Source organism: Neisseria sicca, from assembly GCF_014054945.1.
GTDB lineage: Bacteria > Pseudomonadota > Gammaproteobacteria > Burkholderiales > Neisseriaceae > Neisseria > Neisseria sicca.
The window spans coordinates 400093-515435 of record NZ_CP059566.1 but is presented as its reverse complement, the minus strand read 5'-3'; the positions used below and the strand labels follow the sequence as shown (position 1 = coordinate 515435).

Sequence of the window (115343 nt, the reverse complement as noted above, 5' to 3'; positions counted from 1 at the left end):
TCAATAGTGCGCCGTTGGCAGGCGCGGCAATAACCAAACGCATACATACTCCTTAACCACATAATAAACATAACCAGCATACGCCCGCTTGCAAGACGGTTCAAGCCGATAGCCGCACTACCGCACCATAAACCGCATCGAAAAATCACAGGAAACGCAACATGAGCAAAATCTTTTTCACATCCGACCTACATTTTTCACACAAAAACATTGCCAAATTCTGTCCGCAGTTCCGCCCTTTCGACAACATCGCCGACATGGACGAATACCTGATCGAAACATGGAACAACACCGTCTCCCCCGACGACGACATATACAACTTGGGCGATTTGTCTTTCGCCCACGACATCAAAAAAATCGCAGCCGTCCTATCGCGCCTCAACGGCAAACACCACCTAATTTACGGCAACCACGACGACATCGTCCGCCGTCACAACAAATACCTGTTTGAAACCGTCAAACACGACGGACATCCGTTACTGTCATCCGCCCGAACCTACCGGAAACTGCAATTGGACGAAATAGACAATACGCTGATTTTGTTCCACTACCCGATTAACGAATGGGACGGCTGCCACAAAGGCTGGTATCACTTATACGGTCATTTGCACGACCGTCTGGCAGAAATCCCCGGCCGTGCCTTAAACGTCGGCTTCGACCTGCACGGCCGTTTCCTCACCCCGCAAGACATCGACAGCTTCCTCAGCCCACTGCCGAAAATCTCATATTTCGGAGAAAACCCGACCGTTCCGTCCCAAGTAGAGGCTGCCAAGGATTTCGTAGCACACCAGTTGCGTTCACTCAACAATAAAGCCAATCAGAAGGCGCAAAAATATAGTCAATTAAATTTAAAATAGGACAGTAACGCATCGTCAAATCGGGCGTAATCAGACAATATGGTTCGCAGATACCGCTTAATATTCGCCCACACCTTCTCAATCGGGTTGAGCTCAGGTGAATAAGGTGCAAGAGGCAATACCTTATGTCCCAATTTTTCCGCCATTTCCCGTAAGACACCCATACGGTGAAATCGTGCATTATCTAAAATAATCACCGATTTTTGAGTCAATGCGGGCAGTAGGCATTGCTGAAACCACGCTTCAAAAAAAACTCCGGTCATCGTATCTTGATAAACCATCGGAGCAATCAGCCGGTTGCCGACTTGTGCGGACACCAGAGATAAGCGTCGGTATCTTTTTCCACTTATCTGCGCTTTCACTATTTGCCCTTTCGGGCTGCGGGCATAGGGACGGAACAGGTAGCGGTCAAATCCTGTTTCATCCAAATAAACGCGTTGGTAGTCGGAAAATTCGGCCAGCTGTGTCAAATAATGCGTTACTTTGGCCGGATCTTGTTCTTTGTAAGTGGTGGTCTTTTTTTGCGCGTCATCCCCATCTGTTTGAGTGCATAGCAAACGGCGGCTGGCGTACAATCAAAATGTTTGGCGATTTCATGCAGATAGGCATCCGGGTGTTGCCCAACATATTGAGCCAGTTTTTGCCTATCCAATTTGACGGCATTTAGACCGGTAACTTGATGTTTTAGGCTGCCTGTTTGCTTTTTAAGGCGAATCCACAGGTAAAGCGTGTTTCTTGACAAGTTAAACGTTACTGCGGTTTGGCTGATATTTTTGCATTGTTCGTAATAGTTTAAAGCTTTGTTTCTTAAGTCCGCAGAGTATGCCATGGTTAGACCTTCAAAGTTGAGTATTGTACCATTTTGTTTTTAATTGACTATAAAAATCAAACTGATGCGGGTAGCCATGTTCAAACACGGATAGCGTGACTCCATCCAATATCAAAAAGGTCGTCTGAAAAACATTTTCAGACGACCCCAAGCGTCAAACAAACCATGCCGCCTCCTTTTCAATCTTGTATTGTCAAAAACAAATTTACAGTCAGAATGTTATACAGTATCATCTCAAAACTCATTTACTTTCTTTCAGACGACCTATCCCCCTCTTAGAGCAGACCGATAATTCGGTAGCGCATTACTTCGGTTCATAGCAAAATCAAAATTTGTTATATGCCGCCGATGTTCTTATCTGCTTACGCCAACTCATCACCTTAAGGTCGTCTGAATGCTTTACGACTTATGAATTCTATTCTCTTAACCGGCCTATTCCAACGGCTGCTGATTGCCCTTCTTGCAATTGCAGCATTATGGGCAATATATTTTTGGGCAGTCGCATCATGAGCATCAAGGTAGAAAATCTGACAGTCAGCTACCAACGCCGCCCTGCCATCCACCATATCGATATTACTTTTGAAGACCACAGCATGTGGGCAATTTTCGGCCCCAACGGTGCGGGAAAATCTACGCTGCTCAAAGCCATTATGGGACTTCAAAACATCGATACGGGCAAAGTGTCCCTTGAAGGATTGCAACGTAAAGATATCGCCTATCTGCCCCAGCAGTCGGACATTGACCGCAGCCAGCCCATGACTGTCTTTGAGCTTGCCGCGATGGGTTTATGGTACGAAATAGGCTTTTTTGGCCGCGTGAACGCCCAACAACACCAACGAGTGATGGCTGCATTGGAGCGCGTCGGCGTTCAGGATCTTGCCGACCGTCAAATCGCCCACCTTTCCAACGGGCAATTCCAACGTGTCCTATTTGCGCGGATGCTGGCTCAAAACGCCAACTTCTTGCTTTTGGACGAACCTTTTAACGCGGTAGATGCTCGGACAACTTACGCATTGCTAGACGTATTGAAACAATGCCATGAAGAAGGTCAAGCCATCATTGCCGTTTTGCATGATTACGAACAAGTCCGAACCTATTTTCCCCATACCATTCTGATTGCACGGGAAAAAGTTGCCGCAGGCGCAACCCATACTGTACTGACCGACGCCAATTTAAGCCAAGCCAATGCACTGATGCAAAGGCAAGAATCGGCAGATTGGTGCGAGGTATAACAAAAAAGCATTGCAAATTTCCATTGCAATGCTTTTTTATTAAAATCCTATCAAGCAATTAGCTTACGGCTGCAAAATAAAAACTGCACTATTACTAGTGCAGTTTTTTCAAATCATCCTTGAAACGATGATTAGCGTTTTTTACCGGTAACGGTAGCAACCGCCAGGTTTTCGTTACGTTTCAGAGAAACGCTTTCTACACCTTCAGGCAGTTGGATGTCAGACAGGTGAAGGATGTCGCCGGCAACGACTTTAGTGCAGTCCAAATCCAAGTATGCAGGGATGTTGGCAGGCAAAGCAACCACTTCAACAGTAGTGTTCAACAGGGATACGCGACCGCCTTGCAGTTTAACGGCTTGAGAGTTTTCAGCGTTAACAATGTGCAGGGGAACGCGGATGCGTACAGGTTGGTCGGCTTTAACGGCTTGGAAGTCGATATGTTGAACTTCGCGACGGAACGGGTGCATTTGGAAATCACGGACGATAACGTCTTTGGTTTCACCGTTCAGGGACAGTTTGATCAGTGCAGTGTGGAAAGATTCTTTTTCCAATGCGTAGAATACAGTTTTGTGATCCACAGCAATTGCAACGGGCTCTTGACCTTCACCGTACAAAATGCCGGGGATTTGGCCTTCGCGACGCAGGCGGCGGCTCGCACCAGTGCCTTGTGCTTCACGAACAGAGGCTTGAATTTCATAAGTCATGTTAAATACTCCAAATTAAATAAAACTACCGTCATCGGCCGCGACCAGCTTAAGACGGCTTCGGGGTTATGGCAGCAACATGCTGCCTGTCATCACCTCTTCATTGAAAAGATATGAGACGGATTCTTCATTGCTGATGCGGCGGACCGTTTCAGCCAAAAGGCCGGCAATCGTCACTTGACGGATACGGTCGCATTGTTTGGCCGCTTCAGACAAAGGGATGGTGTCGGTAACGACAACTTGGTCGATTTCAGACGAGGCAATACGGCTGACTGCCTCTCCCGAGAATACGGCATGGCTGGCATATGCCAAGACACGTTCTGCCCCGCGCTCTTTCAAAGCGACGGCAGCTTTACACAACGTATTCGCGGTATCAATCATGTCGTCTACAATCAGACAGGTACGACCTTGAATGTCGCCGATGATGTTCATGACTTCCGCCACATTGGCTTTCGGGCGGCGTTTGTCAATAATTGCCAAATCGGCATTTAATGATTTCGCCACAGCGCGGGCTCGGACTACGCCGCCAATATCAGGGCTGACTACGGTCAGGTTTTCAATCCGCTGCTGTTTGATATCATTCAACAGAATAGGAGTGGCATAGATGTTGTCGACAGGGATATCAAAGAAACCTTGAATCTGGTCGGCATGCAAATCGACAGTCAAAACGCGGTCAATACCTGCGGAATACAACATATTGGCCACCAGTTTGGCGGAAATCGGAACGCGGACAGAACGCGGACGGCGATCTTGGCGGGCATAGCCGAAATAGGGAATTGCCGCGGTAATACGACCGGCGGAAGCGCGTTTCAGCGCATCGGCCATCGTCAGGATTTCCATTAGGTTATCATTGGTTGGGGCGCAGGTGGGCTGCAGGATAAATACATCACGACCACGGACGTTTTCCATCAATTCGATGGCAATTTCGCCGTCTGAGAATTTGGATACTGAGGCTTCGCCTAACGAAATATCCAAGTGTTTGACAACGCGTTGCGCCAACTCCGGATTTGCGTTGCCGGTAAATACCATCAAACTGTCGTATGCAGCCATATTTTCACCTGATTTTATGTTTAACTTCCGCTCAGAAAACGTCATGCTTCCCTCTGCCTATGTCCAAGACATTACGAGCGGTATTATACGCACAATGAACGGCATAGTGAATTAAATTTGCAGCGTTATATCACTGTCACGCCTCATCACAATCCAAATTTATCACTATAAAACAAAGTTTTTCTGCGTTGTCATTGATTTTCAACATAAAAGAGCGTGTAAGGGAACTTACACGCTCTTATTTGGCTGGGGAGGAAGGATTCGAACCTTCGCATGCTGGAATCAAAATCCAGTGTCTTAACCGCTTGACGACTCCCCAATAAAGGGTGCTGGCTGGGGAGGAAGGATTCGAACCTTCGCATGCTGGAATCAAAATCCAGTGTCTTAACCGCTTGACGACTCCCCAACAAAGGGATTTGGCTGGGGAGGAAGGATTCGAACCTTCGCATGCTGGAATCAAAATCCAGTGTCTTAACCGCTTGACGACTCCCCAACTTTATCAAATCATTTGAAACAATGGATGAACGTCTAAACCTTCAACACAATATGCTTCATATGATTGTGAAACTTGTTGGTATATATTGTTTGCTTCTTGCCAACTATCCGTAGAGAGAAATATACACGCTCCAGATCCTGTCATTAGCGCAGAACCATATTCGGATAATTCACAATAAGCTTTCCAAACCTCAGGATATTCCTGAAAAACAACAGCCTGCATATCATTTCTAAACGGCTGCAAAGATTGGAAAGTCGGCATTATGCTTGGTTTGGAATTTCGTGTCAAGCTCTCATGCGAGAAAATTTTAGCAGTAGAAACATGTACCAACGGTTTGACTATCACATACCATTGTTTAGGAATTTCTATTTTGACTAATTGTTCACCGATTCCTAGTGCAAAAGCACTTTGCCCAAAAAGGAAAAACGGCACATCCGCTCCCAAACCAACCGCCAAATCAATAAGCTGTTGCCTTGTCAGCCGACATTGCCACCATTGATTCAACACGATTAACACGGTTGCCGCATCGGAGCTACCTCCGCCCAATCCTCCCCCTGTCGGAATCTTTTTCTCCAACCAGATTTCCACACCACGACAGGAACCGGTATGTTGCTGCAAAGAAAGTGCGGCACGATAAGCCAAATCTTGTTCGCAGGGAATACCTTCAGTGGGATTATGCAGAATAATCTTTTTATCATCTCGTAGCTTCAGGCAGACGGTATCATACAGCCCGATAAGGCAGAAAATACTTTCTAAATTATGGTATCCGTCATCCCTTCTGCCCGTAATACGCAAATCGAGATTCAACTTAGCAGGCGCAGGAAAGGCTTGAGCGTCGGAAGGAATGTCCATATCAAGCTCTTTTTTTATTTTTTAAGGCGGGCTGCACATTGCGTCTGATCGCTGGCAGCAGGTTCGTGGTTGACTTCGTCAAATACCAGACGGACATTTAATTTGGCATTTTCCAATTGAAGGATTTTCGGCTTGCCTTCGCTATTGGTGCTGCGTGTAATAGTCCAATTAAATTGTTCCAAACGGCCATCGGGCAACAATCGATATGGCGCATTGGCAACGCGTTTGCCATCCGCCCAAATATGCAGATATTGAACAGGCAATTCATAGCCCAGAAGTTTGTTGCTGAGTTCTTCTGCTGTTTCTGCCTGATAGACTCGACCTTTACTGTCTACTGCCAATACACCTTGATTGTCTTTACATAACTGTCCGACCGTACTGCCCAAAGGCGTATTGACGCTAATCGTTTGGACTTGATTTTGATAGGACCAGTCAAAATTAGCGTAAGAGCCTTTTTCTTCGACTTTTACTGCCAATCTTCCGTCCGCAGTGAAATCATTGACATTCTCCGCAGGCTTCCAATCATTTTGCTGAGACAAATTAGGGTGCACACAAGCGGCAAGCAAAGTCAGTGTTGCAATAGATACTATGGTTTGTAATTTCATAAATACTCCCAGAGGTTGTCTGAAAACGGTCTATCATCCCGGCTTCTTCCAATGCCTTGTTTTCAGACGACCCCTTTCATTATTTCGATTTTACGGAACGCCCCGATTGGGCTTTTTTCGTTGGTTTAGGAGCAGCCTCCACGCCGAAACGCTTCATGGTTTCCCGCAATATTTTCATATCGCCTTCACCCTTCAGGCCGTCTGTCCATATTTTTTTGGCTTTTTCCTGCTCTCCGGATGCCCACAATGCTTCGCCCAAGTGTGCGGCAACTTCTGCATCGGGATATTTTTCAAACGCATATTGCAAATAAGGCAATGCGGTTTGCACATCGTCTTTCAGGAAATACGCCCAACCCAAACTGTCATTGATGGCGGGGTTTTCCGGCTCGATTTGATAAGCAGCCTGAATCAGTTTAAAGGCCTCGTCTAAATTTTTCTTGGTCGGGGACAGCAAAATATAGCCCAAAGCATTCAAACCGTTAGCGTTATCCGGTGCCAATTCGACTACACGGCGCAAATCGGCAATTGCCTTGCCCTGATCGCCCATACGGTCATAAATCATGGCTCGTTGGTACAAAACATCAGGCAACTGCTCCATGGCATCCGGCTGCCGGCTTATCTTGGGCAACATTTTATTCAGCTCGGACAATGCTTCTTGCAAATTATCGTGTTTGGACAAAGCAAACAGGGTAACCCGTTGCAATTCCTTACTGCCGAAATAACGCCCTTCCTGTTCCGGCAGGCTTTGCGCCCGACGTGCTTCTGCCAAGGCTGCCTTACCGTTTCCTTGTTCGGCCTCTAATGAAGCACCGAAAACTGCTTTATCAAAAACATAACTGGGGGAAACAACTTTGGCAAGCCATTGTTTGGCTTTGGGATAGTCTTTAACATCGGCATAAGCCATCGCACCAATCAGGGCGGCACGGCTTTGTTGTTCGCTTGTTCCGATGTTATACGCTTTATCCAAATAATTGATAATCGTCGAAATATCGTCTTTACGATTGCTTGCCAACAACGCTGCCTGAATATACAGGTCTGGATTCGGGTTATTTTCCAACAGCGTACGCAGGCGCGCATAGGCTTTGTCGTTTTGTTTATTGGAAATCAGGTTGACGATTTCCAACTCCTGCCATACGGGCGAAAGATTGCGCGTATCGGTTTGCTCGAAGAAGCCGTTTAATATCTCGGGACTGCGTTGCGCCATCAGCCGCAAAGTCAGTAAAGTCGGCGGCAGCATCTCTGCATCCAGCCCTGCCAAACGTTGCAATGCCGCAATGGCATGTTTCTTTTTGCCACCTTGCGCACTGAAAATCACATCGGCAATCGCAGCTTCCGGCAAATCTTTATATTTCAAAGCTTCCTTATGGACTTGTGACGAAGCTTTCTCTGCCAACCCCGGCTGCTGGATTGCCGCTTGAGCCAACAGCAGGAAAATACGCTGATTCTGTTCTTCGCTGGCATTGGCCAAAATATCATCCAAACCATTCAAGGTCTTATCGCCCTGCCCCAGCAAGATATTGCGCAACCAGGTCATACGTTTTTGCGCATTACCCGGAACAGGTTCGATTTCACGCCATTTTTGATAAATCATTTCCGCCTGTTGGAACGCATTGAGCGAAACCGCCATTTCTAAAGCGCGCTCTGCCACCTCCGGCGATTTGGTATTGTTCAACATCATCATGTATGTTGCCAACGCCGTACCGGCATCACCTTTCTGCAACAGTATTTCGCCGCTCAACAAGGTAAATATCTGATTTGCACGGTTTTGTATATTCACACGGCGAGCCTGCTCGACCTTGAATTCATCAGGCGTAAAGCGGTTTCTCTTTTGAATAATCTGTTTCACGTCTTTCGGTGTTTTCACCTCGACGGCATTATCCTGCCTGGCGGCAGAAACTTGCACCGCAAACAACATCATGACTGCAGCGGCAATCGTGCGGGCGCGGGTTGGGGACAGCAACATAACAATCCTTTGTGTACAAAAAAGCCGCATCAGAATTCATACGGCCATAATCAAACGTAACTTTATCACAAGCGGCCAACTTTGTAGATTTAAGCAACCGTAAACCTATTGTAATATTCCTCCTTTTCAGACGACCCCTTGCCCTGAATTTGAACAGGTTCCCGACTATCTCTTCACGCTTAACCATCGTAATCAAATATAAGCAGACTACGACCATCAACAATTCGGCTTGAAATCAAAAAAGCTGAGTTCTGTCATTTACAGAACCCAGCTTACATCAACCGCCTGAACAAGCTTTATCAATACTGAAATATAAGGCAGTTTAAAATTTTCAGACGACCTTACGTACCATTACAACAAATTGCTGACGAAAATCAGCAAAATCACCAACGGCACGAGGTATTTCACATAGGCAAACCAAATATTGACCGTCGTATGGTTGCCTTTATAAAGCAATTCGTCCTTCGCTTCATCCTTCATCACAAAACCAACAAACAGCGCGGAGCCGAGCGCAGTCAGCATAAACAAGATGTTGCCGCTGATGTAATCGAAGGCATCGAAAATATTTTTGCCAAACACGGAAACGTCTTTCCACGGACCATAGCTCAGAATGGACGGGATGTTGCCGAAGATGAAGATGGCAGCCAGTACAATCGTAATCGCGGCGGTACGGCGGATTTTGGTTTTTTCCTGAATGGTCGTAATCAACACTTCATAAATGGTCAGTGAAGTTGTCAGCGCGGCAATCAGGAGCAGCGAGAAGAAAATCACGGCGAACACAGGTCCTGCCCACATATTCGAGAACACAATCGGCAAACTTTGGAACACCAAAGTCGGACCGGAATTGGGCGCGACGCCGAAGCTGAAGAGCGACGGAAAAATCATAAAGCCCGCCAGTACGGCGATGATGGTATTGGTAATTGCCGTGATAACTGCGGTTTGAACCAGATTCTCGTTTTTATCCAGATAACTGGACAAAGTAATCATCACGCCGAAACCCAAGCTCAGTGCGAAAAATACCTGCCCCAAAACGAAGACGAAAAGTTCGGCGGTAATCTTGCTGAAATCAGGCTTCAGATAGAAAGTAATCCCTTCCATCGCGCCCGGCAGGGTAACGTTGCGCACGACCATGGCAATCAGGAACAAAAACAGCAGCGGCATCAGGTATTTCGCTGCTTTTTCAATACCGCCGATGACGCCTTTGACCAAAATCCATTGGTTCACAATGACAAACAAGAAAGTGTAGAACGCAATTTCCCAAGGGCTGTTTTCGATGTGTTCGGTAAAGAAGCTTTTCGTTAGTTCGCCGCTGACAGGGCTGGAAATATTCAGGTTTCCGCTAATAATATTAACGATATAGCTGATCACCCAGCCGCCGAGCACCATGTAATACGCCATAATGCCGAACGAGCCAAGCAAGCCCATCCAGCCGACCAGTTTCCAAATTTTAGCGACAGGTTTGCCGTTCAACGAGCCGCCGAACGCATCCAGCGCATTCACACCTTTGCGCCGTCCGATGACGTTTTCCACCAAAATCATCGGAATACCGATAACAAACATGGCGATACAGAATAAAAACACATACGCGCCGCCGCCGTTTTCACCGACCAAATACGGGAAACGCCACGTCGCGCCGAAACCGACAGTCGCGCCGGCAACGGTAAGGATATAAGTCAAACGGTTGGACCAAGTTTGACGGGGTTGGTTGGAAGACATAAAACACCATCTGCCTTGTTGGGAAAACTTGAAATTATACGCGAACGGATTAACGGTTCTTAACTGAATATCAAAAAGCAGTATAGTGAAAACATCTGGGAATTTTGCATTTTTTAGGGGAAAACCATAAAGACAAAGGTCGTCTGAAAACAAAACAGGGGATATAGCTGGATACATTAGAAAACCATTGTCATTTTCACTATATCAAAATGTCAGGATTCAGACTTGAAACCACGATATGAAAAAACCTGCTTTGATCATGCAATCAAAGCAGGTTTTTATATTTGGTCGGAATGAGAGGATTCGAACCTCCGACCCCTTCGTCCCGAACGAAGTGCGCTACCGGGCTGCGCTACATTCCGAATGAGCAGGCATTATAGAGGAATTTTCGGCAGGATGCACGGATTTTGTTCACAATCTAAAATAAAAATAGATGAATTGCCTTCAATCTGCCCCTGTTTTCAATTAACATAACCTATCTTTAAAATTTATTTTATAAATAATCCTCAGACTTGATTTGAATCAAAGCTCCAAATTGAGTTTCATTTATAATCGCCGACATTGGAACTGAGACGACATTTCTCAAAGTCCTCAAGATTTTCTGATCAGTAGATGATGCATCTGCTTTGATTTAATACTCTCTATCTCTTTCCTCTTGATGTGTGTGTGTTTGGGTGTGGCTGTTGCCACCCCTTTTTTTTGGCTTTTATGTGAAGTAAAATCCGTAACAGCAAATTCTTAACTTCAACCATTTATCCGGAAACAAAATCATGAGCAATAAATTGACTCCGCCTGCCGAACTGCCTGATGAGCAGGATTTACGGGCGGTCTTGGCGTACAACATGCGGCTTTTCCGCGTGAATAAAGGCTGGTCTCAGGAAGAGCTGGCGCGGCAATGCGGTTTGGACAGGACTTATGTATCGGCTGTGGAGCGCAAACGCTGGAACATTGCGTTGTCGAATATTGAAAAAATGGCGACGGCTTTGGGTGTGGCTGCGTATCAGTTGCTGCTGCCGCCGCAGGAGCTGCTAAACCTGATGACCAATCCCTCTGATGCCCAACAGAGGTCGTCTGAAAACGATATTTGACTGCCGAATCATCCGCGCCCTCTCCCCACTACTTGAAAGAATAAAAAATGTCTGCAAACCTGTCTTCAGCATTGGAAACCTTCAAACAGCAACGCACTGCCGCCGAAGCGCATTATTTGAAAGCCAACCGCGTGTCGGTATTTTTCAGGGAATACACGGCGGCAGTCGAAACCTTGCTGGCGGCATTGTGGGTAGAACATTTTCAAAACAGCGCATTATGCCTGATGGCGACCGGCGGCTTCGGGCGCGGCGAGCTGTATCCTTATTCTGATTTAGATTTGTCAGTCGTGTCGTCTGAAACCGTTTCAGACGACCTTCAAGAAAAAATTGCGGCTTTCGTTCAGGCTTTGTGGGATATGAAACTTTCACCGTCGGTCAAAAGCGGCAGCGTTGACGAACTGTGTGAAAGCGTGCGCGATGATATTACGGGGGACACGGCGTTTTTAGAGGCCCGTTTTTTGTTCGGCAACCGCCAAATAGCGGACGAGTTGGCGGAAAAAATGAACGCGCAACGCAATGTAGCGGCGTTTATCGAAGCAAAACTGGTGGAGATGGAACACCGCCATGCCAAATCGCAAGGTTCGGGAGCGGTATTGGAGCCGAACATCAAAAGCTGTCCCGGCGGTCTGCGCGACATCCACACCCTGCTTTGGATAGCGAAGGCGCAAGGCTTGGCGGCCAACCTGCCTGCGCTGGTCAAACAAGGCATTCTGACGCGCACCGAAGCCGGCATGCTTTCACACGGCTACCGCCGCCTCGCCCACATCCGCATCCATCTGCATTTAAACGCAAAACGCGCCGAAGACCGCCTGCTGTTCGATTTGCAGCCGCAAGTCGCCGAAAGCATGGGCTATCAAGGCTTGAATCTCCGCCGTCAAAGCGAAGAACTGATGCGCGTGTTTTACCGCGCGATTAAAACCGTCAAACAATTGAGCGGCATCCTCACACCCATGCTGCAAAGCCGCGTTTCCTCCACGCCGATGCGCGTTACCCTGCGGATTGACGACGATTACATCCAAGTGAACAATCAAATCGCCGCACGGCACACCGATATTTTTTTCAGACGACCCGAACACATTTTCAAAATTGTCGAAATCATGCAGCAGCGCAACGACATTACCGCGCTCGAACCACAAACCCTGCGCGCTTGGTGGGGCGCGACGCGCAAAATCAACCGCAGCTTCTACCAAAATCCCGAAAACCGCCGCCGCTTCGCCGGCTTTTTCCGCAGCGGCAACGGACTGACCCAAACCCTGCGCTTTCTCAACCTCTACGGCGTGTTGGGCCGCTATCTGCCCGCGTGGGAAAAAATCGTCGGGCTGCTCCAGCATGACCTGTTCCACATCTATCCTGTGGACGACCACATCCTCGCCGTCGTCCGCAACGTCCGCCGCCTTGCCCTAGACATGCACAGCCACGAGCTGCCCTACGCCTCCGCACTGATGCAGTCCTTTGAGAAACAAGACATCCTCTATCTCGCCGCCTTCTTCCACGACATCGCCAAAGGACGCGGCGGCGACCATGCCGTACAAGGCATCGCAGACGCGCGCCAATTTGCCGCCGACCACTTCCTGACCGAAGAAGAAAGCAACCTGCTCGCCTGGCTGGTCGAAAACCACCTGCTCATGTCCACCGTCGCCCAAAAAGAAGACATCCAAGACCCCGACGTACTCGATGCCTTCTGCAAACGCGTACAAACCCACGAACGCCTCAGCGCGCTCTACCTCCTGACCATTTCCGACATACGCGGCACCAATCCCAAACTGTGGAACGCATGGCGCGCCAGCCTGCTGGAAAGCCTGTTCCACGCCGCCGGACGCTACCTCGCAGGCAACGGCGGCAACCCGCACGCCCTCTTCGGCCGCCGCCAGCAAGAAGCCGCCGAATTGCTTACCCGCGCCGCCGTCCCCGAAAAACAGCAGAAAAAACTATGGAACACGCTCGGTTCCGCCTACTTCGCCCGCCATCAGTCCCGCGAAATCCTGTGGCACGCCGCCAACCTCGTACACGACTTTGAAACCCCCATCGTCCGCAGCCGCATCCTGCCCAAAAGCGACAGCTTCCAAGTCATGGTCTTCATGCCCAACGGTCCGCGCCTGTTCGCCCGCCTCTGCCGCATCTTCAGCCGCCACGGTTTCGACATTCTCGCCGCCCGCGCCTTCATCACCGAACACGACTACATCCTCGACACCTTCATCGTACAAATCCCCTCGCAGCACGCCCCCGAAGACTACCCCGACATCCAAAGCGCGCTCGAAGCCGAACTCAACAGCTTTATCCACGGACACACCGTTGCCGAAACCCAAAGCCGCAGCCGCCGCATCAGCCGCCGCAGCCGCTACATGCCGATTGCGCCGAGCATCACCATTACCCCCGAAGAAGACTACCCCGACTGGTACTCCGTCGAAATCACCGCCGTCAACCGCCCCTTCCTGCTCGCCGACATGGCGGAAGTCTTCTTCGCCCACAACGTCAGCCTGCGCTACGCCAAAATTTCCACGCTGGACGAACGCGTCGAAGACAGCTTCATCGTCTTCAGCCCCGATTTGAAAAACCCGAAAACGCAGTCGTCGTTGAAACAGGCTTTGTTGGAACAATTGTCGGTGTGACGGTTTGATTTAAAGGAAAAGTATGAGGTCGTCTGAAAACCTGTTTTCGATTTTCAGACGACCTCTGTTTCTGATTTAAGATGGTTTTAAATAATAAAATTCTGCTTGTCGATGTGAATCCAGCTTAGACAGCAAGCAGATGCTGATACTGCTTTCACTTGTATAGTGGATTAAATTTAAATCAGGACAAGGGCGACGAAGCCGCAGACAGTACAGACAGTACGGAACCGATTCACTTGGTGCTTCAGCACCTTAGAGAATCGTTCTCTTTGAGCTAAGGCGAGGCAATGCCGTACTGGTTTAAAGTTAATCCACTATATTTTGAATCCGATATAAATGGCTCTTTACACATCAAAAGGTCGTCTGAAACCCTGTTTCCCGTTTTCAGACGACCTTTCTATCTATTTCTCTTTAAGCCAACAATTTCCGCCAGCGTTTCACTTGGAAGCGTACTTGCTCCGGCGCGGTGCCGCCCAAGTGGTTACGCGCGTTCAGGCTGCCTTCGGGTGTCAGTACGCCGTACACGTCGTCTGAAATCAGCTTGCTGAAACCTTGCAGAACTTCGATCGGCAGTTCGCTCAAATCAACGCCTGCTTGGTCGGCGTGGCGCACGGCTTGGGCGACGACTTCGTGGCTGTCGCGGAAAGGCATGCCTTTTTTCACCAAATAATCCGCCAAATCGGTGGCGGTAGCGAAGCCCTGCATCACGGCGGCGCGCATATTGTCGGGTTTGACGGTCACGCCGCGCATCATGTCAGCGTAAATCCGCAGGGTGTCGATGAGTGTGTCGGCGGTGTCAAACAGCGGTTCTTTGTCTTCCTGATTGTCTTTGTTGTATGCCAAAGGCTGAGATTTCATCAGGGTAATCAGGCCGATAAGGTGTCCGATGACACGGCCGGATTTGCCGCGCACGAGTTCGGGCACATCGGGATTTTTCTTCTGCGGCATGATGGACGAACCTGTGCAGAAACGGTCGGCGATGTCGATAAAGCCGAAACGCGGACTCATCCACAAAATCAATTCTTCGGACAGGCGGCTCAGGTGAACCATAATCAGCGAGGCGGCGGCGGTGAACTCGACGGCAAAATCGCGGTCGGATACGGCATCGAGCGAGTTTTGGCAGATTTGTTCAAAGCCCAGCAATTCGGCGGTGATTTCGCGCTGAATCGGATAGGTCGTACCGGCAAGGGCGGCAGCGCCGAGCGGCATACGGTTGACGCGTTTGCGACAGTCGGTCATACGCTCGAAATCACGTCCGAGCATTTCGACGTAGGCGAGCATATGGTGTCCGAAGCTGACGGGCTGGGCGACTTGCAGATGGGTGAAACCGGGCATGACGGTTTCGGCGTTTTGTTCCGCCAAATCGACCAAAGCCGTTTGCAGGCTTCGAATCAGGTCTTGAATGACGGTAATCTGGTCGCGCAGCCACAGGCGGATGTCGGTGGCGACTTGGTCGTTGCGGCTGCGGCCGGTATGCAGGCGTTTGCCGGCATCGCCGATTTTTTCGGTCAGGCGGCGTTCGATGTTCATGTGGACGTCTTCCAAATCCAGCGACCAAGAAATAGTACCGTCCTTGATTTCTGCTATAATCTCCGCCATTCCCTGACGAATCGCCGCCAAATCTTCTTCACTCAAAACACCTGATTGAACAAGCATTTGCGCGTGAGCCAGCGAACCCTGAATGTCCCACTCGGCAAGCCGTTTATCGAAATCGATCGAACCGGTGTATTTTTTCACCAGTTCGGAAACAGGCTCGTTAAAACGGCCCGACCAGGTTTTGTCCTTACTCATGGTTTCGTCCTTCAGATAAAATAACAGAGCCAATAAGGCTCGTATAAACGCATTAAAAGAAAACGGTTGGAAATTTTATGTCTATTATACGTCAAATCAACAATACATTCGCCGTCCCGGACCTGCGCAATTCGGCAACAGTCGTGCGCCTTTTGATTATTGTCTTGGGCAGTCTGTTCTTTTTACCCTTGATCAGCGATTCTTCGCTCTCCTATTCCGCAGAGATTTACCATCATTCCCAATGGGTGTTTCCCGTATTGCTGGGGATTTTGGTTAAAGCCTATTTTGTCAATATCTTCACCCCTGCCATCAAAACATCGCCCTACGGCGTCATTATTACCTATTTTTTGAACTTATCGATATTTGCAATCGTCGATTTCTTCATTCTGAAAACACACGGCAGAACGCTCTCGCAACATTTCTTCCTGTTCAACCTTTTCCTGCTCGGGCTGATGTATTACGAAGCTTCGCGCCGGAACGGCCTTGCGCCTTCGATTTCCGAAGCCCGCCTCAGCGCGCTGACTGCCCGCATCCGCCCGCATTTCCTGTTCAACAGCCTCAACGCCGCCATCAGCCTCATCCGCCTGCGCCCGTATGATGCGGAAACCCTGCTGGAGAACCTCGCCAACCTCTTCCGCGCCCAACTGCGGGACGGCAGTCAAAGCAGCACTTTAGGACAGGAAATCGAATGGGCGCAGGAATACATCGCCATCGAACAAATCCGCATGGGCCATATGCGCGTGCAAGTGATGTGGCAGCACCAGGCGCCCGATGACGCGGAAACGCCGCACCTCCTGCTCCAACCCCTTTTGGAAAACGCGGTCTTCCACGGCGTCGAATCGACCCACCGTCCCGGCATGATTACTGTGTTTACCAAGCTCAACAAATCATCCATCTACATCCGCATCGAAAACCCGTACACCCCGCCCGAAAGCAGCGAAAACGCCAAACCGCACAAAGGCAACTCAATGGCATTGCACAACCTCAAAGAACGCCTGACGCTGATGTACGACAACGATGCCAAAATCCAAAGCCGCCAACTCGACGGCATCTTCCGCGTCGATATCCGCCTGCCTTACCGCAAAAAAGCCTCTGATGTGAACAGACTGTTCGGTTAATACAACCATCCCCCAAAGGTCAAAGGTCGTCTGAAAAATTTCAGACAACCTCAAACAAACCACCGTCAACCTTATGAAAACCAAAACAATCTTAAAATGGCTTCCCGTGGTTTTGTCCGTCTTGGGCGCATTGGGTTACAGCTCGCGCGATACCGAAATCATCCGCTCCGGCGTGCAATTCGCTTCTGCGCTCACAGGCAGCAGCCATCTCGGTATGGAAGCCTTCGGCGCATTATTATCGGAAACCGTCAAATCAGGGTCGTCTGAAAATACTGTACACCAAAGCCATCCGCACACTCAAAAACGCAATTCCACCACTCCCCATACCTATCGCGGCAAAATCTCCAAAATCCACGACGGCGACACCCTCCACGTTATCGACGAAGACGGCGCAAAACACAAAATCCGCATGGCGTATATCGACGCACCCGAAATCAATCAGGCATACGGCACGCGTTCGCGGGACAACTTGATTGATGCCGCCGACGGCAAAAAGGTGAAGGTACGCGTATTTGAAACAGACCGCTACCAACGCGAAGTCGCGCAAGTTTCCGTCGGGACGACCGATTTGAACCTCATGCAACTCCGCGACGGAGCGGCATGGCATTACGACAGCTACGCCAAAAAACAACAAAGCAAAACCGCCTATACCGATTACGCCGCCGCCCAAAAACAGGCGAAACAAAAACGCAAAGGCTTGTGGAGCGGTAAAAATCCCCAAGCCCCGTGGGACTTCCGCCGCGAAGAGCGCGAAGGGCAAAACGGCGGGCACAACGAGCGCCGTCAAGAATCAGGCGGACAATGGTTTGGCATTTGGTAACCGGTGGCTCTCGACATTTAATTTTCCAAGCGGATTTTTGTTTATAAACGGAAGATTCAAGGCGGAAACCGCAACAAGGTTGGATGCCTTGCGAGGATTTCCAACGCAACGGAAACTATTGAATCTCGACAGCTCCCAGTATAAAAAAGTCGTCTGAAAAATATTTTCAGACGACCTTTTAATGAATCCAACAAATTAACGGCATTGCAGCCAAGTCCGTTTGAGATGATCGACATCCGTCACTTTGCAGACATTTCCGGAGCAGCTGACCGAATAATCTACTTTGGTCGGATGCCCCCATTGTTTGAAGCCGGCACGAATTTTGCCGTTGGGCAAGGCAGACACGCTGACCTTGGCTTCGGTTTTAGGATCCTGACTGTTCCATATCGGATCGGCCTCTATGCACAAATCCGCCGACCGAGAGGCAGTACGGATGGCTTTTTTCAAAGAAGCATCGGCATATCGGTTCAAAATCTTCACACCCGATTCATCATCGCGGCTTGCTTCTTGATAAATCTTCTTCACCAAACTGACCTTGGCGGCATTGTCTCCGCTTGCAAAAGAGACAGACGGCACCAGTAACGCAGCGAAAAGTATGGTCGCTATTTTGTTCATATTATGTTTTCCTAAAATCAAATCCCACCCTTCCATACCGTCCAATACATTATTGAAACCATACTCAGTATTGACTTGGCAGGGTTCAGCCGTAAAAATACAAAAAGAATTATATCCATTGGATATGCTTTTTCAAACCGATTTAAACGTCATCACCCATTATCCATCCTATGAGGTCGTCTGAAATGCCTGTCATGCTGATTGTCCGTCCGTCCGCGCGTGCGGGAGACGATGTGCGCACCTGTTCGCAGGCAGGGTGGCGCGCGCGGGTGTTGAGTCCGGTTGAAATCGAGCCTGACGAAGCGGCGTTGCGCGGCTTGAAAGAACAGTTTTCCCGTGCGGATGCGGTGTTTTGGGTCAGTCCGACGGCGGTTGAAACCGCTGCGCCGTATGTGGATTTTTCAGACGACCTGAAGGTTCAGGTTGCGGTCGGTCAGGCAAGCGGTCAGGCTTTGCAGCGGTGTGGCGCGAAAAATGTGTCTGTGCCGCAAGAAGGCAACGACAGCGAGGCAGTGTTGCGGCTGCCGGTTTGGGATACGCTGCCGCAGGGCGCGCGCGTATTGATTGTGCGCGGACGCGGCGGGCGCGATTTTTTGGCGGAGTCGTTAAAGAAAAAAGGCTTTGCGGTGGAAATCGCGGAAGCGTATTTCAGACGACCTAATGGATTGAATTGGCAGGATTTTGATGCCGAATCCATTGATGCCGCCTTTATCGCTTCGGGCGAACTGGTGCGCGGGCTGTTTTCGCAGGTTCCGCCGCAATTTTCCCGATTCTTCGAATCCTTGTTATACTTCACCCATCATCCGCGTATAGCCGACGCGCTTCGCGAGGCGGGTGCGCGCCACATACGGGTCGTCGCTTCTCTGAAAGCGGCACTTTCATCATTTCCTAAGGAGCAAACCGATGAGCCGGTCTGAAGACAATCCATCCGAAGCAAACGAAGCCGGTCGGCCGATTATCGTCGACAGTCAGGGTAACGCGGGGTCGTCTGAAACAGTGGCTCCGAAAAAGGCCAAGCAGCCTAAAACCTCCGAATACGCAGGAACACACATGTCTGAATCTAAAAATCTTCCTCAAAACCAACCCGCCCCCGTCATCATCAAACAATCCGGCGACAGAGGGCTGGCGGTAGGCGCGCTGGTGCTGGCGCTGCTGGGTTTGGGCGCAAGCGGCTTTTTGTTTGTGCAAGGACAAAACGTCTTGAAAAACCAAGAGCTTTCGTTTAACCAAAAGCTCGATAAAGCCGCCTTGGGCGAATCTGAAAACGCTTTACTCCTGAAAGACCATTTAAACCGCCAAACCGCCATCCAAGCCGAATTGGAGCGCTTGAGCAAAGCCCAAATGGCAAACAGCGAACAAATCCTGTTGACGCAAAAAGCGTATCAGGAGCTGACCAAAGGGCGCGTCAACTGGCTGGTTGACGAAGCGGAAACCATGTTGAACCTCGCCTCGCAGCAACTGCTGCTGTCGGGCAACGTACAAGGCGCGGCGGCGGTGTTGGAACATATCGACGGCCGCCTGAGCCGTTTCGACCAGCCCGAGCTGCTGCCCATCAAACAAGCCGTCAGCCATGATTTGGCGGCATTGAAAAACCGTCCGTATGTCGATATTTCCGGCACGGCGCTGCGCCTCGACCGTTTGGAAACCGCCGTTTCCGGCCTGCCGCTGGTGTTGGACGGCGTATTGCAGCCGGGCGAACAGGCGCAAAGCAACGGCGCATCTTCAGGCTCTTGGTGGCAAAATACTTGGGATAAATCTTTGGTTGCACTGAAAGGGCTGGTGGAAGTCCGCCGACTCGACAATAAAGACGCGATGCTGCTGTCGCCCGAACAGGCGTATTTCGTCCGCGAAAACCTGCGCCTGCGCCTTTTGGATGCGCGTACCGCGCTAATGCAGCACAACGGCGAGGTTTATCAAAGCGATTTGAACTACGTCGAAGCGGCAGTCAAGCAATACTTTGACGGCAAATCGCCCGCAACACAGGCATGGCTGAAAGAGTTGTCCGAATTGAAAGCGCTGGATGTACGTATGATTTCAGACGACAGTTTGAAAGCCAGCCTCAGCGCAATCCGCGCCTATCAAGACGGTACGCGCACTCCGGTCGCGCTGCCCGAACCCGTAACAACCGCCTCGTCCGCGCCCCTGCCCTCCGCCGCGTCCGAAGCTGCCGCTCCTCAAACCGCCTCGCAGGTGAATGAAACTGCTTCCGCACCGAAAACCGCACCGGCTCCGAGGGCTGCCCATCCTGCCAAAGCAAGACCCGCTCCTGCACAGAAACCCGCCCCTTCCGCCCAAGCAGACACGAAGCCTTTAGAAGCTCCGGCGTTGCCTTCCGAGGCCAAACCGCAAAACATTTCCGAGCCGGAAAAGAAAGCGGCCCCTGAAAAACAAAGCCGCCCTGCCGCCGATGCTGAGACCAAAGGAGGCCGTGCATGAAAGCCGTCGTCTGGATTGTCGTTTTATTCGCCACTGCAGTCGGTATCGTCCTAACTTCCGGTATTTACACAGGTAATGTCTATATCGTCGTCGGACAGGTCATGATGCGGGTCAACCTGCACGCCTTTATCTTAGGGCTGGTTCTGTTTGTCGTTACCCTGTATTTCCTGATCAAATTCATCGTCGGCCTGATGAACATCCCCGCCCGTATGCAGCGTTTCGGTACGGCGCGCAAAGGCCGTCAGGCAGCCGTTGCTTTGAACAGCGCAGGTTTGGCGTTTTTTGAAGGCCGCTTTGAAAAAGCGGAGCAGGAAGCCGCCAAAGTATTGGAAAACAAAGAAGCCGGCGACAACCGCAACCTCGCGTTGATGCTGGGCGCGCACGCCGCCGACCAAATGGAAAACTTCGAACTGCGCGACCACTACCTGAAAGACATTGAAAAACTGCCGAACAAACAGCAGCTTTCCCGCTATCTGTTGTTGGCAGAGTCCGCACTCGGCCGCCGTGATTATCCGACCGCCCTGGAAAATCTGAACGCTGCCGCGCGCATCCATCCCAACCTGTCCCGCCTTGCCCGCCTGCAACTGCGTTATGCCTTTGACCACGGCGATGCGGAAGATGTGTTGGCGAAATCCGAAAAACTGATGAAAGTCGGCGCGATTAACGATTTTGAAGCGGAACAATACCAAAGCTGGGCATACCGCCGCCTGTTGGCGGAAGCATCAGACGCAACCGGTCTGAAAACCTGTCTGAAGCGCATTCCCGAAGCACTCAAGGCGGACGAATTGTGTGTCGCCATTGCCGAAAAATACGAGCGTCTCGGACTCTATACCGAAGCCGTCAAATGGGTGCGCCAATACTACCCGCAAAACCGCCGCCCCGAACTTTTGGAAGCCTTCGTCGAAAGCGTCCGCTTCTTCAACGAACGCGGCCAGCAAAAAGCCATCGACCTTGCCGATTCTTGGCTGAAAGACAAACCCGACGACGCGCCGCTCTTGATGTACCTCGGACAGCTTGCCTATGGCCGCAGCCTGTGGGGCAAGGCGCAAAGTTACCTCGAAGCCAGCATCGCCCTGCAACCGAGCATCGCCGCCCGCCTCATGCTGGCGCGCGTACTCGACGAAACCGGACAACCGCAAAAAGCTCAGGAACAGCGGAAATTGGTTTTGGAAGCCGTCTCCGATGACGAACGCCACGCAGCGTTGGAGCAGCATAGCTGAGTTTGGGAAATATCTTTATCTATCCACCTTTTCAGACGACCTTTTATTGCGGAAACCGCCGCAAAGGTCGTCTGAAAACCGTTTTCCTTCCCCGTTTTACAAACAAACCGAAAGCCCCACATGACCTCTTTGAAAAACGACACCTTTCTCCGCGCCCTGCTCAAACAGCCCGTCGAATACACACCGATTTGGATGATGCGTCAGGCGGGGCGTTATCTGCCCGAATACAAAGCCACACGCGCGAAAGCGGGCAGCTTCCTCGATTTGTGTAAAAACACCGAATTGGCGACCGAAGTCACCATCCAGCCCTTAGACCGCTTCGATTTGGACGCGGCGATTCTGTTCTCCGACATCCTGACCGTCCCCGACGCAATGGGCTTGGGTCTGTATTTTGCCGAAGGCGAAGGCCCGAAATTCGAACGCGCCTTGCAACACGAAGCCGACATTGCCAAGCTGCAAGTTCCCGATATGGAAAAACTGCAATACGTCTTTGACGCCGTCGGCTCCATCCGCAAAGCATTGGACGGCTGCGTACCGCTTATCGGTTTCTCCGGCAGCCCGTTCACGCTCGCCTGCTATATGGTCGAAGGCGGCAGCAGCAAAGAATTCCGCACCATCAAAACCATGATGTACTCGCGTCCCGATTTGCTGCACAAAATCCTCGACACCAACGCCCAAGCCGTTACCGCCTACCTCAACGCCCAAATCGACGCGGGCGCGCAGGCCGTGCAGATTTTCGACACTTGGGGCGGCGTCCTGAGCGATGCGGCGTTTAAAGAATTCAGCCTCAAATACATCCGCCAAATCGTTGCCGGTTTGAAACGCGAAAGCGAAGGCAGACGCGTTCCCGTTATCGTGTTTGCCAAAGGCGGCGGGCTGTGGCTGGAGGGCATGGCGGAAATCGGCGCAGACGCATTGGGCTTGGACTGGACGTGCAACATCGGCGAAGCACGCCGCCGCGTCGGCAACCAAGTCGCCCTGCAAGGCAACTTCGACCCGTTTGCCCTCTTTGGCACGCCTGAATCCATCCGCACCGAAGTCGCGCGCATCCTAGCCGACTACGGAAACGGCAGCGGCCATGTCTTCAACCTCGGACACGGCATCAACCAACACGCCGACCCCGAACACGCCAAAATCTTAGTCGATACCGTACACGAACTGTCGCGCCAATATCACGCCTGATTGGGCGTAACGTAAAAGGTCGTCTGAAAACCCAATCTGCTTGCCGGTTTGGTTTTCAGACGACCTTTTTATATTGGATGAAAAGTAAAAATCAGACATTTTCTATTTAATTGACTGCATATTTACCCAAATCAAATTGATTTCACATATTTCAAAAGGCAGGTATGATGATGTTCTTTAAAACAACCTTTCCAATTTCAATAAAATCCATCTTTTTAGGGGCTGTCAACATTTAATTTTCCCGGTGGATTTTTGTTCACAAAGCGGAAGATTCAAGACGGAAACCGCAACAAGGTTGGACACCTTGCGAGGATTTCCAACGCGGAAGATGCTGCTTTGAGGATAAAAAGACACGGAAACTATTGAATGTTGACAGCCCTCTAGGAACACACACATGAACTTTCAAGACTATTTCGTCAATCTGATATTGAGCGGCGTGATGATTATCGGCGCTTATCAGTTTTACTTTTATACCCAGCGCCACCCTTTGCGCAAAGAGATTGTTTGGAATTCCCCGATAGACGAAAAAATCCCTTTCCGCCCGCGTTGGTCGTGGATATACAGCTTCCTTTACTACCCCGCCATCCTCTACCTCAACATCATCGCCACCGACCACCGCCATTTCAACATGATGGCGTTCAGCTTCCTGATGTTGCTGTTTATGCAAATGCTGTTTTTCTGGCTGTTTCCCGTTTCCACCCCGCCGCATTGGCGCAGCATCAATACCGGTAAAACACCGTCCGAATGGTTTTTACAGTTTGTTCAAAAATTCGACCAAGCCAGCAACTGCTTCCCCAGTATGCACGTTTCCGTCGCCATGCTGACCGCCCTGCACGCGCTGCCGACTTTGGGCGCCGCCGCGTTCCTCTTTCCCGTATTGATTGCCCTGTCCTGCATCTTTACCAAACAGCACTACCTGATTGACCTGCCCGCAGGCGCAGCATTGGGCGGCTTTGCCTACTGGCTGAGACCTTTGCAAAAATAGTCTGTTAACGAAATTTGACGCATAAAAATGCGCCAAAAAATTTTCAATTGTCTAAAACATTCCTAAATATTGAGCAAAAAGTAGGAAAAATCAGAAAAGTTTTGTATTTTGAAAATGAGATTGAGCATAAAATTTTAGTAACCTATGTTATTGCAAAGGTCTCTGGCTGTATCTTTTAGTGCTTTGACGCACCCAATCCTAATAAAAAAACCTAAAAGGTCGTCTGAAAACGAGCGAAGCGAGTTTCGCTAAAACGAGCGTAGTGAGTTTCACTAAAACAAAACTCAAAAGGTCGTCTGAAAACGAAAAACACCCGCTTATCGGTGTCAACTCGTTTTTCAGGCGACCTTTGTATATACTCACCATCTGAACCTTACCGCCTCAAACCAGTCAGACTCAAAAATATAGTGGATTAACTTTAAACCAGTACGGCGTTGCCTCGCCTTAGCTCAAAGAGAACGATTCTCTAAGGTGCTGAAGCACCAAGTGAATCGGTTCCGTACTATCTGTAACTGTCTGCGGCCTCGTCGCCTTGTCCTGATTTAGTTAATCCACTATACATCCACTCCCGCCATTCCTCCACCGCCTATCGAACATGACTTTTCTAAAAGACATCACCTGGACAGAAATCTTCATTTTCGCCCATACCTGCGCCGCGCTCGGCTGCGTCTTGCGCGTGTTGTACAAACAAAAAAACATCGGCTCCACGTTTGCCTGGCTGATTATCCTCTTCCTTTTCCCCGTCTTCGGTACCATCGCCTACCTGCTTATCGGCGAGCCGCGGCTCGGCACGGCGCGGGCAAAGCGCACGGGCGAGATGAACCGCTTCTACCAAAGTTTCGCTGAAACCTACCTCTCCGACATCTACCTCGGCGTCGGCGAAAACGTCAAATCCCGTTATCACGGCATCAGCAAAGTCGCTGCGAGCGGAACGGGACTCGGCGCGACGCGTAACAACGCCATGACGCTGCTGTCCACCACCGATGAAATCATCGACACCATGCTTGCCGACATCCGCGCCGCCCGCCATTCCTGCATGCTCGCCTTCTACATCATCGAACCCGAAGGCAGGATAGAAGAACTGTTAAACGAACTCCTCGCCGCCGCCGACAGAGGTTTGGATTGCGCCATCCTCGCCGATGCCGTCGGCAGCAGCCGCTTTTTCGACAGCGGCTGGGTAGAAACCCTGCGCGAAGCCGGCATAGAAGTCCACGCCTCCTTGCCCGTCGGCGTCTGGCGCACCTTCTTCACCCGCACCGACCTGCGCAACCACCGCAAAATCCTCGTCATCGACAGCAAAATCGGCTACACCGGCAGCTTCAACCTCGCCGATCCCCGCTTCTTCAAAAAAGATTCAGGCGTCGGCGAATGGGTGGACGTCATGATGCGCTGCACCGGCCCGCTGGTACTCGAACTCTCCGCCGTCTTCTTTGCCGACCTCGCCGTCGAAACCGACGAAAACCTCGAAAGCGTGCAGCAATATCTGACGCAGGCGCAAGAGCGCATTCCCGAAATCCTTCCCGAAAAAATGCAGCAGGGCGACATCGTCGCCCAAGTCATCCCCTCCGCGCCCGAACAAGGCAGCCACGTCATTTACGAAACCATCATCAGCGCGATTTACGCCGCCACCAAACAAATCACCATCACCACCCCCTATTTCGTCCCCGACGAACCCCTCCTGATGGCATTGACCATCGCTGCCAAACGCGGCGTCAAAGTTACCCTGATCCTGCCTGCCAAAGTCGATTCCTTCATGGTTCGCTACGCCTCCCGCGCCTACTACCCCATGCTGCTCGACGCAGGCGTCAAAATCGCCATGTTCGAAGGCGGACTGCTGCACGCCAAAACCATGACCATAGACGAAGACTACGCCCTCTTCGGCACAGTCAACATGGACATGCGCAGCTTCTTCCTCAACCTCGAAATCAGCCTCGCCATCTACGACCGCGACATCACCAAACAAATCTGCAACCTCCAACGCGACTACCTCAAAAACAGCAGCTACATCACCGTCAAAGCATGGCAGCAACGCTCCAAATTCCGCGGGCTGATAGAAAACACCGTCCGCCTGATGAGTCCGCTGTTATAAGCAGGCTTACCGTTCGCACAAGACCAAAGGTCGTTTGAAAAGCTTAGAAACCTTTTCAGACGACCTTTTTGTTTGGATAACAGTTGTCAGCCCGAAGACAGATAGATAATATAAACCGAATATTTTTCATCTCGCCCGCGCCCCGTAAACCAATATTCCCGGGCTTGGTACTTGTAAAATTTGAGTCAAAAGGCAAACAACAATGAAAAAAACTTGGAATCAAATACTTGAATCAGCGCAACCTGTGGTTGATTTTTTGTCATCAGACAGTTTCTTTTCCCGTCCTTATGACGGCGATCGTGAAAAATTTATCGTTACCGCCTCTCCGGAGGAAGCCAGATATCTGTTAGGCGATGAATGGGATGAGTGGCAGGAGATTATAGAGGCTCAGCAATTCCCAGATTCGGATGATTTTGATTGGCACTACTTGATTGGTCGTAAATTAATTAATACCAATTGCTTGGGGGCTCTAGATAAGAATTTACATGGGGCAGATAAAAAGCTCACGATAGAGGGTGTAGTAAACTTCCTTGAGGAAACAATGCCTTATTATATGGACATTTTATTGAATTGTTACGCCAATAATTATATGCCGGAAATTTGGAAAGATATTTTGTATGTTTTCCAGCATAACGGTTTCCCTTGCGGTTGGAAAGGAGATTATCCGGAAGGAAAAATGATCGTTTTTTCTAATGAATAAAGGATGAGAAAACCGTAATCCGTTTGAAATCTTAATTCATGTGTATGGGTTGGTTTGAAAAGGTCGTCTGAAAAACTTGAAACCTGTTTCAGACGACATCAAAGTCAACATCCCGTTCCACTTCTAAGATCAGTATTACGACGAAGAAAGCGGGTTACACTACATCCGTTTCCGGTATTACGACCCTGAAATCGAGCGGTTCGTGAGTCAGAATCCTATTGTGTTTGCCGAAGGAGTTAAAACATGGAGTTTTTTTAGATAAAGATAATTATTGTTGTGTAAAAAATACTGCTAATCCTGATGAACAAGTTATCGGAGACTTTTTTGAAGGAGACATTCAAGGTTGCGATTACACTGTCAATTTATTCATTGATGTCATTAATCAAATTAAAAATGATGAAATAGAAAACTGGCAGGGAACAGGTAATGCCCACACAATTTCCATAACAAAAGATAAGATAAATATTTTTAACGAATTTACTGAAATGGATGTAACTATTTATGACTTTGAATACTTTTTGTCCCTTTTATATCAATGGAAAAAATTGATTGAAAGTAGGACCATAAATCAAACTTGATTTTTTGATCATTATTCACAAAGTTAGTTTGAGTCGAAGACCCAACATTTAAAAAGGTCGTCTGAAAAGTTTAAAATCCGTTTCAGACGACCTCTTAAAACAAACCCTGCTTACAAAGGAAATAACCGCATGAACCCCATCCGCCCCTTCTTAGACCATACTCCGCAAGTCCACGAGTCCTGTCTTATCGATGAAACTTCGGTCATCATCGGCGAAGTGTCGCTTGCCGAAGACGTATCCGTCTGGCCCTATGCCGTTTTGCGCGGCGACGTGAACAGCATTAGCATCGGCGCGCGCAGCAATGTGCAGGACGGCAGCGTTTTGCACGTTTCGCACAAAAACGCGGAAAAACCTGAAGGCTCGCCCCTTGTCATCGGTGAAGACGTTACCGTCGGACACAAAGTCATGCTGCACGGCTGCCGTATCGGCGACCGTGTTTTAATCGGTATGGGAACAATTATTCTGGACGATACTGTCGTCGAAAGCGACGTGATGATAGGCGCAGGCAGCTTGGTGCCGCCGCGCAAACGTTTGGAAAGCGGCTATCTTTATGTCGGCTCGCCCGTCAAACAAGTCCGCCCGCTGACCGACAAAGAAAAAGAGTTTTTGAAATATTCGTCCGCGCATTATGTGCGTCTGGCAGGACAGCACAAGCAATCAAAATAAGCCCTCTGCACTACCTTATCGCTATAATTGGTGGGGCTTTGCTGCCTGCTCCTGATTTTCAGACGACCTATCCCGATACCGACCATGAACCCCAAAACCCTGCAAGATTTCCTACATGCCCACATCCCTGCGACCGCCCTGCTCGACCTGAGCGTCTTGGAAACCACAGCGGATCAGACCGTACTTTTCGCACCCCACGCCCCCAACCGCAATCATAAAAATACTGCCTTCGGCGGCAGTATCGCATTGGCGGCAACCGTCGGCGGCTGGGCAACTGTCTATCTCCATTGCCCCGAATCGGATGGCAATATCGTCATTCAAGAAGGTACTACCCGCTACCTGCGCCCTGCCCGAGGCAATCTGACCATCATCACACGCAGTCCGCCGGCTGAAGAGTGGCAAAAACTCAAAACCATGTTCGAGCGCCATAAAAAAGGAAAAATCACCCTGCAAACCGAAATCTATTCGGAAAACGAATTGGCTGCCGTCTTTGACGGACGTTTTGTCGTATTGGGATAAGGTATCGGCTGTTTCATAGACAAAGGTCGTCTGAAATTTTCAGACGACCTTTTTATATCCAGTGGATGTCTGTTCACACCCACAGCCAAGCCCAAACGCTGCGTCCTTCACCTTGCAGCAACACCAGCGTTCGGCAGGCGGAGGCTGTGTTCATACATTCCAACCCGATGCCGTGTGCGGCAAGTTCGGCGGCGATTTTCGGATGGAGGAACTGCTGCTTCTCCCCCGTGCCGATGATGATGACTTCGGGCAAACCGTCCGACTCGGAGGTCGTCTGAAACAGGTCGGCGGCAGTCAGTTCGGACGGCATTTGCACGTTCATTGCTTCGATTTTGCCGTTGCGCCAGATGATGGGGGCGGTGTAGGTTTTGCCGCCCGCTTCGATTGCGCCCGCCCGATAAGCGGTCAGGCTTAGGGTTTCATCGGTTTTGTTTTCTTCAATCAGCATTTTTCTTCCGTTTCTTTCTCGGCTTGATATATCAATTTCAAACAGGCTTGCCGCCCTTTCGCCGCGTTCCGTAAAAAAGGTGCAAAATCAGGCAATTTCAGGTAGGATGGGCGACTTTAGCCTGCGCCTTCCGCCCTTGCAAAATCAGCATTATATCAATCTGCGGCGGCGGTGCGTTTCGGGCTTTCTGAATTTCTGTTTTTACTTTTTGATTTAAGAGAATCGGCTCACAAGGAGGCACAATGAAGCCAGTAAACATCGGTCTTTTAGGTTTAGGTACGGTCGGCGGCGGTACGGCTGCCGTGTTGCAGGACAATGCGGCGGAAATCAGCCGCCGTTTGGGACGCGAAGTGCGCATCAGTGCCGTATGCGACTTGAGCGAAGAAAAAGCCCGCCAAACCTGTCCGTCCGCAGCCTTTGTCAAAGACCCGTTCGAACTGGTCGCGCGTGAAGACGTCGATGTCGTCGTCGAATTGTTCGGCGGTACCGGCATCGCCAAAGATGCGGTGTTGAAAGCCATTGAAAACGGCAAACACATCGTTACCGCCAACAAAAAACTGCTCGCCGAATACGGCAACGAAATCTTCCCGCTGGCGGAAGAAAAAAATGTCATGGTGCAATTTGAAGCGGCTGTGGCGGGCGGCATCCCGATTATCAAAGCCCTGCGCGAAGGCCTCGCCGCCAACCGCATCCGCAGCATCGCCGGCATCATCAACGGCACCAGCAACTTCATCCTCTCCGAAATGCGCGAAAAAGGCAGCGCGTTTGCCGACGTATTGAAAGAAGCGCAAGCGTTGGGCTACGCCGAAGCCGATCCGACCTTCGACATCGAAGGCAACGACGCGGGCCACAAAATTACCATCATGAGCGCGCTGGCATTCGGTACGCCGATGAACTTCCCCGCCTGCTACCTCGAAGGCATCAGCAAACTCGACAGCCGCGACATCAAATACGCCGAAGAACTCGGCTACCGCATCAAACTTTTAGGCATCACCCGCAAAACCGACAAAGGCATCGAATTGCGCGTCCATCCGACCCTGATTCCCGAAAGCCGCCTCTTGGCAAACGTCAACGGCGTGATGAACGCCGTGCGCGTCAACGCCGATATGGTTGGCGAAACCTTATATTACGGCGCGGGCGCGGGCGCATTGCCGACCGCTTCCGCCGTGGTTGCCGACATCATCGACATCGCACGCCTGATTGAAGCCGATACCGACCACCGCGTACCGCATCTGGCGTTCCAACCCGCACAAGTCCAAGCGCAAACCATCCTGCCTATGGACGAAATCACCAGCAGCTATTACCTGCGCGTCCAAGCCAAAGACGAACCGGGTACGCTGGGGCAAATCGCCGCGCTTTTGGCAAAAGAAAACGTGTCCATCGAAGCCTTAATCCAAAAAGGCGTGATCGACCAAACCACCGCCGAAATCGTGATTCTGACCCACAGCACGGTCGAGAAAAACATCAAGCGCGCCATTGCCGCCATCGAAGCATTAAGCTGCGTGGAGAAACCGATCACCATGATCCGCATGGAAAGCCTGCATGACTGAGCCGAAAAACGAAATGTCCGCCGAAGAGCAAGCCACGGCGCGTAAAAAAGCGAAAGCCAAAATCCGCACCATCCGCATTTGGGCGTGGGTCATTTTGGCGCTGCTCGCCGCCACCGCCCTGCTCTCGCAGTGTGCCATGTCCAAACCGCAGGCAAAGCAGAACATCTTTGAGTCTTGCGTGAAAAACATCCCCTTTGCCGAAAAATGGCAAAACGATTTGAAAGAAAGGGACTTGGATTCAAACAACAGCAAACTCGCCACCGATTACTGCACCTGTATGTGGGACAAGCCTTTGGACAAACTCTCCGAAGATCAAATCCGTTCATTGGGCAAACTCAGCCCGCAAGAGCAGCTCGACCTGCTCGGCGGCGCGCAAGCGTTTGAAGATCGCGACAGGCAGTGTGTGGCAGGTTTGAAGGCGGAATAATCCGGCTTTGACATGGCAAAAAGGTCGTCTGAAAAAACTCCGTTTGTTTTTTTCAGACGACCTTTTTATTGATAAGGGATTCACTGCACATCAGGATGGAACAACAAACTATGCTCGTGCGATCGGTTTCTTCCCTTCCAACCATACCTTCAGTTTTTCCTCATCCAAAAACCAATGGCAGATTTCTTCGTCCCCATCCAATAACACGGGGACAAGCTCGTTATATTGTTCTTCTAAAACAGGGTCTTCATCGACATCGAAGATTTCCAACTCAAAACCGAATTCCTCTTGATACGGCTTGAGCTGTTCACGCATTTTGTGACAGAGACTGCAATATTCTCGAAACATCAGGGTCAGCTTCATGGCGGATGCTTTGTGGTGTGGTAAACGAAAAACGGATTGTAAGATAAAGGCTGCCGTCAATGCAAAGGTCGTCTAAAACCTTGATTTCGGTTTCAGACGACCTTTGATAATGCTTTAGACAAGATTAGGATTGCACATTGATACCGGCGGTAACTGTCGTTTGTGCACTGTTGGCATTCAGGAAGGAAGCCGCCAACTCGCCGCAGCAGCCGCAGCAGGTCGCAACGCCCAATTGAGCCTGCAAATCGCTCATGGTACTCGCGCCTGCAGCGATGGTTTCTTTGATGTCATGGTCGGTAATGGCGTTGCAAATGCAAACAAACATGATGTGCTCCGTGTTTTCTTTCGCTCAGTATTGATAGTGTGTTTTATTCTTAAACGTGAATATAAATAAAAACAGTTTGCATTGCAAGACCGGTTCGAACAGTTTTATTTGGTAATTTTCTATTGATTTTCCTTTTCCGATTGATTCGATAGATTGGAACCATATCCTAAAAACAGCAAAGCCACGCACGTCATAACATTTCACAACAAATATAGTGAATTAAATTTAAATCAGGACAAGGCGACGAAGCCGCAGACAATACAGATAGTACGGAACCGATTCACTTGGTGCTTCAGCACCTTAGAGAATCGTTCTCTAGAGAATCGTTCTCTTTGAGCTAAGGCGAGGCAACGCCGTACTGGTTTAAAGTTAAGCCACTATAAAAAATACAGGCTACGCAACGGCAAGCCTGTACTTTTTATCTTTTCATTTTGCAATACCGCTATTTCCCCTTCACATCAATCACCCACACTTCCGACTGTGAACCCAAGCGCAGCGGAATCCCCCAGAAACCGTAGCCGGACGTGACAAAAAAGTGTCTTCCGCCGATTTCCTCGTAGCCGTAGGCAAGGCGGTAAAGCGTGCGCACAATCAGGTTTGCCGGCGCGATTTGACCGTTGTGGACATGACCGGAAACTTGAACGTCAATAGGCAGCTTGGCGTGCGCCTCGACTTCGGTCGGGCGGTGATCCATCAGCAAAACGGGCTGATCGGTATTGTGGTTTTCCAGCAACTGCGCAACAGACGGACGGTCGTGGTCCAAATCGTCGTTGCGGCCGACGAGCAGGAAAGCATCGTGTTGCAACACTTGGTTGCCGAGTACGGTAATGCCTGCCGCTTCGAGGTCATGGCGGATGCGAGCGCTGTCGCCGAACATATCGTGATTGCCCAAAGTCGCGTAAACACCCAGCGGCGCTTTCAGACGACCCAGATGCGGCTGCATATTCTCTTTGCGGTAGGCATCGACGTTGTCGTCCATCAAATCGCCCGGCAACAGGATTAAATCGACTTTTTCGCGGTTCATGATGTCCACCAGCTTATCCAGTTGCCGCGCGCCGAACAAAATCCCCAAGTGCAGGTCGCTTGCCATGCCGATACGCAGCGGTTTGTCCATTTTCTTATCGATCACGACGGTCTGATGACGGACGACGGGCGTATAAGCGTTGTACATCCCCAAGCCGACCAAACCTAATACAAACAGCGGCGCAAACAAGCGCAGGCTGCGCGACAGCAACCGGCTGGCCACGAATTTGCGCAGCAGCAGAAACAGGACAAATGTCGCCAGCGCCGCATACATCACAAACAGCAGCAACACCATCCAAAATGCCATGATGCGGAACATAAAATGTCCCAATTCCAACAAAAGCCCAGTCAGCAGGCCGTTGGTCACGAAATACGATACCCCCATCAGCCAACGCCTACCCGCCTTGCCGACCACCGGCGCGAATAGCCATTGCAACGAACGCCCCAGCCCGAACGTGAAAAGCTGGAGCAATACAATCATAATCAAAAACATCGTGCCGAACATAAAGCGAACCTGTTGAAAATCAAAACACAAACGGCGGATTCTATCATATCCGCCCTTTCAGACGAGGTCGTCTGAAAACCTTAAGTGCTATAATACCGCCTGAAAAATCCAATAAACTGAAAAGGAAACACAATGCCCTGCCCGCAAACCGCCATCATCCCCGACCACGCCCAAGCCGGCATATTCATCGAAGCCGACATCCGCGACGGCCGCTACGACGACATCAAAACCGCCTGCCAAAGCTCGCTTGAAGCCTTGGAAAAACTCAAAACCCGCTTTCCCGAAGATATTTTAGGCATGACCATCGCCTTCGGCAGCGACGCATGGAAAGCGTTCGGACACGCAGAAGAAGGCAGCGAAATCAAGCCCTTCCCCGTCATGGGCAACGGTCTTGCCCCTGCGACCCAGCACGATATTTACATCCATATCCAAGCCTACCGCCAAAACGCCGCCTTCGCGCTCGCACAATCCGTCCTGTCCGAGTTCGGCGACAGCATCAGCATCGCCACCGAAGAACACGGCCTGCGCCTGTATGAAGACCGCGGACTGGACGGCTTTGTCGATGGCACTGAAAACCCGCAAGGCGATGAAAAAGTCCGCGAAGTCGCCATTATCCCCGAAGGCCGACCCGATGCCGGCGGCAGCTACGTCCTCCTGCAAAAATACCTGCACGACCTGAAAAAATGGGATGCCGTCCCCGTTGCCGAACAAGAAGCCAGCGTCGGCCGCAGCAAAGAAACGAATGAAGAATTCAGCAAAGACGTGCGCCTGCCCGATTCACATTTAGGCCGCGTCAACCTGAAAGAAAACGGCGTGGGTCTGAAAATCGTCCGCCGCAGCCTGCCCTTCGGCAAAATCAGCGGCGAACACGGCCTGATGTTTACCGCCTACTGCCACACCCTGCACAACATCGAAGTACAGCTTTTACATATGTTCGGCGATGCCGACGGCAAAACCGACCTGCTGCTCAAGCATCTTTCCACCGCCGTTTCCGGCGCATATTACTACGCCCCTTCGGTCGAGCGTTTGCAGGATTTGTAAAACCGCGTTGCCGATGTGAAATATTGAAGCCCTAAGACGAAAGGTCGTCTGAAAACTTGAGATTCAGGTTTTCAGACGACCTTTTTCATGACGTTTGTGGGAAATTCAATTATTATCCCCACCTAATTTCAAAACTAATAATAAAAAGGGAAACAGTTTTGCTGAAATATTATGGATTGCCGTTTTGGGCAGTCGGCGTCATTGCCTCGTTCGCTTTGCCGTCCGTACCGCATTGGGCTGCGTGGCTGGCGGCGGCATTGGTTTTGCTGGCGGCTTCACGGCGGTTTGCGGTGGCGGGAATGATGCTGTGCGTCCTGCTCGGCGCGGCTTACGGCGTGTTTCGGACGGAAGCGGCTTTGTCGGCGCAATGGCCGCTGAACGGGGCTTCGGAGTCGGTGTTGACGGTTGAAGTCGCGGATATGCCGCGCGGCGACGGGCGGCGGGTGCAGTTTGCGGCGAAGGCGTGGACGGAGGACGGGCGGCAGTTTGATTTATTGCTGTCGGATTATCAGAAACGCGATTGGGCGGTAGGCAGCCGCTGGAAGGTGTCGGCACGGCTCAAGCCGGTTATCGGCGAAGTGAACCTGCGCGGGTTGAACCGCGAGGCTTGGGCGTTGGCAAACGGTTTGGATGGTGCGGGTACCCTGGGCAAAGGCAGGAGCTTGGTTCGCGAGGGCGGCGGTGTCGGCTTGGCGGTGTGGCGCGATGCGGTCAGCCGCCGTTGGCAGGCTGTCGAGGCGGACAGCCCGGATTTTTCGGACGGTATCGGTCTGATGCGGGCTTTGAGCATAGGCGAACAATCGGCGTTGAGGCCCGAACTGTGGCAGGCGTTCCGACCTTTGGGCTTGACGCACTTGGTCAGCATTTCGGGGCTGCACGTTACGATGGTGGCGGTGTTGGCGGGTTGGCTGGTCAAACTAATTTTCAGACGACTGTCTTGGATACCGGCAAAACCGCGCGTGTGGATTTTGGCGGGCGGCGCGGCAGGGGCTTTGTTTTATGCGCTGCTGGCGGGTTTTTCCGTGCCGACGCAGCGCAGTGTTTTGATGTTGGCGGCGTTTGCCTGGGCTTGGTGGCGCGGCAGTCTGTCTTCGGGCTGGACGGCATGGTGGCAGGCTTTGGCGGTGGTGGTGTTGATTGATCCATTGGCGGTTTTGGGTGTTGGCACTTGGCTATCGTTCGGCTTGGTTGCCGCCTTGATTTGGGCTTCGGCAGGTCGTCTGAAAGAACGCGGCTGGCGTTTGGCTGTACGCGGACAATGGGCGGCGACGGTTTTGTCAGTGGTACTGCTGGGCTATATTTTTGCGTCGTTGCCCATCATCAGCCCTTTGGTCAATGCGGCGATGATTCCTTGGTTTTCTTGGGTATTGACGCCTTTGGCGCTGCTGGGGTCGGTGTTGCCGTTCGCACCTTTGCAATGGGCGGCGGCAGGTTTGGCAGAATACACTTTGCGCGGCTTGGTTTGGCTGGCGGAGGTGTCGCCCGAATTTGCCGTAGCCGCCGCGCCTGTGCCGCTGTTGGTTTTGGCTTTTGCGGCGGCTTTGCTGTGGCTGTTGCCGCGCGGACTGGGTCTGCGGCCTTGGGCGTGTTTGGTGTTGGCTGGATTTGTGTTTTACCGCCCCGACCGTTTGGACGACGGGTTGGCGCGAATTACCGTGATGGATGCGGGACAGGGTTTGTCGGTGTTGGTACAAACGCGCAGCCGCAACCTGCTGTTTGACACGGGTACGGTGCAGGCGGCGCAAACAGGTATCGTGCCAAGCCTGAACGCCATGGGCGTGCGCCGTTTGGACACGCTGATTCTGTCGCATCACGACAGCGACCACGACGGCGGGTTGGACGCCGTTTCCGATATTGAAATCGGCGAAACGCTGGCGGGACAGCCTGAGTTTTATCCGAACGCAAAATTTTGCGCCGAAGCACAATGGCAATGGGACGGCGTGAATTTCGAGTTATTGAGGTCGTCTGAAAACCCGGTCGGCGAAGACAATGACCGAAGCTGCGTCTTGCGCGTCGTTTCCGACGGGCAGGCATTGCTGGTTACGGGCGATTTGGGCGTCAAAGGCGAAGCGGGGCTGGTAGAACGCTACGGCAGCTCGCTGTACAGCCAGATTTTGATATTGGGACACCACGGCAGCAATACGGCTTCATCCGGCGGTTTCCTCAACACGGTCGCCCCCAAATACGCCGTCGCCTCCAGCGGCTACGCCAATGCTTACAAACACCCCACTCCCGCCGTCCAAACCCGCGTCCGCGCACACGGCGCGACTTTGTTGCGGACGGATTTGTCGGGTGCATTGGTATTTGAGCTGGGCGGCGATGAAGTCTTTAAAGGTCGTCTGAAAAAGGATAAGTTTTATTGGCAGAAAAAGCCGTTTGAGTAAACGTATTTGCCGAATGATAGAAACAGGTTTTCAGACGACCCCAAAGCCTCTATGCCGTAAAAATATAGTTATCCTTGCTTTATGTGAATCCAGTTGTGGATATATCGGATTAACGGTTGATACTAAAAGGAAAAATAAGACTGCCCAAAAAACAGGCAGGGGCGAAATAGAGATTTCAGACGACCTTCATCACGCGTTTGTGCATTATCCGTCTTCATTTACCGTCGCCCAAATGGCGGCGGTAAAACCGGTCAATATCCGCTATCGCTTTTTCATCATTCGGCCTCAAATCGATTTTCAAATCGGCAAGCCGTATCAGCATCAGGTCTTCTTGTTCCGCCACCGCGCAGCTGACTTCCCCGCTGCTGCGAAGATGCGCGATGAGTTCGTCCAACTGCCGCAGGGCGTTTTCGTAGGCGGCGTTTTGTTTGTCTTCTGCCATATGGATTCCGTTTCTCATAGACAATAAAAAATGGCGGGGAATCAATCCCGCCATTATTCTACGGCATAAGCCGCACGTTTAATTAAGCAGCCTGAATGTTAGCAGCTTGTTTGCCTTTAGGGCCGGTGGTTACGTCGAAAGACACGCGTTGGCCTTCTTTCAGGGTTTTGAAACCTTCCATGTTGATCGCTGAGAAGTGAGCGAACAGATCTTCGCCGCCTTCGTCAGGAGTGATGAAACCAAAACCTTTAGCGTCGTTAAACCATTTTACGATACCGGTTGCCATTAGAAACTTCCTATACTTAAAAATTAACAAAATCAGCAAAATAAGGCATACAGCAAACTTAAACGTTCAGCGTTTCTCCCTAGCTTTATATACTTGGTCGAGTGCCGGCTTCTGCTTAACCGTCTTTTTACATTTGTTAAGCCAAAACGTCAAGCCATACAAGGGAAAAAGTGCGAAAATGGAGGAAACCGACCAAAATACAACAGAAATCGAAATAAACCTTATAATCACTATATTTATAGATTCATTTGATATCAAACCTTTCACAAGGTCGTCTGAAAACAAATCCTCTTCCACAAAGCCAAAATATTTATGAACAACCCAAACACACATCACGAATCCGATACACTTTTAAGCGACCAAAAAACCGCCCCGCCGAAACGTTACGGCGTATTTTTGCTGAACGACGATTACACCACGATGGAATTTGTCGTCGAAATCCTGACCGAAATCTTCATGCTCGGACAGGAGCAGGCGGTGGCGGTGATGCTGTTGGTTCATCACGAAGGCAAAGGCTTGTGCGGCACTTACACACGGGACATCGCCCAAACCAAGCAGCAGCAGGTCATGCAGCGGGCAAAAGCCGAAGGGCATCCGCTGCAATGTATTGTCGAGGAGATTTAATATGCTTTCACCCGAATTGGAACAGATTTTGCAGCAGCTTTACCGCGAAGCGCGTAAGGCTCATTATGAATTCATCAGCCTCGAGCATCTGCTTTTGGTGTTAATCGAAGAAGACGCCTCCGTCCCCAACGTCCTCAAGCTCTGCGGCGCGGATTTAAAAGTGTTATCCGAACAACTCGCCGCCAGCGTTGCCGAAAATACCCCGCAGATTCCCGACCACCTTTTAGATACGGTCGAAACCCAGCCCACGCTCGGCTTCCAGCGCGTCATCCAGCGGGCGATGGTGCATACCCAATCCGCAGGCAAAGGCTTGGTCGAGCCTTTGGACGTTTTGGTGGCGCTGATGAGCGAAACCGACAGCCATGCCGTCTATTTCCTCAAACTGCAATCGGTTACGCGTTTTGAAGTTTTGCGCTGCATTGCCCACGGCGCAACCGAAGACGACGAACACAAAGGCTTTTCAGACGACCCCGACAATGATTCAGACGACCCCGTTGAATCGAAAAGCGGCTCGCTGTCGGACTACACCGTCAACCTCAACGCCGAAGTCAAAGCCGGCCGCATCGACCCCTTAATCGGCAGAAAACACGAAATGGAACGGCTGGTACAAATCCTGTGCCGTCGCCGCAAAAACAATCCGCTTTTGGTCGGCGAAGCAGGCGTGGGCAAAACCGTGCTGGCGGAAGGCTTGGCGCATCAAATCGTCAACGGCGACATTCCCGACGCGCTCAAAGATGCCGAAGTGTACGCGCTGGATATGGGCTCGCTTTTGGCGGGCACGAAATACCGCGGCGACTTTGAAGCGCGGATCAAATCCATATTGAAACAGCTCGAAAAAATCCCGCACGCCATTTTGTTTATCGACGAAATCCATACCATCATCGGCGCGGGCAGCACCAGCGGCGGCACGATGGACGCGTCCAACCTGCTCAAACCCGCGCTGGCGAAAGGCTCGCTGCGCTGCATCGGCGCGACCACCTACGACGAATACCGCACCATTTTCGACAAAGACCACGCCTTAAGCCGCCGCTTCCAAAAAATCGACGTGGTCGAGCCCACCGTTGCCGAAACCGTGCAAATTCTGCGCGGCTTGAAACCGATGTTCGAAGGCTTCCACCAAGTCCGCTACACGCAAGGCGCACTCGAAGCCGCCGCCGAACTCTCCGCCCGCTACATCAACGAGCGTTTCCTGCCCGACAAAGCCATCGACGTAATGGACGAAGCAGGCGCGGCGCAACGGATTCTGCCCAAATCCAAACAGAAAAAAGTCATCGGCAAAGCGCAAATCGAAACCGTCATCGCCAAAGTCGCGCGGATTCCCGAAAAAACCGTGTCAAACGACGACAAACAAGTGCTGCAATTCCTCGGCCGCGATTTGAAAAACATGGTTTACGGTCAAGAAAACGCCATCGACGCGCTGGTTGCCGCCGTCAAAATGTCGCGCTCCGGCCTCGCCCTGCCCGACAAACCGATAGGCAGCTTCCTCTTCTCCGGCCCGACCGGCGTCGGCAAAACCGAAGTCGCCAAACAGCTTGCCTATTCGATGGGCGTACCGCTGCAACGCTTCGATATGTCCGAATACATGGAGCCCCACGCCGTATCGCGCCTCATCGGCGCGCCACCGGGCTACGTCGGCTTCGACCAAGGCGGCCTTTTGACCGAAGCCGCCAACAAACATCCGCACTGCGTATTGCTCTTGGACGAAATCGAAAAAGCCCATCCCGACATTTTCAACGTCCTCCTGCAAGTCATGGACGCAGGCAAACTGACCGACAACAACGGCAAGAGCGCCGATTTCCGCAACGTCATCCTGATTATGACCACCAACGCAGGCGCGGAAAGCCTCAGCCGCCCCAGCCTCGGCTTTACCGCCAAGCGCGAACGCGGCGACGAAATGCAGGCGATCAACAAACTCTTCACGCCCGAGTTCCGCAACCGCTTGGACGCAATTATCCCGTTTGCCCCATTGTCCGAACCCGTCATCGCCAAAGTCGTGGACAAATTCCTGCTCCAGCTCGAACACCAGCTCCTCGACAAAAAAGTCGAAGCCGAATTCACGCCGGCATTGCGCAAGTATTTGGCGGAAAAAGGTTTCGACCCGCAAATGGGCGCACGCCCGATGCACCGCCTGATTCAGGAAAAAATCCGCAAACCGCTCGCCGACGAACTCCTGTTCGGCAAACTCGCCGACGGCGGCTTCGTGCGGATAGACTGGGATGCGGCGAAAGAAGAAGCCGTGTTGAAATTCAAGAAAAACAAAGCCAAACCTGAAGCAGCAGCGGTTTGACGGATAAAGGCAAAAGGTCGTCTGAAAACGAGATTTCTGTTTTCAGACGACCTTTTTCAATGGAATCGTTTAATTTCGCGAATGATGTTCGTCAACGATGTTTTTCAGGCGGATGTTGGCGACGTGGGTGTAGATTTGGGTGGTGTTGATGTTGGCGTGTCCGAGCATGAGTTGTACAGCGCGCAAATCGACGCCGTGATTGACGAGGTGGGTGGCGAAGGCGTGGCGCAGGCCGTGCGGGCTGAGCGAGGTAATGCCGGCGGCTTCGGCGTAGTTTTTGACAATCATCCACGCGAGTTGGCGGGAGATGCCGCTGCGTTTTTGGCTGACGAAGACTTCGTCGCAGATTTTGTTTTTGAGCAGTAGCGGGCGCGATTCGGCGCAATAGCGTTCGACCCAGTAAACGGCTTCTTCGCCCATAGGCACGATACGCAGTTTGTCGCCTTTGCCTATGGTGCGGATGCAGCCTCGGTTGAGGTCGAGGTCGCCCAGTTGGAGCTTGACGGCTTCGGTTACGCGCAGACCTGTGGCGTACATGACTTCAAGCAGGGCTTTGTCGCGCAGGCCGTGCGGCGTGTCGGTATCGGGCGCGGCGAGCAGGTTTTCGATTTGCGCTTCGGTAATCAGGGTGGGCAGCTTTTGCGTCTGTTTCGGGGCTTTGAGGAAACGGGTCGGGTTGTCCGTCCGCCGCTCGGTCTCTTCCAACCAGGCGTATAGGCGTTTGCAGGCGGACAAGGCGCGCGCCTGCGAGCTGTGCTTTTCGTCCGCCGCATAGACGGCATCCGCCAAATCGGCGGCTTCGGCATCCAGCCAAGTATGCCCGCCCGCTTCCAAGCGCGCGGCGATTTTTTCCAAATCGCGGCGGTAGCCTTGCAAAGTGTTATGGCTGAGACGGTCTTGCAGCCACAGGGATTCGAGCAGTTTGTCTATGAGTTCGTCGGTCATGAGGTTTTACGGGTAGTCCGAAGATGGGGGATCGTGGATCGAATATGAATCAGGACAAGCCAACCCTGCCCTGATTGACGTCCATTATAAAAGGTCGTCTGAAAATGAAAACCTGCTTGGGCAGAGCCCGCCATGTTCGTTTTCAGACGACCTTTTGCTGTATTACGGCTTATCGGGACAGCGTTTCCAACACTTCCTGCGCGTGTCCGGCGACTTTGACTTTGCGCCATTCGTGGATGATTTCGCCGTTTGCGTCCAATACGAATGTGCTGCGTTCAATACCCAAAGACTCTTTGCCGTAGAGCTTTTTCAACTTGATCACGTCAAACATTTTGCACACGGTTTCGTCTTTGTCGCTCAACAATTCAAAATTGAAACCTTGTTTGGCACAGAAATTCTGATGCGATTTCACGCCGTCGCGCGAGATGCCGACGACGGTATAGCCGAGTTCTTTGAATTGCGGCAAACGGGCGTTGAAATCCAAGCCTTCGGTGGTGCAGCCGGGCGTGCTGTCTTTGGGGTAGAAATAAACAATCAACGGCAGATGTTCGGCAGAATCGAAGTCATTGCCACTGCTTGAGGGCAAAGTGAATCGGTATTGGGTCATGATGTCTCCTTTCAGACGACCTAAGACGGAAACGTAGTAGCGGGCAAGGAAATAAAATGAATCCCCAACATAGCCGCTTCGGCGTTTCACCACAATCTTGCAAACTGCGTCAGCGTTCGCTCAAATTCAGATAATTGCGCGTTCCCTGCAAATCGTTCAGCGCATTGAGCAACAGTTGGAAATGTTCGTCATTGCCTTGCAAGTCCAACTCGTCAGCATTGACGGTCAGCAACGGGGAATTTTGATAAAGGTGGAAAAACTGGCTGTATCCCTCGTGTATCCGCCCCAAATAGCCTTCGGGGAAAAGATTGATGATGCCGTCGCCGCGTTTTTGCAGGCGTTTGCGGTTGCCGTCCACAGCGGTTTGCAGGTAGATCACCAAATCGGGCGCGGGATACTGCGGCAGGATTTTTTGTTTCAAATCGGCGAAGAGCTGCTGCTCGTCTTCATTCAACACGACCGGCGTGAAAATCCGGTCTTTTTCCAACAGGAAATCGGCGACCACCATGCCGCCTTGTGCATATTCGTTTTTGATGATGTCCACGCTTTCGGCGCGGCGCATCAGGAAAAAAAGCTCGGTTGCCAAGCCGTGATGAGAGGCGTTGGCGTAAAACTTCATGAGGAAGGGGTTGTGTTCGGGGTTTTCCGCCAGCGACAGCGCGCTGAAATGTTCTGCAAGGCGGCGGCTCAAGGCGTTTTTCCCGCTGCCGATGGAGCCTTCGACGACAATATAACGGTAGTTCATGGTTTGATTAATGATTTTGTTTTGATATTTTGGAAAGGTGGCATTTTATCAGACCGACGGAGTTTGCCCAAACCTGCCGCCGTCCTTCTTGAAAGGTCGTCTGAAAAAGGAAACTGCCAAGCCATTTTCCTTTTCAGACGACCTTTTGAACCGAGCTAGCTTCAAATAAAAACTTTGACACGCGATTGAAGCAAACAGATGTTTTTATTTCACCGTCTTGCTTCAAACGGCTTCTTCTAACAGGCGTATCCCTTCCTCGCCCAAAGCAGCCGCCAAATCCGCCACCCGTCCGTGTCCGCCCAAAACAAAATCGGGCAGGATTTCAGCAAGCGGCTTCATCACAAAGCTGCGTTCGTGCGCGCGCGGATGCGGCAGGGTTAGATGCGGGTCGTCGCTGGAGATGCCGTCAAAATCGATGATGTCCAGATCCAATGTGCGCGGGGCGTTTCGGAACGTGCGTTCCCGCCCGAAATCCGCCTCGATGCGGTTCAACACGGCAAGCAGCGAAACGCCGTCCAATGAAGTGCGGACGGAACAAACGGCGTTGACGAAATCAGGCTGATCGTCGTAGCCGACCGGCGCGGTTACGTACAGCGAGGAAGTTTTTTCGATTTGAATCTGCGGATGCGCCTCCATCGCGGACAAGGCGGCACGGACTTGGCGGGCGGGTTCGGCAAGGTTGCTACCCAAGGCGATGACGGCAAAATGGGTTTGCGGCATGTTCAGACGACCTATTTAAAACGGCAGCGTTTTGGTTTTGGCAAGATAGACAATGCAGCCGACACAAGCCATTGCCAAAACATAAACGGTATAAAACTTCGGCGAACGCGGACGGGCGCGCATCATGACCATGCCCAAGCTGATGTAAACCAGCAGCAGCAGAATTTTGCTGCCGAGCCACGGCGAATTGAAGGGCGAAAAGTGGGTAATCTTCATCAGCCACAAGCCGGTAAAGAGCAGCATGGTGTCGTTGAGATGGGGAAGGGCTTTCCAGATACCCGCCAAAGGTTTATCGGGATGCCGCCAAAGCAGGAAAAAGCGGATATTGAACACCAAAATGGTGATGGTGACGAAAATCTGATGGCTGTATTTTACAAACAGATATTGCATAGCGGTCGCACGTTATTGTTTTTGAAAGAAGCGCCTATTCTACCCCAAACATTCATTCTTGACGTAACTTTTCAAACGCCAACAAATACGGCGGGCAGTTGCGGCGGTTGATAAAACCATAACGCAAAACGGCAAATTCATCCTGCGGCAACCGCTGCGCCCAATCTTCGATTGCCTGCGCTTCATGCCGCCCCGCCTCATGCCCCGGATACAGCACGGCAACCGCCACCCCGCCCGTTTTCAGCAGCGATAAGGCGGATGCCAACGCGCGGATACTGGTTGCCGCTTTTGTCGTACAGCTTTTATCGCCGCCAGGCAGCCAGCCGAAATTGAATACCGCCGCGTCCAGCGGTTCGCGGATGTGGGTGGCTAGATTTTCATGTCCGTCCAATATCAGCTCCACCCTATCCGCCATGCCGGCTTCTTCCAAGCGCATTCGGGTGTTTGCCAATGCCTGCTCTTGAATATCAAACGCCCACACTTTCCCGCCTCTACCGACCGAACGCGCCAGCATCAGCGTATCATTGCCGTTTCCCGCCGTACCGTCCAAAGCGCGGGCATCGGGTTTTAAGGCTTGTTTGAGAAGCGAGTGTGCAAAAGGGAGGATGTTTTCGAGCTGCATAAGATGAAACCGTACAGGGGTCGTCTGAAAATAAAAATACCTTACCGGCCAAGCGGTAAGGTATCAGAATCGATTAATGCGTTACATACATTATTCGGCAGGTTGTTGCACGGTCTCAACTTGAACCGGGGCAGCCGCAGCGGCTTGGGGTTTGTTCTCGTGTTGCAGGCTTACGGCACGGGCAGGAACGATCGTTGAGATGGCGTGTTTATAAACCATTTGGGTAACGGAAGTATTACGCAGCAGAACGACGTATTGGTCAAACGACTCGACTTGGCCTTGCAGTTTGATACCGTTGACCAGATAAATCGAAACCGGAACGTGCTCTTTACGCAACGCATTCAAAAAAGGATCTTGTAACATTTGTCCTTTAGCTGTCATATTCTAAGCTCCATTATTATGATTTTGAAATCGTTTTGAAAACGAACATGAGTCGGATTGTAGACCCGAACGAGAAAAATTACCAACTATTTTTCCGTAAGAATATGCAAACCTCTATCAAACGACGGGCTTTCCAACGATTTTTTACACGAATGTGTTATACAAATCATTTTAATACAAACGATTTTTACAATAGGGAGCAGGTTGGCAGATTTGGATTTTCAGACGACCTTACTATCAGATAAAACATTTTTATTACAATACCTTAGCTAAAATCTTTAAGAGGATTCACCTCCAACCGCCCTACTCGTCCCGACTGCAATCTAAAAGGGGCATGCTCGCGGTGTACCCCTTGTTCCGTCAGATTTATTTGCTGTGCTGTTTTTTCACGCTGACTTTGATTTTCTTTTTAAAACGGTTTTTCTCTTTCTTGCGGCCTTCACGTTTTTCGATGCGGTTGCTCAGGCTGACGCGGCGCAGCGGTTTTTTCTTCGGTTTGTCTTCCGCATTTTCATACGGGTTTTCCGAAACATTGTATTGAATCCGCAGCGGCGTGCCTTGCAGGTTGAAGGCTTTACGGAAGGTCTGGGTCAGGTAGCGCGTATAGCTGTCGGAAATCGCGTGCAGCGAATTGCCGTGTACCACAATTACGGGCGGATTCATGCCGCCTTGGTGGGCATAGCGCATTTTCGGGCGCACCAAACCTGCGCGCGGCGGCTGTTGGCGTTCGATGGCGCTTTGCAGGACGCGGGTGATTTTCGGCGTCGGCATCTTGATCATGGCGGCGTTGTAGGCTGCCTGAATGCTGTCGAACAATCCGTCGATACCGCGTTCTTTCAATGCGGAAATGAAGTGGAACTTGGCAAAATCGAGGAAATACAGTTTGCGGGAAATGTCGCGTTTGATCTGCTCGCGGCGCTCTTCGCTGATGCCGTCCCATTTATTGACGGCAACCACCAGCGCGCGTCCTGCCTCCAAGGCGAAACCGGCAATCGTGGCATCTTGGTCGGCGATGTCCTGCTGCGCATCCAACACCAAAACGGCAACGTTTGCCGCCTCAACCGCCTGCATCGCTTTGATAACGGAGAACTTTTCCACCGCCTCATCGACTTTGCCGCGACGGCGCACGCCTGCGGTATCGATGATGGTAAACGGTTTGCCTTCGCGTTCGAAATCAATGTGGATACTGTCGCGCGTCGTGCCCGCCATATCGAAGGCAATCACGCGCTCTTCTCCGAGAATGGCGTTAACCAGTGTGGATTTGCCGACATTCGGACGACCGATAACGGCAAAAACAGGATGTTTTACATCGGCTTCTTCGGCTTCAGGCTCAGGGAATTTTTCTAAAATTTCTTCGATTAAGTAATACACGCCGTCGCCGTGTGCGCCGGAAATAACGTGCGGCTCGCCCAATGCCAGCTCGTAAAACTCGGCGGCAAGCACGGCTCTGTTGCCGCCCTCGCCTTTGTTTACCGCCAGATAAACGGGGCGCGGGCTTTGGCGCAGGCGGTCGGCGATAATTTTGTCTTGCGGGGTCAGACCGGTGCGACCGTCCACCAAGAACACGACGGCGTCGGCCTCATCGACAGCCTGAAAAGTCTGCTTCGCCATTTCGTGCAAAATGCCGCTGTCCACAACCGGCTCAAAGCCGCCGGTATCGATGACGAGATAAGGTTTGCTGCCGATTTTGCCGTGTCCGTAATGGCGGTCGCGGGTCAGGCCGGGCAGGTCGTGTACAAGCGCGTCTTTGGTGCGCGTCAGGCGGTTGAACAAGGTGGATTTGCCGACGTTCGGGCGTCCGACAAGGGCGATGGTAGGTTTCATGATGGGGTCTTTCTGTGTCAAGTGTCGGTTCGGAAGCGAACCTGCAACACAAGCAGGTGTTTTCAAAACACGGTAGGTTAAAAAAGATAAGGGGTCGTCTGAAAATAGATTCAACAGCAACAATGGCTTGAGCTGGAATTTCCGTCCCATACAGCCATCTTCGACTTGGGGAACTTGCCTGCGCTTATCAACTTCAAATATGGTATGGCGAGTTTCATCCGATCATAGTTAATGGATTTTACGCAATGAAAAAGATCATCTTAACATCACTATGCATTTTTCTCCCTGTGAATTTCGGTATTGGCTTATTGTTCGGCGTTTATCAAACAGACCGACCACTCAAAATCATAGTCTCATTAATTATCAGCACGCTCTTTTATATCGTACCTATGTATTTTCTACTCAAACGCAAAGCCAAATAATCTGCCTTTTCAGACGACCTGTTCGGCGAATCTTGTCCCCGCATAATACATATTCAAACAAAAGGTCGTCTGAAAATATAGTGGATAAAATTGCAATGATACGGCGTTGCCAACGCCCTTATGCACTACCCGTACACGGCGGGCGTTGCCGCCTTGTCTCATTTTTATTTTAATCCACTATATAAAGTGGAACACAATTAAAACAGACAAGGCTTGCCGGAAAGATTCCGACAAGCCGCATACGTCTTTCAATTTTTCAGACGACCTTATTTTTGCGAATCCAGCTTCATTTGCAGCAATTCGCGTTCGATGGCGTCTTTAGGCAGCTTTTCCAAAGCCTGCTGATAGCTTTGCGCGGCTTCTTTGGTTTTGTTTTGCGCGGCATAAACATCGCCTTTCGCTTCCAAAAGCAGCGGCTCGAAATCGGCTTCAACTTTCGTATTCAAAGCTGCAATCGCGGCATCGTATTTTTTCTGCTGCAACAGGACGATGCCCAAACGCTGCGCCGCCAATGCTTGAACCAGCGGGGCTTTTTGGTTTTTCAACACCCAGTTCAGATGACCTTCCGCCACATCGTAACGGCGGGCATCATACTCGGTCGCAGCCGCCATCAGCGTCGCTTGCGCGGCGGCAATGGAGTCCGGATAATTTTGCTGGAGGTTGGTCAAATCGGCATTCACTTCGGCTTGCGAGGCTTTTGCCTGCATTTTATCGACGATTTTCGCCAATACTTCGGCAGCTTCCTGACTTTGCGAAGCTTTATGGCTCTTATACATGGTATAGCCCAAATAACCCAACGCCGCCGCGATCAGCAGGGCAAACAGCCATCGGCCGGTACTTTTCCAAAAGTATTTAAAATTGTCTAATTCTTGTTGTTCTTCGAGATGGGCTGCCATTTATGCGTTCTTCCATTGTTGTAAAGTGTGAATTAAATCGTCGGCGGCAACGGTTTGCTGACCGTGTGCGCCGTTCATGTCTTTAAACGTAACCATACCGTTCGCCAATTCGTCTTGCGCAACAATCAGAGCAAAGCGCGCGCCGCTGTTGTCGGCTTTTTTCATTTGTGCTTTCAGGCTTTGATAGCCGGAATGCTGCATCACGTTGAAACCTTGTGCGCGTAAGGTCTGCGCGTATTTCATCACTTGCAAATCCGCACCCTCGCCCTGATGCATGGCGTACACGTCAGGCGCGGCATTGACTTCCAGCGAACCGTATTCGCTAACCAGCAGCAGCAGCCGCTCGATACCCATTGCAAAACCGATGGACGGCGCAGGCTTGCCGCCGAGTTCTTCAATCAAACCGTCGTAACGGCCGCCGCCGCACACCGTCGCCTGCGCGCCGAGTTTGTCAGTCGTCCATTCAAAAACGGTTTGGTTGTAATAATCCAAGCCTCGCACCAGCCGCGGGTTTTCGACGTATTGGATGCCCAAGCCTTCCAGCATGGCTTTGAAACGGCTGTAATGATTGCGCGATTCCTCGCCCAGATAATCGGTCAAATGCGGCGCGGCATTGCAGATTTCCTGCAAATCGGGATTTTTGGAATCCAAAACGCGCAACGGATTGGTTTTCAGACGACGTTTGCTGTCTTCGTCCAATTTGTCTTCATGACGGGTCAGATATTCGACCAAAGCCGCACGGTGCGCCGCACGTTCTTCGCGATTACCCAAACTGTTGATTTCCAAAGTCAGGTAATCGCGGATGCCCAGCTTATCCCACAAATCCGCCGACATGGCGATGATTTCCGCGTCGATGTCCGGACCTTCAAAACCCAACGCCTCGATACCAACTTGATGAAACTGGCGGTAGCGTCCTTTTTGCGGACGCTCGCGGCGGAACATCGGCCCCATGTACCACAGCTTTTGCGGGCTGTTGTACAACAGATTGTGTTCGACCACCGCACGCAGGCAGGATGCCGTACCTTCCGGCCGCAGGCTCAGGCTCAAAGAGTCATTGGAATCGGAAAAAGTGTACATTTCCTTACCGACCACATCGGTTTCTTCGCCGATGGAGCGGACAAACAAACCCGTCTGCTCGACAATCGGCGTACGGATTTGCTGATAACCATAAGCACGCGTCCAGCGGCCGACCACATCTTCAAATGCCTGCCAAAACGCAGCGGTCAACTTGAAATCTTTTTGTTCGACGGGCAAAAGGTCGTTCATGCCTTTGACGGATTGGATTTTTTGTGCCATTTCAAATAGGGATACCGTAATCAAAATAGTCGGCAATTATAGCTGATTTTTAAGGAGTTGTGAGGTTTCGGCAATGAAGGATTTAGACTAAAAGGTCGTCTGAAAACCAGTGTGGCGATTTTTCAGACGACCCCATATATTCCAAGCAGCCGAAATACGGCGAGGATGACATTGTAGCCTTTTTATTTTGTTTTATAGTGGATTCACTTTAAACCAGTACGACGTTAAACCAGTACGACGTTGCCTCGCCTTAGCTCAAAGAGAACGATTCTCTAAGGTGCTGAAGCACCAAGTGAATCGGTTCCGTACTATCTGTACTGTCTGCGGCTTCGTCGCCTTGTCCTGATTTAAATTTAATCCACTATACTATACAATCCCATCATCCTTACCCAACCACCCGCCCAAACCGTGAAAATCCTCATCCTCGGCAGCGGACAGGTCGGCTCGACCGTCGCGCAAAACCTCGCCTCCGTTTCCAGCAACGACGTTACCGTTATCGACATCGACGAAAAAGCCCTACAACACATCGGCAGCCGCCTCGACGTCCAAACCATACTCGGCAACGGCGCATCCCCGTTTATCCTCGAACAGGCGGGCGCGGCAGATTCCGACCTCCTGCTCGCCCTGACCCGCAGCGACGAAACCAACATTGTCGCCTGCAAAATCGCCGCCGACCTCTTTAATATCCCCAGCCGCATCGCCCGCGTCCGTTCCAGCGAATATCTGGAATACCCCTACCCCGAAAACGACGATACGGAAAACGGCAGCCTTACCGTCTTCGACATCACCGAAACCATCAGTCCCGAACAGCTCGTTACCGAACAGCTCGTCGGGCTGCTCAGCTACACTAGCGCATTGCAGGTATTAAGATTTGCCGGCGACAAAGTCCGCATGGTCATCGTACAGGCGCGTAAAGGCGGGCTACTCGTCAACCGCGAAATCGCCGACATCAACCAACACCTCCCCGAAGGCGCGGACTGCCAAATCTGCGCCATATACCGCAACAACCGCCTCATCGTCCCCACGCCGCAAACCGTCATCATCGAAGGCGACGAGGTACTTTTTGCCGCCGACATCAGCAGCGTCAACATCATCATGCGCGAACTGCGCCCCAAAGAAGCGCGCACCCGCCGCATCATGATTGCCGGCGGCGGCAACATCGGCTACCGCCTCGCCAAGCAGCTCGAATCCAAATACGACATCAAAATCGTCGAACACAACCCCCGCCGCGCCGAGTGGCTCGCCGAAAACCTCGACAACACCCTCGTCCTGCAAGGCAGCGCCACCGATGAAACGCTGCTGGACGAAGAATACATCGACGAAATCGACGTATTCTGCGCCCTGACCAACGACGACGAAAACAACATCATGTCCAGCCTGTTGGCGAAAAACCTCGGTGCAAAACGCGTCGTCACCATCGTCAACCGCTCCAGCTACGTCGATTTGCTCGAAGGCAACAAAATCGACATCGTCGTGTCGCCGCACCTCATCACCATCGGCTCCATCCTCGCCCATATCCGCCGAGGCGACATCGTTGCCGTCCACCCCCTCAGACGCGGCAGCGCGGAAGCCATCGAAGTCGTCGTCCACGGCGACAAAAACACTTCCGCCATCGTCGGTAGGCGCATCAGCGGCATCAAATGGCCGGGCGACTGCTACATCGCCGCCATCGTCCGCGCCGAAACGGGTGAAGTCATCATGGGACACCACACCGACACCATTGTCCAAGACGGCGACCACATCATCTTCTTCGTCTCCCGCCGCCGCGTCCTGCCCGAACTCGAAAAACTCATCCAAGTCAAAATGGGCTTTTTCGGCTGAGACCGTCAGAGGTCGTCTGAAAACCTGTTGCAGCAAAGACAGAACTTGTTCAACTTCATTGAAGCCGCGCTTTCAGACGACCCAACACAAATTATCCAATATCATCCGTTTCCACATCCGATACCAAAAGGAAAATCCATGTTACGCCCCATCCTTGCCGCCCTCGTTCTCGCAACCGCCCTGCCCGCCGCAGCCGAAACCGACACCCTTCATTACAACATGATCGAATTTGCCGAGTCCGCCAATCTCGAAATAACCCGCGACACCATGACCGCCTACTTCAGCATTGCTTCCGAAGGCAAAGACCGCGCTACGGTGAACAAAGCGTTTCAGAAAAAATTCAACGACTTCAACAAAGCCGTACAAAACAACAAACTCCAAACCGAAATCCTCAACCGCAGCGCCAGCCCGCGCTATGAATACAACAACAACGGCAAACGCATCCAAACAGGCTGGGAAGAAGAAGCCGTGTTCAAAGTCGAAAGCAAAGACTTTGACGCCATCAACCGCCTGATTGACGAAACGTTGCAAACTGCCACGCTCAACCGCATCGGCTTCAGCATATCCAAAGAAAAACGCGAAGCCGCCGTCGATCAAGTCAGCAAAGCCGCCATCCTGCGCTTCAAAGACCGCGCGCAAGACTTGGCGAAAACGCTCGGTTTTTCCAACTACAAAATCGTCAAACTCAATTTAGGCCACATCGGCAACCGTTCCATAGACAACGGTTTCGCCCGCGCCAAAATGATGAATGCCGAAGCCGCTATGTTCAAGCGTTCGGCAAGCGACGAAAACAACGCTATCCAAGCCCCTTCTCCCGGCTCAGAAGAAATCAGCATTACAGTCAACGGCTTGGTGCAGATGTAAAACGCTTCCCAAACAAAAAGGTCGTCTGAAACCCAAACCGGTTTTCAGACGACCTTTCTCTATTCCAACAATCAAGCCAAGCTGACTTCCAAGTTGTCAATCAGACGCGTCGTTCCCAAGCGGGCGGCGGCGAGGACGACGAGGGCTTTGTCACCGGTGCGTGCGACGGCGAGGCTTTCGGCATGGCGGATTTCGACGTAATCGACCACCCAGCCCGCTTCGGTCAGGCGGCGGACGGTTTCTGTTTCCAGACCGACGTAATCGAGATTGCCGTTTTTGAGTTCGGCGGCGACGCGCTGCAATTCGCGGTACAGACGCGGGGCTTCGGCGCGTTCGGCTTCACTGAGGTATTGGTTGCGGCTGGAAAGCGCGAGTCCGTCGGGAGCGCGGCCGGTATCGACGGGAACGATGTCGATATTGAAATTCAGGTCTTCGACAAAGCCTTTGATAATTGCCAACTGCTGATAGTCTTTTTTGCCGAAACAGGCGGTATCGGGTTGGACGATGTTGAACAGTTTGCTGACGACAGTGGCGACACCGCGGAAATGCCCGGGGCGGAATTTGCCGCACAATTCGTTTTGGAGGTTGGGCGGCTCGACGTTGAAACGTTGTTCGACATTGGGATACAGCTCTTTTTCGTCGGGCGCGAACACGACGGCTACGCCTTCGTTGGCGAGTTTGTCGGCGTCTTGTTGCAAGGTGCGCGGGTATTTGTCGAAATCCTCGCCCTGTCCGAATTGCAGGCGGTTGACGAATATGCTGACGACGACGTTGTCGGCGCGTTTTTTGGCTTCGCGAACGAGGGCGAGATGGCCTTCGTGCAGATTGCCCATAGTCGGTACAAAGGCAACGCTGCCTGCGTTTTTGCGCCATTCGCGTAATTCTTTAATGGTATGAATGATTTGCATGGTGGAAAATGTCCTTTATCTTTTTCGGGATTGCGGCGCTCAGCCGCTGTATTTTGTCAGCCCGAAAATCACGCGCCGATTATACGCTGGGAACACGGACAAACAAAGGTCGTCTGAAATTCGGTTTTCACGATGAAAACCTTTTCAGACGACCTTTTCAGTTGAGGGTATCAAGCAAACGAATGTTCCGCAGCGGGAAAGGTTTTGGCTTTGACTTCATGGACATACGCTTCAACGGCAGCTTGGACGCTGTCTTTGCCCTGCATGAAGTTTTTGACGAATTTGGCGGTTTTACCCGGAAAAATGCCGAGCATATCGTGCATGACTAAAACTTGTCCGTCGCAATCCACACCTGCACCGATACCAATGGTCGGGCAAGAGACGGTTTCGGTTACTTTTTTCGCCAATTCCGCCGGCACGCATTCCATCAACACGATGGCGGCACCCGCTTGGTCGTGTGCTTTCGCATCTGCCAACAAGGCTTCCGCCTTATCGCCCCGCCCCTGCACTTTATATCCGCCAAATGCAAACACGGACTGCGGGGTCAAGCCGATATGGGCGCAGACGGGAATGCCGCGCATTTGCAGGAATTCGGTGGTTTCCGCCATCCAAACGCCGCCTTCGAGTTTGACCATATGCGCGCCTGCCGCCATCAGTTCGGCAGCGGCGGCAAACGCCTGTTCTTTACTCTGCTGATACGCACCAAAAGGCAAGTCGCTGACAATCATCGCGTTTTCCGTACCGCGTGCGACGTTTTCGGTGTGGTAACACATATCGCGCAGGCTGACGGGCAGCGTGGATTTGCGCCCCTGCACGGTCATGCCCAAGGAATCGCCCACCAGCAAGACATCAACGCCGGCGTTATCCATCAACGCGGCAAAGCTGGATTCATAGGCGGTCAGCATGGCGATTTTTTCGCCTTCTGCCTTCATCTTTTGCAGTGTGTTCACAGTAATCATTAGAATGTGTTCCGCCTTTTTCAGACGACCTTTTAGATTAAAACGGGCTATTATAGTGAAATGCCTGCCACCCTGCCACCCGAACGGCAAACGCAAAACAGCCCGATTGCTCTTACAATCGGGCTGTTTGATTGGTGCCGGCACCAAGAGTCGAACTCGGGACCCCCTGATTACAAGTCAGGTGCTCTACCAACTGAGCTATACCGGCTTACTGAAATACCTTGCGGCACCTTCAGCGATAAACTGGTGCCGGCACCAAGAGTCGAACTCGGGACCCCCTGATTACAAGTCAGGTGCTCTACCAACTGAGCTATACCGGCAAAGAAGCCGAATTATGCCGTTAACTGCCCCGCTTGGCAAGAGCCTGTCGTCCACAAAGTAAATTTTTATAAAAAATATCTGATTTAAAAAGAAATTTATTTCAAGCGTAATGATTACCCCATATATGAACCAAGCCGCTCAGGCATATAACCGAAAGGTCGTCTGAAAAACACCCGCACAAAAAGCATTTCAGACGACACTCTGATAAAATACCCCCCTTTCCCCTCCATCCGTCCACATCATGCCACGACACCCCTACCGCCGCCTGCGCCCCGCCAAGTCCGACCTGCCCGAAGTCGGCATTTCAGAAGAAGGCAACATCCGCTCGCTGCATCTGGGCAGCGACACCATCCAAAGCTCGATGAACCTCGACCATCCCGCCGAACTGGTTTTGTCGTACAGCCGCGCGATGATGGGCTGGCTTCTGTTTGCGGAAGAAACGCCGAAACACATCACCCAAATCGGCTTGGGCGGCGGCTCGTTCGCACGCTGGATAGACAGCTACCTGCCCGACACCAAACAAACCGCCGTGGACATCAACCCGCAGGTCATCGCCGTCGCCCGCAGCCTGTTCGAGCTGCCGTTTGAAGGGGAAAACTTTGAAATCGTCGAAGCGGACGGCGCGGAATACATCAAAGTGTTCCGCCACAATACCGACGTGATTTTGGTGGACGGCTTCGACGGCGAACAAATCATCGACGCGCTGGTGGAAGAACCTTTCTTCCAAGACTGCCGCCACGCCCTCTCGCCTGACGGCGTGTTCGTCACCAACTGGTGGAGCGGCGACAAACGCTACCAACGCTTTATCGAACGCCTGCTCAACGTCTTCGAAGGCCGCGTGCTGGAACTGCCCGCCGAAAGCCACGGCAATATGGCGGTGATGGCGTTCCAAAGCAGTCCGAAAGAGCAAAACCTCGACAAGCTGAAAAAACGCGCGGAAAAATTAAGCGGACAATACGGCTTGGATTTCAAACGGATGTTGAACGATTTGAAAGCAAACAACCCCAACAACGGCAAACATTTTTATCTGTGAGATGAACAGGTCGTCTGAAAACCCAAATACAGATTGGGCGACGGCAACACCTGATAAAGCAATAAACCGTCCTCACAGCACACACAAAATAAAGGAAAACCCATGTTAAAACCTGACATCATCCAAATATCCGGCCCTGTCGGCCTGCTCGAAACCATCTTCCTGCCTGCCGCGCAAACACCTGCACGCGGTGTGGCAGCCATCAACCATCCCAACCCGCTGCAAGGTGGCACGAACACCAACAAAGTCATCCAAACCGCCGCCAAAGCCTTATCGCAACTCGGTTTCCACTGCTACCTGCCGAACCTGCGCGGCGTAGGCAACAGCGAAGGCACACACGATTACGGACGCGGCGAAACGCAAGACTGTATCGCCGTCATCGACTATGCCCGCGCGCAACACCCCGAAGCCGAACTGTTCGCATTGGCAGGTTTCTCCTTCGGCGGCTATGTCGCCACCTTCGCCGCCCAAGAGCGCGAACCGGATTTGTTGCTGCTTATCGGCGCGGCAGTACACCACTACACCGACCGCCCCGAACCTTCAGCCGTCCCTGACATTACCAAAACCCTGATGATTCATGGCGCAGAAGACGAAGTCGTTGAAATCAGCAAGGCTTGGACATGGGCGGAACCGCAAGGTTTGCCGGTTATCACCATCGCCGGCTCATCCCATTTCTTCCACGGCAAACTCATCGTCCTGCGCGATACCATCGCCCGATTCGTGCCGTCGGTTTTACAACAAAAATAAACGGAGCATCATATTAAATAATATGATGCCAAACCTTGCCGTGCAGCTTGTCCATACTGAATCCAATATGACAAACAACACAGCATGACCGCCGTTTTAATTGCCTAAACAATATTTTCAGACGACCCCGCTGACTATATAATTCCGCCTATTGCCTTTATTTTAATGATCCAGAATCCAATCATGCGTTACAAACCTCTTTTACTCGCCCTGCTCATCGGTTTCGCTTCGCCTTCTTTCGCCGCCAAAGACGCGCCTAAGGAAAAGGCTGCGCCTGTCAAAAAAAGCGTCAAAGACAAAAAAGACGCCGAACCTGCTAAAAAAGAAGCTGCCAAAGACAAAGCGAAACCTGCCGCGAAAAACGCTAAGGACAAGGCAGATGACAAGCCCGTAGCCAAAAGCAAAAAGGAAACTGCCGAAGTGGCGAAAAACGAGCGTGCCAAAGAACGCAGAAACGACAAAGAAACCAAAAAACAAGATAAAGCCGACAAAAACAAAAAAGGTGAAGCCAAAGCGGAAGAGAAGGCAGGCAAAGCCGTTCCCGCAAAAACCGAGCCTGTAAAAGGCAAAGACAAAGCGGCAGACAAACCCGCAGCCAAAAACAATGTAAAGGCAAAAAAAGAAGCCGCCGAGCTGCCTAAAAAAGACGAAGCAGCGGCAAAACAGGACAGAAAAACCGTCGAGAAAAAAACGGACAAAGCCGATAAGAAAACCGCTGCCGCCGATTCAGACGACTTCAAAGCCGCAGTGACCGCCGCCGCCAATGATTTGGAAAGCAAAAAATCGCTGCGCAGCCGCAACGAGGGTTTCATCGTCCACGTCAATACCACGTTGAAACAGTTGCAGCAAAGCCGTATCAACCTGTCTGCCATCAACCGCCAACAGCGCGACGCATGGGACAAGTTTCAAAAGCTCAATGCTGATTTGAACCACCTGAAAACTCAGGTTTCCAATACGCGCGCGCAAATTTCCCGTTTCGTTTCAGGCAACTATAAAAACAGCCAACCCAACGCCGTTGCCCTGTTCCTGAAAAATGCCGAGCCGGGTCAGAAAACCCGCTTCCTGCGTTACACCCGCTATATCAACACCGCCAACGATCAAGTCATCAAAGACCTTGAGAAGCAGCAAAAAGAGCTGGCAGCGCAAGAGCAGAAAATCAACAACGAACTGGCATACCTGAAAAAACTTCAGGTCAACATCCAGTCCTCGCTGCGTCGCCAAGGTGTAACCAACACTGCCGAACAGGCGGAAAGCCGCCGCCAAAACGCGCAGATGGCAAAAGAGGCGCAGAAAAAAATCAACCACAAAGAAAACGAACAACGCCTGAACAATCTGTTGAAAGACTTGGAAAAGCGTAAAGCCGAGCAACGCCGCCAGGAAGCCGAAGCGCGTAAAAAAGCCGCCGAGGCCCGTCTTGCCGCCGCTGAAAAAGCGCGCAAAGACCGCGCCGTCGCCGCGCAAAAAGCTGCCGACGAACGCGCCGCCATGTCCAACCTGACTGCAGAAGACATGAACATCCGCGCGCCTTCCTACGTCAGAATCAGCAATGCCAACAGCTTCAGCCGTATGCAGGGTCGTCTGAAAAAACCGGTCAGCGGCACGCTTGCCGGACTCTTCGGACAAGACCGCGGCGACGGTGAAGTTTGGAAAGGCGTGTTCTACCAAACGACTCCGGCAATCGTCAGCAGCATCGCCGGCGGTACGGTTACCTACGCCGATGAACTGGAAGGTTTCGGCAAAGTCATCGTCATCGATCACGGCGACGGCTATATCAGCATCTATTCAGGTTTGAGCGAAATCGAAGTCGCCAAAGGCTACGCCGTAGCCGCTGGCAACCGCCTGGGCATCAGCGGAACCCTGCCTTCGGGCATGGAAGGCCTGTATTTGGAAGTCCGCTACAACGGGCAGGCAATGAACCCGCTCTCCTGGATAAGCTGACCTGCAAACCGGTTTGACATTTTCAGACGACTTTTTGCCGTATCACGGGGTCGTCTGAAATTTAACAACCCGACCCGACGGCCCTATATTCAAAAGCTTTTACACCCGCGCAGATATTTTTTACGCTAACCCTGTTGTTTAACAAGCGTAAATCGCATACAGTCTTGCGAATGTATATTCAGGTCGTCTGAAGCAATATTTCCCACCCCGTTTCACAGTCATTACGGTCTGAAATGAAATAAGACAAAAAGAAAGCCATTCATAATGTCAACATCCACTTTGAAAAAAGTCGCACTCTACACACTCGGCGCATTCAGCGGTGTCGCCCTCAGCTTGAGCGTTCAAAGCTTTGCCGCCGAAAAAGACAAAAAAGACAACGAAACCCTGCCCGTACAATCCATCCGCAACATGGCGGAAGTCTACGGGCAAATCAAAGCCAATTATTACCAAGACAAATCCGACGCCGACCTCTTTGAAGGCGCGATGAAAGGCATGGTATCCGACCTCGACCCGCATTCCGAGTATATGGATAAAAAAGGCTATGCCGACATGAAGGAATCCACCAGCGGCGAATTCGGCGGCTTGGGTATGGAAATCGGTCAGGAAGACGGCTTTATCAAAGTCATCGCCCCGATTGAAGATACGCCCGCCGAGCGTGCAGGCGTGAAAAGCGGCGACTTCATCGCCAAAATCGACAACGTTTCCACACGCGGCCTGACCACCAGCGAAGCCGTGAAAAAAATGCGCGGCAAACCGGGTACCAAAATCACCCTGACCCTTTCGCGCAAAAACGTGGACAAACCCATCGTCGTCAACCTGACCCGCGCCATCATCAAAGTCAAAAGCGTCCGCCACCACCTGCTCGAGCCGAACTACGGCTACATCCGCGTATCCCAATTCCAAGAGCGCACCGTAGCGGGCATCAACGAAGCCGCCAAAGCCCTGATTAAGGCAAACAAAGGCGCGCCGCTCAAAGGCATCATCCTTGACCTGCGCGACGACCCGGGCGGTCTGCTTGACGGTGCGGTCGGTGTCTCTGCCGCCTTCCTGCCCGCAGACGCAAAAGTCGTCAGCACCAAAGGACGCGACGGCAAAGAGGGCATGGTATTGAAAGCCCGTCCCGAAGACTACATCCGCACGAGCGGCAGAGACCCGCTGGCAGATCTCCCCGCCGAGTTGAAAACCATCCCGATGACCGTGTTGATTAACTCAGGTTCCGCTTCCGCCTCCGAAATTGTCGCCGGCGCGCTGCAAGACCACAAACGCGCCGTCGTCGTCGGTACGCAAAGTTTCGGCAAAGGCTCGGTTCAAACCCTGATTCCGCTGTCCAACGGCAGCGCAGTCAAACTGACCACCGCGCTGTACTACACGCCGAACGACCGTTCAATTCAAGCGCAAGGCATCGTCCCAGACGTCGAAGTCAAAGACAAAGACCGCGCCTTTGAAAGCCGCGAAGCCGACCTCGCCGGACACATCGGCAACCCGCTCGGCGGCGAAGACGTCAACAGCAGCAACGAAATCAGCACGCCTGATTCAAACGAAACCGCCAAAGCCGACGAAAACGCCAAGTCCAAAAAAGGCAAGGACAAAGATAAAGACGAAGACCTCTCCAGCCGTCGTATTCCTAATCCAGCCAAAGACGACCAGCTCCGCAAAGCCTTGGATTTGGTGAAAAATCCAGCCGAATGGCAGAAGTCTTTAGGTTTGGCGGCGAAAAAACCGGCTCCGAAAAAAGACAAGAAAGACGGTAAAGACGAAAGCAAATAAGCTCAGTCCGAATCCTTGAAAAAAGGTCGTCTGAAAACGCTATCAGTTTTCAGACGACCTTTTCACACTTCAAAAAACCCATAGGGAAAACATCATGGCAAAAGCCCCCAAAACCATCTACCAATGTACCGAATGCGGCGGCACTTCCCCGAAATGGCAGGGCAAATGCCCGCATTGCGGCGAGTGGAACACGCTTCAGGAAAGCCTTGCCGCACCCGAACCGAAAAACGCCCGCTTCCAATCTTGGGCAGCGGATACCTCAACCGTCCAATCCCTATCCGCCGTGACTGCCACCGAAGTGCCGCGCAATCCGACGGGCATGGGCGAACTCGACCGCGTATTGGGCGGCGGTTTGGTCGATGGTGCGGTCATCCTGCTCGGCGGCGACCCCGGCATCGGCAAATCCACGCTGCTGTTGCAAACCATCGCCAAAATGGCGCAAAGCCGTAAAGTGCTGTACGTTTCCGGTGAAGAATCCGCCCAACAGGTCGCCCTGCGCGCGCAGCGTTTGGAACTGCCGACCGAAGGCGTGAACCTGCTTGCCGAAATCCGCATGGAAGCGATTCAGACGGCCTTGAAACAGCATCAGCCCGAAGTCGTCGTCATCGACTCCATCCAAACCATGTATTCCGACCAAATCACCTCCGCCCCAGGTTCCGTGTCGCAGGTGCGCGAATGCGCCGCCCAACTGACGCGTATGGCGAAACAAATGGGCATCGCCATGATACTGGTCGGACACGTGACCAAAGACGGTGCGATCGCCGGCCCACGCGTACTGGAACACATGGTCGATACCGTGCTGTATTTCGAGGGCGACCAACATTCCAACTACCGCATGATACGCGCCATCAAAAACCGCTTCGGCGCGGCAAACGAACTGGGCGTGTTCGCCATGACCGAAAACGGTTTGAAAGGCGTGTCCAACCCGTCCGCCATCTTCCTTGCCAGCTACCGCGACGACACGCCCGGCTCGTGTGTTTTGGTCACGCAGGAAGGCAGCCGCCCGCTTCTGGTCGAAATTCAGGCATTGGTTGATGATGCGCACGGCTTCACCCCCAAACGCCTCACCGTCGGCCTCGAACAAAACCGCCTCGCCATGCTGCTTGCCGTCCTCAACCGCCACGGCGGCATCGCCTGTTTTGACCAAGACGTGTTCCTCAACGCCGTCGGCGGCGTCAAAATCGGAGAACCCGCCGCCGACCTCGCCGTCATCCTCGCCATGCTCTCCAGTTTCCGCAACCGCCCGCTGCCCGAAAAAATGGTTGCCTTCGGCGAAATCGGCCTAAGCGGCGAAGTCCGTCCCGTCGCACGCGGACAAGAGCGGCTCAAAGAAGCGGAAAAACTCGGCTTCAAACGCGCCATCGTCCCCAAAGCCAATATGCCGCGCAACGAAAAAGAGTTTCCGAATCTAAAAATCTTCGGCGTTTCCAGCCTTCAGGAAACCATCGAAATCTGCCGCGATGCGGAAAATTGACAGACAGCAATCGAAAAGGTCGTCTGAAAACCTATTCACAGTTTCAGACGACCTTTTCATTCTCTAATACTCAATGCTGTTATAATCCGCAAACCAAGTAAAACAACGACTTCAAAAGGAAAAACATGACACTCAAACCTCCCGTCCGCATCGCCGTTACCGGCGCCGCAGGGCAAATTGCCTATGCGACCCTGTTCCGTATCGCCGGCGGCATTATGCTCGGACGCGACCAACCCGTTATCCTGCAACTGCTCGATCTGCCACAGGCGCAACAGGCATTGCGCGGCGTGATTATGGAAATGCAGGATTGCGCTTTCCCGCTCCTTGCCGACATCTTCGCCACAGACGACCCCGAAATCGCCTTCAAAGATGCCGACATCGCCCTCTTGATCGGTGCGCGCCCGCGTACGCAAGGCATGGAACGCGCCGACCTGCTGCACGCCAACGCCGAAATTTTCAAAGTACAAGGCGCGGCGTTGAACAAAGTTGCCCATCGCGACGTCAAAGTCCTCGTCGTCGGCAACCCTGCCAACACCAACGCCTACATCGCCATGAAATCCGCACCTGACATCCCGCCGGAAAACTTCACCGCCCTGATGCGTCTCGACCACCACCGCGCCGTCAGCCAAGTCGCCGAAAAAATCAACCGCCCGATTCCTTCCATCGAGCAAATGTGTGTCTGGGGCAACCACAGCCCGACCATGTACGCCGACTACCGCTACGCCACCAGCAACGGCGAGTCCGTCAAAGACATGATTACCGAACCCGATTGGAACACCGAAGTCTTCATGCCGAAAATCGCCGGACGCGGTGCCGCCATCATCGCCGCGCGCGGTTCGTCGTCCGCCGCTTCCGCCGCGAATGCCGCCATCTACCACCTGCGCGACTGGCTGCTCGGCAGCAGCGGCAAATGGATAACGATGGGCGTCCCCTCCGACGGCTCTTACGGCATCCCCGAAGGTTTGATTTTCGGTTTCCCCGTCATTTGCGACGCAGGCAGCTACCGCATCGTCCAAGGCTTGGACTTGTCGGATGAGTTCAGCCGCCAACGCATCGCCGCGACACTGGCGGAGCTGGAAGAAGAACGCGCCGCCATACAAGATATGCTTTAATAGATCGAGGTCGTCTGAAAACCGGTTTTCAGACGACCTCGACTGACATGAATACCACGGAGTCCCCATGACCACATTGGCCAACAAAAAACTCGCCGTCCTCATCGACGCCGACAACGCCCCCGCCGACATCATCGACCGACTGCTCGAAGAAGTTGCCAAATACGGCATCGCCAGCGTCAAACGCATCTACGGCGACTGGAGCCACGGCCTTTCCAAATGGAAAGCCGCCCTCCTGCCCCACGCCATTATCCCCGTCCAACAATTCGCCTACACCAAAGGCAAAAACGCCACCGACATGGCGCTGGTCATCGACGCGATGGACTTACTGTACAGCGGCAATTTCGACGGCTTCTGCATCGTATCCAGCGATTCCGACTTCACCCGCCTGGCAAGCCGCCTGCGCGAAAGCGGGCTGACCGTGTACGGTTTCGGCGAAAAGAAAACACCCGAAGCCTTCCGCAAAGCCTGCGACAAATTCATCTACACCGAAATCTTCCGTCCCGAAAAACAACGCCAAGAAAAAGAGAAAAACAGCGGCAAAAATACCCCCGCCGCCGCCCCTGATGCGCTGTCCCTGCTCAAACGCGCCGTGCGCGAAAACGCCGACGACCTCGGCTGGGCAAACCTCGGCCCCATCGGCAGCTACATCAGCAAAATCAATCCCGATTTCGACTCAAGGCTTTACGGCTACGGCAAACTCTCCGACCTCATCAAATCCTTCGACATCTTCGAACACCGCACCGACAACAACCAACTCCAAGTCCGCCGCCGCAAATCCGCCGACAAGCCGACAGAGAGGTCGTCTGAAAACCCGGTGGCAAGCCATCAGGCAGAAGAAACCGTTTCAGACGACCCCAACGCCGCACCAAAACGCAAAACGCGCGGCAAGCAACCCAACCCAGCCAAGAACGAAAACACCGCGCCAAGCCCTGCGGCAGACACCGCGCAACCAACACCCGCAAAACCCGAACCCGCCGCAAAAAGCAGCAAACTGCCCGTTACCCGCGTGATCCCCGCCGTACAGCAGGCAGTCGATACCCACGCCGACGAACAAGGCTGGGCGCGTTTGAGCGACGTATCGAAGCAACTCGCCGCACAAGGCACCGACCCGCAGCAATACGGCTTTGAAACCATAAACCACCTCATCCACGCCATCTACACCGACTGGCTGGAAATCAAAAAAGCCGGTCGTGGCGAACGCCTGCGCGTCAACAAACGCTTTACCGCCAAAGGTTAAACCATAGATTTGAAGGACAAGGCTAATCTGCCGCCCACAATCCACAGAGGTCGTCTGAAAACCTCAAAACCGTTTTCAGACGACCTTAACCTATTAATAGGTTATTAATAAATAATTTAAAAGGATAGATAGTAAAATGCCCAATTCCAAACGCAAAGAATTTTTTAAAACCTTACGGAATGATTTTTCAGAATATGGTATGCAAACCTTATTACTTGGATTAACCGCAGTAATAACCACTTTGTTATCAAGAAGATCATCACAAGAAAGATTCATAGATATTCTTGTCAACCACATTATACCAAGTGATGAATTTATCCCAAAATTAAATACTTATATTTTATCAGCGATAATATTCTTTCTTATTCTAACCATTCTATCCACCACTCTTCCTATTCTTTTTAATAAAATAATTAAAAAAGAAAAACAATCAACTATAATAAACAATACCGATAATAAAACAATAAGTGACGAAAATCCTAGTAAAATAGATAAATTAAAAAAAATTCATATCAAGTTTGGCAGCCATCTTATATTTAAAAGAACTGCTTCTACAATAGCAAATACTGGCTCGGTGATACTATTGTTAGCATTTTTTGTTACACTTTTATATTGGTTCCCCCAATTTTTTAACCTAAACAAAGAGGAAATAGAAGAAATAAGCAATAAGGATTTAGTTATCTTTTGGGTAATTGCATCAATATATTTCTTTGTTTCAATATTCTTGAAGAGTATAAGCACTGTGTTCATAGAAGAACCAATAAAACGATCAAAAAGAAAATCCTCGTCGCAGAACCTCCCTAATAACAAAAAAACAACTCCCTGTGAGGTAAGCGGTACCACACCTCTAGAAGACGTAATTCGCCAACTGAAGCTTCCTAACTCAAAAAAACAGGAAACTATTGCCGACCTTATTACGCATTCCTTTGTTTGGGTTAATGATGAATATGAGGTTAAACTCAAAGACCCTGAAAATCTAAAAATCGAGCTAATTTTAGTGCCTAAACAAAGCGATACAAATCAACCTCAAAACTCAGTTGAAAAAACTAAAAACATATCTTAAGGACTATCAGCATGACGAGTAACGAGCCGCAAAAATTGGTCTACAGGCGCTGTTCGGGCACAGCCGAAATGCGTGTCGGCAAAGTAGCTTGCAGCATCGAACTGCTGGGCAAATAAACCCGTTATTTGCCGCTACGTTTTTTATGTAACCGCAGCCAAAAGGCAAAAGGTCGTCTGAAACCTGAACCGCTCCCAAAGTTGGACGCCCCATCCAACCACAAGGGGCGATTCGTCGTTCAGACGACCTTTAATGCTAAAATGTCCTCTGTTTGCCACACACACCGTTTTTCATGAATATTCTCGAAGCCTTATTATTATTGGTCCTGCTGATCGTCATCAGCGCATTCGTTTCCTGTTCCGAACTCGCGCTCGCCTCGGCGCGCAAAATCAAATTGCAAGTCATGGCAAAAGACGGCGGCGACACGCGCGCGCTGGATGTGCTCAACATGCAGCAGCAGCCGGGCAGTTTCATTACCGTCGTCCAAATCGGTTTGAACGCCGTCGCCATTCTCGCCGGTATCGTCGGCGAAGCGGCGGTGCGCCCTTATTTTGGCGGTTTGTTGGCAAACGCGGGCAGTTGGGGCAGTACGGCCGCGTCGCTGCTGACGTTTGCACTGGTCACGGGCAGCTTCATCCTGATTGCCGACCTGATGCCCAAGCGCATAGCGATGACCCATCCCGAAGCAGTGGCGGTGCGCATCGTGCGGCCGATGATGTTTTTGATTTTTATCCTAAAGCCTTTCGTTTGGACATTTGACGGACTGGCGAACGCGATATTCAAACTCTTCAAAATTTCCACCGTTCGCCAAGAGCAACTGACTTCGGAAGACATCTACGCCGTCGTCGATGCGGGCGCGCAGGCGGGTGTGTTAAAAGAACAGGAACACTACCTGATTGAAAATATTTTCGACATGCAGGCGCGCACGGTGACTTCCACCATGAGCACGCGCGAATACATCGCCTATTTCGATAAAAACGACGGCAGCGATACCGTGTTGGAAATGATGTCGGAAAAACCGCACAACAAATTCTTGGTGTGCGACGGCGATTTGGAGCGCGTCATCGGCTACATCGAATCGCACACGCTATTGACCTTGTTTTTAAAAGAAAAAGACGTCCGCCTGACCGACAAGCGCGTGTTGCGCAAAGCCTTGTTTATCCCCGACACGCTGTCGCTTTACGATGTCTTGGAAACCTTCAAAACTTCCGGCGAAGACTTTGCCGTGGTGGTGAACGAATACGCGCTGGTGGTCGGCGTGGTAACGCTGAAAGACGTGATGAGCATCGTCATGGGCGAGCTGGTCAATACCGAAGAAGAGCTGCAAATCATCCGCCGTACCGAAGATACTTGGCTGGTGGACGGCGCGACCCCGCTCGCCGACGTCATGCGCGCGCTGGACATTGAAGAGTTTCCCAATTCGGAAAACTACGAAACCATCGCCGGCTTTATGATGTATTCCCTGCGCAAAATCCCGAAACGCACCGATTTTTTAGTTTACGCGGGCTATAAATTTGAAATCATCGACACCGAAAATCTGAAAGTCGACCAGCTTTTGGTGTCTAAACAAAGCGATACGGTAGAAAAAATATAATCAGCCGCAGAAACCATCCGAAAAACTTAAAAAATATAGTGGATTAAATTTAAATCAGGACAAGGCGACGAAGCCGCAGACAGTACAGATAGTACGGAACCGATTCACTTGGTGCTTCAGCACCTTAGAGAATCATTCTCTTTGAGCTAAGGCGAGGCAACGCCGTACTGGTTTAAAGTTAATCCACTATAAATTTCAAGGACAAATCATGATAGCCAATACCGAACCACAAAAATACGCCCGCAGCCTGCACGCCCCCATCAGCCTGGGCACGACTTCAGACGACCGCTTTATGCCTCGCGGCTACCTCGCGCATTTCGCTACTCTGCCGCAATTGGTATTGACCGAAAAGCTGGACGGGCAAAACAACTGCTTCGCCGCCCACGGTCTTTATGCCCGCAGCCATGCCGCCCCTACCCAACATCCGTGGGACAAACCGCTGCTGCAACGCTGGCAGCACATCAAAGACGACTTGGGCGACCTCGAACTTTTCGGCGAAAATATGTACGGCATCCACTCCATCGCCTATTCGCAGTTGGAAAGCTATTTTTACCTGTTTGCCGTCCGACGCGGCGGACATTGGCTGTCGTGGGAAGAAGTTAAATTCTATGCCCAGCTGTTCGACTTCCCCACCGTCCCCGAACTTCCCATCGTGCAGCCGCTTGCCGACTTCACCCAAAAATACGCCGACGAAGACACCGCTTTGGCGCAATGGCTGCTCGCCAATTTAGGTGCAACATGGACAGACAGCGTGCAAACCGCAGGCAAACTCGGCGGCTACGACCCGAAAACAGGCGAAGCATGCAGCGAAGGCTTCGTCATCCGCAACGCCGCCGGTTTCGCCACCAACAACGGTAACCTGCCCGTACAGTCCAACGAGTTTGACAACCTCTTTAAACTTGTTCGCGCCAAACACGTTAAAACCGATGTGCATTGGACAAAAACTTGGAAGCCCGCCCGCCTTATCGACTACGACAAATACCATTGGCAAAGCTGGCAATTTCAGACGACCTGAAGTCAAGTCATCCAATAATAAGAAAGACGACCATGTGGACATTCCCCCATTACACACCCGGCAAACTTCCCGACTGGCAAGCCTTGGAACACCGTTTCAGCTGGTTTGCCGACATGAAAAACGTGCCGCAGGATCCTGAATGGCACGCTGAAGGCGATGTGTTCGTCCATACTAAAATAGTGTGTGAAGCCCTGCTGCAACTGTCTGAATTCCAAACACTCAGCGAGCAGGAGCAACATATCCTGTTTGCCGCCGCCATGTTGCACGACGTAGAAAAACGCAGCACCACCAAGCGCGAAAGCCAAGGCGGCAAAGAGCGGATTGTGTCTCCGAACCATGCCAAAAAAGGCGAATACACCGCCCGTACCCTGCTTTATACCGAACTTGCCGCGCCGTTTGCCGTGCGCGAAGTGATAGCAAAACTCGTGCGCCTGCACGGACTGCCGCTGTGGGCAATCGACAAACCGAATCCGGAACGCGCCGTCATCGCCGCTTCTTTGCAGGTCAATACCGCCCACCTCGCTATGCTTGCCAAAGCCGACGTTCTGGGCCGTATCTGCCGCGACCAACAGGATATCCTGCTGCGCATCGACTTGTTCCGCGAGCTGTGCGAAGAAAACGGCTGCTGGGGCAAAGCACGCAATTTCGCCAGCGATTACGGCCGCTATCTTTACCTTAACGGCCGCAGCGAAATGCCCGATTACCAGCCGTTTGACGACCGAACCTTTGACGTGTACGCCATGTGTGCCATAGCGGGCAGTGGCAAAGACAGCTATATCCGGCAACACCTTGCCCATCTGCCCATGCTGTCGCTGGACGACATCCGCCGCGAGCGCAAACTCGACCCCGCCGACCCGAAACACACCGCAGAAGCCGTGCGCTTGGGTAAAGAGCAGGCAAAAGAATACCTGCGCGCCCGCACGTCATTTGTCTTTAACGCCACCAACCTCAACCGCGACCTGCGCAGCAAGTGGCTGCCTATGTTCGCCGACTACGGCGCGCGGGTACACCTGATTTATTTGGAAGTGCCTTACACGCAATTGCTGTCGCAAAACCGTAACCGCGAACATTCCGTGCCGAATGATGTGATACACCGTATGATCAACAAGCTGGAAATCCCCGATTATAGCGAAGCGCATACGGTGGATTTTGTAGTTTCCGGTTAACCGGCCCGCATCCGAAGTGCAGTTGTCAACCATAAAGGTCAGGCAGCCTGCGAAAATGAGCATCCATCAAATTTCTGGATTTATCTGGGATTGAATAGAAAAGGTCGTCTGAAATCTTTCAGACGACCTTTGTTTTGTGATTTAAGCCTTATGTTTTTTCTTGAGCGCGGCGTTCAGGATGCACCCTAAAATAAAGCCGACGGTTGCGGGCAGCAGCCAGCCCAGCCCGACGTTGTAAAGCGGCAGTGCGCCGTTGATGTCGGCGGCGACTTCTTCACTGAAACCGAACGCGGCTTTATAGGCATCGAGCAAACCGACTGCCAGCGTTGCCATCATGGTGCAGAAATAGACGATGCGGCTGCCGCTGAACAGTTTGTGCAGGAAGACCAGCAGGATGATGACGATGGTCAGCGGGTACAGCAGCATCAGCATCGGAATGGAGAAGATCAGGATGGAGGACAGGCCTTTGTTCGCCAACGCCATAGACACGACCGTATTGACGACGACGAACATTTTGTAAGGAATGCCGGGACACAGGCGGTTGAAATATTCGGAACATGATGTAATCAGTCCGACGGCGGTACTCAAGCAGGCGAGCAGGACGATGACGCCCAAGAGGATGTTTCCGGGGACGCCGAAGTAGAAATTTGCCGTTTTCGACAACACTTCCGCGCCGTTTTCCTGAAGTCCCAAGCCTGACACGCTTGTCGCGCCCATATAGCCGATGAAGAGGTACACCAATGCCAGACAAGATGCGGCAACGATGCCTGAAACGGCGGTCGTCCGCAGCAGATCGGAGCGGTTGTCCACACCCATCGCGCGCACGGCGTCAATGACGATAATGGAGAACACCAGCGAAGCGAGTGCGTCCATTGTGCCGTAGCCTTCCAAAATGCCTTTTATGAACGGACGGAGGCCAAAATCGCCTTGTGCCGCTGCGGGAACGCCCATCGGATTCAACGCGGCATAGCCGACCAAAACGGCAATCGTCAAAAGCAATACGGGCGTCAGGATTTTACCGATGCGGTCCACCAGTTTGCCCGGCGACATCGACAGCCAATACGCCACGCCGAAAAACGCCACGCTGAACGCCGCCAGCCCGACTGTTTTTTGGCTTTCAGTCAAAAACGGCGCAACGGCAATCTCAAACGACACCGTCGCCGTACGCGGCATGGCAAACAAAGGCCCGATGGACAAATACAGCGCGACGGCAAACGCCACACCGTACCAGGGCGCAACCCTTGATGCCAGCGCCTGCACATCGCGCGAACCGGAATAGCCGATGGCAATCACGCCCAACAGCGGCAGGCCCGCGCCGGTCAACAGGAAACCCGTCATCGCAGAGAACCAGCTTTCCCCAGCCTGTTGTCCGAGATAAGCAGGGAAAATCAGATTGCCCGCACCGAAAAACAAAGCGAACAACATCAAACCGACCGCCCACAGCGAGGCTTTACGGTTGAACGGGGAAACACTGTTCATAAATTCGTACCTGTTTGTTTATAGTGGATTAACTTTAAACCGGTACGGCGTTGCCTCGCCTTAGCTCAAAGAGAACGATTCTCTAAGGTGCTGAAGCACCAAGTGAATCGGTTCCGTACTATCTGTACTGTTTGCGGCTTCGTCACCTTGGCCTGATTTAAAGTTAATCCACTATATAAAGGGCAGTTGATTAAAATGGGTATGGGTTTGCCAAGCGTGAAATCATCATGCCGTTTCGCCTTCAACGTCGGCGGCGGGGTCGTCTGAAATGCCCTCTTCCGCTTCCGGGCGTTCTAAATTTTCCTGTTTCAGGCTGATTTCGATTTCGCCGTAGTTGTCCGGCTGGACGATGCGGACCAAACCTTCTTTGGCAAGCTCCAAGAGCGCGATGAAATTGACGACCACATACGCCGCGCCCTGCTCCGGTTTGAACAAATCGCTGAATTTGCATATCCCGCTCTCGTTCAGACGACGTAAAACCGCCGTCATCTGCGCGCGCACGGAAATGGTTTCCTGAATCACTTCATGGCTGCGCGTATGTTTCGCCCGCGACAAAATGCCCAGCCACGCCTGCGTCAAATCGGCGACATACACCTCCGGCAGCTTCGCCTCGACCGCGATTTCCAACGGCAGATACGCCCAAGCAAAATCCCTTCCCGCGCGCGGCAACGCATCCAAACCCTGCGCCGCCAGCTTCATCTGTTCGTAAGCCAAAAGGCGGCACACCAGCTCGGCACGCGGATCCGCCTCCTCATCCTCGATCTCTTCGGGACGCGGCAGCAGCAGGCGCGATTTAATTTCAATCAGCATCGCCGCCATCAAAAGATATTCCGCCGCCAAATCAAACTGATACGCTTCCATTTGGGCGATATAGTGTAGATATTGCTCGGTAATCTTCACCATCGGAATATCGAGAACGTCGATATTCTGTTTGCGGATAAGGTAAAGCAGCAAATCCAACGGCCCTTGGAAGCTGCTTAGGACAACCTTCAAAGCATCGGGCGGAATAAACAAATCCTGAGGCAAATCGGTTACGGGTTGGCCGAATACCCACGCGACAGTATGTTCAGACGACGTTGCCGCGGCGGAAGAGATAAGGTGTTCTGAAGGCATGATTAGAAGAGCTTTTTCTTATTAGGTTTGATGGGTGGTTAATCAATAACGGGGTCGTCTGAAAACGCAGCGGGTTTCGCTAAAACAAGTGTAGCAAAACAAAAATCAGCCTTTTTTGCGTTGGCTTTTCAAAGAAGCGATGGCAATGGCTAGCGTTTGCGCCAACGCCATGCCCAGCAGCGGCAAAACAGCGAAAAACGAGCCGGTCAGCACCGTAACGGCATCGCGGGAAAACACAAAGCCATCGCGTGCCAGCATCGCGATTATCCAAACCGACAATAGCAGCCATTCGCAGCCGACCAAAAACCAAATCATCCCGACCGAGCAGCGTTTGCGCCACTTCATGATGGCAGCGTGCAAAAGGCTGAATATCGGAACGGACAGGAAAGGATAAAGGAAATTGGTAAACGGCCGCGGAGAGCCGTCCTGAAAACACAAATAATCGCCCGACTGCATGTCGCATCCCATTGCGCCAAACATCGGATCGACGGCATACATCAACACGCCGAACCACACCGCATAAATCAGGCTGGCAATAAAATAGGCTTTGAAAAATCGGTTCATAGGCAAAAAAGGTCGTCTGAAAAAATAAATTTCAAAAGGCTTAAACCCACATCAAATTTTCTGATTGGCATTTGCAGAAGAGACCAACACACTCAGTGCTTGAACTGCTGCCATGCCATAAACAGGCAATCCGAAAAGAAGAAGTCCTCCTATTGACGTCCAACTATCCAGACTACTCCACTCCCACAGCAAAAAAACGAACCAAACAATCCACCATTCGACAATAGGCAAGGCAAGAGTCATCGAAGTTGTACAGCGTTTGGTCCACTTCATAATGCCGGCATTGAGTAGGGACAATAACATCACGGATAAAAACGGAAAGAAGAAAAACTTCAAAGACACTTTCTCAAAAGCCGACATTTCATGAGCTCGTGAACAATACTCTGCATACTGTTCATTGTCAGCGTCAATATCAAAACATTCGAATCCTGAAAACAGCAAACCGACACTGTACACCAGCAAACCGAAGACAACCGCATAAATCAAGCTGGCGATAAAATAGGTTTTAAAAAATCGATTCATCTCATTTCCGTCCCGCAATATGCTCCACCGCCGCCTGCGCGCAGTACAGACCGAACGAAGCCGTCACCAGCATACTCGCGCCATAGCCCGCGCAGGACAGCCCTTGCGGCGCAGTATCGGTCGAACACGCTTCGTCCGATTGCGGCGGCGTAATGTTTTCAGTCGAGAACACACACGGCACGCGCATTTTTTCTTTGGTATCGCGGCTGAAGCCGTAGCGTTTGCGCAAGGTATAACGCAGGTTGGCAAGCAGCGGGTCGTGGGTAACGCGGCTCAAATCAGCGGTTTGAATCAACGCCGGATTTTTCTGTCCGCCCGCGCCGCCGCTGAGGATAAACGGCTGATTGTGCCGCACGAAATAAGCCGCCATCGCCGCCTTGACGCGCACTTGGTCTATCGCGTCGATGACAAAGTCGAAAGGTCGTCTGAAAAGCGTTTCCAGATTGTCTTCCGTCACAAAATCCTCGATTTCCTCCACTTCGCATTGCGGATTGATTTGGGCAATGCGTTCGCACAACGCCGTTACCTTCGCCTTGCCGAAATCGTCGGTCAGCGCATGAAGCTGGCGGTTGACATTGGACTCGGCGACGTTGTCCAAATCAATCAAGGTCAAACGACCGATGCCCGTCCGCGCCAAAGCCTCCACCGCCCAAGAGCCTACCCCGCCCACGCCGACCACGCAGACGTGCGCGCTCGAAAACCGCGCCAGTGCTTCATCTCCATAGAGTCTGGCAATACCGCCGAAACGGCGCGAAGGAAGAAAAACGGTGTCGTTCATACCCAACCTTGTGATATATCAATAAATGAATGAAAATCAACGCAAAACGCTGCGGACGAATGCGACACATATTATACTGGAAAGCAGACGGGCTGTTGCAGCAGCCCGAAAGAGTCTATAATCGTTTCATATCGGACCCTTCCCAACCGCATGAAACAAAGTGCCGCCTGCGGCGCAAAAGGAGAATGAACTATGTACAAACATCTGGTTGTAGCCGTTGACGGCAGCGAAACTTCCCTCAACGCCCTGAAACACGCCGCCGAGTTGGCAAGCGTCAACAACGCCCGCCTGACTTTGGTACACGTCGCCAACCCCGCCGAATACATGGCGCTCGCCCCTGAATTCCTGCAACACGAAAGCTACGAGGCCGCTGCCGTCGCCCAAGGCAACGAAGTCTTGGACTTCGCTGAAAAAACCGCCCGCGAAAACGGCGTGGAAAACATTGTCAAACACCTGCTGGTCGCCAACAAAGGCGCGCGTGAAATGGCGCAGGATTTGGTCGATTACGCCGATGAAAACGGCGCCGACCTGCTGGTACTCGGCACACACGGCCGCACCGGCCTGATGCACCTCCTGATGGGCAGCTTCGCCGAAACCGTTATGCGCCAAAGCCACCTGCCGCTTCTGATTATCCGCAGCAAAGCGGAAGAAGCGTAAGGGTTGCCCTACTGAAGAAGGTCGTCTGAAACTGCTTCGACAGACGCAGTTTCGATAATGTCCTTATCCGTCAAATAAAAAGGTCGTCTGAAAACCTGAAACCTGGTTTTCAGACGACCTTTGTCTTGCAATCCGTTTTATCCGTCCGTTTTCAGCATCCGCAAGAAGCTTCGTCGGATGCCTGGAGGCTCAAGGCTTTGCGTTTTTTGGCTTTTTCATAGCGGCAGCGTTGGCGCTCGGTGGTGATTTCCAACGGCGGGACGGGAACGGGTTTGCCGTCTTCAACCGCGACCATGGTGAAGTAGCAGCTGTTGGTATGGCGCACTTCGCCGGTGCGGATGTTTTGCGCCTCGACGCGGATGCCGATTTCCATGGAGGTTCGGCCTGTGTAGTTGACGCTGGCGTAGAAGGTTACCAAGTCGCCGACGTGTATCGGCTCTTTAAACAAGACTTTATCGACAGACAGGGTAACGCAATAGTTGCCGCTGTAACGGCTTGCGCAGGAATAAGCGACTTGGTCGAGCAGGCGCAAAAGTTCGCCGCCGTGGACGTTGCCGCTGAAATTGGCGGTGTCCGGCATCATCAGTTCGGACATGATGAGTTCGTGTGAAGGGAGTTGGCGGGTTTGGTCCATGGTGTTCCTCTTTTAAAAATGAATGTTTGTGTTAGACGGGCGGCCGTTCAGTGGTTGGGATGGTTTTCAGACGACCTTACTGATTGTATTTAATATATGAATATACGGAAATTGGATTTTTTTATGGGTTTATAACCATTTTCTGCGCGAGAAGAAAATCAGCAGCCCGACGATGATGCACAGCATCAAACCTAAAACGATAAAATAGCCGTAATGCCAATGCAGCTCGGGCATGTTGTCGAAGTTCATGCCGTAGATGCCGGTGATGACGGTCAGGGGCATGAAGATGATGGTGATGACGGTCAGGACGCGCATCTGCTGGTTCATGCGGTTGGACTGGAAGGAAAGGTAGATGTCCATCATGCTCAACACCATGTCGCGCGAGGCGTCAAGCGATTCGAGAAGCTGCATGTTGTGGTCGTAAACGTCGCGCAGATAGACGGTGGACTCGCCTTTGAAAATGGTGAAATCGACACGCACGGCAAGTTGATAGAACACGTCGCGTAAAGGCAAGAGCGTGCGGCGAAGGCGGACGGCATCGCGCTTGAGACGGTGGATTTTTCCGAGGATGTCGCTGTTTTCGTTTTTAAACAGGGATTTGTCTATGGCTTCGACGCGGTTGTTGTACTCTTCCAAAACGATGAAATAGTCGTCCACGATACGATCGAGCAGGCAATAGGCGAGGAATGCGGTGTTTTTGCCGAGGATACCGCGCGGGTTTTCGCTCATTTGGCGGCGCAGCTGGCTGAACAGCCCCAGCGGTTTTTGCTGGAACGACAACACGAAATCCTTGCCGATAATCAGATACACTTGGTCGGAATTCAGTTTGCCGGCGGCGGTGTAGTGGTAAACCTGCGCGGCGATAAACAGATAATTGTCGTAGTCTTCGATTTTGGGGCGTTGTTTGCGGCTGAGGATGTCTTCGATGACCAGCTCGTGGATGCCGTAAGGCTCCAGCGTGTGTTTGAGCAGCGCGGCGTCGTTGATGCCGACGAAATGCAGCCAGTTGGTCTGCCCCGCTTGCGGGCGGGCGATGTCGGGCAGTTTTTTACCCGCGAGATAATCGTGTTGGGCAAACGTATCGGCGGAATAAAGCGTCTGATGGATGGCGGAACGCGGCGCGTTGTCGGTATTGCTGCGCGGGACGGTTTGGTCTTGCGGGATTTCGGCTGGGTCTACGCTGTTGGGCTGTTTGCTCATAAAATCGGATAAGGCAGGATGGATAATGTGTTTTTCTGTTGTAAATGTTGTATAGTGGATTAAAATAAAAATGAGACAAGGCGGCAACGCCCGCCGTGTACGGGTAGTACATAAGGGCGTTGGCAACGCCGTATCATTGCAATTTTAATCCACTATAAAAAAGGTCGTCTGAAAGGTTCAGACGACCTTTATGCTTGAGAAAACCGTTTCGGATATAGCGGATTAACTTTAAACCAGTACGGCGTTGCCTCGCCTTAGCTCAAAGAGAACGATTCTCTAAGGTGCTGAAGCACCAAGTGAATCGGTTCCGTACTATCTGTACTGTCTGCGGCTTCGTCGCCTTGTCCTGATTTAGTTAATCCACTACATTTTACAACCCTTGTCGGTCGAGCCAGCGTTCGGCATCCAGTGCGGCTTGGCAACCGGAAGCCGCGCTGGTGATGGCTTGACGGTAGGTATGGTCTTTGACGTCGCCTGCCGCCCATACGCCTTCGATATTGGTCGCGCCGACGTTGTCGCCCGTACCGCCTTTGGTTTTCAGGTAGCCGGTTTCGTCCATATCGAGCTGGTCTTTGAAAATGTCGGTGTTGGGTTTATGGCCGATGGCGATGAAAACGCCTTTGACGGCGATGTCTTCGGTAGTGCCGTCGTTGTGTTTCAAACGAGCGCCGGTGACGCCGCCTTCGTCGCCCAAGATTTCGTCCAGATTGCTGTTGAGCTTGAGGATGATTTTGCCTTCTTCAACGCGCTGCATGAGTTTGTCCACCATGATTTTTTCGGCGCGGAAGCTGTCGCGGCGGTGGATCAGGGTAACGGTATTGGCAATGTTGGCGAGGTAAAGGGCTTCCTCTACCGCGGTGTTGCCACCGCCGACGACGGCCACGTCTTGTTGTTTATAGAAGAAACCGTCACAGGTCGCGCAGGCGGATACGCCTTTGCCGGCAAAGGTTTCTTCGCTGGGCAGCCCCAGATATTTGGCGGATGCGCCGGTGGCGACGATCAGGGCGTCGCAGGTGTATTCGCCCATGTCGCCTTTGAGGGTGAAGGGACGGTTTTGCAAATCGACGGTGTGGATTTGGTCGAAAATCATTTCGGTGCCGAAGCGTTCGGCATGGGCAAGGAAGCGCGCCATCAGTTCCGGGCCTTGTACGCCTTCGGCGTCTGCGGGCCAGTTGTCGACTTCGGTGGTGGTCATCAGTTGTCCGCCCTGTTCGACGCCGGTAATGATGACGGGCTTGAGGTTGGCGCGGGCGGCATAGACGGCGGCGGTGTAGCCGGCGGGGCCTGAACCGAGGATGATAAGTTTGTGATGGTTGCTCATGATGTTTTCCTTACTGAGAGATTGAGTGTGTTTCAGACGAGGTAGATTTTACTTGAAACTCAGGTCGTCTGAAAATGCAGATGCAACCGCATCCCCTTTTTCTTTTGATAAAAGGTATTGACTAAAGGCATCTTTCATTTTACGGCGATGCATAAACAAAGGTCGTCTGAATTTTCAGACGACCTTCATCTGCTTTAATCGGCAAATCAGCGAACTCTGTTACGCTGTCTTTCTCTGATCAGCACTCTTTGCCGAATCGGAAACCCGTTTTAAACAATCAAATGGCTTTAGCGGCGGCGGCCAAAACCGCGACTCATTGGGCGGCGATAATTGGACGGCTGCTGGGTTGTTTGGCGGTAACGTTGCTGTTGCGCCGCCTGTTGTTGCGCAGGCAGGCTGCGGGTATTGAGTTGCTGGCTGGTACGGCTGTTGGGACGGGCCGTTTGATAATAATGGGCGCGTGCGCGCTGGGCAATCGGGCTGTTTTGATTACGCGCTTGTGTGAATTTGTTTGCCAGCGCGTTACCGATGAATGCGCCTGCCGCCGTACCGACCAAGCTTTGCAGCAGCCAGCTGCCAGTGGATTGGTCATAAATATATTGTTGTCCGTCTGTTCCGGTCACAGGCTGTCCATTGTTGCCGTTGGCTTGCGCTTCGGCTGGAATGGTATCTTTCACACCTTCCGGCGTGAGTTGGTAAATCGTATTGTCTTGTTGTTGGGCAAGTTGCTGCTGAAGTGCTTCGATTTGTTTTTGCTGCTGCTCAAGCTGGGCTTGGGTATTGTCTTTGCAGGCAGCGAGAGCAAGTGAGGAAAGTGCGGCTAAGGCAATGAGTTTTTTCATTTTTTTATCCTTTTTGAAGTGGTATTGTCTAAGCCGAGCGTTATCGGCAAACTGCGCATCAATATACTGCGCCTTGCCGTGGAATATGGTGCAAATTTGATTTTTATCAAGTGCGTCAATATGGTTTACAAAGGCAGGCGGGGAAGTTTGGCTGCGAAAGCAAGGCTGTTGGCAATCAGGCTGCCATGGTTTTCCATTTCGTGTTCGGTTTCGACAATCAGCAAGTTGTCAGGACGGCGGGCATGCAGGCTCATATGCATTTGGGCGGGGGTAAATGGGAGATGGTGGCATTTGGCAAACGCTTGGGCGCGTTGGTTGGCGGTTTTCAGCATAGGCAACAGCGTGATATCCAGATGAAAACGGTGTACCCCCAATACCAAGATGCGTGCGGCAAAAAAATCGGCTTCCTCCGTAAAGACAGCAGGGCTGTCTGCTTCAAAATCGTGCCTTTCGCCTGCAATCAAAGTGGCAACCATACGGATTTGCGGAATCAATGCCTCGCTAATCAGCGTATCTGCACTGCCCGGCAAGGCTTGGGAAGCTGTTGTGTGATGGCTGTTGCCGTCAACAATCATTTGGCAGCGGTGTAAAGGAAGGTTTTTTGTTTGGGCGTTTATGGACGGTGTCATGGCTGTAATCCTGATTCAGTTGTGTTTTATTTCATATTTCAATTGATGCGGCCATGTATAGGTAACAAAAAAGCCGCTCAAATGAGGCGGCTCTGATTTGCGTATCCTATCTCTAATCTGTTTCAGACAAGCGCAAAAAAGTACCGCACGTTTGTGTGGTACCAATAGAAGAAAGCAGATGAATGATGCGCTGTTTGCATGACAGAATACATAAATAATGGAATAGGTAATGTGTGCAGTTTAAAACAAAAATTCTAAATATTTCAAGAGCAGCAAGGGAAATAATACAAAAATATTTATAACTTATTATTATTCATATGATTTTATTTCAGTTTAAAACCACATATGCTGCATATTCACTTCTTAACAAAGCAGGGAACCGTCTCTTTTACTGACAAAGTATAGTGGATTAACTTTAAACCAGTACGGCGTTGCCTCGCCTTAGCTCAAAGAGAACGATTCTCTAAGGTGCTGAAGCACCAAGTGAATCGGCTCCGTACTATCTGTACTGTCTGCGGCTTTGTCGCCTTGTCCTGATTTAAATTTAATCCACTATATTAAAAGAAAAACGGCATATCCGAAAGGATATGCCGTTTATGGGTGCAGGGACTGCTATATTTGGCAGTGGTTTGTGTTTTAGTCCTCTTGCGCCGCTGTTTGCAGGTAGTTCGGCAAACCGACTTTGCCGATCAGCTCCTGCTGGGTTTCGAGCCAGTCGATGTGTTCTTCGTTGATGTCTTTTTGTTTTTCCAACAAATCACGGCTGACGTAGTCTTGCTGTTGTTCCGCGATGGCGATGGCAGCGATGAGGGCATCGTGTTTTTCCTGTTCTTTTGTCAAATCGCAGGACAGGATTTCCTCAGTTGATTCGCCGATCAGCAGCTTGCCCAATTCTTGCAGGTTAGGCAGGCCTTCCAAGAACAAAATACGCTCGATTAAATCGTCTGCGGATTTCATTTCGCGGATGGACTGTTTGAAGAAATGTTCGCCCAATTCTTCAAAGCCCCAGTTTTTCAAAATGCGGGCATGCAGGAAGTATTGGTTGATGGTAACCAAGAGCAAGCCCAAGTTTTTGTTCAGCTCGCGGATAACTAAGCGATCGCCTTTCATTTTCAGCTCCTTATACGCTTAATTACAGTTGGCTTTGATAGTAGTTGCCTTCGCCGACGAGTTCGATCAGACGCAGTTGTTGTTCCAGCCAGTGGGCGTGATCTTCTTCAGTGTCTTTCAACTGGGCAATCATCAAATCACGGGTAACGTAGTCTTGTGCTTCTTCGCACAGTTTGATGCCTTTTTTCAACGCATCGCGTACTTCGTACTCGGTGTTCAAATCCGCTTTCAGGCAGGAAATCACGTCGGTACCGATGTTCAGTTCGGCACGGGTCATTTTAGGCGTACCGCCCAGCATCAGGATACGGCGGATGAAGTCTTCGGCGTGGGTGGTTTCTTCTTCCATCTCATGATTCAGACGCTCGAACAGTTTGTTGTAGCCCCATTCGGAGTACAGGCGTGAGTGGATGAAGTATTGATCGCGTGCAGCCAGCTCGCCGGACAACAGTTCGTTCATATAATCGATAACAGCTTGATTGCCTTGCATAATTCTTTCTCTTTCTTTGAAATTGTAAAGTGTCTGTAAAAAACATTGCGTGTTGTTTCTTGATGGCTGAATTGTATGAAAAAGCCTGACGCTTGACAAATTTTCTATTTAAAATACAAACAATTATCAAAAGAAACAGAAGCCTTAAAAGGTCGTCTGAAAATTCAATACCTTGTTTTATATAGATATTTGTTGCCATTGGTATTAAGAATCCATTTCAACATTCAAAAATATTTACACTTTTTAACCATAAATAAAAGCAAATAAATTACAAAACCCAATCAAATTTTATTATTAATTATTCTCAAATGCTTTTATCGTCAAACTGTGCCGCAGTACGCATATAGTGAATGACGGTTGAACCAGGACAAACGCCGTACCGATTCAAATTTAATCTACTCCCCCTCCGTCCGATAAGATGAACCGTGATATAATCGCGAGTTACTTTTTGATAAAAATCATTTGAAATACATATCACCATGAAACAAATTCGCAACATTGCCATCATCGCCCACGTCGACCACGGCAAAACCACATTAGTTGACCAACTGCTGCGCCAATCCGGTACATTCCGCGCCAACCAGCAGATTGACGAACGCGTGATGGACAGCAACGACCTTGAAAAAGAACGCGGCATTACCATCCTCGCCAAAAACACCGCCATCGATTACGAAGGCTACCACATCAACATCGTCGATACCCCGGGACACGCCGACTTCGGCGGCGAGGTGGAGCGCGTTTTGGGTATGGTGGACTGCGTCGTATTGTTGGTGGATGCGCAGGAAGGCCCGATGCCGCAAACCCGTTTCGTTACCAAAAAAGCCTTGGCTTTGGGACTGAAACCGATCGTCGTCATCAATAAAATCGACAAACCGTCCGCCCGTCCGAGCTGGGTCATCGACCAAACTTTCGAACTCTTCGACAACTTGGGCGCAACCGACGAGCAATTGGACTTCCCGATTGTCTACGCTTCCGGCCTGTCCGGTTTCGCCAAACTGGAAGAAACCGACGAGAGCAACGACATGCGTCCGCTGTTCGACACCATCTTAAAACACACGCCCGCACCGAGCGGCAGCGCGGACGAAACGCTGCAACTGCAAATTTCCCAACTCGACTACGACAACTACACCGGCCGTCTCGGCATCGGTCGTATCCTGAACGGACGTATCAAACCCGGCCAAGTCGTTGCCGTGATGAACCACGATCAGCAAATTGCCCAAGGGCGCATCAACCAGCTTTTGGGTTTCAAAGGTTTGGAGCGCGTACCGCTTGAAGAAGCCGAAGCCGGCGACATCGTGATTATTTCCGGTATCGAAGACATCGGTATCGGCGTAACCATTACCGACAAAGACAATCCCAAAGGTTTGCCGATGTTGAGCGTGGACGAACCGACGCTGACGATGGACTTTATGGTGAACACCAGCCCACTGGCGGGTACCGAAGGCAAATTCGTGACCAGCCGCCAAATCCGCGACCGCCTGCAAAAAGAGTTGCTGACCAACGTCGCCCTGCGCGTGGAAGATACCGCCGATGCCGACGTGTTCCGCGTATCCGGACGCGGCGAACTGCACCTGACCATTTTGTTGGAAAACATGCGCCGCGAAGGTTTTGAACTGGCAGTCGGCAAGCCGCGCGTCGTGTACCGCGACATCGACGGTCAAAAATGCGAACCTTATGAAAACCTGACCGTAGACGTACCGGACGAAAACCAAGGCGCGGTAATGGAAGAACTCGGCCGCCGCCGTGGCGAACTGACCAATATGGAAAGCGACGGCAACGGCCGTACCCGCCTCGAATACCATATTCCCGCGCGCGGCTTAATCGGTTTCCAAGGCGAATTCATGACCCTGACGCGCGGCGTCGGCTTGATGAGCCACGTATTCGACGACTACGCGCCCGTGAAACCCGATATGCCCGGCCGCCACAACGGCGTACTGATTTCCCAAGAGCAAGGCGAAGCCGTCGCTTATGCCTTATGGAATCTGGAAGACCGCGGCCGTATGTTCGTATCGCCCAACGACAAAATCTACGAAGGCATGATTATCGGCATCCACAGCCGCGACAACGATTTGGTGGTCAACCCGCTCAAAGGTAAAAAACTCACCAACATCCGCGCTAGCGGCACCGACGAAGCCGTGCGCCTGACTACGCCGATCAAGCTGACGCTGGAAGGTGCGGTCGAGTTTATCGACGATGACGAGCTCGTTGAAATCACGCCGCAGTCCATCCGTCTGCGCAAGCGTTACCTGAGCGAACTGGAACGCCGCCGCCACTTTAAAAAGCTGGATTGATTCCACTAGGCTGTTGATGAAATGAAAAAAGGTCGTCTGAAATTTTCAGACGACCTTTTTATTGTTCGCTATTCGTTCCCATACAAAATTGCCGTTTATAGTGGATTAACTTTCAACCAGGACGGTGTTACCTCGCCTTAGCTCAAAGAGAACGATTCTCTAAGGTGCTGAAGCACCAAGTGAATCGGTTCCGTACTATCTGTACTGTCCGCGGCTTCGTCGCCTTGTCCTGATTTAAAGTTAATCCACTATAGTTAATCCACTATAAAAAACAGTCGGGTTTGATTTTCAGCCGCTCAAAGTCAGAAACACCTTTCAGTCAACCTGAATCAGTTGCGGCGGCTATTTGTTTTCGCCGTATTTATCATGCAGATTTCGGATTTCTTCTTTCAACCATTCATCCCAATCGGGGCGTAAACGGCGGAGCTCTTTGTTCCAATACAGACAGTCCCAAGCCATGCTGCGCGAGGCCTCGGTATCGCGCTCAAACATTCGGGCGACAAAAGGTTCGAGCGTTTGCGCGCTTTTGAACATACCGCCGTATTCTCCGTAAGTGCGGCAGGTTTCGGGATGGAGCATTTCCATCAGCGTTTCAATGTCGCTCTGCAACGTAAGCCATGAACCGTTTGACTCGTCCAACCCAAGCACATCGCGTAACCAATGTTTGATGTTTTCCAAAGCTTGAAAACGCGGGTCATGCCACAGCAGGCGCAGGGCGACAAGCTGACTTTCGGCTTCCGTTCGACCTTGCGGGTTTTCATGATCAAAAAGGGAAACGAGTTCGTACAACGCACGATTGCGCTGCTTTTCCGGCAGCGCAAGTAAGATGTCGCAGACTTGTTCGGAAGTCTGCCAAAGAGGAAGTTTGGAGAGGGTCATGGGCTTTGAGGTCGTCTGAAAGTCAATGAACATGACTAAATCAATTGATTCATTTGATTTTCGTAACGAAGCTGCTTTTGAATTGAAAATATGAAAATCCGCCCTAGGTCGTCTGAAAACCGATTTCAGACGACCTCTCTGCCTTAAACCATCAACCGCAATATCGGCAGTCCAATATGTCTTTGCGGATGTCGTTCAACAGGAAGGCTGCGGTGTCTTCGTGTTCCGCCTGTACGAAGACAAATAGTCGGGCGATGATTTTGCCGATGAAGACTTTTTGCAAGGCGCAGGCATCGGTCAAGGTGCGTTCCTGCAGGAAGCTGCGGATATCTTCGGGTAAAGTGTAGTCGCGCGCAACGGCGGCAAAGCGGGCGTCGGTTTGCAGACGATTGAGCAGGGTTTGGTTTTTGTCCAACTTAATGCCTGCTTCTTTTTCTTCGGCGGTGGCACGGACGAACTGGTCGTAAATTTCGGCATAAAGCATATCGTTCGGACCTTCGAAGATGGTGAAGGGGCGGATGTCGATAGCGATATTGCTGGCGGTGTGTCCGCGTTCAAAACCCTTCGCGCCCAAGAGTTTTTGCAACATTTGGGCGGCGGCGTAAGTGTATTCCGTGGCGAGGGTTTTGATGATGTTTGCCTCCATCAGCTGATGGGCGACGGGGGCAACGGGCGAAACGCAATGGCAGACGTAGCGGTAAAGAATCTCGGAAACCTGATGGCGGCGTTGGATTTCGCGGCGTTCGTAATCAACGAATTTGATGTCGTGGCGGACGTATCGGTTCAGGTTGTCAAGGATGTATTCCATGATGCCGTGCGTCATGCCGATCAGTTGCAGGCGGCTGCGGATAAAGATGTTTTGGAACGCGCGCAAACCGGCGGCGTCGCTCTGCGAGAGTTTCATGATGGCGGCGGCGGGCATTTGGGCATCAATGCGGTTGACGGCGTAACGGACGGCGCGCAGGCCTTCGGATGCGAGGGCTTCGTAGCGGATGTATTGTTTGGGAACGAGCAGCAGGTTGATGACTTTGGAGAGTTTGCCGTTTTTGCGCTCTTTGGCGGCGACGAGGAGAAAGTCGCTCTGCGAGTTGCCCTGCCAATATTTCGCGGCGTTGACGTAAATCGTTTGTTCGTCGATGTATTCGTAGTAGGACTGCATTTCGCGGGCAATCGCCGCGCCGGAGGTTTCGGGTTCGGTAATACCCAAACCACCACCCTCGCCTTTGAAAACCATGTCCAAACCTTGCGCGACTTGCGCTTCGTCGCCAAACTCTTGCAGAGGCTGCAACACCAGCGCACCTTCGATGCCGGTACGCAGGGTAACGGGCACGCCGTAATGCCCCGCAATCCGCAGGACTTCTTGGATTTCAAACTGGCTGCCCTTGCGGCCGCCATGTTTTTTGTCGAGGAAGGGCAACAGCAAACCCGCCTGCTTCAAGGCAAGCCATTTGTCTTCGGGCAGGTATTGCATGAGATTGAGGTCGTCTGAAAAAATGCGGCGGAATGCGGATTCGATGTGCTTTAAAAAAGCAGCCGTGTCCATAGTTGACGGCTGCGCGCTTGATTCGGTGTGTGTCATCATGATTCTCGGTTAATCGGCAGTTATTAGAGTTTAGAGCTAAATTTCTAGGATTTATACCACAAACCCGTTTAAGCGACAATGATTATCAAGTGTGGACGGATTTTCAGCGTGCAAACGCATGATTACGCCGCCCCGATAAACCGATACGGTGCTACCATAACGCAAAACACCGCCGGAACACTGCCATGTATTCACAACACAGCGAACGCCATTTCAGCAACCGCAACAACTGGCTGCGCGCAAGCGTATTGGGCGCGAACGACGGCCTAATTTCCACTGCTTCGCTGCTGACGGGCGTCGCGGCCGCTGCACCCGATTTCCAAACCCTGCTGCTGACCGGCGTTTCCGCCCTGATCGGCGGCGCGGTTTCGATGGCGGCGGGGGAATACGTTTCCGTATCCAGCCAGTCGGACACGGAAAAAGCCGATTTGCACAAAGAACGCCACGAATTGGAAGCCAATCCCGATGCCGAACTGGCAGAACTGACCGAAATCTACCGCCGCCGCGGTTTGTCCGACGCACTTGCCGCCGAAGTCGCACAGGCATTGATGGAACACGACGCGCTCTCCGCCCATGCACGCGACGAAATCGGCATCACCGAAACCTCCGCCGCCAAGCCCATGCAGGCCGCGCTTGCCTCCGCCGGTTCGTTCTGCGCCGGCGCCATACTGCCGCTGCTGGTCGCGCTGACCGCTCCCGCCGCCCTGATCCCTACGCTGGCGGTAACCACTTTGTGCGGACTCGCTGCGCTGGGTTACGCCTCCGCCAAACTCGGCGGGGCACCCGTCGCACCCGCCGTCTTGCGCGTGTGCCTGTGGGGCGTGGCGGCATTGGCGGTTACGGGCATGATCGGCAAACTGGCGGGTGTAGCAGTTTGAACGGAGGTCGTCTGAAAACTTGTAGCGAAACCCGTCATACCGGTTTTCAGACGACCTTTTTGATAATCAGCGGTTCTCTATGTTTTTATAGAAAACGGCTTATGAAAAAAATCCTCTAAATTCTGTCGTAAGGAATTTAGAGGATTTTTGGTTTTAGGATAGCGTTTTACAAAATTCGCCTATACGGTTTATTCGTCTTCGAATTTTTCCAAAAACTCATCGCTCACTTCATTGAACTTATCGGTACTGTCCAAGATTTTCTCGTTGTTCTCGTCCAATTGCTCTTCATCTTCTTCCGAACCGTGTTTGCCGGAAGCGCGGATTTGAATCAGCTTTTTATAGCCGTCTTCCATCAAATCGCTAAAGAAACGCAGATGGCTTTTCAAAGCATTCAACAGGGAAGCATCGCCTTTGTATGCACCCAATTTATCGGCTTGTGCGATGTAATTGGGAATCGCGGCTATCCACTGCACACGGACATTTTCCGCTTGGGCATAATCGCGTTTGTCCATTGCCTGGTTCATGTCTTCCATATGGTAGAGCATAAAATTGGCAATGCACATCAACTCATTGTTGTACTCTACTGCGTTATCGTAGCTGCCTTTGGCGTAATACACGCCCTCTTCCTCATTCCAGCCGCCGCGTTTTGGCGAAGACGATGCGCCGCCAGTTGCGCCAAACAGTTTTTTAATGAATTCTAAGATCATAATTTTGCTGCCTTTCTCATAAGTAAAGTACACAGACAGGGAAAAGTATAACGCAAATCTGAAATGCCTGCTAAAAATATAGGCAACTGCCTGCCCTTTGTCCTACAACCAATTCCGACTCCATCCACCATCTAATTTAGTTTGCGACTTTTCCAATTTCCATTCGCCGTTTTCATTAACCATCAAAAAACGGTAGAAGTGACGATCATCTTGGGTATAGAGCCAGATTTTGCGCCCCTGTTTTTCCTGATCTATGAAAACATGGTTTCCATATGTACCTTCCGGCTGCCCACTGGTATGGTAACGGCCTTCCTTGCTTTGCCGTTCTGGCAATTTTTCACTGCCGTATTGTTGGAACAGGGCAATCGTGCGTTCTGTCCAGTCATCATCAAAGTTGACGAAACTAGCCTCACATTCCGTCATGGCATCAAAAAAAGCCTGCAACGCAGTTTGGGCGGCCTCTACATCTGCCGGTTCAGGGGGCGTTTTCTGCTTTTTAGCCTGTTCGCGTTGTTGCTGCTCGAATCGGGCGTATATTTCGTCTGAAAACTGTTTGGCGATAATCGTCAAACGCGGATTACTTGTAACCGACATCAATCCAGCTTCACTGATTCGAGTATGGTTCAAATGTAACATATCCAATTTAGGCATTCGGGCAGCAAGTTGCAATGCTTGATCGTCAAACATAGTATGTTCCAACTGCAGACAACGCAATTTGTGCCCTTTCTCTACAAATGCTGCCAGCCCGCTTCCATCAATTTTGGCATGAGTTATCCACAAATACATGAGCTTGCCCGCATCAGCCAATGCAGCCAATCCTTTATCACTTATGGCAGTATTATCCAAAGTCAGATTCACCAATTGGGGCAGCTTGGCAATTTGGGCGACATCATTATCCTCTAGCGGACAATCGCGAAACACGATACCTTTGAGTCGTTTGTATTGCAGCAATTCCTGTATTTCTTCCGCTGTAAATTTTTGATGTATAAATTCCGCTGATGTGTCAGATTTTTTTAAATTGGCTAATAACATTATTTTCCTTCTAGCCACGGATGGCAGGCATAAAATAAAAAGAAGTACAATGATACCGCACCTCCGATGCGGTTGAGGTCGTCTGAAAGCCATCAAACCATTTTTTCAACGACCTCTTCATTCCAGAAATAGGAATAGTTATACCTTATCACAAACCATCTCAGGTCGTCTGAAAACCAACCAAACTATCCCGCTCCTTACACCCGCTTGTAATCTGCTAAAATCCCGCTTTTACAACCCACCACGGCAGCCCGAAAAATTTTCCGGCTGCCGCAAGCCATTGTCCCTACGCCATGAACTACCCTATCCCCAAACCCCGTGAAAAATCCCGTTGGCTCAATCTTTCGCAAGGCTCGCTGCCGCTGGCTTTGGCGCGCTATCTGCCGCATAAGCGGCTCAAAGTCGTGCTGACCCAAGATGCGGAACAGGCGTTGCGCCTTCAGACGGCATGGCGGTTTTTCCGCCCGCACGACACGGCGGTGTTCCTGCCGGACTGGGAAACGCTGCCTTACGAGCGTTTTTCGCCGCATCAGGATTTGGTTTCGGAGCGGCTCTCGGCGTTGTGGCAGATTAAGAGCGGCGCGGCGGATGTGCTGTTCGTGCCGGTTGCCACGGCGATGCAGAAGCTGCCGCCCGTGCCGTTTCTGGCGGGGCGCACGTTCTGGCTGAAAACAGGGCAGACTCTGGATATAGGCCGTCTGAAAACCGATTTGGTGGATGCGGGCTACAACCATGTTTCCCATGTTGTCGCGGCAGGCGAATTTGCCGTGCGCGGCGGTATTGTCGATTTGTTCCCGATGGGCAGCGAGATGCCTTACCGTATCGATTTGTTCGACGATGAAATTGACAGCATCAAAACCTTTGACACCGACACGCAGCGCACCATCTCCCCCGTTTCCGAAATCCGCCTGCTGCCGGCGCACGAGTTCCCCACCGACAGCGAGGCGCAAAAAATCTTCCGCAGCCGCTTCCGCGAGGAAGTCGATGGTAATCCGAACGATGCCGCCGTGTACAAAGCCGTCAGCAACGGCCACTTCGGCGCGGGCGTGGAATACTACCTGCCGCTGTTTTTTGAAAACGAGCTGGAAACGCTGTTTGATTATATCGGCGAAGATGCGCTGTTTGTCTCTTTGGGCGACGTTCACGCCGAGGCAAACCGCTTTTGGAGCGACGTCAAATCACGTTATGCCATGGCGCAGGGCGACGAAACCTATCCGCCTTTGCTTCCACAGCATTTGTATCTCTCTGCCGATGTGTTCGCAGGCCGTCTGAAAAACTACGGACAGGTGCTGCCCGATGTTTCCGGCAAGGAACACACCCTGCCCGACCTTGCCGTCAACCGCCAATCCGACGAGCCTTTGCAGGCATTGAAGGATTTTCAGACGACCTTTGACGGGCGGATTTTGCTGTGCGCCGAAAGTCTGGGACGGCGAGAAACCATGCTCGGCTTCTTGCAGCAAAATGGTTTGAAGGCCAAACCTGTGTCCGACTGGCAGGGCTTTTTATCGGCGCACGAGCCACTGATGATTACGGTTGCGCCGTTGGCATACGGGTTCAAACTGGGCGGGCTGCACTCTCCGAGCCAACAACAACCTACTCCCGCCTCCGAGGGAGAAGGCAAAGCAGTTGCCGCTCAAGGTGCCATCGCCGTCATCACCGAATCCGAGCTCTACCAATACGTCGCCCGTTCGCGCGTCCATAACCGCCGTAAGAAACACGCCGCCGTTTCAGATGGCCTGTTGCGCGACCTTGCCGAAATCAATATCGGCGACCCCGTCGTGCACGAAGAACACGGCATCGGGCGCTATATGGGCTTGGTAACGATGGATTTGGGCGGCGAAACCAACGAAATGATGTTGCTCGAATACGCGGGCGAAGCGCAGCTTTATGTGCCTGTTTCGCAACTGCATTTAATCAGCCGCTACTCCGGCCAGGCGCATGAAAACGTCGCCCTGCACAAGCTCGGCAGCGGTGCGTGGAACAAGGCGAAGCGCAAAGCCGCCGAAAAGGCGCGCGACACCGCCGCCGAGTTGCTCAACCTCTACGCCCAACGCGCCGCCCAATCGGGACACAAGTTTGAAATCAACGAGTTGGACTATCAGGCGTTTGCCGACGGCTTCGGCTACGAAGAAACCGAAGACCAGGCCGCCGCCATCGTCGCCGTGATTAAAGACCTGACGCAGGCGAAGCCGATGGACCGCCTTGTTTGTGGCGATGTCGGTTTCGGCAAAACCGAAGTCGCCCTGCGCGCCGCGTTTGTGGCGGTGATGGGCGGCAAACAGGTCGCCGTACTCGCCCCGACCACGCTTCTGGTCGAGCAGCACGCGCAAAACTTCGCCGACCGTTTCGCCGATTTCCCCGTGAAAGTCGCCAGCCTTTCGCGTTTCAACAACAGCAAAGCCACCAAAGCCGCGCTGGAAGGAATGGCGGACGGCACGGTCGATATCGTTATCGGCACGCACAAACTGGTGCAGGACGACATCAAATTCAAAAACTTAGGTTTAGTCATCATCGATGAAGAACACCGCTTCGGCGTGCGCCAGAAAGAGCAACTCAAACGCCTGCGCGCCAATGTCGACATCCTCACCATGACCGCCACACCGATTCCGCGCACCCTCAGCATGGCGCTCGAAGGTCTGCGCGACTTCTCGCTGATTACCACCGCGCCCAGCCGCCGCCTTGCCGTCAAAACCTTTGTCAAACCGTTCAGCGAAGGCAGCGTGCGCGAAGCCGTATTGCGCGAACTCAAACGCGGCGGGCAAGTGTTTTTCCTGCACAATGAAGTGGATACGATTGAGAATATGCGCGAGCGTCTGGAAACTCTGTTACCCGAAGCCCGTATCGGCGTGGCGCACCGACAACTGCGCGAGCGCGAGCTGGAGCAAGTCATGCGCGACTTTTTGCAGCAAAGATTCAACGTATTGCTCTGTTCCACCATCATCGAAACCGGCATCGACATCCCCAACGCCAACACCATCATCATCAACCGCGCCGACAAATTCGGACTGGCGCAACTGCACCAGCTTCGCGGGCGCGTCGGCCGCAGCCACCACCAAGCCTACGCCTACCTGCTCACGCCCGAATACATCACCAAAGACGCAGAAAAACGCCTCGACGCCATCGCGGCGGCAGACGAACTCGGCGCAGGTTTCACCCTTGCCATGCAGGATTTGGAAATCCGCGGCGCAGGCGAAATCCTCGGCGAAGGACAATCCGGCGAAATGATGCAGGTCGGCTTCACGCTCTACACCGAAATGCTCAAACAAGCCGTGCGCGACCTCAAAAAAGGCCGCCAGCCCGACCTCGACGCACCGTTGGGTATCACCACCGAAATCAAACTGCACAGCCCCGCCCTGCTGCCCGAAAGCTACTGCCCCGACATCCACGAACGGCTCGTCCTCTACAAACGCCTCGCCGTCTGCGAAACCGTGCAGCAAATCAACGCCATACACGAAGAACTCGTCGACCGCTTCGGCCTGCCCGAACAACCCGTCAAAACCCTCATCGAAAGCCACCACCTGCGGCTTGCCGCAAAAGAATTGGGCATAGACGCCATCGACGCCACCAGCGAAGCCGTCACCGTTACCTTCGGCAAACACCACCAAATCGACCCGACAGAAATCATCCTGCTGATTCAGACGGATAAAAAATACCGGCTGGCCGGGGCAGATAAATTGAGGTTTACGGCTCAGATGGAGGATGTGGAGATGAGGATTAAGACGGTGAAAAGTGTGTTGAAGACTTTGAAAGAAAGGGTGCTGAAAGAATAGAGAGAAATAAAGAAAAAGGTCGTCTGAAACTGTTTCAGACGACCCATATATTACAAACCTGTTATATACAAAATGACGGTTTTAGGGATCTAACCTACAATTATCGATGTAAAGTAAGTGAATGATTCAATAGCAAAATATATAACTAACAGAGAATATACTATAAGAAAACAGTACAACCATAAGTTAATATTATGAATGCTTTGGAATATATCGACTCCCCTTTAGACTCAATATCAACTAACAATCCTTATGTAATAACTGAGGTAATCGAATTGACTGAGGAGAATCGAACAAAATTAATCCTTATAGATTATCTTCTAAATAATTTATTAAATTTAAATAATTACCCATATCTTTTAGGATATAACTTATATTTAAAAGCTAATCTATCAGAAGATAAAAATAGAATTTCCCTTTTAGAACAAGCAAAAATTCCCTTTAAAAAGGCTACTTCTGATTCTGAAAATGCTATGTTTGCCAAAGCCTACCTAGCACATATTTATTATGACTTAAAGGAATTTAATCATTGCCTTGATATGATAGAGCAAATTCCGGATAATTACTTTTCAAAACTATCCAGCCATCAAAATTGGCGAGACTTAAAAATCCAAGAGTTAAAAATATGTTGCCTAATCAAATTAAAAATATTTTCTGATTTTGAATTTATTCTACATAGTTATTTGCTAAAAATTTCACGTTCAAGTGAACATGATATACCCGTACCAATAGAACTTTCCAATATAATGAAAAATATCAAATAACCCAAAATTAATGTCTTACATTATTATTTATAAACTATCACGTTTCTTAAAAATTGGTGCTCATCCATCTAACCCACAAGGGTATTAAGATACAGATTAAGGTTATAAAGAGATTATTGAAGACTTTGAAAGAAAGAGTGATAGCAAATTAGAGGATATTGAAGAAAAGGTCGTCTGAAATTTTTCAGACGACCTTTAATAACTATTTTGCTTACTCTAAATATTTAATACCTTATATAGGACACTAATATGGGTAAATTTCATACCCCTCTGGGCAAATTGACCTTTATTACTGAAGAAACAACAAACACATCTTTTCTTCAAGGTATATTTAATGAAATGTCTTTCTCTATTCAAGTTAGTCAACCATTTGATTTGGAGGAAATAGATTTTAACTTTATTCAAAGTAAAATGAATAACTTTCCTCAGATCAAAGCAAAAACTGAACTATTCTTAAGAAATATTTTATATACCCAACCCAAACAACTTGGATTTAATCATTACAAAGATAAATTAGACGAAACCAAAGAATTGATTTCTTTTCCGGAGTTTATGTTTCATGAAAAAACAAAAGATTGGGATATCGTATTTAGAGAAAGTCAGCTCCCTATTGCCGAGCCATACGGCATTTTAATCAACTACCACGATGATGATGTTGTTGGATTTGAGGATCTCTCAGATTCGGAAGAGTTATAAGAGTGTAGTACGCATGCAGGCTAATTTAGAGTTTTCATATGACTTGCTATAAACTATTCTATTAACTTCAAATCCAATATACTCAAATCATTATTTGTTGGCATGGTAAGCGTAGGTTAGGTTGGTAAACCCAACAACAACCTGAATGTTGGGTCACGACCCAACCTACATCTGCTAAGGAATTTATATGAAAATATCTGTTTTGAAAAAAATATCCGTTGCACTATCCATACTGGCGGCATTGCCGTTTCAGGCGGCATGGGCGGATTCGGCGGCCAATGCGCGCGCGGACCGTCAGGAACAGAACCGGATAGCGCATTGCCTGCAGATGTACGGCAATATGAACTGCGTGCCGGAGGGCAGCTTTGTTTCACCGCAGCAAAGACAGCTGGAAATGCAAATACAGCGCGGCCGCGAGGCAGAAGAACGGTTGAGGCAGCGGCGTTGGCAAAACAGCGGAACAGCAGACGGACAGGGTGGCACAATGCGCAGAGAAAACCATGCGGACGGCGGCTATACGGTGTACCACTATACCGACGGCAGTCAGCGCGTGTTGGAAACCGTGATGCCGTATGACGAAAACGATAAAGTCCACGGCGTGGTCAAAGGCTATTATCCCAACGGCAAATTGAAATACACGCTGCCGCACCGCCACGGCGTGTATTTCGGCGAGGCACGCGAATACGATAAAAACGGCCGCCTGCGTCTGATTAAGCGTTATGACGACAAGGGCGAGCGCGTTTATCTGCGGGAATATCCGTAAGAATAGTAAGCGTAGGTTGGGTTGGCAAACCCAACAACAACCTGAATGTTGGGTCACGACCCAACCTACATCTGCTGATCCAACAGCTTGCTATAAACCATGAAACTTGGTTCCTTCAATTTTAAATCCTATCGAGTTAATACTAAAAATGAATCTTAAAAAATATCTGATTACTTTACTCTTTATATTCTTTATACCGCAAAATACTATGGCTGATTCTTTTGAAATTTACAGATATTCGGGTAAAAAACTATCGATAGAAAAAGAATACTCCCAGCCTCTATTCCTCTCCATGAAAGAGATAGAGGCTAAAGGATTAAACATCTCCGACTACAATATATCATGTAGCACTTACATTGATAAAACAGAAAACAAATATTATGTTTTTACCTACTCTCCCCAAGTATTAAATCCTCATCATAGAGGTGGACATGGAATTATTGAAGTCCACATAAACGCTAAAACTCATGAAATCAAATCACATTTTTCAAGATAGCCTCCTGCATTAGAAACAAGACAAGGTAAACTATTATGAAAAATAGAGATTCTCTGAGTTTTGATGCTTATTTGGCATGTAAAGATTTATCATCTACTGAATTACTCAATATCCTGTTGAATTCTAATACTCAAACTCAATACGAAGCAGCTAGAAGATTGCAATTTTTCCAGTATCGTGAAATCAAAGACATCATTAAAAATGTTCTCTTAACAAGCCAGTATAGTCGGCATAGGGAACTTGCTGTTTTTATTCTCGGACAAATTCAAAATAAGCTTGATAAATCTGAACTTGAAGAGGTTTTATCTCTTTTAATTGATTTTATAAACAACGATAAAAGCATTAAGGTAAAATCCTCAGCGATATCTTCTTTAGGGCATTTGTTTCACAATTATGATTTAGGAGAGGAAGAATTCTGCGTAATAGAAGAAAAAATTAAATTAATTTGGCAAATATATAGATATTCTATTGTTATTGCTACTGCGTTCAGCTCTGCATTTTTTCCCAAAAGGGATTATATTGAAGAATATCTAATAAAAAATTTAAATAGCAGACACCCCAAAGTTATCTCTTGGATTGTGTATGCATTAAAAGAAAAAATCTATCACTCGAAATCGATTGAAACTTTGCTATTGAACAGATTAGACCATTCTCGCGTAGAATCATATATTTATATTGAGATAGCTGCCTATTTAATTTCAATCAACTGTGAACAAATTATTCCATATATTGAAGATATGGTATTAACACAAAACAAAATTGATGATGAAATTTATATAGCACTTAAAAATAATTCATCAAAAAGTTTTTCATCCATAAGAAAAATAATGTTGGGGAAATTTCAATAAATTATTGGTATACCTTATAATATCCCATCTTTTATGCAGACAATTTTGTTTTATTCTTAAACTCTATTTAATAACAAGGATTTATAATGAAATCTCATTTTTTGATATTTTGCGCATTGCTTACATCTGTCAATATCGCCAAGGCTGATACGATGGAAACCATGCGTATGTACGATAAATCTTTGTCTAAGGTTTTGGTAGAAGCTGCCCGCGATGGCAGTTTTATTGACTTGGATAAAATCGGTCGCAGTATTGACATCCCCGAGTTGGCGCATGAAATCAATCGAACTGCTAACCATACGATAAAAAACGACAAGCAGTTCAACAGCACATACCATGTTAACCAACAACCCCATCAACAATACGGTATCCGCAGTATTTCGTTTGCCGAATGGTCGTCTGAAAAAGGCAAGATGAAGCAGCTTGAATTTGAACTTCACCATAACCGCTGTCCGTTACCACCTACAAACTATGAAGAGTTCGCAGGCAACCCCAGCTTTATCGGCCATTTAGACGGTAAAGACATATCCATTCTTACGTTACCTGCTCCGGCAAAGGCAAAACTGCTTTTTATGAAAAAACGTAAAGACAATTGCGCGGTCATGATTGTTCAAGAATTTGTCACAGCCGATTTCGGACCTAGAATTCATAAATAAAAAAGAACACTACAAACCACAGATAAAGCTTCGTTACTATGTTCTTTTGAACTGAGCCACTATATACTGGATTAACTTTAAACCAGTACGGCGTTGCCTCGCCTTGCCGTACTATCTGTACTGTTTACGGCTTCGTCGCCTTGTCCTGATTTAAATTTAATCCACTATAACTTCCAAATCAAGCAAAGGGTCGTCTGAAATCGTCAATTCGTCTTTCAGACGACCTTTCTTCCACTGGAATTTTTGATTTTTCAAAATCTCAACGTAACAAAAAACCTGCCCGAATCGTCGGGCAGGTTTGCTTATGGCTGAACCGAGTCGAATTAGTTTTTGTCCAAGTCGACCAGTTTGTTTTTGGCAATCCAAGGCATCATGGAACGGAGTTGCGCGCCGACTTTTTCGATTTGGTGGTCGGCAGTCAGGCGGCGGCGGGCGGTCATGCTGGCGTAGTTGACGGCACCTTCTTGGATGAACATTTTGGCGTATTCGCCGGTTTGGATGCGTTTGAGGGCATTGCGCATGGCTTCGCGGGATTTGTCGTTGATGACTTCCACGCCGGTAACGTATTCGCCGTACTCCGCGTTGTTGGAAATGGAGTAGTTCATGTTGGCGATGCCGCCTTCGTAAATCAGGTCAACGATGAGCTTCATTTCGTGCAGGCATTCGAAGTATGCCATTTCGGGCGCGTAGCCTGCTTCGGTCAGGGTTTCGAAGCCGGTTTTGATCAGTTCGACCACGCCGCCGCACAATACGGCTTGTTCGCCGAAGAGGTCGGTTTCGGTTTCTTCGCGGAAGTTGGTTTCAATCACGCCGCCTTTGGTGCCGCCGTTGGCTGCTGCGTAAGACAGGGCGATGTCACGGGCTTTGCCGCTTTTATCTTGGTAAACGGCGATCAGGGAAGGCACGCCGCCGCCTTTCAGGAATTCGCTGCGTACGGTGTGGCCGGGGCCTTTGGGGGCGACCATAATCACATCCAAGTCGGCACGCGGTACGATTTGGTTGTAGTGGACGTTGAAGCCGTGTGCGAAAGCGAGTACCGCGCCTTGTTTCAGGTTAGGCTCGATTTCGTTTTTATAGACGACGGGTTGGTTTTCGTCGGGCAGCAGAATCATTACTACGTCTGCTTTTTTGGTGGCATCGGCTACGGACAATACTTCGAAGCCGGCTGCTTCTGCTTTTTTCCAAGAGCCGCCTTGGCGCAGGCCGACTACTACGTTTACGCCTGAATCTTTCAGGTTGGCTGCGTGGGCGTGGCCTTGCGAGCCGTAGCCGATGATGGCGACGGTTTTGCCTTTGATCAGGGACAGGTCGGCGTCTTTATCGTAATAAACTTGCATTTGATTTCCTTTGGGTAAAATGGATTCCGGCTTTATGTTGAGGATGCCGGACGGTTGGATTGAGGGTAAAGGGTTAAACGGAGAGTTCTTCCATCAAAACGATTTCGAGCGCGTCGGTTTTGCCGTCGATGGCTTTGACGAAACCTTGGAAATGTTCGCTGGCGTTGTGCGCGTCGATGGCGGCTTGGGATTTCCAGTTTTCGACGAAGACGAAACGTTCGGGTTTGCCGATTTCCTGATGCAAATCGTAGCTGATGTTGCCTTCTTCCGCGCGGCTGGCTTTGACCAGGCTTTGGAACAAGGGTTTCAGCGTTTCCGTGTATTCGGGTTTGACGGTAACCAGCGCGACGATTTTAATGTTTGACATCAATCTCTCCTGCCGTTTCTGTTTTCAGACGACCTCCTAGGTCGTCTGAAAACCTGACGGTGTTAAATTTTCAAAATACGCTCGCCGCGACCGATACCGGCTGCGCCTGTGCGTACGGTTTCCAAAATCTGGGCGCGTCCGACGGTTTCGAGGAAGGAGTCGAGTTTGTCGGTCGAGCCTGTGATTTCGATGGTGTAGCTGCGGTCGGTTACGTCGATGATGCTGCCACGGTAGATTTCAGTCAGGCGTAAAAATTCGTCGCGGTCTTTGCCGACGGCGCGGACTTTTACCAGCATCAATTCGCGTTCGACAAAACGGCTTTCGTTCAAATCGACCACTTTGACCACCTCAATCAATTTATTGAGTTGCTTGGTGATTTGTTCGATGACTTGCTCGTCGCCGTGGGTAACGATGGTCATGCGCGAAAGGGTTTTGTCTTCGGTCGGGGCTACTGCCAAGGAGTCGATGTTGTAGTCGCGAGCGGAAAAGAGGCCGACCACGCGGCTCATCGCGCCTGATTCGTTTTCCATCAGAACAGATAAGATATGTCGCATTGTCGTTCTCCTTACGCTTTCGGGTTTTCGCGCATATGCGGCGGCAGGACCATTTCGTCCAAACCTTTGCCGTTGCCGACCATGGGCAGCACGTTTTGTTTCTTATCGGTCAAGAAGTCGATAAATACCAGACGGTCTTTTTGTTTGACTGCTTCCAAAAGCGCGCCTTCAACATCGGATTTTTTGTCCACGCGGATGCCGATGTGTCCGTATGCTTCCGCCAGTTTGACGAAGTCGGGCAGGGAATCGAAATAGGTTTCCGATTCGCGGTTGCCGTAATACAGCTCCTGCCATTGGCGGACCATGCCGAGGTAGCCGTTGTTTAGGGTAACGACGTTAATCGGGACATGGTATTGGAAGCAGGTAGACAATTCCTGGATGTTCATCTGAATCGAACCCTCACCCGTAATGCAGAATACGTCTTGGTCGGGAGCGGCGAGTTTTGCACCCAACGCATACGGCAGGCCTACGCCCATCGTACCCAAGCCGCCGGAATTGAGCCATTGGCGCGGGCGTTCGAACGGATAATATTGCGCCGCGAACATTTGGTGTTGTCCCACGTCCGAAGTGATGATGGCGGAATTGCCGGTAACTTCGGCAAGTTTCTGCACGACATATTGAGGCTTGATGATTTCGCTGTCGTTGTCAAACCACAGGCAGTTGCGCGAACGCCATTCTTCGATGTTTTTCCACCATTTGTCCAAAGAGTCGGCGGCAGGAGCATCCTGCTTGCCCCACAAGGCAATCATTTCGGACAAGACGTTTTTCACATCGCCGACAATCGGAATATCGACTTTCACGCGTTTGGCGATGCTGGACGGGTCAACATCAATATGAATGACTTTTTTGGCTTTTTCAAAAAATTTGGACGGAACGGAGACGACACGGTCGTCAAAACGCGCGCCCACTGCCAACACGACATCCGCGTTTTGCATGGCGAGGTTGGCTTCGTAAGTGCCGTGCATACCCAGCATGCCTAAGAATTGGCGGTCGCTTGAAGGGTACGCGCCCAACCCCATCAGTGTGCCGGTACATGGTGCGCCCGTCATGCGGACAAACTTCGTCAGCTCTTCCGAAGCATTGCCCAATACCACGCCGCCGCCGAAATAAACGATCGGACGTTTGGCGGAAGCCAACATTTGGATGGCTTTTTTAATCTGCCCGATATGGCCTTGCACGACAGGTTGGTAAGAGCGGATAAAGATGTCTTCCTGCGGATAGCTGAATTTCGCCATCGCCTGCGTTACATCTTTGGGAATATCGACTACGACCGGGCCGGGTCGGCCGCTGGCGGCGATTTGGAATGCTTTCTTGATGGTCTCGGCAAGCTCGTTGACATTGGTTACCAAGAAATTGTGTTTGACGCACGGACGGGTAATGCCGACCGTATCCACCTCTTGAAACGCATCCGTACCGATGAGCGAATTGCCGACCTGTCCGCTGATGACCACCAGCGGAATCGAATCGCTGTATGCGGTGGCGATGCCTGTCAGCGCATTGGTCACGCCCGGACCGGAAGTAACCAGTGCGACGCCGACTTTGCCGCTGACGCGCGCATACGCATCTGCCGCGTGTACCGCCGCCTGCTCGTGGCGGGTCAGGATGTGCTTGAATTTATTGAGTTGGAAAATAGCGTCGTAGATTTCGATGACTGCGCCGCCCGGATAGCCGAAAACATACTCTACACCTTCGGCTTTGAGACTTTGCACTATGATTTGTGCACCTGATAATTGCATAATGACCTCTTTTATACGGCTTCAAACCAATAGGGGCAACCCGCCTCGCCACAGCACCTGTAATGCAAGCCCTCCAAGCAGCGGTTTAGGGTACGCGCATTGAAGGAACACGGCGACAGTCAGACTGTCCAATCAATTGGAATGAAACACAGAGTTTATGAATGAAAGAATGCAAACGATAACGCAAACCGCCTGTTCAATCAAGACAAAATCTTTCATCTTTTAACATTATCCGAATACCGAAAAGATTGAGTATTGATTTTTATAAAATAAATATTCGGGCATTCAGAATATATTAATGAAGATTGTTGACAGTTTTTATAGAAGGGGTCGTCTGAAACCCGTTTTACACTGTTTTCAGACGACCCTCAGGCTACCACCCTCCTCCTCCGGTTTCGCATTCTCTATAAACTCATTTCTCCCGTTTTGTCTATGCCCTCCGGCATGTTTTCCAAGAAGAGATGCAACAAATGATCAATCACCAAATCATTGGTGGTGCTGCAATAAGGCCTATTTGCATAATGTTCTTTGTGATGATGGTATTGGCTTTTGATAATGGCGGAATCCTGAACCATCAGACGTTCAAGAAACGGGCGGAACAGATGGAATTTGATGGGCAAAGGAAAGCGGCTTTTAGGGAAATGGACTCGGACATTTAAGCCCATACTGCCCTTGTTTTGAGGGATAAAGAAGGCGGAAATCCGATATTCATGACTGTTCGGTGTGAAGTAATCGATACGCACCAAACCCGGGAAGGTAAATGCCGCATCGTTAACGGTAATGCCTTTGTCGAACAGCTTGTTAATCAATCCGTTTTGCTGTTGATTGAGACGATAATGCGTCACGAAACCGCGTTCATGGTGGCTCTGGCTGATCTGCATGCTTTGCCTGCCGTTGTTGCGCAGCAGTTTGGCATGGATATAGCGCGTATGGGTTGGGTCGAGGAAGTTTTCGATGGCGTGGATAAAATCGCCTTCCATATATCGGACGGCGTTGGCGGTTTCAAAACCTTCCGGCGCTTCAAAATCGGCATACGGTTCAAAAGGAATATCGGAAACCAGACAAACCCACACCCAATCGTCGTACTCTCGGCATGGAAACGTAGGAACACTCTCAGCTTCTTCACAAGCACACATCCCGCCGACAACAGTCAAAACTTTGCCTTGCGCGTCAAACTCCCAGCCGTGATAACAACATTGGAGTTTGCCCGAAACGATTTTGCCCGCACTCAGCGGCACATGCCGATGCGGACAGCAATCATCCATACAGGCTGCTTGTCCGTTCAGCCTTACCAATACCAGCTGCTGTCCCAACAATTCGCGATGAACGGGTTTGTCTTTCAGCTGCTTGCTCGGTATCAACGGATACCAAGCGCGTTTCATTTTTTCTATGTTCATGGTTTGTGTCGTTTTATTTGATTGTGATGTTGAATCAACTTTTATAGTGGATTAACTTTAAATCAGGACAAGGCGACGAAGCCGCAGACAGTACAGATAGTACGGCAAGGCGAGGCAACGCCGTACTGGTTTAAAGTTAATCCACTATATGTTGATACACCTCTTTTGAAACTTACAGCATGGATTAACCTAGGCAGCTCTTACGTTTATAGGGGCGGTAAGCTTTTCCATTAAAGCGGTAACGCGTTTCGGTGCAATATCCTGCATTGCCTTCTGTAACGGCGATATCGCGCAAGCCGTTATGTTGTTTCGGCAAGATATTGATTCCATAGCCTCCGTCTTCCAACAAGACCTTTGATTTGCCGCGTCCGCTGGAGAGGATTTGGAATTCTGTCAATGCGCTGCCGCCCATTGTGCAGACTGCGACGAAATATTTGGCGTCCTTTTTCGGGGAAAGTGAAACAGGCGCAACGGCAAAATCACCGCATTCGTTTTGTATGGATTTGAACGCAGGCTCTACCTTTGCATTTGCGGAATATTGACGGAATGCCGGATTGCCCGATACTTCCAACGATATCGTTTCGGCGGATGCGGCCGCAGTGGCGGCAAGGCAGATGAGTAAAAACGTTTTTTTCATGATGTACTCCGTTTTTTAAGTTCAATATTTATGTTTACAGTTTGTATTTAATCAGGATTTTTTTGTAATACCCCTGGCTCAATGCGTGTAACAGCTTCCAAATAAGCCGGCGCGCAGGTCGGAGATGGGACGTATAGACCGCCATATATTCGATTTCAGGTACTGCGCCGCGTACCCTTTTGAAATCAGGCGCACCGGAACTGAAATTTAAAGGGACATCCGCTTCGATACAGGTTTGCATGGAACGCGTCATGCAGCGGCGGTATAAGGCATCACTTTGCGGCTTGGCATCATCGTAGCCGACGATGGGCGAAGTAGCGGTATTGCTGTCGATGACCACGCCTGATACTCCGGCACTTTCACCGGTTTTGCCGTCACGCAGTAGAAATAAATTCAAGATATCGCGCGATACGGCTTCGCGCATAAATTCAGCGGTAAATTGTACGTTTTGCTTGGAATATTTGTTCAGATACAGGCGGTTGTACCAATGCACCGCTGCTTCAAAATCCGCATCGGGACTGTCGGCATTCAAACGCTCAAAAACATAACGTCCGTCATTAAATATCTTGCGGTCGCGTTTGGCATTGGTTTTTGCCATGACTGCCTGCCAATCGTCCATAATGTAAACCTGCCGCGTCACCACCATTTTCCAACCGAGCTGTTCCAACCGTTCAATCAAATCCTTATGCTGGCGCGGATTCAGCGAACGGACGGACAAAGCATGCTTCGGCCATTTTGCGACGGCGGCTTGGGTCAGCTTCGACATTGGGGTCGTCTGAAAAGCCTCAGAGAAGCTATTGGTAGAGAGGCAATAATTGTTCAGCGTCACCATACGGTCAATCTGATTCAGCCGCAAAATGCCGCTTAATGCCGACAACAAACCGGCAGCAAGCATACGCTGCCCGCCGGGTAGTTTGACCAACTCGTCCCTCGCATAATCCACGATTGCCGAATGCGGCGACGCGGTATAGCAATTAGGCGTGATCCGGTCGATGACGGTGCAGGGAATATCCAAACCGTCGATATTCAAAGCCTCGGCGCGGGCATTCATATTGGCAAACAGGCGTTGCAGCGGAATGTCTCGGAACAATGCCGAAAATTCGTGGGACAGATCAGTTTTCATCGCCGTCAAACTCAATATCAAAAGTGCTGGCGCTGGTTAAAGGCTTATGATGCCGGATACTGCGCCACATCATCTCGCCCAATGCCAGCCATTGCGCATAGAAAGGCAAATCGGCAATCACATCATCGGCTCGGCGGAAGTCCTGCCAAAGCGCCGTCCATTTTCCCTCTTTCCAAGCCCGATAACCGAAAAGCAGCGGCAAGGTCGCGCCGACCCGTAAAGGTTTGGATGGCGTGTTGTGTTTCCGTTGCTGCAAGCGCCCTGCTCCGTCAAATATCAAATCCTCGCGTAAAAGATGCAGACCGCTGGTCGCGCGGGGGTTGCATTCCAACAGCCACAAATCGTTTCCGTCATCAATAAAGTCAAAAGCCGCCTGTCCGTGATACGCGTTTTGCTCGGCAAATTTCGTCACAAATTCGTCCAAACGCGGGTCGGAAAGCGGCTCGAAATAGGTCGATGCCGAATCATTGAGCAGGTAGCGCGGGCGGTAGGCGGCATGCGCCAACACGCTGCCGTGTTCGCAAATCACATAATTGCACACCCCCTGCCCCGTAATGAAATCCTGCTGCACCCAAGGATAATCCGCACTGATATGGATGTTTTTCAGACGACCTTCCGTTACGCCGCGTATTACGGAACGACCGAAACGCGAATAAACGGGCTTCAATACCGTTTTCTTCACGCTGTCGTATCCGACCTCACCGACCGATGTAATTCGGCGCGTAGCCGGAAAACGCACCGTCATATCCTGCGGCATCCGCTCGAAAAAACGGAATTTGTCATGCAGGGTGAACAACGTTTCATAATCGGGCATCCAACATTTAGCGCGCTCCGATTCCGGCAAATCCAGCCTCGCCAAATAAAAAATATCTTCACAGGTCGGAATCACACAATCCACCTGCGCTACCAATTCCGTCATAGCACGCGCATAGCCGGCGAAATCCAAACGCGGCGCGGGAATGCGGCGGTATCCGCCCAATCCGGCAAAAATGCCGACCGGAAAATGCAGGCTGTCGCAAAACACAACCTGATGCCCGCCGCGTTTGGCGAACCGCGCCCATTCCAGCGCAACGGGCGCACGGGGAGAAGTAATGAGGATGTTCAATTTGTATTCCTGAAGCGTTTGGCTTTGCATCGATATAGTGGATTAACTTTAAACCAGTACGGCGTTGCCTCGCCTTAGCTCAAAGAGAACGATTCTCTAAGGTGCTGAAGCACCAAGTGAATGGTTCCGTACTATCTGTACTGTCTGCGGCTTCGTCGCCTTTTCCTGATTTAAATTTAATCCACTATAATTTATGTCGCCAGAATGACAGTGTATCACATTGTCAAAAAAGGTCGTCTGAAAACAGGATGAACCGTTTTCAGACGACCTGCATACCCTGCCTCCAAACTCTCTGCCGACTTCCCGATATACCCTACGGAAAATAGGACGAATCAGTAAACAGCTTGCAAGCCGTTTCTTTGCTTCTCCACTCAAACTTTGCGGATAGTCAACTATGGTACTTATAGCCACTTGCCAGCATGTATGTTTTAAAACATAATGACCCCGCTTATCTATACCAGATGCTTCACAACAACAATACCATCCCTCAGCAAATCGCGCCCACCCTACTCTTCCGACAACATCCCCTGCGCGTTTTTACTGATGACACGTTACTCAAAACCGTCTGAAAACAAATGTTTGAACGTTACGCTTTCTATCCGTGACAAGCACGGAAAATGGTTTTATCCGACTGTTATCCAAGTGAGGACGCCTCCTCTTTAATTGAATTCCTTAAACAATTTCTTGCCGCTTCGCAGCCCGATGTCCCTCCCAAACCGACTTCATCATAACGATGATTATGGTTTAGCCGCTGCCTGCGTTACCGAAATTGCACCGATGGGGCTGAATTGCCCGAACTGTTGATTAAAAAATAGCTTAGTGTGATGTGGACATCAGGTCGTCTGAAACCGTCTTCTGTCTTCGTTTTCAGACGACCCCTGACCCGCGCGACTCAACATCATGCGCTGTCACAACACGCCCCCTTTTATCGGTATCCATTACTCAATGATGTTTACCGAAACCGGTTTTATTACAAAAAAACGAAAGGACTACCTCATGTCGGACAATACGCAACCCACGCGGCAGGGCTTGCCCTCGCTGCCGAAAAGCACGATTTGGATGCTCAGTTTCGGTTTTCTCGGCGTTCAGACGGCCTTTACCCTGCAAAGCTCGCAGATGAGCCGCATCTTCCAGACGCTCGGCGCCGACCCGCACAGCCTCGGCTGGTTCTTTATCCTGCCGCCGTTGGCGGGGATGCTGGTGCAGCCGATTGTCGGTTATTACTCAGACCGCACTTGGAAGCCGCGCTTGGGCGGCCGCCGTCTGCCGTATCTGCTTTACGGCACGCTGATTGCGGTTATCGTGATGATTCTGATGCCGAACTCGGGCAGCTTCGGTTTCGGCTATGCGTCGCTGGCGGCTTTGTCGTTCGGCGCACTGATGATTGCGCTGTTGGACGTGTCGTCGAATATGGCGATGCAGCCGTTTAAAATGATGGTCGGCGACATGGTCAACGAAGAGCAGAAAAGCTACGCCTACGGGATTCAGAGCTTCTTGGCGAATACGGGCGCGGTTGTGGCGGCGGTCTTGCCGTTTGCGTTCGCGTATATCGGTTTGGCGAATACTGCCGAGAAAGGCGTCGTGCCGCAGACCGTGGTTGTGGCGTTTTATGTGGGCGCGGCGTTGCTGGTGATTACCAGTGCGTTCACGATTTTCAAAGTGAAGGAATACGACCCGGAAACCTACGCCCGCTACCACGGCATCGATGTGGCAGCGAATCAGGAAAAAGCCAACTGGTTCGAACTCTTGAAAACCGCGCCTAAGGCGTTTTGGACGGTTACTTTGGTGCAGTTTTTCTGCTGGTTCGCTTTCCAATATATGTGGACTTATTCCGCTGGCGCGATTGCGGAAAACGTTTGGCACACGACCGATGCGTCTTCCGTAGGCTATCAGGAAGCGGGCAACTGGTACGGTGTATTGGCGGCGGTGCAGTCGGTTGCGGCGGTGATTTGTTCGTTTGTATTGGCGAAAATCCCCAACCAATACCATAAGGCGGGTTATTTCAGCTGCCTGGCTTTGGGCGCGCTCGGCTTTTTCTCCGTTTGCTACTTCAGCAACCAATACGCGCTGGTGTTGTCTTACATCTTAATCGGCATCGCTTGGGCGGGCATCATCACTTATCCGCTGACGATTGTGACCAACGCCTTGTCAGGCAAACACATGGGCACTTACTTGGGCTTGTTCAACGGCTCCATCTGTATGCCCCAAATCGTCGCTTCGTTGTGGAGCTTCAAATTGTTCCCATTGCTGGGCGAGTTGCAGGCCAAAATGTTCTTGGTAGGGGGCGTTGTCCTGCTGTTGGGCGCGTTTTCCGTGTTCCTGATTAAAGAAACACACGGCGACGCATAATTTTCTTCATTTATCGGCAGGAGGGTCGTCTGAAACTTCTGCCGACGCTTTATTTGATTTAAGTAAGACGAACCGTATTTCAAAACGGTTTGCCATAAAACCATCAAAACAGGAGCTTTACGATGTATACAAGAATCATGGAAGTCAGCCCTTGGACGCTGCGTTCGGCAAAACTGGAAAAAGAACACAAACGGCTGCAAGAGAGCCTGACCAGCTTGGGCAACGGCTATATGGGTATGCGCGGCAGCTTTGAGGAAACCTATTCCGCCGACAGCCACTTGGGCACCTACATCGCCGGCGTGTGGTTCCCCGACAAAACCCGCGTCGGCTGGTGGAAAAACGGCTATCCCAAATATTTCGGCAAAGCCATCAACGCGCTCAATTTCAGCAAAGTCAAAATCTTTGTCGACGGGCAGGAAGTGGATTTGGCGAAAAACGACGTTGCCGGCTTCTCCGTCGAACTCGATATGCAGCACGGCGTGTTGCGCCGCTCGTTCACCGTATTCGGCGTGCGTTTCGATGTGTGCAAATTCCTGTCCGTCGCGCAAAAAGAGCTGGCTCTTATCCGCTGGGAAGCCGTATCTGTTGACGGCAAAACCCACCAAGTCCGCATCGATTCCATCATCGACGCCGACGTGAAAAACGAAGACTCCAACTACGAAGAAAAATTCTGGCAGGTATTGGACAAAGGCGTTTCAGACGACCGCTCCTACATTGCCACCCAAACCGTCGCCAATCCCTTCGGCGTGGAACAATTTATCGTCAACGCCGAGCAAACCTTCGCCGGCAGCTTCAAAGCCCTCGGCGGCAGCCAAACCGACTGGCAGGTCTCCAATTCTTTCGAAGCCGAAGTCGGCGGCACGCCCGAAACCTTCGAAAAACGCGTGATTGTTACCACCAGCCGCGATTATCAGGGCTTGGAAGCGGTGAAAGCCGCAGGCCGCGCCTTGTCGGAAAAAATTGCAGGCGTTGCGTTTGAAACCTTGCTGGACGCGCACAAAGCAGGCTGGCTGCACCGTTGGGAAATCGCCGACGTGGTTATTGAAGGCAGCGACGAAGCGCAACAAGGCATCCGCTTCAACCTGTTCCAACTGTTCTCCACCTACTACGGCGAAGATGCACGCCTGAACATCGGCCCCAAAGGCTTTACCGGCGAAAAATACGGCGGCGCGACCTATTGGGACACCGAAGCCTACGCCGTGCCGCTCTACCTCGCACTGGCGGAACCCGAAGTTACCCGCAACCTGCTGCAATACCGCCGCAACCAACTGCCGCAGGCGCAACACAACGCGCGCGAACAGGGCTTGGCGGGTGCACTCTATCCTATGGTGACGTTTACGGGCATCGAGTGCCACAACGAATGGGAAATCACCTTCGAGGAAATCCACCGCAACGGTGCGATTCCTTACGCCATCTACAACTACACCAACTACACCGGCGACGAAAGCTATCTTGCCAAAGAAGGTTTGGAAGTCTTGGTCGAAGTGTCCCGCTTCTGGGCGGACCGTGTCCACTTCTCCAAACGCAACGGCAAATACATGATTCACGGCGTAACCGGCCCGAACGAATACGAAAACAACATCAACAACAACTGGTACACCAACACCCTCGCCGCATGGGTATTGGACTACACCCGCGAAGCCTTGGCGAAATACCCGCGTCCGGATTTGAACGTGAGCGCCGCCGAGCTGGAAAAATGGGCGGACATCAGCGCGAATATGTACCGTCCGTATGACGAAGAACTCGGCGTATTTGTGCAGCACGACGGCTTCCTCGACAAAGACATCCGCCCTGTGTCCGCGCTTTCGCCCGACGATTTGCCGCTCAACCAGAAATGGTCGTGGGACAAAATCCTGCGTTCGCCCTTCATCAAACAGGCGGACGTATTGCAAGGCATCTATTTCTTCGGCGACCGTTTCAATATCGACGAAAAACGCCGCAACTTCGACTTCTACGAACCGATGACCGTGCATGAAAGCTCGCTGTCGCCGTGTATCCACGCCATCCTTGCCGCCGAACTGGGCAAAGAAGAAAAAGCCGTGGAAATGTACCAGCGCACTGCCCGCCTGGACTTGGACAACTACAACAACGACACCGAAGACGGCCTGCACATCACCTCCATGACCGGCTCGTGGCTCGCCATTGTCCAAGGTTTCGCCCAAATGAAAACCTGGGGCGGCAAACTCAGCTTCGCACCGTTCCTGCCGAGTGCGTGGACAGGCTACGCCTTCCATATTAACTACCGCGGCCGTCTGATTAAAGTCGCCGTCGGCAAAGAAAACGTCGTCTTCACCCTGCTCAAAGGCGAGCCGCTCGAATTGCAGGTGTACGGCAAAGACATCACGCTCAACGGCAGCCATACCGCCGCGTTGGAAAAATAAGGAGGGCGCAAAATGACTTTCACCGCAGTCCTCTTTGACCTCGACGGCGTCATCACCGACACCGCCGAATACCACTACCGCGCATGGAAAAAGCTCGCCGAAGAACTGGGTATCAGCATCGACCGCAAGTTTAACGAGCAGCTCAAAGGCGTGTCGCGCGACGATTCGCTCAAACGCATCCTCGCGCACGGCGGCAAAACCGTCGGCGAAGCCGAGTTCGCCGAATTGACCCGCCGCAAAAACGACAACTACTTGGAGATGATTCAGGCAGTCAAACCCGAAGACGTGTACCCCGGCATTTTGCCGCTGCTGGAAGCATTGAGGGCAAACGGCAAAAAAATCGCCCTCGCGTCCGCCAGTAAAAACGGTCCGTTTCTACTGGAACGCATGGGGCTAACCCACTTCTTCGACGCCGTCGCCGACCCTGCCGCCGTCGCGCATTCCAAACCCGCCCCCGACATCTTCCTCGCCGCTGCCGAGGGCGTGGGCGCAGACATCCGCCAATGCATCGGCATCGAAGACGCCGCCGCCGGCGTCGCCGCCATCAAAGCCTCCGGCGCCTTGCCCATCGGCGTGGGCAAAGCCGAAGACTTGGGCAGCGACATCGCGCTGGTCTCCGGCACCGCCGAGCTGACCTACGCCTACCTGCAAAACGTGTGGACACAGTCGGGCAGGTAAAGCGCGTCAGGTAAAGTTGTTAAGGAAGTAAAAAGGTCGTCTGAAAACCTGAATTTTGGTTTTCAGACGACCTTTTGTTTATCTTACACATAAATATAATGGATTAAATTTAAATCAGGACAAGGCGACGAAGCCGCAGACAGTACAGATAGTACGGAACCATTCACTTGGTGCTTCAGCACCTTAGAGAATCGTTCTCTTTGAGCTAAGGCGAGGCAACGCCGTACTGTTTTAAAGTTAATCCACTATAAAATTTGCCGCAACGGCTTCAGAATGTGCGTTCTCCTGTTGGAGCGACCTTTCAGAAGATTTTTTGCGAAACCTGAATGTAAGCCTGCGGCTTACCGCCCTCTCCCTAACCCTCTTCCGCGGGGAGAGGGGACAAATTGGCTGGAAATCCCAAACACGGTTGGGGTTCCGTATTCTCAACTCCCTCCCCCACGGGAGGAAGGGACAAATTAGCTGGGAATCCCAAACATGGTTGGGGTTCAGTCTCCTCAATCCCTCTCCCGCGTGAGGAAGGGACAAATTGGCTGGAAATCCAAAGCATAGTTGGATTTCAGCATCCTCAATCCCCTCTCCCCGTGGGAGAGGGTTAGGGAGAGGGCAGCAAACCGTCAGGTTTGCTTTTTAGCAATCCTTGGCGGAGCAACCTCAACCCTGCCGTTCCAGCATCCCTTGAAACCGCAACAATGCCAGCCATAAGAATCCTACGCCGATACAGCCCATGATCAGCATATGCCCCCACACGATTTCAATCCCCGCGCCGCGGAACAGGATGTCTTGCGAGAATTTGACGAACTGCGTCAGCGGCCAATATTCGCTGATCAGTTGCGCCGCGTGCGGCATGTTGCTGCGCGGGGATGCGCCGCCGGCAAACAGGTTCATCACGATATACACCGGCAGCATCAGCATACCGAACTGTCCCATCGTCGATGCGAACGTGGCAATCATGATGCCCAGCGACGCCACCGAAAACAGGAACAACGCCAGCCCTACCGCATAAAGCGGCACCGAGCCGATGAGCGGCACGCCTATGCTCAAATGCACGATAAACCACAGCGACGACAATGCTGCCACCCAAATCACGGCGGCATTTGCCAGCACTTTGCCCATCATCAGTTCGAACGCATTGACCGGCATCACCAGCAGATGCTCGATTGTGCCGCGTTCGCGTTCGCGGATAACCGCCGCCCCTGTCAATAAAATCAGCAACATACACGACATCGAGCCGATTTGCGAAGTCGGCATAAACCACGCGCTCTCGCCGTTGGGATTGTAATAAGTATTGATGACGGGGCTGATTAACTCCGGCCGCGTCACGCCGGTGAATTCGTAAATTTCGCGGTTGATAATTTGCGAAAGATACGAAGCGCCCACCCCCGCCTGCGTCATTGACGTCGCATCAACCAAAAGCTGCAAATCAGGATTGCGCCCCGCCGCCATGTCGCGCTGAAAATTGGGCGGCACTTCCAAAATAAAGGTGAACTCGCCCTTGTCCATCAATTCGTCCGAATCCTCGCGCCGCACGTCCTCTACCGGTTTGAAAAACGGATGCTGCACGGCATCGCGGATACGCATGGACAAGACCGAACGGTCTTGGTCGATGATGCCGACAGTGGCGTTTTTCAAATCCGATCCGACCTGTGACATCTGATAAATCGTGGCGGTAAAGATATACCCAATCAGCACCATCAGCACCGGATCAGTCAGCACGCTGCGGAACTCTTTGAGCATCAGGGTCAGAATGTTTTTCAGGGTACGCATGGGGATTCCTGTTGGTAGCTTGCTTTCTCAAAGGCCGTCTGAAAAATTGTCCGGCTGTTTTCGGCTTTACAGCCTCGGTTTTCCCATTAAAAGTCCGGCAGCAGGTTCGCCGTGTACACACAATAGAGTCTGTTTTTTCCCAAAAAATCCGTCGAAACGCAGCGGATAAAGACAACGCATATGGAATCGGCTACCATGCCGATTGGTCAATCCAACTCGTTTGGTCAGACCGACGATGTATAATTATGTTTTTCAAATAAGGTCATTTGGGATCAGCTTTGATTTCAGACGACCTATTTCATCAACCCAATCTAAGGAACTATGATGTCCGTCAAACCTTTACTGCTCTGCCTGCTTCTCGCTTCCCCTGCCGCTTTTGCCGGCAATCTGTCCTGCCATGAAAGCCCGAAATCCACGGGCAACCCCGAACTCGATGCCATCGTGACCCGCTACGAATGCCGTTATACCGGTTCGCTGCAACAAGCCTACTCCGCCTTTATGAAGCAAGGTTACAACGGCGAAGCGCCCTACTCTAAAACCGTTCCTTCCACCCTGCCGCGCAAAAACCTGACTCTGAACGGTAAAGAAAAAATGGACTGCGGCAACACGGAAAACGCACAACCCGAAACCTTTGAATGGTCCTTCAAACTGCGCCGTAAAAATCCCAACCATATCAATATGGAATACCAAAGTTTGGATTGCGCTTCAGGCACTCATACCGATACGGAATTTAACCGCAACGGAAAAACCGTCAAAATTATTCACAAAGTTTACTCCTCATAAGCGGATAACATCCATATCGTGAAATTTGACGTTTGCCGCATCATGGGTGGGACTACGGATAAACTGATACGAAATGGCAAACCCACTCCGTAGCAGTTTAATCAGGAGTCCCACTTATTCCTCCAGCGCCGCATCCACCGCCGAGAACGCATGGATGGCGGTGCTGTCGAACACGGGCAGCGGGCTGTCGGTTTCGTTCACAAGCAGGCAGATTTCAGTGCAGCCGAGTATCACGCCCTGCGCGCCTTCGTTTTTCAGACGACCTATCACGTCGTAAAAGTAGCGGGCCGATTCGGGGCGGATGCGGTTCAGGCACAGTTCGTCAAAAATAATGCGGTGGATTTCGTCTTGTTCGGCGGTGGTCGGAGCTATGGTTTTCACGCCCTGCGAACCCATCCGCTCTGTATAAAAACCGTCGCTCATGGTAAAGCGCGTGCCGAGCAGGCCGACGGCGGACAAGCCCTGACGTTTGATGGCGGCGGCAGTCGCATCGACGACGTGCAGCAAGGGGATGCCGGCCGCCTGTTCGATGGCGGGGGCGACTTTGTGCATGGTATTGGTGGCGAGCAGCAAAAAATCCGCGCCGCCCGCTTCGAGCTTCCGCGCGCTTTGCGCCAACACGTTTCCCGCCGCCGCCCAATCGCCGCTTTTCTGCAAACGGACGATTTCTTCAAAATCCACGCTGTCGAGCAGGATTTTGGCACTGCGGTTGCCGCCCAAGCGGCAGTTGGTTTCACGGTTGATGATTTGGTAGTAGAGCACGGTGCTTTCGGGGCTCATGCCGCCGATGATGCCTATGGTTTTCATGTTTTTTCCTGAAATTTAATAAATAAAGTCTGAAAAGCTCAAGACAAGAAAGTACATCCTACGGCTGTTGCGGCATTTCTTTTTCAAAACGGAAGAAATATTCAAACGCTTCATCTTGCCCCGCTGCTTGCGGTCTAGTGGTATCGGGGTGGTGCGGATTGAAAAACTCTACGATTTTAAAGCCGCATTTATTGACGTAGAAATGGATGTTGCGCTTCTCAAAATACGGCGTATGCGTTTCCCACACGCGTACTTCGGGGTGCAGCCGCTCTATCGCACGCCACGCTTTCCCGCCCAAGCCGCTCCCGTGTTTCTGCGGGAACATAAATAGCAAATCCAACGAACCGCGCTCCGTTTCGGCATTGACGACAATTACCGCGCCGCCTGCTTTTTCGCCGTCGGCAACAATGTGATAGCTCTCTGCTTTGGGTGCATTCATGGATTCTTCGATTTCTTCTCGGCTGATAACTTCTTCTCCGTCGTCCAAATCGTCTGCCACCGCCAATCTGAACGACTGCTGCAAGGCGCGGATAAACTCGTCTTTTTCGTGTTCTTGAACGGGGATAAGGGTAATGTCAGTCATCATGTTCTCTTGTATCTAATGTGTGAAATTAACCAATCCTAGCGCGTCAGCATGAAGCTGTCGTCTATCAGCCGCCACACGTTTTCTGCGGGCGTTTGCGCCAATACGATACTCAACCAGTGTTCTTTGTTCATGTGGTAGGCGGGCAGGATGCCTGCCGTCGCGCGCCATGCGCCGATGTGTTCGGGGCGGCATTTGACGTTGACGATTTCCGTCAGACCGCCCTCGCCCCTGCCCAGTTTTTCAGACGGCACGGGCATATACAGGCAGAACCATTTGCGGTTGCCCGTGTGGCGGAACACGGCAAAGTCGGGGGATTTCGCCCACGGATATTCCGCCGCCGCGCCGTAGCGTTCGGCCAGTCCGTCAAACAGGGTTGTTCGGTTCATGGCGTTTCTTTCTTTAATCGTGGGTTAAGGTTCGGGTCGGGCATCAAGACCCGCCTGCTGAGTTTTCAGACGACCTTTTTCTACTTCTCCTGCTTCTTCAACAACACGCACGCCAGAATCAGGCTGGTGGCGGCAAAGGCGGCGATGGCGGCATATTCATGCAGCAGGTCGGCGGTGTGCAGCCCTTTGGTGAAGCTGCCGACGCTGACGGTGTAGTACCACGACGACGGGAAGGTTTTGCCGATAATCAGCGCGCCGCCTTCCATGGTGGACAGCGGGTAGAGAAAGCCGGAATAGGTTTGCGCGGGTATCATGGTGATGATGGCGGTGGCGAAGATGGCGGCAAGCTGGGAGCGCACGAAGCAGGAAATCAGCAGCCCCAGCGCGGTGCTGGCGGACACCATCAAGAGCGTGCCGACGGCGAGTCCGGCAAACGAGCCTTTGAGCGGTACGCCGAACAGGTAAATAATCATCAGCATCATGGCGGCGAAATTGACCATGCCGACGGCGATATAGGGAAGCTGTTTGCCGATCAGATATTGCGCCACGGCGGCGGGCGATGCGTAGAAATTGGCGATGGAACCGATTTCGCGTTCGCGCACCACGCCGACCGCCGACATCATGGCGGGTATCATCATCAACACCAGCATCATCACGCCCGGGGCGATGGCGTTGATGCTGTCGAAATCCTGATTGTACATAAAGCGCGGTTCGATGCCGGCGGGGGCTTTGAGCGAAACGGGCAGCCCGCTTTCGGCGATGCGGTCTTTGGTGTAGGCGGTGATCAGGCTGCCGATGTAGCCGCGGATATTGGTGGCGTTAAACGGCATGGAGCCGTCCACATAAAAACCGACTTCGGGTTTGAGTCCACGCGCCAAATCGCGCCCGAAACCGCTCGGAATATCGATGACCAATATGGCGCCGGAGCTTTTGAGCACGGTGTCGATTTCGGCTTCGGACTGTATCGGCGGCTGTTGGAGAAAGTAGCGCGAACCTTCGAAATATTCGACCAGCTCGCGGCTGGCGGCGGTTTGGTCGCGGTCGTAAACGGCGAATTTCAGATTCCGCACGTCAAACGAAATCCCCCACGATACCGACGCCATGATAATCAACGGGCCGAACACGGCAAAAAACAGGCGGATTTTGTCGCGCAGGAGTTCTTTGGCTTCGCGGCGGGCGAAGGTCCAAATCATGGAAAAACGGTATTTGAAGGTGTCAGTGTTTGGGTTGTCTCGTAAGGTGTGTGAACTTTGTTCACGCACGCCGTTTTGAGTTTCAGACGACCCTGTATCTTTTCCTTGAAGGTCGTCTGAAAGTTCAAAATACCTGTCATCCGTTCCCCCTTCCGCGTACGTGGCTTGTGCCGAATACCCTACGGCCGGATTTTCCGCCGGTAGGGTGTGTGAACTTTGTTCACGCACGCCGTCTGTATTTTGGAGCAACTCGCGTTGATCACTTTCAGAGTGCGCAGCCTCCTGGCGGGACGACCTTTCCCCACCTTCCCCACCTTCCGCTTCAATCAGATACTGCACAAACGCTTCTTCCAAATCCGGCGCATTCTGCCTTGCCGCCAGTTCGGCGGGCGTGCCCACCGCCAACACGCGGCCTTTGTGCATAAAGGAAATGCGGTCGCAGCGGGCGGCTTCGTTCATAAAGTGGGTGGAAACGAAAATGGTGATTTTGTCTTCGCGGGAGAGTTTCAGAAGATGCCGCCAGAACATATCGCGCGCAGCGGGATCGACCCCTGAAGTCGGTTCGTCCAAAATCAACACTTCGGGGTGGTGCAGGCAGGCGGCGGCCAGTTGCAGGCGTTGGCGGATGCCCAACGGCAGCGATGCGGGCGCGGTGTCGGCAACGTCCGCCAAATCAAACTGTTGCAGGGCTTCTTCCACCGCCGCCGCGCCTTTAGCGCCCATCTGGTAGAGTCTGGCGTGCAAATCCAGATTGCGGCGCACGCTCAGTTCTTCATACAGCGAAAACGCCTGCGACATATAGCCGACGCGCATTTTCGTGTCCAAGCCGCCCGCGTCTATCGGCTTGCCCAACAGCGTGGCGTCTCCTTCGGTCGCTTCCAACAGGCCGGTCAGCATTTTCATGGTGGTGGACTTGCCGCAGCCGTTGCTGCCGAGAAAGCCGAAAATTTCGCCTTTTTGAATGGTAAAGCTGACATGGTCCACGGCGGTAAAATCGCCGAAACGCTTGGTCAGCCCGAGCGCTTCCATCGCGGGCGGCGCATCGGGATCGGGGACGAACGGCGTAATGTCCAAACCGCCCGAACCCTGCTGTTTCTCCGGCGGCAGCATTTTGACGTAGGCCTCTTCCAACACATCGGTGCCGTAATCCGCCAGCACATCGGCGGT

Annotated in this window: 107 protein-coding genes, 6 tRNA genes and 2 pseudogenes (2 of these 115 only partly in view); 51 read left to right on the top strand and 64 right to left on the bottom strand. The window is 51.3% G+C overall.

The features are described from left to right. Nucleotides 1-43, bottom strand: the start of a protein-coding gene (locus tag H3L95_RS02570; protein ID WP_003760350.1) for an RpiB/LacA/LacB family sugar-phosphate isomerase. Its footprint begins 401 nt before the window's first position; only the first 43 of its 444 coding nucleotides appear in the window; it begins with the start codon at nt 41-43; the stop codon falls past the left edge of the window. 118 nt (nt 44-161) lie between these two features. Here H3L95_RS02570 and H3L95_RS02565 point away from each other — a divergent pair, with 118 nt between their 5' ends. Then, nucleotides 162-857 carry a hypothetical protein gene (locus H3L95_RS02565; RefSeq protein WP_003760352.1) on the top strand — a complete coding sequence of 232 codons (696 nt, stop codon included), beginning with the start codon at nt 162-164 and terminating at the stop codon, nt 855-857. Here H3L95_RS02565 and H3L95_RS02560 read toward each other — a convergent pair. Next, a protein-coding gene (locus tag H3L95_RS02560) for an IS630 family transposase (protein ID WP_182096198.1) occupies nt 839-1686 on the bottom strand; the annotation gives its coding sequence in 2 pieces (ribosomal slippage) (nt 839-1371 and nt 1371-1686; 849 coding nt in all). The two genes, H3L95_RS02565 and H3L95_RS02560, sit on opposite strands and share 19 nt — an antisense overlap. 506 nt (nt 1687-2192) lie before the next feature. On the opposite strand from H3L95_RS02560, the gene H3L95_RS02555 reads away from it, so the two are divergent. After that, nucleotides 2193-2918, top strand: coding sequence for a metal ABC transporter ATP-binding protein (locus H3L95_RS02555; protein WP_174263546.1), 726 nt, complete (start codon nt 2193-2195; stop codon nt 2916-2918). A gap of 131 nt (nt 2919-3049) precedes the next feature. Here the strand turns inward: H3L95_RS02555 and H3L95_RS02550 are convergent, their stop codons facing one another. From H3L95_RS02550 to H3L95_RS02505, 10 genes are all read right to left on the bottom strand, one after another. Further along, a complete protein-coding gene (locus tag H3L95_RS02550; protein WP_003755233.1) occupies nt 3050-3622 on the bottom strand; it encodes a 50S ribosomal protein L25/general stress protein Ctc in 573 nt (190 codons plus the stop codon). A gap of 66 nt (nt 3623-3688) precedes the next feature. Beyond that, nucleotides 3689-4672 carry a ribose-phosphate pyrophosphokinase gene (locus H3L95_RS02545; protein WP_045072760.1) on the bottom strand — a complete coding sequence of 328 codons (984 nt, stop codon included), beginning with the start codon at nt 4670-4672 and terminating at the stop codon, nt 3689-3691. A gap of 243 nt (nt 4673-4915) precedes the next feature. Continuing rightward, nucleotides 4916-4991: transfer RNA gene (locus H3L95_RS02540), tRNA-Gln, on the bottom strand. A gap of 11 nt (nt 4992-5002) precedes the next feature. Then, a tRNA-Gln gene (locus H3L95_RS02535) sits at nt 5003-5078 on the bottom strand. An 11-nt stretch (nt 5079-5089) separates the two neighbouring features. Then, nucleotides 5090-5165: transfer RNA gene (locus H3L95_RS02530), tRNA-Gln, on the bottom strand. Between the two features lie 6 nt (nt 5166-5171). After that, nucleotides 5172-6020 (bottom strand): 4-(cytidine 5'-diphospho)-2-C-methyl-D-erythritol kinase, encoded by an 849-nt coding sequence (gene ispE / locus H3L95_RS02525; protein ID WP_003755236.1) that lies wholly within the window; start codon nt 6018-6020, stop codon nt 5172-5174. A 14-nt stretch (nt 6021-6034) separates the two neighbouring features. Further along, complete coding sequence (gene lolB, locus H3L95_RS02520; protein ID WP_003755239.1) at nt 6035-6625, bottom strand: lipoprotein insertase outer membrane protein LolB; 591 nt, start codon at nt 6623-6625, stop codon at nt 6035-6037. A 79-nt stretch (nt 6626-6704) separates the two neighbouring features. Continuing rightward, nucleotides 6705-8588, bottom strand: coding sequence for a tetratricopeptide repeat protein (locus H3L95_RS02515; RefSeq protein ID WP_003755241.1), 1884 nt, complete (start codon nt 8586-8588; stop codon nt 6705-6707). A 351-nt stretch (nt 8589-8939) separates the two neighbouring features. Then, entirely contained in the window at nt 8940-10304 is a 1365-nt protein-coding gene (locus H3L95_RS02510; RefSeq protein ID WP_040667833.1) for a sodium-dependent transporter, read from the bottom strand. 285 nt (nt 10305-10589) lie between these two features. Further along, nucleotides 10590-10666 (bottom strand) — tRNA-Pro (locus tag H3L95_RS02505). A 408-nt stretch (nt 10667-11074) separates the two neighbouring features. Here H3L95_RS02505 and H3L95_RS02500 point away from each other — a divergent pair. Together H3L95_RS02500 and glnD are read left to right on the top strand one after the other, a co-directional pair. Then, entirely contained in the window at nt 11075-11392 is a 318-nt protein-coding gene (locus H3L95_RS02500) for a helix-turn-helix domain-containing protein (protein WP_003755250.1), read from the top strand. Nucleotides 11393-11439: 47 nt separating this feature from the next. Then, complete coding sequence (gene glnD, locus H3L95_RS02495; RefSeq protein WP_003755251.1) at nt 11440-14001, top strand: [protein-PII] uridylyltransferase; 2562 nt, start codon at nt 11440-11442, stop codon at nt 13999-14001. A gap of 411 nt (nt 14002-14412) precedes the next feature. On the opposite strand, the gene argH is transcribed toward glnD, so the two are convergent. Next, nucleotides 14413-15792 (bottom strand): argininosuccinate lyase, encoded by a 1380-nt coding sequence (argH, locus tag H3L95_RS02490; RefSeq protein WP_040667834.1) that lies wholly within the window; start codon nt 15790-15792, stop codon nt 14413-14415. Between the two features lie 77 nt (nt 15793-15869). On the opposite strand from argH, the gene H3L95_RS02485 reads away from it, so the two are divergent. Next, nucleotides 15870-16910, top strand: coding sequence for a sensor histidine kinase (locus H3L95_RS02485; RefSeq protein WP_003755259.1), 1041 nt, complete (start codon nt 15870-15872; stop codon nt 16908-16910). 73 nt (nt 16911-16983) lie between these two features. Then, nucleotides 16984-17730, top strand: coding sequence for a thermonuclease family protein (locus H3L95_RS02480; RefSeq protein ID WP_003755260.1), 747 nt, complete (start codon nt 16984-16986; stop codon nt 17728-17730). Nucleotides 17731-17925: 195 nt separating this feature from the next. Here the strand turns inward: H3L95_RS02480 and H3L95_RS02475 are convergent, their stop codons facing one another. Continuing rightward, entirely contained in the window at nt 17926-18345 is a 420-nt protein-coding gene (locus H3L95_RS02475; RefSeq protein WP_040667835.1) for a hypothetical protein, read from the bottom strand. A gap of 185 nt (nt 18346-18530) precedes the next feature. Between H3L95_RS02475 and H3L95_RS02470 the strand changes: the two genes are divergently transcribed. The 11 genes from H3L95_RS02470 (at nt 18531) to H3L95_RS02420 (ending at nt 28720) form a co-directional block, all read left to right on the top strand. Further along, nucleotides 18531-19262, top strand: a complete 732-nt coding sequence (locus H3L95_RS02470) for a uroporphyrinogen-III synthase (RefSeq protein ID WP_003755267.1) — start codon at nt 18531-18533, stop codon at nt 19260-19262. Continuing rightward, the gene (locus H3L95_RS02465; protein WP_003755268.1) at nt 19249-20781 is read left to right on the top strand and encodes a uroporphyrinogen-III C-methyltransferase; all 1533 of its coding nucleotides are present in this window, start codon (nt 19249-19251) and stop codon (nt 20779-20781) included. The genes H3L95_RS02470 and H3L95_RS02465 overlap by 14 nt, the downstream gene beginning before the upstream one ends. Next, on the top strand, nt 20778-22001 hold the full coding sequence (locus H3L95_RS02460) for a heme biosynthesis protein HemY (RefSeq protein ID WP_003755270.1): 1224 nt from the start codon (nt 20778-20780) through the stop codon (nt 21999-22001). Before H3L95_RS02465 ends, H3L95_RS02460 begins: the two co-directional genes overlap by 4 nt. A gap of 120 nt (nt 22002-22121) precedes the next feature. Further along, on the top strand, nt 22122-23183 hold the full coding sequence (hemE, locus tag H3L95_RS02455; RefSeq protein ID WP_003755272.1) for a uroporphyrinogen decarboxylase: 1062 nt from the start codon (nt 22122-22124) through the stop codon (nt 23181-23183). A gap of 394 nt (nt 23184-23577) precedes the next feature. Then, nucleotides 23578-24168, top strand: coding sequence for a phosphatase PAP2 family protein (locus tag H3L95_RS02450; RefSeq protein WP_003755277.1), 591 nt, complete (start codon nt 23578-23580; stop codon nt 24166-24168). Between the two features lie 595 nt (nt 24169-24763). After that, a complete protein-coding gene (gene cls / locus H3L95_RS02445) occupies nt 24764-26257 on the top strand; it encodes a cardiolipin synthase (protein WP_182096197.1) in 1494 nt (497 codons plus the stop codon). A gap of 202 nt (nt 26258-26459) precedes the next feature. Then, a complete protein-coding gene (locus H3L95_RS02440; RefSeq protein WP_003755287.1) occupies nt 26460-26957 on the top strand; it encodes a hypothetical protein in 498 nt (165 codons plus the stop codon). A 163-nt stretch (nt 26958-27120) separates the two neighbouring features. Continuing rightward, the gene (locus H3L95_RS14170; RefSeq protein WP_094105930.1) at nt 27121-27219 is read left to right on the top strand and encodes a hypothetical protein; all 99 of its coding nucleotides are present in this window, start codon (nt 27121-27123) and stop codon (nt 27217-27219) included. Beyond that, nucleotides 27182-27535: a hypothetical protein gene (locus H3L95_RS02430; RefSeq protein WP_003755290.1), complete on the top strand. Its 354-nt coding sequence runs from the start codon at nt 27182-27184 to the stop codon at nt 27533-27535. The genes H3L95_RS14170 and H3L95_RS02430 overlap by 38 nt, the downstream gene beginning before the upstream one ends. Before the next feature lie 129 nt (nt 27536-27664). Then, nucleotides 27665-28201, top strand: a complete 537-nt coding sequence (locus H3L95_RS02425; RefSeq protein ID WP_003755292.1) for a gamma carbonic anhydrase family protein — start codon at nt 27665-27667, stop codon at nt 28199-28201. Nucleotides 28202-28285: 84 nt separating this feature from the next. Further along, nucleotides 28286-28720 (top strand): YiiD C-terminal domain-containing protein, encoded by a 435-nt coding sequence (locus H3L95_RS02420; protein WP_182096196.1) that lies wholly within the window; start codon nt 28286-28288, stop codon nt 28718-28720. Nucleotides 28721-28793: 73 nt separating this feature from the next. On the opposite strand, the gene H3L95_RS02415 is transcribed toward H3L95_RS02420, so the two are convergent. Further along, nucleotides 28794-29168, bottom strand: coding sequence for an Mth938-like domain-containing protein (locus H3L95_RS02415; RefSeq protein WP_003755298.1), 375 nt, complete (start codon nt 29166-29168; stop codon nt 28794-28796). A gap of 242 nt (nt 29169-29410) precedes the next feature. On the opposite strand from H3L95_RS02415, the gene H3L95_RS02410 reads away from it, so the two are divergent. Next, nucleotides 29411-30718 (top strand): homoserine dehydrogenase, encoded by a 1308-nt coding sequence (locus H3L95_RS02410; RefSeq protein WP_003755300.1) that lies wholly within the window; start codon nt 29411-29413, stop codon nt 30716-30718. Next, on the top strand, nt 30711-31145 hold the full coding sequence (locus H3L95_RS02405) for a hypothetical protein (RefSeq protein WP_003755302.1): 435 nt from the start codon (nt 30711-30713) through the stop codon (nt 31143-31145). Before H3L95_RS02410 ends, H3L95_RS02405 begins: the two co-directional genes overlap by 8 nt. A 108-nt stretch (nt 31146-31253) precedes the next feature. Here H3L95_RS02405 and H3L95_RS02400 read toward each other — a convergent pair whose 3' ends face one another. The 3 genes from H3L95_RS02400 to H3L95_RS02390 form a co-directional block, all read right to left on the bottom strand. Beyond that, nucleotides 31254-31508: a glutaredoxin family protein gene (locus tag H3L95_RS02400; RefSeq protein WP_003755305.1), complete on the bottom strand. Its 255-nt coding sequence runs from the start codon at nt 31506-31508 to the stop codon at nt 31254-31256. Nucleotides 31509-31632: 124 nt separating this feature from the next. Next, nucleotides 31633-31833 carry a (2Fe-2S)-binding protein gene (locus H3L95_RS02395; RefSeq protein WP_003755307.1) on the bottom strand — a complete coding sequence of 67 codons (201 nt, stop codon included), beginning with the start codon at nt 31831-31833 and terminating at the stop codon, nt 31633-31635. 442 nt (nt 31834-32275) lie between these two features. Next, nucleotides 32276-33361 carry a metallophosphoesterase gene (locus H3L95_RS02390; RefSeq protein ID WP_003755310.1) on the bottom strand — a complete coding sequence of 362 codons (1086 nt, stop codon included), beginning with the start codon at nt 33359-33361 and terminating at the stop codon, nt 32276-32278. A 132-nt stretch (nt 33362-33493) separates the two neighbouring features. Here H3L95_RS02390 and H3L95_RS02385 point away from each other — a divergent pair, with 132 nt between their 5' ends. After that, complete coding sequence (locus H3L95_RS02385; RefSeq protein WP_003755313.1) at nt 33494-34402, top strand: Dyp-type peroxidase; 909 nt, start codon at nt 33494-33496, stop codon at nt 34400-34402. Between the two features lie 158 nt (nt 34403-34560). Next, nucleotides 34561-36786, top strand: a complete 2226-nt coding sequence (locus H3L95_RS02380) for a DNA internalization-related competence protein ComEC/Rec2 (protein WP_040667839.1) — start codon at nt 34561-34563, stop codon at nt 36784-36786. A 214-nt stretch (nt 36787-37000) separates the two neighbouring features. On the opposite strand, the gene H3L95_RS02375 is transcribed toward H3L95_RS02380, so the two are convergent. Continuing rightward, the gene (locus H3L95_RS02375; RefSeq protein ID WP_003763006.1) at nt 37001-37228 is read right to left on the bottom strand and encodes a hypothetical protein; all 228 of its coding nucleotides are present in this window, start codon (nt 37226-37228) and stop codon (nt 37001-37003) included. Nucleotides 37229-37310: 82 nt separating this feature from the next. Beyond that, a complete protein-coding gene (locus H3L95_RS02370) occupies nt 37311-37514 on the bottom strand; it encodes a cold-shock protein (protein ID WP_002217533.1) in 204 nt (67 codons plus the stop codon). Between the two features lie 312 nt (nt 37515-37826). Between H3L95_RS02370 and clpS the strand changes: the two genes are divergently transcribed. Next, nucleotides 37827-38138, top strand: a complete 312-nt coding sequence (gene clpS / locus H3L95_RS02365; protein ID WP_003755322.1) for an ATP-dependent Clp protease adapter ClpS — start codon at nt 37827-37829, stop codon at nt 38136-38138. Nucleotide 38139: 1 nt separating this feature from the next. Beyond that, on the top strand, nt 38140-40425 hold the full coding sequence (gene clpA / locus H3L95_RS02360; RefSeq protein WP_003755325.1) for an ATP-dependent Clp protease ATP-binding subunit ClpA: 2286 nt from the start codon (nt 38140-38142) through the stop codon (nt 40423-40425). 69 nt (nt 40426-40494) lie between these two features. Here the strand turns inward: clpA and xerD are convergent, their stop codons facing one another. The 10 genes from xerD to hisS form a co-directional block, all read right to left on the bottom strand. Further along, nucleotides 40495-41370 (bottom strand): site-specific tyrosine recombinase XerD, encoded by an 876-nt coding sequence (xerD, locus tag H3L95_RS02355; RefSeq protein ID WP_003755327.1) that lies wholly within the window; start codon nt 41368-41370, stop codon nt 40495-40497. 169 nt (nt 41371-41539) lie between these two features. Next, nucleotides 41540-41977, bottom strand: coding sequence for a peroxiredoxin (locus H3L95_RS02350; RefSeq protein WP_003742666.1), 438 nt, complete (start codon nt 41975-41977; stop codon nt 41540-41542). Nucleotides 41978-42086: 109 nt separating this feature from the next. Continuing rightward, nucleotides 42087-42722, bottom strand: coding sequence for a deoxynucleoside kinase (locus H3L95_RS02345; RefSeq protein ID WP_003742664.1), 636 nt, complete (start codon nt 42720-42722; stop codon nt 42087-42089). 222 nt (nt 42723-42944) lie between these two features. After that, nucleotides 42945-43442, bottom strand: a complete 498-nt coding sequence (gene folK, locus H3L95_RS02340; protein ID WP_003755335.1) for a 2-amino-4-hydroxy-6-hydroxymethyldihydropteridine diphosphokinase — start codon at nt 43440-43442, stop codon at nt 42945-42947. A gap of 15 nt (nt 43443-43457) precedes the next feature. Continuing rightward, nucleotides 43458-43832, bottom strand: a complete 375-nt coding sequence (locus H3L95_RS02335; RefSeq protein WP_003755337.1) for a SirB2 family protein — start codon at nt 43830-43832, stop codon at nt 43458-43460. Between the two features lie 52 nt (nt 43833-43884). Continuing rightward, nucleotides 43885-44454 carry a tRNA 5-(aminomethyl)-2-thiouridylate-methyltransferase MnmM gene (gene mnmM / locus H3L95_RS02330; protein ID WP_003755339.1) on the bottom strand — a complete coding sequence of 190 codons (570 nt, stop codon included), beginning with the start codon at nt 44452-44454 and terminating at the stop codon, nt 43885-43887. A gap of 90 nt (nt 44455-44544) precedes the next feature. Continuing rightward, a complete protein-coding gene (hfq, locus tag H3L95_RS02325) occupies nt 44545-44835 on the bottom strand; it encodes an RNA chaperone Hfq (protein ID WP_003755341.1) in 291 nt (96 codons plus the stop codon). 366 nt (nt 44836-45201) lie between these two features. After that, complete coding sequence (gene der, locus H3L95_RS02320; RefSeq protein WP_040667864.1) at nt 45202-46659, bottom strand: ribosome biogenesis GTPase Der; 1458 nt, start codon at nt 46657-46659, stop codon at nt 45202-45204. A gap of 688 nt (nt 46660-47347) precedes the next feature. Further along, complete coding sequence (locus tag H3L95_RS02315; protein WP_003755348.1) at nt 47348-47977, bottom strand: YfgM family protein; 630 nt, start codon at nt 47975-47977, stop codon at nt 47348-47350. Next, the gene (gene hisS / locus H3L95_RS02310) at nt 47978-49273 is read right to left on the bottom strand and encodes a histidine--tRNA ligase (RefSeq protein WP_003755350.1); all 1296 of its coding nucleotides are present in this window, start codon (nt 49271-49273) and stop codon (nt 47978-47980) included. A 408-nt stretch (nt 49274-49681) separates the two neighbouring features. Here hisS and trkA point away from each other — a divergent pair, with 408 nt between their 5' ends. Together trkA and H3L95_RS02300 are read left to right on the top strand one after the other, a co-directional pair. Then, a complete protein-coding gene (gene trkA / locus H3L95_RS02305; protein WP_003755354.1) occupies nt 49682-51094 on the top strand; it encodes a Trk system potassium transporter TrkA in 1413 nt (470 codons plus the stop codon). Nucleotides 51095-51232: 138 nt separating this feature from the next. Then, nucleotides 51233-51958: an SIMPL domain-containing protein gene (locus H3L95_RS02300; RefSeq protein ID WP_009311950.1), complete on the top strand. Its 726-nt coding sequence runs from the start codon at nt 51233-51235 to the stop codon at nt 51956-51958. A 71-nt stretch (nt 51959-52029) separates the two neighbouring features. Here H3L95_RS02300 and panC read toward each other — a convergent pair whose 3' ends face one another. The 4 genes from panC to H3L95_RS02280 form a co-directional block, all read right to left on the bottom strand. Beyond that, entirely contained in the window at nt 52030-52866 is an 837-nt protein-coding gene (gene panC, locus H3L95_RS02295; RefSeq protein ID WP_003755361.1) for a pantoate--beta-alanine ligase, read from the bottom strand. A gap of 170 nt (nt 52867-53036) precedes the next feature. Then, a complete protein-coding gene (panB, locus tag H3L95_RS02290; protein ID WP_016686423.1) occupies nt 53037-53825 on the bottom strand; it encodes a 3-methyl-2-oxobutanoate hydroxymethyltransferase in 789 nt (262 codons plus the stop codon). Nucleotides 53826-53957: 132 nt separating this feature from the next. Beyond that, nucleotides 53958-54033: transfer RNA gene (locus H3L95_RS02285), tRNA-Thr, on the bottom strand. Nucleotides 54034-54069: 36 nt separating this feature from the next. Continuing rightward, nucleotides 54070-54145 (bottom strand) — tRNA-Thr (locus tag H3L95_RS02280). Nucleotides 54146-54387: 242 nt separating this feature from the next. Here H3L95_RS02280 and H3L95_RS02275 point away from each other — a divergent pair. The 11 genes from H3L95_RS02275 (at nt 54388) to H3L95_RS02225 (ending at nt 68292) form a co-directional block, all read left to right on the top strand. Beyond that, on the top strand, nt 54388-55179 hold the full coding sequence (locus tag H3L95_RS02275; RefSeq protein WP_003755365.1) for a polyamine aminopropyltransferase: 792 nt from the start codon (nt 54388-54390) through the stop codon (nt 55177-55179). A 102-nt stretch (nt 55180-55281) separates the two neighbouring features. Further along, a complete protein-coding gene (locus H3L95_RS02270; RefSeq protein ID WP_003755368.1) occupies nt 55282-55926 on the top strand; it encodes an alpha/beta hydrolase in 645 nt (214 codons plus the stop codon). Between the two features lie 183 nt (nt 55927-56109). Continuing rightward, nucleotides 56110-57864: a murein hydrolase activator EnvC family protein gene (locus tag H3L95_RS02265; protein ID WP_040667867.1), complete on the top strand. Its 1755-nt coding sequence runs from the start codon at nt 56110-56112 to the stop codon at nt 57862-57864. A gap of 264 nt (nt 57865-58128) precedes the next feature. After that, nucleotides 58129-59631, top strand: coding sequence for a S41 family peptidase (locus H3L95_RS02260; protein WP_003755371.1), 1503 nt, complete (start codon nt 58129-58131; stop codon nt 59629-59631). 94 nt (nt 59632-59725) lie between these two features. Next, entirely contained in the window at nt 59726-61105 is a 1380-nt protein-coding gene (gene radA, locus H3L95_RS02255; RefSeq protein WP_003755373.1) for a DNA repair protein RadA, read from the top strand. Nucleotides 61106-61230: 125 nt separating this feature from the next. Continuing rightward, the gene (locus H3L95_RS02250; protein WP_003755375.1) at nt 61231-62217 is read left to right on the top strand and encodes a malate dehydrogenase; all 987 of its coding nucleotides are present in this window, start codon (nt 61231-61233) and stop codon (nt 62215-62217) included. Nucleotides 62218-62284: 67 nt separating this feature from the next. Further along, nucleotides 62285-63457 carry an NYN domain-containing protein gene (locus H3L95_RS02245; RefSeq protein ID WP_003755376.1) on the top strand — a complete coding sequence of 391 codons (1173 nt, stop codon included), beginning with the start codon at nt 62285-62287 and terminating at the stop codon, nt 63455-63457. A 136-nt stretch (nt 63458-63593) separates the two neighbouring features. Further along, nucleotides 63594-64520 carry a hypothetical protein gene (locus H3L95_RS02240; protein ID WP_003755377.1) on the top strand — a complete coding sequence of 309 codons (927 nt, stop codon included), beginning with the start codon at nt 63594-63596 and terminating at the stop codon, nt 64518-64520. A 289-nt stretch (nt 64521-64809) separates the two neighbouring features. Then, nucleotides 64810-66111 (top strand): polyamine export protein PaeA, encoded by a 1302-nt coding sequence (gene paeA / locus H3L95_RS02235; protein ID WP_003755381.1) that lies wholly within the window; start codon nt 64810-64812, stop codon nt 66109-66111. A gap of 208 nt (nt 66112-66319) precedes the next feature. Next, nucleotides 66320-67126 (top strand): RNA ligase family protein, encoded by an 807-nt coding sequence (locus tag H3L95_RS02230; protein ID WP_003755383.1) that lies wholly within the window; start codon nt 66320-66322, stop codon nt 67124-67126. Nucleotides 67127-67158: 32 nt separating this feature from the next. Beyond that, entirely contained in the window at nt 67159-68292 is a 1134-nt protein-coding gene (locus H3L95_RS02225; RefSeq protein WP_003755385.1) for an AAA family ATPase, read from the top strand. 141 nt (nt 68293-68433) lie between these two features. Here H3L95_RS02225 and brnQ read toward each other — a convergent pair whose 3' ends face one another. The 5 genes from brnQ to H3L95_RS02200 form a co-directional block, all read right to left on the bottom strand. Then, nucleotides 68434-69771 (bottom strand): branched-chain amino acid transport system II carrier protein, encoded by a 1338-nt coding sequence (gene brnQ / locus H3L95_RS02220; RefSeq protein WP_003755387.1) that lies wholly within the window; start codon nt 69769-69771, stop codon nt 68434-68436. A 225-nt stretch (nt 69772-69996) separates the two neighbouring features. Next, nucleotides 69997-70884 carry a segregation and condensation protein A gene (locus tag H3L95_RS02215; RefSeq protein ID WP_003755392.1) on the bottom strand — a complete coding sequence of 296 codons (888 nt, stop codon included), beginning with the start codon at nt 70882-70884 and terminating at the stop codon, nt 69997-69999. A gap of 105 nt (nt 70885-70989) precedes the next feature. Continuing rightward, nucleotides 70990-71448 carry a hypothetical protein gene (locus tag H3L95_RS02210; protein ID WP_003755393.1) on the bottom strand — a complete coding sequence of 153 codons (459 nt, stop codon included), beginning with the start codon at nt 71446-71448 and terminating at the stop codon, nt 70990-70992. Between the two features lie 51 nt (nt 71449-71499). Further along, a complete protein-coding gene (locus H3L95_RS02205; RefSeq protein WP_182096195.1) occupies nt 71500-71970 on the bottom strand; it encodes a hypothetical protein in 471 nt (156 codons plus the stop codon). Between the two features lies 1 nt (nt 71971). Then, nucleotides 71972-72748, bottom strand: coding sequence for a tRNA threonylcarbamoyladenosine dehydratase (locus H3L95_RS02200; RefSeq protein WP_003755395.1), 777 nt, complete (start codon nt 72746-72748; stop codon nt 71972-71974). A gap of 192 nt (nt 72749-72940) precedes the next feature. On the opposite strand from H3L95_RS02200, the gene H3L95_RS02195 reads away from it, so the two are divergent. After that, complete coding sequence (locus tag H3L95_RS02195; RefSeq protein WP_003755397.1) at nt 72941-73405, top strand: universal stress protein; 465 nt, start codon at nt 72941-72943, stop codon at nt 73403-73405. Between the two features lie 151 nt (nt 73406-73556). On the opposite strand, the gene H3L95_RS02190 is transcribed toward H3L95_RS02195, so the two are convergent. The 7 genes from H3L95_RS02190 to bfr (H3L95_RS02160) form a co-directional block, all read right to left on the bottom strand. After that, nucleotides 73557-74039 (bottom strand): acyl-CoA thioesterase, encoded by a 483-nt coding sequence (locus tag H3L95_RS02190; protein ID WP_003755401.1) that lies wholly within the window; start codon nt 74037-74039, stop codon nt 73557-73559. A 129-nt stretch (nt 74040-74168) separates the two neighbouring features. Continuing rightward, nucleotides 74169-75239, bottom strand: coding sequence for a magnesium/cobalt transporter CorA (gene corA / locus H3L95_RS02185; protein ID WP_003755403.1), 1071 nt, complete (start codon nt 75237-75239; stop codon nt 74169-74171). Between the two features lie 370 nt (nt 75240-75609). Beyond that, nucleotides 75610-76560 carry a thioredoxin-disulfide reductase gene (trxB, locus tag H3L95_RS02180; protein ID WP_003755404.1) on the bottom strand — a complete coding sequence of 317 codons (951 nt, stop codon included), beginning with the start codon at nt 76558-76560 and terminating at the stop codon, nt 75610-75612. A 287-nt stretch (nt 76561-76847) separates the two neighbouring features. Continuing rightward, nucleotides 76848-77402, bottom strand: a complete 555-nt coding sequence (locus H3L95_RS02175) for a hypothetical protein (RefSeq protein WP_003755407.1) — start codon at nt 77400-77402, stop codon at nt 76848-76850. Nucleotides 77403-77527: 125 nt separating this feature from the next. Beyond that, nucleotides 77528-78031, bottom strand: a complete 504-nt coding sequence (locus tag H3L95_RS02170) for a hypothetical protein (RefSeq protein WP_040667869.1) — start codon at nt 78029-78031, stop codon at nt 77528-77530. A 636-nt stretch (nt 78032-78667) separates the two neighbouring features. After that, on the bottom strand, nt 78668-79141 hold the full coding sequence (bfr, locus tag H3L95_RS02165; RefSeq protein ID WP_003755415.1) for a bacterioferritin: 474 nt from the start codon (nt 79139-79141) through the stop codon (nt 78668-78670). A 22-nt stretch (nt 79142-79163) separates the two neighbouring features. Continuing rightward, nucleotides 79164-79628, bottom strand: a complete 465-nt coding sequence (bfr, locus tag H3L95_RS02160) for a bacterioferritin (RefSeq protein WP_003755417.1) — start codon at nt 79626-79628, stop codon at nt 79164-79166. A 479-nt stretch (nt 79629-80107) separates the two neighbouring features. Between bfr (H3L95_RS02160) and typA the strand changes: the two genes are divergently transcribed. Next, on the top strand, nt 80108-81919 hold the full coding sequence (gene typA / locus H3L95_RS02155) for a translational GTPase TypA (RefSeq protein ID WP_003755419.1): 1812 nt from the start codon (nt 80108-80110) through the stop codon (nt 81917-81919). Between the two features lie 342 nt (nt 81920-82261). Here typA and H3L95_RS02150 read toward each other — a convergent pair whose 3' ends face one another. Beyond that, a complete protein-coding gene (locus H3L95_RS02150; protein WP_003755427.1) occupies nt 82262-82831 on the bottom strand; it encodes a hypothetical protein in 570 nt (189 codons plus the stop codon). Between the two features lie 118 nt (nt 82832-82949). Then, complete coding sequence (locus H3L95_RS02145) at nt 82950-84377, bottom strand: acyl-CoA dehydrogenase family protein (RefSeq protein WP_128887881.1); 1428 nt, start codon at nt 84375-84377, stop codon at nt 82950-82952. A gap of 188 nt (nt 84378-84565) precedes the next feature. On the opposite strand from H3L95_RS02145, the gene H3L95_RS02140 reads away from it, so the two are divergent. After that, on the top strand, nt 84566-85258 hold the full coding sequence (locus tag H3L95_RS02140; protein WP_003755431.1) for a VIT1/CCC1 transporter family protein: 693 nt from the start codon (nt 84566-84568) through the stop codon (nt 85256-85258). Nucleotides 85259-85446: 188 nt separating this feature from the next. Here the strand turns inward: H3L95_RS02140 and H3L95_RS02135 are convergent, their stop codons facing one another. Both H3L95_RS02135 and H3L95_RS02130 read right to left on the bottom strand, forming a co-directional pair. After that, nucleotides 85447-85965, bottom strand: coding sequence for an LIC11966 family surface protein (locus tag H3L95_RS02135; protein ID WP_040667872.1), 519 nt, complete (start codon nt 85963-85965; stop codon nt 85447-85449). A 102-nt stretch (nt 85966-86067) separates the two neighbouring features. After that, complete coding sequence (locus H3L95_RS02130; protein WP_003755439.1) at nt 86068-86997, bottom strand: NTF2 fold immunity protein; 930 nt, start codon at nt 86995-86997, stop codon at nt 86068-86070. A gap of 293 nt (nt 86998-87290) precedes the next feature. Between H3L95_RS02130 and mfd the strand changes: the two genes are divergently transcribed. The 7 genes from mfd (at nt 87291) to H3L95_RS02095 (ending at nt 94990) form a co-directional block, all read left to right on the top strand. Then, a complete protein-coding gene (gene mfd / locus H3L95_RS02125) occupies nt 87291-90767 on the top strand; it encodes a transcription-repair coupling factor (RefSeq protein WP_003755440.1) in 3477 nt (1158 codons plus the stop codon). 194 nt (nt 90768-90961) lie between these two features. Next, complete coding sequence (locus H3L95_RS02120; RefSeq protein WP_003755442.1) at nt 90962-91531, top strand: hypothetical protein; 570 nt, start codon at nt 90962-90964, stop codon at nt 91529-91531. A gap of 249 nt (nt 91532-91780) precedes the next feature. After that, on the top strand, nt 91781-92227 hold the full coding sequence (locus H3L95_RS02115; RefSeq protein ID WP_003755447.1) for a hypothetical protein: 447 nt from the start codon (nt 91781-91783) through the stop codon (nt 92225-92227). A 187-nt stretch (nt 92228-92414) separates the two neighbouring features. Next, complete coding sequence (locus tag H3L95_RS02110) at nt 92415-92990, top strand: toxin-antitoxin system YwqK family antitoxin (RefSeq protein ID WP_003755449.1); 576 nt, start codon at nt 92415-92417, stop codon at nt 92988-92990. A 208-nt stretch (nt 92991-93198) separates the two neighbouring features. Then, nucleotides 93199-93486, top strand: coding sequence for a hypothetical protein (locus H3L95_RS02105; protein ID WP_039863163.1), 288 nt, complete (start codon nt 93199-93201; stop codon nt 93484-93486). 35 nt (nt 93487-93521) lie between these two features. Beyond that, nucleotides 93522-94334, top strand: a complete 813-nt coding sequence (locus tag H3L95_RS02100; RefSeq protein ID WP_003755453.1) for a hypothetical protein — start codon at nt 93522-93524, stop codon at nt 94332-94334. 86 nt (nt 94335-94420) lie between these two features. Further along, a complete protein-coding gene (locus tag H3L95_RS02095; RefSeq protein WP_003755455.1) occupies nt 94421-94990 on the top strand; it encodes a hypothetical protein in 570 nt (189 codons plus the stop codon). 61 nt (nt 94991-95051) lie between these two features. On the opposite strand, the pseudogene H3L95_RS13990 reads toward H3L95_RS02095, so the two are convergent. From H3L95_RS13990 to H3L95_RS02070, 6 genes and pseudogenes are all read right to left on the bottom strand, one after another. Continuing rightward, nucleotides 95052-95159, bottom strand: a pseudogene (locus H3L95_RS13990) (IS5/IS1182 family transposase); the annotation flags it as partial. A 154-nt stretch (nt 95160-95313) separates the two neighbouring features. Further along, nucleotides 95314-96327 carry a ketol-acid reductoisomerase gene (gene ilvC, locus H3L95_RS02090; RefSeq protein WP_003755457.1) on the bottom strand — a complete coding sequence of 338 codons (1014 nt, stop codon included), beginning with the start codon at nt 96325-96327 and terminating at the stop codon, nt 95314-95316. Between the two features lie 73 nt (nt 96328-96400). Continuing rightward, a complete protein-coding gene (locus H3L95_RS02085) occupies nt 96401-96694 on the bottom strand; it encodes a putative quinol monooxygenase (RefSeq protein ID WP_003674893.1) in 294 nt (97 codons plus the stop codon). A gap of 62 nt (nt 96695-96756) precedes the next feature. Next, nucleotides 96757-97248 (bottom strand): acetolactate synthase small subunit, encoded by a 492-nt coding sequence (ilvN, locus tag H3L95_RS02080; RefSeq protein WP_003766119.1) that lies wholly within the window; start codon nt 97246-97248, stop codon nt 96757-96759. Between the two features lie 11 nt (nt 97249-97259). Beyond that, complete coding sequence (ilvB, locus tag H3L95_RS02075; protein ID WP_182096194.1) at nt 97260-98984, bottom strand: biosynthetic-type acetolactate synthase large subunit; 1725 nt, start codon at nt 98982-98984, stop codon at nt 97260-97262. 404 nt (nt 98985-99388) lie between these two features. Further along, nucleotides 99389-100381, bottom strand: coding sequence for a Rieske 2Fe-2S domain-containing protein (locus tag H3L95_RS02070; protein ID WP_003755471.1), 993 nt, complete (start codon nt 100379-100381; stop codon nt 99389-99391). A gap of 42 nt (nt 100382-100423) precedes the next feature. Here H3L95_RS02070 and H3L95_RS13985 point away from each other — a divergent pair. Then, nucleotides 100424-100534 (top strand): annotated as a pseudogene (locus tag H3L95_RS13985) (IS5/IS1182 family transposase); the annotation flags it as partial. Between the two features lie 31 nt (nt 100535-100565). On the opposite strand, the gene H3L95_RS02065 reads toward H3L95_RS13985, so the two are convergent. The 3 genes from H3L95_RS02065 to H3L95_RS02055 are packed head-to-tail and all read right to left on the bottom strand — an operon-like array spanning nt 100566 to nt 103246. Then, the gene (locus H3L95_RS02065; RefSeq protein WP_003755473.1) at nt 100566-101018 is read right to left on the bottom strand and encodes a hypothetical protein; all 453 of its coding nucleotides are present in this window, start codon (nt 101016-101018) and stop codon (nt 100566-100568) included. A gap of 34 nt (nt 101019-101052) precedes the next feature. Further along, the gene (locus H3L95_RS02060) at nt 101053-102141 is read right to left on the bottom strand and encodes a GNAT family N-acetyltransferase (protein ID WP_003755475.1); all 1089 of its coding nucleotides are present in this window, start codon (nt 102139-102141) and stop codon (nt 101053-101055) included. Beyond that, nucleotides 102131-103246, bottom strand: coding sequence for an ATP-grasp domain-containing protein (locus tag H3L95_RS02055; protein WP_241429691.1), 1116 nt, complete (start codon nt 103244-103246; stop codon nt 102131-102133). The genes H3L95_RS02060 and H3L95_RS02055 overlap by 11 nt, the downstream gene beginning before the upstream one ends. A gap of 996 nt (nt 103247-104242) precedes the next feature. Here H3L95_RS02055 and H3L95_RS02050 point away from each other — a divergent pair. The 3 genes from H3L95_RS02050 to pgmB all read left to right on the top strand — a co-directional run bounded on the left by H3L95_RS02050 (nt 104243) and on the right by pgmB (nt 108654). Next, complete coding sequence (locus tag H3L95_RS02050; protein ID WP_040667897.1) at nt 104243-105595, top strand: SLC45 family MFS transporter; 1353 nt, start codon at nt 104243-104245, stop codon at nt 105593-105595. A 122-nt stretch (nt 105596-105717) separates the two neighbouring features. Continuing rightward, nucleotides 105718-107976, top strand: coding sequence for a glycoside hydrolase family 65 protein (locus H3L95_RS02045; RefSeq protein ID WP_003755489.1), 2259 nt, complete (start codon nt 105718-105720; stop codon nt 107974-107976). 12 nt (nt 107977-107988) lie between these two features. Further along, nucleotides 107989-108654 (top strand): beta-phosphoglucomutase, encoded by a 666-nt coding sequence (gene pgmB / locus H3L95_RS02040; protein WP_003755491.1) that lies wholly within the window; start codon nt 107989-107991, stop codon nt 108652-108654. A gap of 654 nt (nt 108655-109308) precedes the next feature. Here the strand turns inward: pgmB and H3L95_RS02035 are convergent. Further along, a complete protein-coding gene (locus tag H3L95_RS02035; RefSeq protein WP_003755497.1) occupies nt 109309-110421 on the bottom strand; it encodes an ABC transporter permease in 1113 nt (370 codons plus the stop codon). A gap of 321 nt (nt 110422-110742) precedes the next feature. Between H3L95_RS02035 and H3L95_RS02030 the strand changes: the two genes are divergently transcribed. After that, nucleotides 110743-111204, top strand: a complete 462-nt coding sequence (locus H3L95_RS02030) for a phage tail protein (RefSeq protein WP_259345823.1) — start codon at nt 110743-110745, stop codon at nt 111202-111204. A gap of 114 nt (nt 111205-111318) precedes the next feature. On the opposite strand, the gene H3L95_RS02025 is transcribed toward H3L95_RS02030, so the two are convergent. The 4 genes from H3L95_RS02025 to rbbA form a co-directional block, all read right to left on the bottom strand. Beyond that, nucleotides 111319-112011, bottom strand: a complete 693-nt coding sequence (locus H3L95_RS02025) for an aspartate/glutamate racemase family protein (protein WP_003755504.1) — start codon at nt 112009-112011, stop codon at nt 111319-111321. Nucleotides 112012-112069: 58 nt separating this feature from the next. After that, the gene (locus tag H3L95_RS02020) at nt 112070-112597 is read right to left on the bottom strand and encodes a GNAT family N-acetyltransferase (RefSeq protein ID WP_003755506.1); all 528 of its coding nucleotides are present in this window, start codon (nt 112595-112597) and stop codon (nt 112070-112072) included. 35 nt (nt 112598-112632) lie between these two features. Continuing rightward, nucleotides 112633-112983 (bottom strand): MmcQ/YjbR family DNA-binding protein, encoded by a 351-nt coding sequence (locus H3L95_RS02015; RefSeq protein WP_003755507.1) that lies wholly within the window; start codon nt 112981-112983, stop codon nt 112633-112635. An 80-nt stretch (nt 112984-113063) separates the two neighbouring features. Next, nucleotides 113064-115343, bottom strand: partial view of a ribosome-associated ATPase/putative transporter RbbA gene (rbbA, locus tag H3L95_RS02010; RefSeq protein ID WP_003755510.1) — the 3' portion only. Its footprint extends 666 nt past the window's final position; the window shows 2280 of its 2946 coding nt (coding positions 667-2946); its start codon lies beyond the right edge, outside the window; it ends in the stop codon at nt 113064-113066.

Excerpts from the sequence above, each read along its gene's own strand:
- H3L95_RS02565 (WP_003760352.1), top strand. The coding sequence starts at position 162 with ATGAGCAAAATCTTTTTCACATCCGACCTACATTTTTCACACAAAAAC.
- H3L95_RS02555 (WP_174263546.1), top strand. The coding sequence starts at position 2,193 with ATGAGCATCAAGGTAGAAAATCTGACAGTCAGCTACCAACGCCGCCCT.
- H3L95_RS02550 (WP_003755233.1), bottom strand. The coding sequence starts at position 3,622 with ATGACTTATGAAATTCAAGCCTCTGTTCGTGAAGCACAAGGCACTGGT.
- H3L95_RS02545 (WP_045072760.1), bottom strand. The coding sequence starts at position 4,672 with ATGGCTGCATACGACAGTTTGATGGTATTTACCGGCAACGCAAATCCG.
- ispE (WP_003755236.1), bottom strand. The coding sequence starts at position 6,020 with ATGGACATTCCTTCCGACGCTCAAGCCTTTCCTGCGCCTGCTAAGTTG.
- lolB (WP_003755239.1), bottom strand. The coding sequence starts at position 6,625 with ATGAAATTACAAACCATAGTATCTATTGCAACACTGACTTTGCTTGCC.
- H3L95_RS02515 (WP_003755241.1), bottom strand. The coding sequence starts at position 8,588 with ATGTTGCTGTCCCCAACCCGCGCCCGCACGATTGCCGCTGCAGTCATG.
- H3L95_RS02510 (WP_040667833.1), bottom strand. The coding sequence starts at position 10,304 with ATGTCTTCCAACCAACCCCGTCAAACTTGGTCCAACCGTTTGACTTAT.
- H3L95_RS02500 (WP_003755250.1), top strand. The coding sequence starts at position 11,075 with ATGAGCAATAAATTGACTCCGCCTGCCGAACTGCCTGATGAGCAGGAT.
- glnD (WP_003755251.1), top strand. The coding sequence starts at position 11,440 with ATGTCTGCAAACCTGTCTTCAGCATTGGAAACCTTCAAACAGCAACGC.
- argH (WP_040667834.1), bottom strand. The coding sequence starts at position 15,792 with ATGAGTAAGGACAAAACCTGGTCGGGCCGTTTTAACGAGCCTGTTTCC.
- H3L95_RS02485 (WP_003755259.1), top strand. The coding sequence starts at position 15,870 with ATGTCTATTATACGTCAAATCAACAATACATTCGCCGTCCCGGACCTG.
- H3L95_RS02480 (WP_003755260.1), top strand. The coding sequence starts at position 16,984 with ATGAAAACCAAAACAATCTTAAAATGGCTTCCCGTGGTTTTGTCCGTC.
- H3L95_RS02475 (WP_040667835.1), bottom strand. The coding sequence starts at position 18,345 with ATGAACAAAATAGCGACCATACTTTTCGCTGCGTTACTGGTGCCGTCT.
- H3L95_RS02470 (WP_003755267.1), top strand. The coding sequence starts at position 18,531 with ATGCCTGTCATGCTGATTGTCCGTCCGTCCGCGCGTGCGGGAGACGAT.
- H3L95_RS02465 (WP_003755268.1), top strand. The coding sequence starts at position 19,249 with ATGAGCCGGTCTGAAGACAATCCATCCGAAGCAAACGAAGCCGGTCGG.
- H3L95_RS02460 (WP_003755270.1), top strand. The coding sequence starts at position 20,778 with ATGAAAGCCGTCGTCTGGATTGTCGTTTTATTCGCCACTGCAGTCGGT.
- hemE (WP_003755272.1), top strand. The coding sequence starts at position 22,122 with ATGACCTCTTTGAAAAACGACACCTTTCTCCGCGCCCTGCTCAAACAG.
- H3L95_RS02450 (WP_003755277.1), top strand. The coding sequence starts at position 23,578 with ATGAACTTTCAAGACTATTTCGTCAATCTGATATTGAGCGGCGTGATG.
- cls (WP_182096197.1), top strand. The coding sequence starts at position 24,764 with ATGACTTTTCTAAAAGACATCACCTGGACAGAAATCTTCATTTTCGCC.
- H3L95_RS02440 (WP_003755287.1), top strand. The coding sequence starts at position 26,460 with ATGAAAAAAACTTGGAATCAAATACTTGAATCAGCGCAACCTGTGGTT.
- H3L95_RS02425 (WP_003755292.1), top strand. The coding sequence starts at position 27,665 with ATGAACCCCATCCGCCCCTTCTTAGACCATACTCCGCAAGTCCACGAG.
- H3L95_RS02420 (WP_182096196.1), top strand. The coding sequence starts at position 28,286 with ATGAACCCCAAAACCCTGCAAGATTTCCTACATGCCCACATCCCTGCG.
- H3L95_RS02415 (WP_003755298.1), bottom strand. The coding sequence starts at position 29,168 with ATGCTGATTGAAGAAAACAAAACCGATGAAACCCTAAGCCTGACCGCT.
- H3L95_RS02410 (WP_003755300.1), top strand. The coding sequence starts at position 29,411 with ATGAAGCCAGTAAACATCGGTCTTTTAGGTTTAGGTACGGTCGGCGGC.
- H3L95_RS02405 (WP_003755302.1), top strand. The coding sequence starts at position 30,711 with ATGACTGAGCCGAAAAACGAAATGTCCGCCGAAGAGCAAGCCACGGCG.
- H3L95_RS02400 (WP_003755305.1), bottom strand. The coding sequence starts at position 31,508 with ATGAAGCTGACCCTGATGTTTCGAGAATATTGCAGTCTCTGTCACAAA.
- H3L95_RS02395 (WP_003755307.1), bottom strand. The coding sequence starts at position 31,833 with ATGTTTGTTTGCATTTGCAACGCCATTACCGACCATGACATCAAAGAA.
- H3L95_RS02390 (WP_003755310.1), bottom strand. The coding sequence starts at position 33,361 with ATGTTCGGCACGATGTTTTTGATTATGATTGTATTGCTCCAGCTTTTC.
- H3L95_RS02385 (WP_003755313.1), top strand. The coding sequence starts at position 33,494 with ATGCCCTGCCCGCAAACCGCCATCATCCCCGACCACGCCCAAGCCGGC.
- H3L95_RS02375 (WP_003763006.1), bottom strand. The coding sequence starts at position 37,228 with ATGGCAGAAGACAAACAAAACGCCGCCTACGAAAACGCCCTGCGGCAG.
- H3L95_RS02370 (WP_002217533.1), bottom strand. The coding sequence starts at position 37,514 with ATGGCAACCGGTATCGTAAAATGGTTTAACGACGCTAAAGGTTTTGGT.
- clpS (WP_003755322.1), top strand. The coding sequence starts at position 37,827 with ATGAACAACCCAAACACACATCACGAATCCGATACACTTTTAAGCGAC.
- clpA (WP_003755325.1), top strand. The coding sequence starts at position 38,140 with ATGCTTTCACCCGAATTGGAACAGATTTTGCAGCAGCTTTACCGCGAA.
- xerD (WP_003755327.1), bottom strand. The coding sequence starts at position 41,370 with ATGACCGACGAACTCATAGACAAACTGCTCGAATCCCTGTGGCTGCAA.
- H3L95_RS02350 (WP_003742666.1), bottom strand. The coding sequence starts at position 41,977 with ATGACCCAATACCGATTCACTTTGCCCTCAAGCAGTGGCAATGACTTC.
- H3L95_RS02345 (WP_003742664.1), bottom strand. The coding sequence starts at position 42,722 with ATGAACTACCGTTATATTGTCGTCGAAGGCTCCATCGGCAGCGGGAAA.
- folK (WP_003755335.1), bottom strand. The coding sequence starts at position 43,442 with ATGCCGCAAACCCATTTTGCCGTCATCGCCTTGGGTAGCAACCTTGCC.
- H3L95_RS02335 (WP_003755337.1), bottom strand. The coding sequence starts at position 43,832 with ATGCAATATCTGTTTGTAAAATACAGCCATCAGATTTTCGTCACCATC.
- mnmM (WP_003755339.1), bottom strand. The coding sequence starts at position 44,454 with ATGCAGCTCGAAAACATCCTCCCTTTTGCACACTCGCTTCTCAAACAA.
- hfq (WP_003755341.1), bottom strand. The coding sequence starts at position 44,835 with ATGACAGCTAAAGGACAAATGTTACAAGATCCTTTTTTGAATGCGTTG.
- der (WP_040667864.1), bottom strand. The coding sequence starts at position 46,659 with ATGAAACCTACCATCGCCCTTGTCGGACGCCCGAACGTCGGCAAATCC.
- H3L95_RS02315 (WP_003755348.1), bottom strand. The coding sequence starts at position 47,977 with ATGGCAGCCCATCTCGAAGAACAACAAGAATTAGACAATTTTAAATAC.
- hisS (WP_003755350.1), bottom strand. The coding sequence starts at position 49,273 with ATGGCACAAAAAATCCAATCCGTCAAAGGCATGAACGACCTTTTGCCC.
- H3L95_RS02300 (WP_009311950.1), top strand. The coding sequence starts at position 51,233 with ATGTTACGCCCCATCCTTGCCGCCCTCGTTCTCGCAACCGCCCTGCCC.
- panC (WP_003755361.1), bottom strand. The coding sequence starts at position 52,866 with ATGCAAATCATTCATACCATTAAAGAATTACGCGAATGGCGCAAAAAC.
- panB (WP_016686423.1), bottom strand. The coding sequence starts at position 53,825 with ATGATTACTGTGAACACACTGCAAAAGATGAAGGCAGAAGGCGAAAAA.
- H3L95_RS02275 (WP_003755365.1), top strand. The coding sequence starts at position 54,388 with ATGCCACGACACCCCTACCGCCGCCTGCGCCCCGCCAAGTCCGACCTG.
- H3L95_RS02270 (WP_003755368.1), top strand. The coding sequence starts at position 55,282 with ATGTTAAAACCTGACATCATCCAAATATCCGGCCCTGTCGGCCTGCTC.
- H3L95_RS02265 (WP_040667867.1), top strand. The coding sequence starts at position 56,110 with ATGCGTTACAAACCTCTTTTACTCGCCCTGCTCATCGGTTTCGCTTCG.
- H3L95_RS02260 (WP_003755371.1), top strand. The coding sequence starts at position 58,129 with ATGTCAACATCCACTTTGAAAAAAGTCGCACTCTACACACTCGGCGCA.
- radA (WP_003755373.1), top strand. The coding sequence starts at position 59,726 with ATGGCAAAAGCCCCCAAAACCATCTACCAATGTACCGAATGCGGCGGC.
- H3L95_RS02250 (WP_003755375.1), top strand. The coding sequence starts at position 61,231 with ATGACACTCAAACCTCCCGTCCGCATCGCCGTTACCGGCGCCGCAGGG.
- H3L95_RS02245 (WP_003755376.1), top strand. The coding sequence starts at position 62,285 with ATGACCACATTGGCCAACAAAAAACTCGCCGTCCTCATCGACGCCGAC.
- H3L95_RS02240 (WP_003755377.1), top strand. The coding sequence starts at position 63,594 with ATGCCCAATTCCAAACGCAAAGAATTTTTTAAAACCTTACGGAATGAT.
- paeA (WP_003755381.1), top strand. The coding sequence starts at position 64,810 with ATGAATATTCTCGAAGCCTTATTATTATTGGTCCTGCTGATCGTCATC.
- H3L95_RS02230 (WP_003755383.1), top strand. The coding sequence starts at position 66,320 with ATGATAGCCAATACCGAACCACAAAAATACGCCCGCAGCCTGCACGCC.
- H3L95_RS02225 (WP_003755385.1), top strand. The coding sequence starts at position 67,159 with ATGTGGACATTCCCCCATTACACACCCGGCAAACTTCCCGACTGGCAA.
- brnQ (WP_003755387.1), bottom strand. The coding sequence starts at position 69,771 with ATGAACAGTGTTTCCCCGTTCAACCGTAAAGCCTCGCTGTGGGCGGTC.
- H3L95_RS02215 (WP_003755392.1), bottom strand. The coding sequence starts at position 70,884 with ATGCCTTCAGAACACCTTATCTCTTCCGCCGCGGCAACGTCGTCTGAA.
- H3L95_RS02210 (WP_003755393.1), bottom strand. The coding sequence starts at position 71,448 with ATGAACCGATTTTTCAAAGCCTATTTTATTGCCAGCCTGATTTATGCG.
- H3L95_RS02205 (WP_182096195.1), bottom strand. The coding sequence starts at position 71,970 with ATGAATCGATTTTTTAAAACCTATTTTATCGCCAGCTTGATTTATGCG.
- H3L95_RS02200 (WP_003755395.1), bottom strand. The coding sequence starts at position 72,748 with ATGAACGACACCGTTTTTCTTCCTTCGCGCCGTTTCGGCGGTATTGCC.
- H3L95_RS02195 (WP_003755397.1), top strand. The coding sequence starts at position 72,941 with ATGTACAAACATCTGGTTGTAGCCGTTGACGGCAGCGAAACTTCCCTC.
- H3L95_RS02190 (WP_003755401.1), bottom strand. The coding sequence starts at position 74,039 with ATGGACCAAACCCGCCAACTCCCTTCACACGAACTCATCATGTCCGAA.
- corA (WP_003755403.1), bottom strand. The coding sequence starts at position 75,239 with ATGAGCAAACAGCCCAACAGCGTAGACCCAGCCGAAATCCCGCAAGAC.
- trxB (WP_003755404.1), bottom strand. The coding sequence starts at position 76,560 with ATGAGCAACCATCACAAACTTATCATCCTCGGTTCAGGCCCCGCCGGC.
- H3L95_RS02175 (WP_003755407.1), bottom strand. The coding sequence starts at position 77,402 with ATGAAAAAACTCATTGCCTTAGCCGCACTTTCCTCACTTGCTCTCGCT.
- H3L95_RS02170 (WP_040667869.1), bottom strand. The coding sequence starts at position 78,031 with ATGACACCGTCCATAAACGCCCAAACAAAAAACCTTCCTTTACACCGC.
- bfr (WP_003755415.1), bottom strand. The coding sequence starts at position 79,141 with ATGAAAGGCGATCGCTTAGTTATCCGCGAGCTGAACAAAAACTTGGGC.
- bfr (WP_003755417.1), bottom strand. The coding sequence starts at position 79,628 with ATGCAAGGCAATCAAGCTGTTATCGATTATATGAACGAACTGTTGTCC.
- typA (WP_003755419.1), top strand. The coding sequence starts at position 80,108 with ATGAAACAAATTCGCAACATTGCCATCATCGCCCACGTCGACCACGGC.
- H3L95_RS02150 (WP_003755427.1), bottom strand. The coding sequence starts at position 82,831 with ATGTTCATTGACTTTCAGACGACCTCAAAGCCCATGACCCTCTCCAAA.
- H3L95_RS02145 (WP_128887881.1), bottom strand. The coding sequence starts at position 84,377 with ATGACACACACCGAATCAAGCGCGCAGCCGTCAACTATGGACACGGCT.
- H3L95_RS02140 (WP_003755431.1), top strand. The coding sequence starts at position 84,566 with ATGTATTCACAACACAGCGAACGCCATTTCAGCAACCGCAACAACTGG.
- H3L95_RS02135 (WP_040667872.1), bottom strand. The coding sequence starts at position 85,965 with ATGATCTTAGAATTCATTAAAAAACTGTTTGGCGCAACTGGCGGCGCA.
- H3L95_RS02130 (WP_003755439.1), bottom strand. The coding sequence starts at position 86,997 with ATGTTATTAGCCAATTTAAAAAAATCTGACACATCAGCGGAATTTATA.
- mfd (WP_003755440.1), top strand. The coding sequence starts at position 87,291 with ATGAACTACCCTATCCCCAAACCCCGTGAAAAATCCCGTTGGCTCAAT.
- H3L95_RS02120 (WP_003755442.1), top strand. The coding sequence starts at position 90,962 with ATGAATGCTTTGGAATATATCGACTCCCCTTTAGACTCAATATCAACT.
- H3L95_RS02115 (WP_003755447.1), top strand. The coding sequence starts at position 91,781 with ATGGGTAAATTTCATACCCCTCTGGGCAAATTGACCTTTATTACTGAA.
- H3L95_RS02110 (WP_003755449.1), top strand. The coding sequence starts at position 92,415 with ATGAAAATATCTGTTTTGAAAAAAATATCCGTTGCACTATCCATACTG.
- H3L95_RS02105 (WP_039863163.1), top strand. The coding sequence starts at position 93,199 with ATGGCTGATTCTTTTGAAATTTACAGATATTCGGGTAAAAAACTATCG.
- H3L95_RS02100 (WP_003755453.1), top strand. The coding sequence starts at position 93,522 with ATGAAAAATAGAGATTCTCTGAGTTTTGATGCTTATTTGGCATGTAAA.
- H3L95_RS02095 (WP_003755455.1), top strand. The coding sequence starts at position 94,421 with ATGAAATCTCATTTTTTGATATTTTGCGCATTGCTTACATCTGTCAAT.
- ilvC (WP_003755457.1), bottom strand. The coding sequence starts at position 96,327 with ATGCAAGTTTATTACGATAAAGACGCCGACCTGTCCCTGATCAAAGGC.
- H3L95_RS02085 (WP_003674893.1), bottom strand. The coding sequence starts at position 96,694 with ATGTCAAACATTAAAATCGTCGCGCTGGTTACCGTCAAACCCGAATAC.
- ilvN (WP_003766119.1), bottom strand. The coding sequence starts at position 97,248 with ATGCGACATATCTTATCTGTTCTGATGGAAAACGAATCAGGCGCGATG.
- ilvB (WP_182096194.1), bottom strand. The coding sequence starts at position 98,984 with ATGCAATTATCAGGTGCACAAATCATAGTGCAAAGTCTCAAAGCCGAA.
- H3L95_RS02070 (WP_003755471.1), bottom strand. The coding sequence starts at position 100,381 with ATGAACATAGAAAAAATGAAACGCGCTTGGTATCCGTTGATACCGAGC.
- H3L95_RS02065 (WP_003755473.1), bottom strand. The coding sequence starts at position 101,018 with ATGAAAAAAACGTTTTTACTCATCTGCCTTGCCGCCACTGCGGCCGCA.
- H3L95_RS02060 (WP_003755475.1), bottom strand. The coding sequence starts at position 102,141 with ATGAAAACTGATCTGTCCCACGAATTTTCGGCATTGTTCCGAGACATT.
- H3L95_RS02050 (WP_040667897.1), top strand. The coding sequence starts at position 104,243 with ATGTCGGACAATACGCAACCCACGCGGCAGGGCTTGCCCTCGCTGCCG.
- H3L95_RS02045 (WP_003755489.1), top strand. The coding sequence starts at position 105,718 with ATGTATACAAGAATCATGGAAGTCAGCCCTTGGACGCTGCGTTCGGCA.
- pgmB (WP_003755491.1), top strand. The coding sequence starts at position 107,989 with ATGACTTTCACCGCAGTCCTCTTTGACCTCGACGGCGTCATCACCGAC.
- H3L95_RS02035 (WP_003755497.1), bottom strand. The coding sequence starts at position 110,421 with ATGCGTACCCTGAAAAACATTCTGACCCTGATGCTCAAAGAGTTCCGC.
- H3L95_RS02030 (WP_259345823.1), top strand. The coding sequence starts at position 110,743 with ATGATGTCCGTCAAACCTTTACTGCTCTGCCTGCTTCTCGCTTCCCCT.
- H3L95_RS02025 (WP_003755504.1), bottom strand. The coding sequence starts at position 112,011 with ATGAAAACCATAGGCATCATCGGCGGCATGAGCCCCGAAAGCACCGTG.
- H3L95_RS02020 (WP_003755506.1), bottom strand. The coding sequence starts at position 112,597 with ATGATGACTGACATTACCCTTATCCCCGTTCAAGAACACGAAAAAGAC.
- H3L95_RS02015 (WP_003755507.1), bottom strand. The coding sequence starts at position 112,983 with ATGAACCGAACAACCCTGTTTGACGGACTGGCCGAACGCTACGGCGCG.